114 protein-coding genes (2 of these 114 cut by a window edge) are annotated in these 115343 nt (G+C 38.4%); 30 read left to right on the top strand and 84 right to left on the bottom strand.

Annotated features, from left to right (window positions below):
- The 15 genes from HW120_RS07085 to recR form a co-directional block, all read right to left on the bottom strand.
- A protein-coding gene (locus HW120_RS07085) for a glycosyltransferase (protein ID WP_177732577.1) crosses the window boundary here: on the bottom strand, positions 1-991 show its 5' portion. It extends 77 nt beyond the left edge of the window; the window shows 991 of its 1068 coding nt (coding positions 1-991); it begins with the start codon at positions 989-991; its stop codon lies beyond the left edge, outside the window.
- Between the two features lie 219 nt (positions 992-1210).
- A complete protein-coding gene (gene asnB / locus HW120_RS07080; protein WP_177732574.1) occupies positions 1211-3025 on the bottom strand; it encodes an asparagine synthase (glutamine-hydrolyzing) in 1815 nt (604 codons plus the stop codon).
- A 36-nt stretch (positions 3026-3061) separates the two neighbouring features.
- Positions 3062-4183 (bottom strand): glycosyltransferase, encoded by a 1122-nt coding sequence (locus tag HW120_RS07075; RefSeq protein WP_177732570.1) that lies wholly within the window; start codon positions 4181-4183, stop codon positions 3062-3064.
- 125 nt (positions 4184-4308) lie between these two features.
- Positions 4309-5550, bottom strand: a complete 1242-nt coding sequence (locus HW120_RS07070) for an EpsG family protein (RefSeq protein ID WP_177732567.1) — start codon at positions 5548-5550, stop codon at positions 4309-4311.
- Positions 5551-5671: 121 nt separating this feature from the next.
- Positions 5672-6760 carry a non-hydrolyzing UDP-N-acetylglucosamine 2-epimerase gene (wecB, locus tag HW120_RS07065; RefSeq protein ID WP_177732565.1) on the bottom strand — a complete coding sequence of 363 codons (1089 nt, stop codon included), beginning with the start codon at positions 6758-6760 and terminating at the stop codon, positions 5672-5674.
- 322 nt (positions 6761-7082) lie between these two features.
- Positions 7083-8579 (bottom strand): oligosaccharide flippase family protein, encoded by a 1497-nt coding sequence (locus HW120_RS07060; RefSeq protein ID WP_177732562.1) that lies wholly within the window; start codon positions 8577-8579, stop codon positions 7083-7085.
- 217 nt (positions 8580-8796) lie between these two features.
- A complete protein-coding gene (locus HW120_RS07055; RefSeq protein WP_177732559.1) occupies positions 8797-9387 on the bottom strand; it encodes a serine O-acetyltransferase in 591 nt (196 codons plus the stop codon).
- 30 nt (positions 9388-9417) lie between these two features.
- Positions 9418-10695 carry a nucleotide sugar dehydrogenase gene (locus HW120_RS07050; protein ID WP_273246386.1) on the bottom strand — a complete coding sequence of 426 codons (1278 nt, stop codon included), beginning with the start codon at positions 10693-10695 and terminating at the stop codon, positions 9418-9420.
- A gap of 16 nt (positions 10696-10711) precedes the next feature.
- On the bottom strand, positions 10712-11680 hold the full coding sequence (locus HW120_RS07045) for an SDR family oxidoreductase (protein ID WP_177732556.1): 969 nt from the start codon (positions 11678-11680) through the stop codon (positions 10712-10714).
- Between the two features lie 83 nt (positions 11681-11763).
- Positions 11764-12273: an ArsR family transcriptional regulator gene (locus HW120_RS07040; protein WP_177732553.1), complete on the bottom strand. Its 510-nt coding sequence runs from the start codon at positions 12271-12273 to the stop codon at positions 11764-11766.
- A gap of 169 nt (positions 12274-12442) precedes the next feature.
- A complete protein-coding gene (locus HW120_RS07035) occupies positions 12443-13834 on the bottom strand; it encodes a UDP-glucose 6-dehydrogenase (protein ID WP_177732550.1) in 1392 nt (463 codons plus the stop codon).
- Positions 13835-13979: 145 nt separating this feature from the next.
- On the bottom strand, positions 13980-14852 hold the full coding sequence (locus tag HW120_RS07030) for an ABC transporter permease (protein ID WP_177732547.1): 873 nt from the start codon (positions 14850-14852) through the stop codon (positions 13980-13982).
- Positions 14852-17302, bottom strand: coding sequence for an exopolysaccharide transport family protein (locus HW120_RS07025; RefSeq protein ID WP_177732544.1), 2451 nt, complete (start codon positions 17300-17302; stop codon positions 14852-14854). The genes HW120_RS07030 and HW120_RS07025 overlap by 1 nt, the downstream gene beginning before the upstream one ends.
- 5 nt (positions 17303-17307) lie before the next feature.
- Entirely contained in the window at positions 17308-18105 is a 798-nt protein-coding gene (locus HW120_RS07020) for a polysaccharide biosynthesis/export family protein (RefSeq protein ID WP_177732541.1), read from the bottom strand.
- 95 nt (positions 18106-18200) lie between these two features.
- Positions 18201-18821 carry a recombination mediator RecR gene (recR, locus tag HW120_RS07015; RefSeq protein WP_177732538.1) on the bottom strand — a complete coding sequence of 207 codons (621 nt, stop codon included), beginning with the start codon at positions 18819-18821 and terminating at the stop codon, positions 18201-18203.
- Positions 18822-18931: 110 nt separating this feature from the next.
- Here recR and HW120_RS07010 point away from each other — a divergent pair, with 110 nt between their 5' ends.
- Positions 18932-20437, top strand: coding sequence for a sodium:solute symporter (locus HW120_RS07010; RefSeq protein WP_177732535.1), 1506 nt, complete (start codon positions 18932-18934; stop codon positions 20435-20437).
- Here HW120_RS07010 and HW120_RS07005 read toward each other — a convergent pair.
- Positions 20434-20790, bottom strand: coding sequence for a CoA-binding protein (locus tag HW120_RS07005; protein ID WP_177732532.1), 357 nt, complete (start codon positions 20788-20790; stop codon positions 20434-20436). The two genes, HW120_RS07010 and HW120_RS07005, sit on opposite strands and share 4 nt — an antisense overlap.
- 149 nt (positions 20791-20939) lie before the next feature.
- Here HW120_RS07005 and HW120_RS07000 point away from each other — a divergent pair, with 149 nt between their 5' ends.
- Positions 20940-21569: a MarC family NAAT transporter gene (locus HW120_RS07000; protein ID WP_177732529.1), complete on the top strand. Its 630-nt coding sequence runs from the start codon at positions 20940-20942 to the stop codon at positions 21567-21569.
- An 82-nt stretch (positions 21570-21651) separates the two neighbouring features.
- Here the strand turns inward: HW120_RS07000 and HW120_RS06995 are convergent, their stop codons facing one another.
- From HW120_RS06995 to HW120_RS06985, 3 genes are read right to left on the bottom strand one after another with little or no spacing between them, the layout of a single operon-like run.
- Positions 21652-22911 (bottom strand): T9SS type A sorting domain-containing protein, encoded by a 1260-nt coding sequence (locus HW120_RS06995; protein WP_177732526.1) that lies wholly within the window; start codon positions 22909-22911, stop codon positions 21652-21654.
- 17 nt (positions 22912-22928) lie between these two features.
- Positions 22929-24332 carry an HmuY family protein gene (locus HW120_RS06990; protein ID WP_177732523.1) on the bottom strand — a complete coding sequence of 468 codons (1404 nt, stop codon included), beginning with the start codon at positions 24330-24332 and terminating at the stop codon, positions 22929-22931.
- A 4-nt stretch (positions 24333-24336) separates the two neighbouring features.
- Positions 24337-26466, bottom strand: a complete 2130-nt coding sequence (locus tag HW120_RS06985; RefSeq protein ID WP_177732521.1) for a TonB-dependent receptor plug domain-containing protein — start codon at positions 26464-26466, stop codon at positions 24337-24339.
- Between the two features lie 408 nt (positions 26467-26874).
- On the opposite strand from HW120_RS06985, the gene HW120_RS06980 reads away from it, so the two are divergent.
- Positions 26875-27777, top strand: coding sequence for a DUF6607 family protein (locus HW120_RS06980; RefSeq protein WP_177732518.1), 903 nt, complete (start codon positions 26875-26877; stop codon positions 27775-27777).
- 64 nt (positions 27778-27841) lie between these two features.
- Here HW120_RS06980 and ctlX read toward each other — a convergent pair whose 3' ends face one another.
- Together ctlX and HW120_RS06970 are read right to left on the bottom strand one after the other, a co-directional pair.
- Complete coding sequence (ctlX, locus tag HW120_RS06975; RefSeq protein ID WP_177732516.1) at positions 27842-28780, bottom strand: citrulline utilization hydrolase CtlX; 939 nt, start codon at positions 28778-28780, stop codon at positions 27842-27844.
- A 21-nt stretch (positions 28781-28801) separates the two neighbouring features.
- On the bottom strand, positions 28802-29716 hold the full coding sequence (locus HW120_RS06970) for a dimethylarginine dimethylaminohydrolase family protein (RefSeq protein WP_177732513.1): 915 nt from the start codon (positions 29714-29716) through the stop codon (positions 28802-28804).
- A 191-nt stretch (positions 29717-29907) separates the two neighbouring features.
- Between HW120_RS06970 and HW120_RS06965 the strand changes: the two genes are divergently transcribed.
- Entirely contained in the window at positions 29908-30279 is a 372-nt protein-coding gene (locus HW120_RS06965) for a hypothetical protein (protein ID WP_177732510.1), read from the top strand.
- Positions 30280-30337: 58 nt separating this feature from the next.
- On the opposite strand, the gene HW120_RS06960 is transcribed toward HW120_RS06965, so the two are convergent.
- The 35 genes from HW120_RS06960 to rpsL form a co-directional block, all read right to left on the bottom strand.
- Positions 30338-31621 (bottom strand): citrate synthase, encoded by a 1284-nt coding sequence (locus HW120_RS06960; RefSeq protein ID WP_177732507.1) that lies wholly within the window; start codon positions 31619-31621, stop codon positions 30338-30340.
- Positions 31622-31913: 292 nt separating this feature from the next.
- Positions 31914-33206: a phosphopyruvate hydratase gene (eno, locus tag HW120_RS06955; protein ID WP_177732504.1), complete on the bottom strand. Its 1293-nt coding sequence runs from the start codon at positions 33204-33206 to the stop codon at positions 31914-31916.
- Positions 33207-33256: 50 nt separating this feature from the next.
- Positions 33257-34366 carry a glutamine-hydrolyzing carbamoyl-phosphate synthase small subunit gene (gene carA, locus HW120_RS06950; protein ID WP_177732501.1) on the bottom strand — a complete coding sequence of 370 codons (1110 nt, stop codon included), beginning with the start codon at positions 34364-34366 and terminating at the stop codon, positions 33257-33259.
- Positions 34367-34558: 192 nt separating this feature from the next.
- Positions 34559-35044, bottom strand: coding sequence for a 50S ribosomal protein L17 (gene rplQ / locus HW120_RS06945; protein WP_177732498.1), 486 nt, complete (start codon positions 35042-35044; stop codon positions 34559-34561).
- A gap of 36 nt (positions 35045-35080) precedes the next feature.
- A complete protein-coding gene (locus HW120_RS06940) occupies positions 35081-36073 on the bottom strand; it encodes a DNA-directed RNA polymerase subunit alpha (RefSeq protein WP_177732494.1) in 993 nt (330 codons plus the stop codon).
- A 25-nt stretch (positions 36074-36098) separates the two neighbouring features.
- On the bottom strand, positions 36099-36704 hold the full coding sequence (gene rpsD, locus HW120_RS06935; protein ID WP_177732490.1) for a 30S ribosomal protein S4: 606 nt from the start codon (positions 36702-36704) through the stop codon (positions 36099-36101).
- A gap of 86 nt (positions 36705-36790) precedes the next feature.
- Positions 36791-37174: a 30S ribosomal protein S11 gene (gene rpsK, locus HW120_RS06930; protein WP_023570324.1), complete on the bottom strand. Its 384-nt coding sequence runs from the start codon at positions 37172-37174 to the stop codon at positions 36791-36793.
- A gap of 11 nt (positions 37175-37185) precedes the next feature.
- Positions 37186-37560 (bottom strand): 30S ribosomal protein S13, encoded by a 375-nt coding sequence (gene rpsM, locus HW120_RS06925; protein ID WP_177732487.1) that lies wholly within the window; start codon positions 37558-37560, stop codon positions 37186-37188.
- A 2-nt stretch (positions 37561-37562) separates the two neighbouring features.
- Positions 37563-37679 carry a type B 50S ribosomal protein L36 gene (gene ykgO / locus HW120_RS06920; protein WP_002987490.1) on the bottom strand — a complete coding sequence of 39 codons (117 nt, stop codon included), beginning with the start codon at positions 37677-37679 and terminating at the stop codon, positions 37563-37565.
- A gap of 11 nt (positions 37680-37690) precedes the next feature.
- A complete protein-coding gene (infA, locus tag HW120_RS06915; RefSeq protein WP_007136545.1) occupies positions 37691-37906 on the bottom strand; it encodes a translation initiation factor IF-1 in 216 nt (71 codons plus the stop codon).
- A gap of 5 nt (positions 37907-37911) precedes the next feature.
- On the bottom strand, positions 37912-39258 hold the full coding sequence (gene secY, locus HW120_RS06910) for a preprotein translocase subunit SecY (protein WP_177732484.1): 1347 nt from the start codon (positions 39256-39258) through the stop codon (positions 37912-37914).
- 13 nt (positions 39259-39271) lie between these two features.
- Positions 39272-39724: a 50S ribosomal protein L15 gene (gene rplO / locus HW120_RS06905; protein ID WP_177732481.1), complete on the bottom strand. Its 453-nt coding sequence runs from the start codon at positions 39722-39724 to the stop codon at positions 39272-39274.
- Between the two features lie 14 nt (positions 39725-39738).
- Positions 39739-39921 carry a 50S ribosomal protein L30 gene (rpmD, locus tag HW120_RS06900; RefSeq protein ID WP_177732479.1) on the bottom strand — a complete coding sequence of 61 codons (183 nt, stop codon included), beginning with the start codon at positions 39919-39921 and terminating at the stop codon, positions 39739-39741.
- 12 nt (positions 39922-39933) lie between these two features.
- Complete coding sequence (rpsE, locus tag HW120_RS06895; RefSeq protein ID WP_177732477.1) at positions 39934-40458, bottom strand: 30S ribosomal protein S5; 525 nt, start codon at positions 40456-40458, stop codon at positions 39934-39936.
- Positions 40459-40463: 5 nt separating this feature from the next.
- Positions 40464-40814, bottom strand: a complete 351-nt coding sequence (gene rplR, locus HW120_RS06890; RefSeq protein ID WP_177732474.1) for a 50S ribosomal protein L18 — start codon at positions 40812-40814, stop codon at positions 40464-40466.
- Positions 40815-40825: 11 nt separating this feature from the next.
- Positions 40826-41368, bottom strand: coding sequence for a 50S ribosomal protein L6 (gene rplF / locus HW120_RS06885; RefSeq protein WP_177732471.1), 543 nt, complete (start codon positions 41366-41368; stop codon positions 40826-40828).
- 15 nt (positions 41369-41383) lie between these two features.
- Positions 41384-41782 (bottom strand): 30S ribosomal protein S8, encoded by a 399-nt coding sequence (gene rpsH / locus HW120_RS06880; protein ID WP_177732469.1) that lies wholly within the window; start codon positions 41780-41782, stop codon positions 41384-41386.
- A gap of 76 nt (positions 41783-41858) precedes the next feature.
- Complete coding sequence (rpsN, locus tag HW120_RS06875) at positions 41859-42128, bottom strand: 30S ribosomal protein S14 (protein WP_177732466.1); 270 nt, start codon at positions 42126-42128, stop codon at positions 41859-41861.
- A 3-nt stretch (positions 42129-42131) separates the two neighbouring features.
- Positions 42132-42683 (bottom strand): 50S ribosomal protein L5, encoded by a 552-nt coding sequence (gene rplE, locus HW120_RS06870; protein ID WP_177732462.1) that lies wholly within the window; start codon positions 42681-42683, stop codon positions 42132-42134.
- A 2-nt stretch (positions 42684-42685) separates the two neighbouring features.
- Entirely contained in the window at positions 42686-43000 is a 315-nt protein-coding gene (gene rplX, locus HW120_RS06865; RefSeq protein ID WP_177732459.1) for a 50S ribosomal protein L24, read from the bottom strand.
- Between the two features lie 12 nt (positions 43001-43012).
- Positions 43013-43381 carry a 50S ribosomal protein L14 gene (rplN, locus tag HW120_RS06860; RefSeq protein WP_007803649.1) on the bottom strand — a complete coding sequence of 123 codons (369 nt, stop codon included), beginning with the start codon at positions 43379-43381 and terminating at the stop codon, positions 43013-43015.
- A gap of 2 nt (positions 43382-43383) precedes the next feature.
- The gene (gene rpsQ, locus HW120_RS06855; protein WP_177732457.1) at positions 43384-43641 is read right to left on the bottom strand and encodes a 30S ribosomal protein S17; all 258 of its coding nucleotides are present in this window, start codon (positions 43639-43641) and stop codon (positions 43384-43386) included.
- 17 nt (positions 43642-43658) lie between these two features.
- On the bottom strand, positions 43659-43850 hold the full coding sequence (gene rpmC / locus HW120_RS06850) for a 50S ribosomal protein L29 (protein ID WP_177732454.1): 192 nt from the start codon (positions 43848-43850) through the stop codon (positions 43659-43661).
- A 12-nt stretch (positions 43851-43862) separates the two neighbouring features.
- The gene (rplP, locus tag HW120_RS06845) at positions 43863-44282 is read right to left on the bottom strand and encodes a 50S ribosomal protein L16 (RefSeq protein ID WP_177732451.1); all 420 of its coding nucleotides are present in this window, start codon (positions 44280-44282) and stop codon (positions 43863-43865) included.
- 18 nt (positions 44283-44300) lie between these two features.
- Positions 44301-45035: a 30S ribosomal protein S3 gene (gene rpsC / locus HW120_RS06840; protein ID WP_177732448.1), complete on the bottom strand. Its 735-nt coding sequence runs from the start codon at positions 45033-45035 to the stop codon at positions 44301-44303.
- 5 nt (positions 45036-45040) lie between these two features.
- Positions 45041-45451, bottom strand: a complete 411-nt coding sequence (rplV, locus tag HW120_RS06835) for a 50S ribosomal protein L22 (RefSeq protein ID WP_136403049.1) — start codon at positions 45449-45451, stop codon at positions 45041-45043.
- 9 nt (positions 45452-45460) lie between these two features.
- Entirely contained in the window at positions 45461-45739 is a 279-nt protein-coding gene (gene rpsS, locus HW120_RS06830; protein ID WP_014085019.1) for a 30S ribosomal protein S19, read from the bottom strand.
- A 10-nt stretch (positions 45740-45749) separates the two neighbouring features.
- The gene (gene rplB / locus HW120_RS06825) at positions 45750-46574 is read right to left on the bottom strand and encodes a 50S ribosomal protein L2 (protein WP_177732445.1); all 825 of its coding nucleotides are present in this window, start codon (positions 46572-46574) and stop codon (positions 45750-45752) included.
- A gap of 6 nt (positions 46575-46580) precedes the next feature.
- Positions 46581-46871, bottom strand: coding sequence for a 50S ribosomal protein L23 (rplW, locus tag HW120_RS06820; RefSeq protein WP_177732442.1), 291 nt, complete (start codon positions 46869-46871; stop codon positions 46581-46583).
- 6 nt (positions 46872-46877) lie between these two features.
- Positions 46878-47507: a 50S ribosomal protein L4 gene (rplD, locus tag HW120_RS06815; protein WP_177732439.1), complete on the bottom strand. Its 630-nt coding sequence runs from the start codon at positions 47505-47507 to the stop codon at positions 46878-46880.
- Positions 47507-48124 (bottom strand): 50S ribosomal protein L3, encoded by a 618-nt coding sequence (gene rplC, locus HW120_RS06810; RefSeq protein WP_177732437.1) that lies wholly within the window; start codon positions 48122-48124, stop codon positions 47507-47509. The genes rplD and rplC overlap by 1 nt, the downstream gene beginning before the upstream one ends.
- 115 nt (positions 48125-48239) lie before the next feature.
- Complete coding sequence (rpsJ, locus tag HW120_RS06805) at positions 48240-48545, bottom strand: 30S ribosomal protein S10 (RefSeq protein ID WP_020213633.1); 306 nt, start codon at positions 48543-48545, stop codon at positions 48240-48242.
- 11 nt (positions 48546-48556) lie between these two features.
- Entirely contained in the window at positions 48557-50692 is a 2136-nt protein-coding gene (fusA, locus tag HW120_RS06800) for an elongation factor G (protein WP_177732435.1), read from the bottom strand.
- A gap of 19 nt (positions 50693-50711) precedes the next feature.
- Positions 50712-51188 carry a 30S ribosomal protein S7 gene (gene rpsG, locus HW120_RS06795; protein ID WP_177732432.1) on the bottom strand — a complete coding sequence of 159 codons (477 nt, stop codon included), beginning with the start codon at positions 51186-51188 and terminating at the stop codon, positions 50712-50714.
- Between the two features lie 26 nt (positions 51189-51214).
- Positions 51215-51595, bottom strand: a complete 381-nt coding sequence (gene rpsL, locus HW120_RS06790; RefSeq protein ID WP_114757561.1) for a 30S ribosomal protein S12 — start codon at positions 51593-51595, stop codon at positions 51215-51217.
- 180 nt (positions 51596-51775) lie between these two features.
- Here rpsL and HW120_RS06785 point away from each other — a divergent pair, with 180 nt between their 5' ends.
- The 7 genes from HW120_RS06785 to rlmB all read left to right on the top strand — a co-directional run bounded on the left by HW120_RS06785 (position 51776) and on the right by rlmB (position 64389).
- A complete protein-coding gene (locus HW120_RS06785; RefSeq protein WP_177732429.1) occupies positions 51776-53440 on the top strand; it encodes a BamA/TamA family outer membrane protein in 1665 nt (554 codons plus the stop codon).
- A 290-nt stretch (positions 53441-53730) separates the two neighbouring features.
- Positions 53731-56961, top strand: a complete 3231-nt coding sequence (locus HW120_RS06780; RefSeq protein ID WP_177732426.1) for a SusC/RagA family TonB-linked outer membrane protein — start codon at positions 53731-53733, stop codon at positions 56959-56961.
- 3 nt (positions 56962-56964) lie between these two features.
- Positions 56965-58443 carry a SusD/RagB family nutrient-binding outer membrane lipoprotein gene (locus HW120_RS06775; protein ID WP_177732423.1) on the top strand — a complete coding sequence of 493 codons (1479 nt, stop codon included), beginning with the start codon at positions 56965-56967 and terminating at the stop codon, positions 58441-58443.
- A 387-nt stretch (positions 58444-58830) separates the two neighbouring features.
- Complete coding sequence (locus HW120_RS17820; RefSeq protein ID WP_317168419.1) at positions 58831-60486, top strand: TonB-dependent receptor plug domain-containing protein; 1656 nt, start codon at positions 58831-58833, stop codon at positions 60484-60486.
- Entirely contained in the window at positions 60393-62003 is a 1611-nt protein-coding gene (locus HW120_RS17815; protein ID WP_317168418.1) for a SusC/RagA family TonB-linked outer membrane protein, read from the top strand. Before HW120_RS17820 ends, HW120_RS17815 begins: the two co-directional genes overlap by 94 nt.
- 19 nt (positions 62004-62022) lie before the next feature.
- Entirely contained in the window at positions 62023-63579 is a 1557-nt protein-coding gene (locus tag HW120_RS06765; protein WP_177732420.1) for a SusD/RagB family nutrient-binding outer membrane lipoprotein, read from the top strand.
- A 72-nt stretch (positions 63580-63651) separates the two neighbouring features.
- Positions 63652-64389 (top strand): 23S rRNA (guanosine(2251)-2'-O)-methyltransferase RlmB, encoded by a 738-nt coding sequence (gene rlmB, locus HW120_RS06760; RefSeq protein ID WP_177732417.1) that lies wholly within the window; start codon positions 63652-63654, stop codon positions 64387-64389.
- 45 nt (positions 64390-64434) lie between these two features.
- On the opposite strand, the gene HW120_RS06755 is transcribed toward rlmB, so the two are convergent.
- Positions 64435-65229 carry a rhomboid family intramembrane serine protease gene (locus HW120_RS06755; RefSeq protein WP_177732414.1) on the bottom strand — a complete coding sequence of 265 codons (795 nt, stop codon included), beginning with the start codon at positions 65227-65229 and terminating at the stop codon, positions 64435-64437.
- Between the two features lie 186 nt (positions 65230-65415).
- Between HW120_RS06755 and HW120_RS06750 the strand changes: the two genes are divergently transcribed.
- A complete protein-coding gene (locus HW120_RS06750) occupies positions 65416-66693 on the top strand; it encodes a replication-associated recombination protein A (RefSeq protein WP_177732411.1) in 1278 nt (425 codons plus the stop codon).
- Here HW120_RS06750 and HW120_RS06745 read toward each other — a convergent pair.
- The 6 genes from HW120_RS06745 to radC all read right to left on the bottom strand — a co-directional run bounded on the left by HW120_RS06745 (position 66690) and on the right by radC (position 71479).
- The gene (locus HW120_RS06745) at positions 66690-67451 is read right to left on the bottom strand and encodes a hypothetical protein (RefSeq protein WP_177732408.1); all 762 of its coding nucleotides are present in this window, start codon (positions 67449-67451) and stop codon (positions 66690-66692) included. The two genes, HW120_RS06750 and HW120_RS06745, sit on opposite strands and share 4 nt — an antisense overlap.
- A gap of 32 nt (positions 67452-67483) precedes the next feature.
- Positions 67484-68173, bottom strand: coding sequence for a YjjG family noncanonical pyrimidine nucleotidase (locus HW120_RS06740; protein WP_177732406.1), 690 nt, complete (start codon positions 68171-68173; stop codon positions 67484-67486).
- Between the two features lie 11 nt (positions 68174-68184).
- Positions 68185-68727 carry a hypothetical protein gene (locus tag HW120_RS06735; protein ID WP_246297049.1) on the bottom strand — a complete coding sequence of 181 codons (543 nt, stop codon included), beginning with the start codon at positions 68725-68727 and terminating at the stop codon, positions 68185-68187.
- Complete coding sequence (locus tag HW120_RS06730) at positions 68720-70009, bottom strand: ABC transporter permease (protein WP_177732402.1); 1290 nt, start codon at positions 70007-70009, stop codon at positions 68720-68722. The genes HW120_RS06735 and HW120_RS06730 overlap by 8 nt, the downstream gene beginning before the upstream one ends.
- The gene (locus HW120_RS06725; protein ID WP_177732399.1) at positions 70006-70635 is read right to left on the bottom strand and encodes an ABC transporter ATP-binding protein; all 630 of its coding nucleotides are present in this window, start codon (positions 70633-70635) and stop codon (positions 70006-70008) included. Before HW120_RS06725 ends, HW120_RS06730 begins: the two co-directional genes overlap by 4 nt.
- 148 nt (positions 70636-70783) lie before the next feature.
- Complete coding sequence (radC, locus tag HW120_RS06720; protein ID WP_177732396.1) at positions 70784-71479, bottom strand: RadC family protein; 696 nt, start codon at positions 71477-71479, stop codon at positions 70784-70786.
- An 80-nt stretch (positions 71480-71559) separates the two neighbouring features.
- Here radC and HW120_RS06715 point away from each other — a divergent pair, with 80 nt between their 5' ends.
- Complete coding sequence (locus HW120_RS06715) at positions 71560-72141, top strand: DUF1287 domain-containing protein (protein ID WP_177732393.1); 582 nt, start codon at positions 71560-71562, stop codon at positions 72139-72141.
- Between the two features lie 37 nt (positions 72142-72178).
- Here the strand turns inward: HW120_RS06715 and HW120_RS06710 are convergent, their stop codons facing one another.
- Together HW120_RS06710 and HW120_RS06705 are read right to left on the bottom strand one after the other, a co-directional pair.
- Positions 72179-73534, bottom strand: a complete 1356-nt coding sequence (locus HW120_RS06710) for a UDP-N-acetylmuramate--L-alanine ligase (protein WP_177732390.1) — start codon at positions 73532-73534, stop codon at positions 72179-72181.
- 2 nt (positions 73535-73536) lie between these two features.
- Positions 73537-74232, bottom strand: a complete 696-nt coding sequence (locus HW120_RS06705; RefSeq protein WP_177732386.1) for a tetratricopeptide repeat protein — start codon at positions 74230-74232, stop codon at positions 73537-73539.
- A gap of 97 nt (positions 74233-74329) precedes the next feature.
- Here HW120_RS06705 and HW120_RS06700 point away from each other — a divergent pair, with 97 nt between their 5' ends.
- Complete coding sequence (locus HW120_RS06700; RefSeq protein WP_177732384.1) at positions 74330-75538, top strand: carboxypeptidase-like regulatory domain-containing protein; 1209 nt, start codon at positions 74330-74332, stop codon at positions 75536-75538.
- A 28-nt stretch (positions 75539-75566) separates the two neighbouring features.
- On the opposite strand, the gene HW120_RS06695 is transcribed toward HW120_RS06700, so the two are convergent.
- The 7 genes from HW120_RS06695 to hpt all read right to left on the bottom strand — a co-directional run bounded on the left by HW120_RS06695 (position 75567) and on the right by hpt (position 84831).
- Positions 75567-77807, bottom strand: a complete 2241-nt coding sequence (locus HW120_RS06695; protein ID WP_246297048.1) for a hypothetical protein — start codon at positions 77805-77807, stop codon at positions 75567-75569.
- Entirely contained in the window at positions 77764-78771 is a 1008-nt protein-coding gene (locus HW120_RS06690; RefSeq protein WP_246297047.1) for a hypothetical protein, read from the bottom strand. The genes HW120_RS06695 and HW120_RS06690 overlap by 44 nt, the downstream gene beginning before the upstream one ends.
- Positions 78772-78917: 146 nt before the next feature.
- Entirely contained in the window at positions 78918-81065 is a 2148-nt protein-coding gene (locus HW120_RS06685; protein WP_177732381.1) for a S46 family peptidase, read from the bottom strand.
- A gap of 186 nt (positions 81066-81251) precedes the next feature.
- On the bottom strand, positions 81252-82256 hold the full coding sequence (gene obgE / locus HW120_RS06680; RefSeq protein ID WP_177732378.1) for a GTPase ObgE: 1005 nt from the start codon (positions 82254-82256) through the stop codon (positions 81252-81254).
- Positions 82257-82307: 51 nt separating this feature from the next.
- Positions 82308-83531 carry a hemolysin family protein gene (locus HW120_RS06675; RefSeq protein ID WP_246297046.1) on the bottom strand — a complete coding sequence of 408 codons (1224 nt, stop codon included), beginning with the start codon at positions 83529-83531 and terminating at the stop codon, positions 82308-82310.
- Positions 83532-83675: 144 nt separating this feature from the next.
- Positions 83676-84248 (bottom strand): adenylate kinase, encoded by a 573-nt coding sequence (locus HW120_RS06670; protein WP_177732372.1) that lies wholly within the window; start codon positions 84246-84248, stop codon positions 83676-83678.
- Positions 84249-84300: 52 nt separating this feature from the next.
- The gene (gene hpt / locus HW120_RS06665; protein WP_177732369.1) at positions 84301-84831 is read right to left on the bottom strand and encodes a hypoxanthine phosphoribosyltransferase; all 531 of its coding nucleotides are present in this window, start codon (positions 84829-84831) and stop codon (positions 84301-84303) included.
- 119 nt (positions 84832-84950) lie between these two features.
- Here hpt and HW120_RS06660 point away from each other — a divergent pair, with 119 nt between their 5' ends.
- Positions 84951-85490 (top strand): hypothetical protein, encoded by a 540-nt coding sequence (locus HW120_RS06660; protein ID WP_177732366.1) that lies wholly within the window; start codon positions 84951-84953, stop codon positions 85488-85490.
- A gap of 54 nt (positions 85491-85544) precedes the next feature.
- Here HW120_RS06660 and HW120_RS06655 read toward each other — a convergent pair whose 3' ends face one another.
- Positions 85545-87086: a T9SS-dependent choice-of-anchor J family protein gene (locus tag HW120_RS06655; RefSeq protein WP_177732363.1), complete on the bottom strand. Its 1542-nt coding sequence runs from the start codon at positions 87084-87086 to the stop codon at positions 85545-85547.
- Between the two features lie 225 nt (positions 87087-87311).
- Between HW120_RS06655 and HW120_RS06650 the strand changes: the two genes are divergently transcribed.
- The 8 genes from HW120_RS06650 to HW120_RS06615 all read left to right on the top strand — a co-directional run bounded on the left by HW120_RS06650 (position 87312) and on the right by HW120_RS06615 (position 93717).
- Positions 87312-88469: a 5-(carboxyamino)imidazole ribonucleotide synthase gene (locus tag HW120_RS06650; RefSeq protein WP_177732358.1), complete on the top strand. Its 1158-nt coding sequence runs from the start codon at positions 87312-87314 to the stop codon at positions 88467-88469.
- A gap of 21 nt (positions 88470-88490) precedes the next feature.
- Positions 88491-88976, top strand: coding sequence for a 5-(carboxyamino)imidazole ribonucleotide mutase (purE, locus tag HW120_RS06645; RefSeq protein WP_177732355.1), 486 nt, complete (start codon positions 88491-88493; stop codon positions 88974-88976).
- A gap of 158 nt (positions 88977-89134) precedes the next feature.
- Complete coding sequence (locus HW120_RS06640) at positions 89135-91162, top strand: M3 family metallopeptidase (protein WP_177732352.1); 2028 nt, start codon at positions 89135-89137, stop codon at positions 91160-91162.
- Between the two features lie 92 nt (positions 91163-91254).
- Positions 91255-91758 (top strand): GbsR/MarR family transcriptional regulator, encoded by a 504-nt coding sequence (locus HW120_RS06635; protein ID WP_177732350.1) that lies wholly within the window; start codon positions 91255-91257, stop codon positions 91756-91758.
- Between the two features lie 56 nt (positions 91759-91814).
- Positions 91815-92594 carry a YqjF family protein gene (locus HW120_RS06630; protein WP_177732347.1) on the top strand — a complete coding sequence of 260 codons (780 nt, stop codon included), beginning with the start codon at positions 91815-91817 and terminating at the stop codon, positions 92592-92594.
- Complete coding sequence (locus HW120_RS06625; protein ID WP_177732344.1) at positions 92524-92871, top strand: hypothetical protein; 348 nt, start codon at positions 92524-92526, stop codon at positions 92869-92871. The genes HW120_RS06630 and HW120_RS06625 overlap by 71 nt, the downstream gene beginning before the upstream one ends.
- 18 nt (positions 92872-92889) lie before the next feature.
- Positions 92890-93276, top strand: coding sequence for a hypothetical protein (locus tag HW120_RS06620; protein ID WP_177732340.1), 387 nt, complete (start codon positions 92890-92892; stop codon positions 93274-93276).
- Between the two features lie 3 nt (positions 93277-93279).
- Entirely contained in the window at positions 93280-93717 is a 438-nt protein-coding gene (locus HW120_RS06615) for a hypothetical protein (RefSeq protein WP_177732337.1), read from the top strand.
- A 155-nt stretch (positions 93718-93872) separates the two neighbouring features.
- Here HW120_RS06615 and HW120_RS06610 read toward each other — a convergent pair whose 3' ends face one another.
- Together HW120_RS06610 and HW120_RS06605 are read right to left on the bottom strand one after the other, a co-directional pair.
- Positions 93873-94796, bottom strand: a complete 924-nt coding sequence (locus tag HW120_RS06610; RefSeq protein ID WP_177732334.1) for a jacalin-like lectin — start codon at positions 94794-94796, stop codon at positions 93873-93875.
- A gap of 194 nt (positions 94797-94990) precedes the next feature.
- The gene (locus HW120_RS06605; RefSeq protein WP_177732331.1) at positions 94991-95806 is read right to left on the bottom strand and encodes a UbiA prenyltransferase family protein; all 816 of its coding nucleotides are present in this window, start codon (positions 95804-95806) and stop codon (positions 94991-94993) included.
- 191 nt (positions 95807-95997) lie between these two features.
- Here HW120_RS06605 and gcvP point away from each other — a divergent pair, with 191 nt between their 5' ends.
- The 7 genes from gcvP (at position 95998) to HW120_RS06570 (ending at position 103511) form a co-directional block, all read left to right on the top strand.
- Positions 95998-98847, top strand: a complete 2850-nt coding sequence (gene gcvP / locus HW120_RS06600) for an aminomethyl-transferring glycine dehydrogenase (protein WP_177732328.1) — start codon at positions 95998-96000, stop codon at positions 98845-98847.
- Positions 98848-98994: 147 nt separating this feature from the next.
- Positions 98995-99375, top strand: a complete 381-nt coding sequence (locus HW120_RS06595; RefSeq protein ID WP_177732325.1) for a group III truncated hemoglobin — start codon at positions 98995-98997, stop codon at positions 99373-99375.
- Positions 99376-99494: 119 nt separating this feature from the next.
- Positions 99495-100553 (top strand): 3-oxoacyl-ACP synthase III family protein, encoded by a 1059-nt coding sequence (locus tag HW120_RS06590; protein WP_177732322.1) that lies wholly within the window; start codon positions 99495-99497, stop codon positions 100551-100553.
- 2 nt (positions 100554-100555) lie between these two features.
- Positions 100556-101080 carry a methyltransferase gene (locus HW120_RS06585; protein ID WP_177732319.1) on the top strand — a complete coding sequence of 175 codons (525 nt, stop codon included), beginning with the start codon at positions 100556-100558 and terminating at the stop codon, positions 101078-101080.
- Positions 101080-101928 (top strand): glycosyltransferase, encoded by an 849-nt coding sequence (locus HW120_RS06580; protein ID WP_177732317.1) that lies wholly within the window; start codon positions 101080-101082, stop codon positions 101926-101928. Before HW120_RS06585 ends, HW120_RS06580 begins: the two co-directional genes overlap by 1 nt.
- Positions 101929-102000: 72 nt before the next feature.
- A complete protein-coding gene (locus HW120_RS06575; protein ID WP_177732313.1) occupies positions 102001-102744 on the top strand; it encodes an MlaE family ABC transporter permease in 744 nt (247 codons plus the stop codon).
- A gap of 2 nt (positions 102745-102746) precedes the next feature.
- Positions 102747-103511 carry an ABC transporter ATP-binding protein gene (locus HW120_RS06570; protein WP_177732310.1) on the top strand — a complete coding sequence of 255 codons (765 nt, stop codon included), beginning with the start codon at positions 102747-102749 and terminating at the stop codon, positions 103509-103511.
- Between the two features lie 22 nt (positions 103512-103533).
- Here HW120_RS06570 and HW120_RS06565 read toward each other — a convergent pair whose 3' ends face one another.
- The 9 genes from HW120_RS06565 to porU all read right to left on the bottom strand — a co-directional run.
- A complete protein-coding gene (locus tag HW120_RS06565; RefSeq protein WP_177732307.1) occupies positions 103534-104595 on the bottom strand; it encodes a mannose-1-phosphate guanylyltransferase in 1062 nt (353 codons plus the stop codon).
- Between the two features lie 46 nt (positions 104596-104641).
- Positions 104642-105241, bottom strand: a complete 600-nt coding sequence (locus HW120_RS06560) for a SprT-like domain-containing protein (protein WP_177732304.1) — start codon at positions 105239-105241, stop codon at positions 104642-104644.
- Positions 105242-105276: 35 nt separating this feature from the next.
- Complete coding sequence (locus tag HW120_RS06555; protein WP_177732301.1) at positions 105277-105954, bottom strand: SDR family NAD(P)-dependent oxidoreductase; 678 nt, start codon at positions 105952-105954, stop codon at positions 105277-105279.
- Positions 105955-105999: 45 nt separating this feature from the next.
- Positions 106000-106968, bottom strand: a complete 969-nt coding sequence (locus tag HW120_RS06550) for a M28 family peptidase (protein WP_177732298.1) — start codon at positions 106966-106968, stop codon at positions 106000-106002.
- Between the two features lie 90 nt (positions 106969-107058).
- Positions 107059-108696 carry a pyruvate dehydrogenase complex dihydrolipoamide acetyltransferase gene (locus HW120_RS06545; protein ID WP_177732293.1) on the bottom strand — a complete coding sequence of 546 codons (1638 nt, stop codon included), beginning with the start codon at positions 108694-108696 and terminating at the stop codon, positions 107059-107061.
- 6 nt (positions 108697-108702) lie between these two features.
- Positions 108703-109701 carry a pyruvate dehydrogenase (acetyl-transferring) E1 component subunit alpha gene (gene pdhA / locus HW120_RS06540; protein ID WP_177732290.1) on the bottom strand — a complete coding sequence of 333 codons (999 nt, stop codon included), beginning with the start codon at positions 109699-109701 and terminating at the stop codon, positions 108703-108705.
- Positions 109702-109951: 250 nt separating this feature from the next.
- Complete coding sequence (gene cdd, locus HW120_RS06535) at positions 109952-110434, bottom strand: cytidine deaminase (RefSeq protein WP_177732287.1); 483 nt, start codon at positions 110432-110434, stop codon at positions 109952-109954.
- A 75-nt stretch (positions 110435-110509) separates the two neighbouring features.
- Positions 110510-111682: a type IX secretion system outer membrane channel protein PorV gene (porV, locus tag HW120_RS06530; RefSeq protein WP_177732284.1), complete on the bottom strand. Its 1173-nt coding sequence runs from the start codon at positions 111680-111682 to the stop codon at positions 110510-110512.
- Positions 111683-111722: 40 nt separating this feature from the next.
- On the bottom strand, positions 111723-115343 hold the 3' portion of the coding sequence (gene porU, locus HW120_RS06525) for a type IX secretion system sortase PorU (protein ID WP_177732281.1). The gene runs 246 nt beyond the window's last position; the window shows 3621 of its 3867 coding nt (coding positions 247-3867); the start codon falls outside the window, past its right edge; it ends in the stop codon at positions 111723-111725.

Below are 115343 nucleotides of genomic sequence, written 5' to 3'. Positions count from 1 at the left end.
TTATCCCTTCCGATAAATCATTTACCGAATCTTTAGGAACAATGTATCCATTTACGCCATTATTGATGACCTCCGAAAAATCCACACAATTGGTTGCAACAACCGGGATTCCATAATATAATGCTTCTAAAACAACATTTGGGAAACCTTCTTTACGTGAAGACAATACAAACAAATCGGCATTTTTATAATACGGATAAGGATTCGATTGATGGCCTAATAAAAAAACATGATTTGTTAATTGATTATCTTTTATCATATTCAGCAATTGGGCTTTGTATCCCGTCTCATATCGCTCATCACCTAAAATATATAAACGGGTTGCTATATTGTGCTTTACCACTTCTTTCATAGCATGAATTAAAAGGTCAAATCCTTTTACAGAATATAAGGCTCCCGCAGCTACTACGTTATAATTCCCGCTAATAAATTCACCCGGAAAATACAGATCTCCACTTTCGTCCAATAACGATTGATCAACAATATTTCTGATTACTTTTATTTTTGTCAGCGGTACTTTATAGTGCCTGGCAACATCTGTTTTCGAAAATTCGGTCTGAGCAATAATCAGGTCTGCATGCTTAAGAGTAAACGAATTAATCATACTGAGAACCGACGATTTTAATCCTCCATGTGACAACTCCGATGGTGGTACAGCAATACGAACAATCAACCTGGATTTAAGCCTGGACATCATACGTATGATCTGCAACAAATACGCAACAACAATGGATGTGGTAAAAATATAATGCGGATTAATATGCTTTAAATCTTTAGACAACAAACGATATGCATTTTTGGCATGGCTTTTATTGTATTGAATATATTTAATGTGTGGTTTCAAACTTTGAGGCTTAGGCTCAATGCTGGTATTCACAAAAAAGACATCGTATTTTTCAACAGAAAGAGAATGCATGATATTGATTTGCATTCTTTCGGCACCGCCACCCTGAGTAGAAGCCGCTACAAAAACGACTCTCTTTTTTTCCATAATAAGACCCTTTCTTTATTTTAATTTAATTTTTGATTTCGAGTCTGACGATCCGTAATGACACGAATGATAATTTCCATGCATTTTGATTTTCATATTTCATAAAAATTTCGAACAGGAAACATCAGTAATCAAGGATAATCAATATTCTTTCACTTATAAAAACAGTGTATTCCTTATCCATTGATAAGCAACAACAATAAAAAATACTAATACGACCTAATTAGTTTTTGAACACAGACTAATATTATTATACTCAGACCATTTCGCAAGCATATATAACTTCCAGATGTTGGTTCCATTAATCTCCTTACCTTCCATATGATTATACAATTGTTCTTTGAATTTCTCAACATCCAGATTAGGTACGTTATTCAAAAATGAATCATTCAAACAATTTAAGATATCATCTTTTAGGTCATTTTTAATCCAATCATCTAATGGTATAGAAAATCCTCTTTTGGGCTGATTAAAAACGGAACTAGGTATATACTCTTCCAATATATCTCTCAAAATCTTTTTTCTCAGTGCTTTTTTATATCTAAAACTTACCGGTAACTTTCTAGCGAATTCAATTATTCTATAATCTAAAAAAGGACTTCTAACTTCTACGGCATAAGCCATGCTCGCTCTATCAACCTTAACATTACTATCATTTTCTAACCAAAGTTTAATATTTAGATCAGCAGCTCTTTGCATTTCATTTGAGGATAATTTTTTAAATATTGAGTAATATCTATTTATCCATGAATCATTCTTCACTAAATTCAAACTATTCACTGAAACAAAAACCCTTACTATAAAATCGTCAATATTCCTGATTAAAAGCCACTCTTTAAATTTTGATTTTTTATTTATTATTAAAAGCCCCAGTAAACTTCTAATAAAGTAGGGGATTCTAAAAAAAACTGTAGCTTTTCTGATGCTTTCAAAATAGTTATATCCTAAAAAACTTTCATCTCCACCATCACCAGATAAAGCGACTGTAACTCCTTTTTTTGTAACTGAATTCAATAACAATGAAGGCAGAGCTGAACTATCAGCAAAAGGTTCATCATAAACTTCTTGAAATTTCGGCAGTAATTTTAATGCATCATTTGCATTACAAAATGTAGTTTTATGATTTGTATCTAAAATTTTTGAAAACTCTTCTGCTATTTTACTTTCATCAAACTTCGGATCATTAAATCCAATAGTAAATGTATTTATCTTTTCTGCAGATATTTTAGACGCAATAGCAGTAACCAACGCTGAATCTATCCCCCCTGAAAGAAACGTCCCTAATGGAACATCTGAATCCATCCTTATTCTTACGGCATCAATCAATAATTTGTGTAATTCTTCTTTAGCATCCTCATACGAAATATCTCTAGCCGTAACTGGTTCCAAATCCCAATATTCAGAAATACTCATTGATTGGGCCACTAAATCAACTTCGATAAATTTCCCAGGACTTAACTTGAATACATTTTTCAAAATTGAATAGGGAGAAGGCACATAACCACAATCTAAATAAATTGAAATCGCTTCATCCGATACTACACTCTCTGAATTCATTAGAGGTTTTAATTGGCTACAAATTTCAAAAAAACCATCTTTCCAATAATAATAAAATGGCTTTACACCAAGTCGGTCTCTTGCACAAAAAACTTTTTCATTTTCAATATCATAAATCGCAAATGCAAACATTCCATTAATCTTTGGTAAAAGATCTTTACCCCATGCTGCATATCCCTTTACTAAAACTTCTGTATCACCAGTCGTTTCAAAAGAGTAGCCTAAAGTTTTCAATTCATCCCTGATATCCTGAAAATTATATATTTCCCCATTAAAAACGATAATATATTTATCATAAAAAAATGGCTGATTTGAACGAACATCCAAATCGACAATAGCCAATCTTAGATGACCTAAAGAAATATTCCCTTCTTTTAAGTACCCTAAATTATCAGGTCCTCTAAACTTTATTAAGTTAAGTTTGTCCAACACTTCTTCCTTTTCATAAGGAATGTTAGTTATATATATACCACACATTATTATTATTTTTACACTATAATATAATCCTAAAGACTACTTTAATAAATCACCGGAACTAAGCGAAATAAACTTATTCGCTACGTTTCTGATATCATATTGATCAATATTATGCACTTCTAACTTTCCGCTGTAATCACCTTTCAGAAACCTCTCAATATTATCTTCATCAATTGCAAAAGACGATACTGACATTATGGGTCTTTTTGCTAAAGCATAGTCAATCAACTTGCTGGGAGACTGTACTGCATTTCCATTTTCAAAGTTTACTAAAAAATCAGCTTTAGCCAATTCTACTAATAATTCCTCTCTGGTTACATAATCTTTTATAATAAGTTTTTCTCCTAATTTACTTTTATAGGGTTCCAATATATCTTTTGATTGTGTATAAATGATAAATTTAAAATTAATTAACACCTTAGAAAGGTAATCCAGAAACACTCTAGGGTCTCTAACTCCCTGATAAAAAACACCTGAATAAATAAATGTAGGCACTTCATTATTAGGCTCTTTTGAATCTATACGCACTAAATCAAAATCAAAACCTTGTGGAATGACTTTAATTTTATCTCTAAAATCAGAATAATATGCAGATCTACCTTCTTCTATCGGAATCGTAATATAATCTACATTCCGACAAAACCACTTCTCAATATATTTAAAATAAAAAACCGGTGTTTCAATTGGATTCCCCATATAAGGGTCTCCACAATCTGCCACCCACAGTTTAGGGAACTTAATTCCCATTCGCGCTTTTGCCAATGCACATCCCCAATGAATAGGATGCGGATATGCGATGGATATCAACATATCTGTCCCTTTTTCTTTTTTAAGAATTTTAGTCATCTTAAACATGAACTCAATATTTGGAAACTCTAGCCAACGTCCTAATAAACGTCTTAAAATTTTATTTAGAAAAGTATCTTTACCAGAATTATCGCTATTCAAAGTTGCAAAAGTCATTTTTTCAATGTTTTTAACTTTGACATTATTTTTAGCTTCAAACACTGAATAATCATAATCCCCTAATACTCCATAGATAGTCACATCATGTCCTTGTTTACCAAACTCTTTGGCCAACTCTGTCGCCCTATTAGCTCTTGGAGATTGAAATGGAAAAATAGCACTTGCAATAATTATAATTTTTTTATTTTTCATTTTTATTAAAACATTTTACATCAAATCCTTTCATTTTAAATACACATAAAAGAAGTCTTTATTTATTTCTCAATTATGTAATCTATAATTATTAACAAGCATTTTATAATTTAAAAAACATACTTCTAAAACAAATATTCATAAACAATATAAAATGGACTTGAAATATAGAAATACACACCCGTAACCTTTAAATATAAAATAAGCTGTTCATAAATATTGAAAAAGAATGCCAGAGGAAAAAAGTAGAGTATATATTTATACCTGTTCTTTCCAAAATTGATTAGCCATATATAAGCTATTATTGGGTAAGACAATAAAAAGAATCTTCCTCCTAAAGACGGAATACTCATCGTAAAATTTGCAAAAGTTACTAATACTAATAAAAATTTATAAAGACTTTCCGTTTTAAAGTTTTCTTTAATTAATTTTTCATTCCTTATAAACAAATACACTAGTAAATTCATATAAGTAAATGATACGGTTTTGAAAATTTTAGCTATCCAAAAAAAACCTGTCCCCTGTGCACTTACCTTCTCAATCGTTTCTGCACTGGTATATGAATCTATTAATTTTACAAGAAAAATCGGTAAAAAACTTGTACTGTCTTTTGCCAATTGTAACGATATTGAAGAAAAAATAAAACTGAAGAAAAATAAAACAATAAAAATCCTATAAAATCTACTCAATAATATATAAACAAAAACAACAAAAATAAATATCCAATACGAGCCATGCATAAATGGAAGTAGTACCATCAATAATAAATATTGATATTTTTTATTTCTAAAAACCTGAAATACTATAAAAACGGCAACCCAAGCTGCTGTCCAAAACCGAACTCCATTGATATTAAAAATCTGATTTGTTAAAAATATATAAGCGAGAATATAAGACGATAAGTTATTTTTAAAATTCTCCTCTTCCGTTAAAAACCGAAACGTTTTTAATGCAAAAAAAGAAAAAACTATAGCAAAAACAGCAAACAAATAATGATAGTTATTTGTAAATCTAGAAACAAAAAAAGCTATCGTTTCATAATAATAATCTTTTCTTCCTTCATCAAAACTTAAAAAATCTTTTAAACCATCTATATATTCTAAATAATCTACACTTTGAAAAGACTCAAATTCTTCCCTGTAAAAAAAACTATCAAAATCATTCTCATTTCCACTTTGCCTTTCTACAGTAAAACTAATACCAAAACAGATTGCAGTTAGAAAGAAAATAACATACGAAGATTTGGTTTTTATATTTTTTAAAGAATATAAAAAACCGAAAATAGGACTAACTATAAAAAAAACAATTTTAATAAATTTATCTAAATTATTTTCTTTTACACTCCACGCTTTTTGCTTAGTACTCATTTAAACTCTATTATTAAATCTAAACAATTTACACTCTCGCCAATCGTCATATTCATTTTTTCAAAGTTTTACAAATATTAAAATCTTATCAGAGTTATTAAAAAAACTTAAAACCAGTGACTTACTGCAAATTTAAAAGACATTCAACTATCCTTTCTGCTGCCATTCCATCCCATTTTTCAGGAATTCCTCCTTTTTTCCACTTTCCATTTAGCAATTGTGATAATACCGGAAGTAAGGCTGATGGGTTAGTGCCTACCAATTCATTAGTACCTATAGTAATTGTTTCAGGTCGCTCTGTGTTATCTCTTAAAGTAATACATGGGATACCCATAACGGTTGTTTCTTCAGTGATTCCTCCTGAGTCAGTTATTACTGCTTTGGCATTTGCAACCAAATAATTGAATTCTAAATAACCCAAAGGGTCTATTATAAAAAGATTCTCAGCTTGTATTCCTAAATCACTAAAAATTTTGGCTGTTCTTGGATGTATTGGAAACAAAACTGGTAATCCAGCAACATTATTAACAATAGTTACTATTAGCTCTCTTAATTTTTCACCTTCATCTACATTGGCAGGGCGATGTAAAGTCATAACCAGATAATTATCTTTCTGTAACCCCAAGGTTGTAAAAACTGAGGGAGGTAAAAAGCGAGGTTTATTTACCAACAAAGTATCTATCATTACATTACCTACAAAAAAAATTGCTTCTTCTGAAACTCCCAATTTTCTCAAATTAGTATTAGCAATTTCCGATGTAGTAAAAAAATAATCTGTAATACTATCTGTAACCATACGATTTATTTCTTCCGGCATGGTTAAATCAAAAGAGCGAATTCCTGCTTCAACATGAGCTACTTTTATATTCACTTTTTTAGCAACAATACTACAGGCCATTGTTGATGTCACATCACCAACCACCAAAACCAAATCAACAGGGTTAATTAACAGTTCTTTTTCAAAAGCAATCATAATAGCTGCCGTTTGTTCTGCCTGACTGCCTCCTCCACATTCTAAATTAACATCAGGTTGTGGAATATTAAGCTCTCTAAAAAAAGTAGCACTCATTTTTTCATCAAAATGCTGCCCTGTATGCACTAATCGGAATGAGATATCTTTTCCTTTTTTTTGTGCATTCTGAATAGCATGTATTATAGGAGCAATTTTCATAAAATTTGGCCTTGCCCCAGCAATTAAGGTTATTTTCATTTTTTAAAGATTATTGTTATCAGATATACTTAGTAAATCATATTCATAAAACACATTATAAATATAAGTTTCAAAATCATTGTTTGTAATTTTTATGAGACAGATACAATTCTATAGTACCTTTTTAATCATATATATTTTTTCAATAGTAATTAACCATTAATAATTGAAGTAAAAGAAACCATAACAAGAATATCCCCTATCAATCCTAAAGATTTTTTGACTAAAAAATTTAAGACTCTGAATCCTCCACTACAAGGAAATCTAAATATTCAAAACATTGGACAAACATTCTCCTTTTCTGTTTGTACAATTAAATCTATTAACCATTTTTTTTAATTTTATTTATTAATGGATATAAAAATTCTAAATAATTCAATTTCAAAAAACGCCCTGTCATTAAAACTAATATCGCATACAATAGTCCTGCCACAATAAGATGCATTAAACTATTCTCAATGACAACAATCTTAAGAAAAAAAGTCACTGTAAACATAACAAGACATGTATGCAGTATTATTTTGAGCATCTGAAAAACAGGAAATAGTTCATATACTTTGATCTCTAATCTTTTACTCACATATACTAAAGCAATCATCACTTTTAATATTGATAATGATACCGAAAAAATTGCGAGTGAAATTGGGTTATTAAAAATGATCATGATTAAGTATCCGCCAATCCAAGCTAAAATTGCAATAAAGGCATGTAATCCGGAATAAAATTTAGTCGCTCCTAATGATAACATTAATGGAAAGAAAATTATTATATTAAAAAAATTAAGTATCATATTAATTCTGAAATATTTTCCGGACTCAAAATAAACATCAGAGTACATTATAACCATTACCTGCGTAGAAAAAAACATAAAAAAAACAACTATCGGATAGATAATCATTGCAGATTTGTTTAACACGCTTTTCCATGTAACTACTAATTCTTCAACGCCCTTATTTTCATGTATAACCCTTGAAAAAACAGGCATTAAAACTACTGAAGTACTTGTAGTTATCATAGATACGAGAGGCAATTCGATAAAACCATTCGAAAATTCGGCGAATACATTTGCTCCAAAAAAACGACTGATATAAAATTCATCAGCTGCTTTAATAGCTATACCCCAAAAACTTGCGAAAACGAGAGGCAAACTATATGCGAGAATCTCTTTAAGCTCCAATTTAGCTTCCTTCGATTCCACCCCTTTGAACGGTATTCCTTTAAAAAAATAAGTCATCACAAATATTATCAATGAAGCTATTAACCATCCATAAATTGCGATAATATAATTCGCATTAATCAAGATAACAGGAACAACTATAAAAACCAGCATCAATAATCTTGAAAGAGTATTATAAATTGCTAAAAATAAAGTTTTTTTATAGGTCGAAAAGATACCTTCAATACCTAATGTTGGTAATAATAACATTGGCATTGGCGAAAACACCTTCAATCCATACTCCAATCTTTCATTTTTTAAAAGATCCGCAATGCAACCTGAAAATAAAAATAAAAAAACCGAAAACAACACTCCTGCCAGAAACAACACCTTACTTATCTTCCATACAATTGCCTTGCCTTCATTTAAGTTATATCTAGGTAAAAAATAAGCATATACTCTTGGTAAACCTGCAGAAAAAACAATTAATAAAGTAGTATAAACATATAGTATTTGTTTATAAGTCCCATATTCTGCTTTATCCAGATATCTTGACAGAATTGCTGCACTTACAATAGAAAGCCCCAGGGTACTTAAACTACCTAATGCAACCCAAAAAACCTGTTCAGTATTACTTGTTTTAACATTAATACGATTTGACATTTAATAAATTTTAATTACAATTCTACATCAACAACTCTACTTATAATCCCTATTAAATAAAAGATAAAACATCGCTTTTATTTACAAATTACAATCAAAAAACAGAGTTTGATCTTCGTTATTACTCAATATGCTTTATAAATTTCATTCTTCTTTTTAAATTTAAATTATTATGAAGCTGACTCCATATAACTTCATTAATAAAACTAATGCTGTTTTATAAGGACAATCGATTATTTTTCCACCATACTGGAAACTGAGTATTAACAATTTTAGCCGGGGAACCTGCTATAACAACCCCTTCTTCAGTAAAACTCTTATTTACGGTTGAATTAGCCCCTATGGTTATATTGTTTACTATGGTTATATCCCCATACATTATGACCCCTGGTCCTATATATACATTGTCGCCAATTTCAGGAGCTTTTGAACTTCCCGAACTTGCTCCAATATTGACCCCAACATGTAAACGACAGTTTTTCCCAACCTTTGTCGCCGGATTGACAACTATAGTTCCATAATGTGGAATTGACAAACCTGGTCCAAATACATTTATCGGAATAGAAAACCCTAACTTAAGGGATATTCTCCTATAAGCTATCCTGACAAAAATGAGTTGTATCTTTCCAAACAGTCCTTGATTGGAATTTTTAAGATATTCATATTTGCGCATAAGTTTTATAAACTTCCAAATATAATTGGGAAATAAAAAAGCCTTGATTTGATACAAAAATCCTTTCCCATTGATACTTGAAGCCAATCTATCCTGCTCTAGATAGTAATTGTATTCTCTTTTTGTCGTAATCATATATTTGTTTAACTATTAGGTTTAACAAAATTATAACTTCCCATCCACTTCACCTTCCAGAACTCCTTTCACATCATACAACAGGCTGTTTTCCTTTAGCAAAGTATTCAGATTAGAATTTAAGAATTCCTTATGCGCTACTCCTAAAACGACTGCATCAAATTGCTGCGATGGTAATTCATTGCTGGTAACCAATCCATATTCGTGCTTCACCTCAGCCGGATTCGCCCAAGGATCATATATACTCACTTCAATACCATAATCGGCTAAAGCTGCTATAACATCAACAATCTTAGTATTACGTACATCAGGACAGTTTTCCTTGAACGTAATACCCATCATTAACAGTTTGGCTCCGTTTACCTGTATTCCTTTTTTAATCATCAGTTTTACCACCTGTGAGGCTACATATTCGCCCATACTGTCGTTCAAACGGCGACCGGCAAGGATAATTTCCGGGTGGTATCCTTTTTCCTGTGCTTTTTGCGCTAAATAATAAGGATCTACACCAATACAATGTCCGCCAACCAATCCTGGTCGGAAAGGTAAAAAGTTCCATTTTGTTCCGGCTGCTGTCAAAACTGCCTGGGTATCGATCTCCAGAATATTAAAAATCTTTGCCAGTTCGTTTACAAAAGCAATGTTGATATCACGCTGTGAGTTTTCAATTACTTTCGCTGCTTCTGCAACCTTTATAGTAGGTGCCAGATGCGTTCCGGCAATAATTACATTTTTATATAGTTCATCGACCTTTTGTCCGATTTCCAAAGTAGATCCTGAGGTTATCTTTAAGATTTTCTCTACTGTATGCTCCTTATCTCCCGGGTTAATACGCTCCGGCGAATAGCCTGCAAAAAAATCCACATTGAATTTCAGTCCGGACACTTTTTCCAGTACCGGTACGCATTCTTCTTCCGTTACTCCGGGATATACGGTTGACTCATAGATAACAATATCTCCTTTTTTCAGCACTTTACCCACCGTTTCACTGGCTTTATACAAAGGAGTAAGATCCGGTCTGTTGTGTTTATCAACAGGCGTAGGCACTGTAACAATAAAGTAATTACAATCTTTAATATCTTCTAAATCCGAAGAACAATACAACCCTTTTGAGTTGTGATTTTTGGCTACCAATACTCCTTTAAGTGTTTCACTATCCACTTCAAGCGTACTGTCCTGCCCCGAATTTAATTCAGCGATTCGTGCCTTATTAATATCAAAACCAACAACTGCATACTTTGTTGCAAATAATCTTGCCAATGGCAAGCCTACATAACCTAAACCTATAACTGCAATTTTATTATCCATTATAACTGATATTTTATTATTTTAAATTACTCCAATACCAAGAAACCGCTTCCTTAAGCCCTTCTCTGATTGAAAATTTCGGATTATAATCTAATTTTGTTTTTGCTTTTTCAATACTGGCCAGAGAATGCGGAATATCCCCAGCTCTGTTCGGTCCGTATACCACCTCAACATTGGCTATTTCCGGGTCGTACTCCGATAAAAATTCTTTCAGATACTGAATCAGCTGCTTTAAAGTCGTTCTGTCACCATAAGCCGTATTGTATACCGTATTAATGGCTTCCGGTGATTTTGTGGTCATTGCCAGCTCATTCATCTGAATCACATTATCGATATAGGTAAAGTCACGGGAATATTCTCCGTCACCATTTACAACAGGGCTTTCATGCTGCATAAACTGCATTACAAATTTTGGAATCACAGCTGCATAGGCACCATTTGGATCCTGTCTTCTTCCGAACACATTAAAATAGCGTAATCCTATCGTTTCCAGACCATACGTTTTGCTGAAAATATCTGCATAAAGCTCGTTTACATATTTTGTAATGGCATAAGGAGATAATGGTTTCCCGATCTTATCTTCCACTTTTGGCAAAGCTTCCGAATCCCCGTAAGTAGAAGAGCTCGCTGCATAAACAAATCGCTTTACACCTGCATCTCTTGAAGCAACCAACATATTTAAAAATCCGGATACATTTACTGCATTACTGGTAACAGGATCATTAATAGAACGCGGCACCGAGCCTAATGCTGCCTGATGCAGTACAAAATCCACATTTTCTACAGCTTTATGACAGGTCGCCAAATCCCTGATATCACCTTCAATTAAATTAAAATCAGGATTTTCCAGAAAAGGTGCAATATTATGGCGATGACCTGTTGCAAAATTATCCAGGCAGGTAACATGGTAGTTTTTACCTAAAAAGTACTCTACCAAATTTGAGCCTATAAATCCAGCCCCGCCAGTAATTAGTATTCTATCCATTATTTTTATTCGTTTAATTCCTATTAATTCAGTTCTACTTAACGCAATTTTACCCAAACAATTGCCTGCCCTGAAAACAAAATTTACAATTCGTTTCCAAACAGCAACAACCCTTCTTCCCTATAATCTTTGGAAAGTATAAATTTCACTTTTCGCTTTATTTCTCCTTCTATCTTAAATGCCAATTGCTCAACATATTCCTCATTCAGCACTTCCCCCACAATAACTACTTCTATCGTTCCGGAATCCCTTCCTTCGGCATAATCGCCTACCAGATAAACTTTTTGAACTTCTCCCATCCGTTCCAGAATTGTAGCCACGATGGTATCCAGTCCGATGGTCTTCCGCACCACGCTTTGCAGTAATAAAAACAGCGGGTGTTTGATGTTGGCCCTGTAAGAAATAGTATTCCGGATCGCTTCCTTTTCCAGATAACCGGCCTCAGAAAGGTTATTCAGTTCTTTTCGTATCGCATTGGTCGATTCACTGAATTCTTCGGCCAAACCGCGTAAATGTCCCTGATTTGCTGCGTTAATAAAAAACTTAACAAGCAATCTTAACCGGGTTTTCGAAGTAATTAATGATTCTAACATAACAGCAATTGTGAGCAACAAAAGTACTCGTTATTTTTTAACAAAACCAATTTCTTAAAATTTTTATACTACTTTTCTATATATCAATAAAATACACCAATATCATAACATCAAAAAAGCCTTTCTTTTAGTTAAAAGAAAGGCTTTTTTAATAGGCGCTATAGTATTTTTAGGAACCTATTCCCTGATATATAAATCCTATCCGGGTTAATTTTTCCTTGTCAAGAAGGTTTCTTCCGTCAAAAATAAATGCCGGCTTTAACATATTATCATAAATGCGCTGCCAGTCATACGTGTTAAATTCATCCCATTCCGTTAATATCGCAATAGCATGAGCACCATTGCAAACAGCATAAGGATCATTGTCAACCGTTAATCCGGCTCTGTTCATTGCTTCCGATCTTGTTTCCAGATAATCCAGATCAGAGAAAATCTGATCTTCCGATACCTTCGGATCGTAAACCGCAATTTCTGCGCGCTCGCTTAATAAATCATCAGCCACATATATTGCTGCAGATTCACGGGTATCATTTGTATCTTTTTTAAATGCCCAGCCCAGGAAAGCTATTTTTTTTCCGGAAACGGTGTTGTATAAGGTCTGGATAATGTTTTTACCAAATCGGCGTTTCTGATGGTCATTCATGATGATAACCTGTTCCCAATAATCTGCTACTTCATTTAATCCATACGATTTAGCAATATAAACCAGATTCAGTATGTCTTTCTGGAAGCAGGAACCTCCAAAACCAACAGATGATTTTAAGAACTTAGCCCCTATACGGCTGTCCATTCCAATTGCTCTTGCTACTTCATTTACATCAGCACCGGTTTTTTCACATAATTCCGACAGGGCATTAATAGAGGAAACCCGTTGTGCCAGAAAAGCATTAGCGGTTAGTTTTGACAATTCCGAAGACCATACATTAGTCGTCAAAATACGTTCTTCCGGAACCCAGTTAGCATAGATATCCACCAGCTGCTGAATTGCTTTTTGCCCTTCTGCTGTGGTATCACCACCAATCAGTACTCTGTCCGGAGATAATAAATCCACAACAGCTGTACCTTCTGCTAAAAATTCAGGATTGGATAAAATCTGGAATTGCACGCCATTTCCGGTGTGGTCTAAGATTTCTTTTATAGCACTTGCTGTACGAACCGGCAAGGTAGATTTTTCAACAACAATTTTATCATTCTTCGCAACTCTTGCAATTTGGCGGGCACACAATTCAATATATTTTAAATCGGCTGCCATTCCTTTCCCTACTCCATACGTTTTTGTAGGCGTGTTTACCGAAATAAAAATCATATCGGCTTCATCAATTGCTTTATCAACTTCTGTTGAGAAAAAAAGATTACGTCCTCTTGCCGAAGCTACGATTTCGCCTAAACCCGGTTCATAAATAGGAATATTATCAACATTCTCATCATTCCAGGCTGCAATTCTCTTTTCATTTAAATCCACAACAGTAACCTGGATATGAGGACATTTTTGAGCAATAACTGCCATCGTAGGTCCCCCTACATATCCTGCACCAATACAGCATATTTTTTTTATATTCATCTTAAAAAATTGTCAAGTATGTTTTTATAGTAATCCTCTTATTTTCCTTTCCATCCATTTTATCTGATTCAAAAATCCGGGCTTCAATAAGAGTGTACAAATATAGTTGAATGTGTTTAATTTTTCCGGATATCGGTTTTCCAAATTATATGGTATCAATAAAGCTTTTTTCTGTTCTGTTGAATATGGTTAACCCGATTAGAAAAAGAAGTAATGTACTTCCTGCGGAATAAGCCAATCCCAGAATAGTAAAGGTTCCTTTTCCCAGAAAAGAGTATTTAAAAAACTCAAAAATACTCGTGAGCGGATTAACATATACCAACCAGTCATAACCTGCCGGTAATTCTTTTATAACCTGAGAAGTGGGATAGATAACCGGTGTGATATACATATATAGCGAAACACCGAAGGAAACCACAAAAGTAAGATCCCGGTATTTCGTGGTAAGCGACGAAATGATCATCCCCAGTCCTAATGACATCAGCGCCATTACAATTAACAACAAGGGTGTAAACAGTATGGTCCATTGTGGAGCAATTGCAAAGCCTTTAAAAATATAATAGCCCAGAACGGCAATAAAAAGCAGGAACTGAATTCCGAATTTGAGCAAATTGGATATCGTAGTAGAAAGCGGCATGATTATTCTGGGAAAATATACTTTCCCGAAAATATTCTGATTGGTCTTAAAAGTATCGGAAGTGGTTTTAAAACATTCCGAAAAATAAAACCAAAGTGTATTTCCTGCTAAGGCAAATAAAAAATAAGGTATTCCGTCCGATTCTAATTTTGCGATCTTAAAAAAGACAATAAACTGGATAATTGAAGTAACCAAAGGCTGGATTAAAAACCAAAGCGGCCCTAAAATAGTTTGCTTATAATAGGTAACCACATCCCTTTTCACAAACATCATCAGCAAATCACGATATTGCCAGATCCCGGTAAAATCAAACGATAGTAATTTCGCTTTAGGAGTAATCTCATACAGCCATTTATCTTTCTCAGTATTTTCAGTTATCATTACTTCTTCTTAAAAATTTGTGTTTTGATTTTTTCCCAGAGTGTTTTTTCTTTTTCTGTTTCTACATAACCATTGGCATACGTTCCGTAGCCGTAGCCATAACCGTAGCCGTAACCATATTTTGCCTTGCTTTCATAACCGTTCAGCACGATACTGATATTATTCAATTCGCCTCTTCGGTGTTTTTCATTTACAATGGCCAGCATACCTTTCTTCGTGATATTCTGTCTGACCACATAAATAGTAGCATCACAATACTGTGCCAGTTCCAGAGCATCCGATACCAATCCAACCGGAGAAGTATCCAGAATAATGTAATCGTATATCGTTTTTAACTCCTCGATCATTTCCTTCATCGCCTGGCTGATAATGAGCTCCGCCGGGTTAGGCGGAATCGGCCCGGAAGTAATCACATCCAGATAAGGAACATGTGTGTGCTGAACGATTTCCCCGATTGTTTTTTGCCCGATCAGGTAGTTTACCACTCCTATATTATTTTCAATATTGAAATCTCCAAATATTCTTGGTTTTCTTAAATCAAGCCCGACAATAACCGTTTTCTTTTCACTTAAAGCAAAAACAGTCGCCATATTAATAGAGCAGAATGTTTTTCCTTCGCCTCCAACAGAAGAAGTCACCATTAAAGTCTTGGTACCGTCAACCTTTTGTTTTTTATATAAAAACTGAAGCGAAGAACGAATGGAACGGAAAGATTCCGACAGCGGTGATTTTGGCCTTTCAAAAACAGCCATATTGGTTTCGGTATTCTTCTTCCCGACAACTCCGATTATCGGAATGGAGGTTAATTTTTCAATATCTTCCGTATTGTGAATAGAAGTATCCAGCAGGGTAATTGCAAATGCGATTAAAAGCGGAATCAATATTCCCAACAGCAATGCCAGAATATAATTCACACTGGTTTTAGGACCAAGCAGGCCTCCGCCAACATCCTTAGCCGCATCAATAAATTCGATGTCGGACACATTGGAAGCTTTTACAATATCTGCCTCACTTCTTTTCTGAAGAAAAGTACTGTAAATATTATCATTCAAATCGTACTTTCTGGTAATTTTAAGCAATTCCTGCTGTTCTTCCGGCAGTTGTTTGATGGTGCTTTCTGCTTCTCCTATCCTTCTGTTAATAACTCCCAGGTCAATCTTTATAGCATTCTTTGCCGAGTTTATGTTTTCCAGCAATACTCTCTTGGTAGCATCCATCTGATTATCGAACTCTTCAAATATCTTCTGGCTTTTAACAGAATATGCCATTTCCGAACGCTCCCGCGAAAACTGAATCAGCTTGGCCACATTCATCACTATGTTGGGATCTTCAATACCGGCAACCGTTGGAGCCGGCAATTTCGAATAATCGGTACTGCTCACCAGATAATTACTAAGGGAATTATAGTAATTCATCTTTCTGGCTATAGCATCTTTCTCGATATCAAAGTCCGTCAGTTTTTCCGTCAGTTTTTCACCGCCACCCTGTAGCTGAAAAACATTCTTATCTTTTCTGAAATCCTTCAGTTCCTTTTCGGAGTTCTTTAACTGTCCTTCCATGGCAATTAAAGTACTGTCAATAAAGGCAATCGTATTTTTAGCAAACTGGTTTTTACTATCCAGCTGTTTTTTTCTCAGTACTTCTACGGTAGCATTTAAATAATCTACTAATCTTTTTTTGTTTGTTCCCTGTAAAGAAAGCCGGATTATAGACGCCGCTTTTGTATCGACTTCCACATTTAGTCCTTTATAGCCTCCTACAGTTGCATCAAAACTATTAAAACGGATATAATAATCGTTACCGGTATACATCCCGGGATTATCGGTGATGAATAATTTAAAATTTAAAAATGGCAGCTGAACCGTTTCTCCAACTTTGTATCGTTTCACAAAATTACCGGGAACTACGGCTACATTTTGAGTAGTATTTGCCGCATAATTAAATGTCGTTACCGAAGTTTCCCCAAAAGGGATTATTAACTCATATTCCTTTTCATTCAGAAACTTAATCTGAACCGGAATTCCTGCCAGTTGTCCTTTATTTTTATCAATCGCAATATAAAAAGGGACTTCTCCATAAACATCCTGAAAAGTGTATTCCCCTTGTTTAAGGTAATCAATGTAATACTGGAGTTTATCAACTACATACTCGTTATGGGTTCTTGATTTTAACGTATTGATAACCGTTTGTACCTTATCTGAAGTTCCGCCCCAATTAAAAACCAAACTGGTATTGGACGTAAAGAAAGGATTGTTTTCATCTTTTACCACTATGGAAGCTTCCATGCCATAGATTTTTTCCTTACGGATATTAACCTGATAGGCTATCGTGAAAGCAATGATTAAACTCACGATAAACCATTTCCAATAGCTGGCTATTTTTAAAAGAAAACCTTTAAAGTCAAAATTATTCTGATTTTCAAACAACGTGAAGTCCTTGGGATCCAGCATACGCTTTATAAATTTTTAAATAACAATAAAGTTGTTGTCACCAATGACAGCGCCGTGATGATGGTTGCCACAGATTGGACACCCGTTGTTCCGGTACCCCATGATTTTTGTTTGAGCGGCTTTATATAGATATAGTCATTTGGCTGAATATAATAAAAGGGCGACTGCATCGCTTTGGCATCCGTCAGATTGATCGTATGCATTTCCGTTCCGTGCGGATACTGGCGTATCACAACAACTTCTTTTCGGTTACCGGTCATGGTAATATCTCCGGAGTTTGCAATGGCCTGCATGATGGTCACTTTATCCTGATAAAGTGTTTTGGTTCCCGGCACAGTAATCTCTCCATTAACGGTATAGCGCAAACCGGCCAGTTTGACATCAACAAAAATATTAGCTTCTTTTTTAAAGTATTCTTCTAAAAGCTGTTTTTCAATTTTCTGGCGAATTTCGTCCAGGGTATATCCCAAAACATTTACCTCACCCAGAACCGGCATCCGGATATTCCCGTGATCATTTACCGTAAAACCATTAAAATAGAGACTTTGGTCCGTTTCTGTCGTTTGCGTGGTAGATCCCAAAGCCGAAGGACTGAACATGTCTACTAATTTCTGATCCAGGGCTTTTATTTTTACACTCAGCACATCATTTGTCTGAACGCGGTAAGGTTTGGATATAACCGGATTAACAGCTACTGAAAGTGTATCCTTGCTGTAATTCTGCAAATACAATAAGTCTTTATTAGAAACACACGAAACCGAAAGAATTCCGATTACTAATAACACCCAAAATGTTTTTCCCATTCCAATGATTTTTGAAGAAACAAATATAGTTTTTCAAACGATAATTTTACAGTAATAATATACGTTTACCTTAAAAAGTTAATTTTTTAAAGTTCCTATGCATTTTTAATAGCATTTTCAAAAGGAATACGATGCAAAATACTTCTTCCGAGTGTCACCTCATCGGCATATTCCAATTCATCACCAATTGCTATTCCCCGCGCAATTGCCGAAATAACAATATTATAATCCTTAAGCTGCTTGTAGATGTAGAAATTGGTTGTATCGCCTTCCATCGTTGAGCTTAATGCAAAAATGATTTCCTTTATGTTTCCGGATTTTACTTTTTCAACCAGGGTTGTAATATTCAACTGGCTGGGTCCAACACCGTCTATAGGTGAAATTTTCCCGCCCAGTACATGGTACAATCCTTTAAAAAGACCGGTATTCTCCAGAGCCATTACGTCTCTTATGTCTTCAACAACACAAATAACGGACTGATCCCGCAACGGATTAGCACAAATATGACAGACTTCTTCATCGGATATATTATGACATTGCGCACAAAAATTAATCTGCTCCCGCATTTGCAATAAAGCCGTTGTGAGTAATGCCGTCTGTTCCTTTGGCTGTTTCAGCAAATGCAGTACCAAACGCAAGGCTGTGCGTTTACCGATTCCCGGTAATTGCGACATTTCATTAACCGCTTTTTCCAATAATTTCGAAGAGAATTCCATAGGTACAAAAATACTCTTTTAATTTGATTTTTTTAAGTCGTTGCTAATTTGAAAAAGATGATTCCACAACAACATTTTTTTGTATTTTGGCTCACTCTAAAATTTAAGGAATGACACCATTTACCATACTTTCCATTATTATTGTTTATTTCGGTTTGTTGATTTTAATCTCCAATCTGGTAAGCAAAAAAGACCATAGTAATGATGCTTTCTTTAAAGCGAATAAAAACTCCAAATGGTATCTGGTAGCCTTTGGTATGATTGGAACGGCCCTTTCGGGAGTTACGTTTATATCGGTTCCGGGAGAAGTAGGTTCGCCAAACGGAGAGCAATTCAAATACTTTCAGTTTGTTTTAGGAAATGCCATCGGGTTTATTATCGTTGCAAAAGTACTGCTGCCGCTGTATTACCGAATGAATCTTACTTCGATTTACGGGTATATTGAAAACCGGCTGGGGCATTACAGTTACAAGGCCGCTGCCTCGATTTTCCTGTTGAGCCGGACTATCGGATCGGCATTCCGGCTGTACCTGGTCGTGATAGTATTACAGCGTTTTGTATTCGATTTCTATAATGTGCCGTTTTCGTTTACCGTTTTGATCTCGTTAGCTTTAATTTTTGCGTACACCTATAAAGGCGGACTAAAAACGATTATCATTACCGATACTTTACAAACCTTATTCCTGGTATCCTCGGTATTTTTTACCATCTATTTTATTTGTGACAGTCTGGATTACAACGCTGTTCAGGCTTTTGAAGCCATCAAGGAGAGCAACTATTCCAAAATCTTTTTCTTTGACGACTTTATCGGCAGTAAATACCATTTTATCAAACAGATTTTAGGCGGGATCTTCGTGACCATTGCCATGGTTGGTCTGGATCAGGATTTAATGCAGAAGAACCTGAGCTGTAAAAATATTGGCGAAGCACAAAAAAACATGTTTACCTTCACCGGGATCTTCGTGATCATCAATTTGTTTTTCCTTAGTGTGGGTGCCCTTTTATACATTTATGCTTCTAAAAACGGTATTTCCGTTCCTCTGGATGCATTAACCGGGAAACCGAGAACGGATTTACTATTTCCGGAAATCGCGTTCAATCACTTAACGCTTATCCCGTCGATTGTTTTCCTATTAGGACTTACTGCCGCTACATTTGCCACAACCGATTCGGCATTGACCGCCTTAACAACTTCTTTCTGTGTGGATTTCCTGGGAATGGACAAGGCCGAAAATGCCAATAAGCCGAATATTGTCAGAACCCGTCATTTGGTGCATATCTCTTTTTCCCTGCTGATGTTCCTTGTGATTATCATTTTCAATCAGATCAATGATGCTTCGGTAGTGAGTATGATTTTCAGGATAGCTTCCTATACTTATGGTCCGTTATTAGGACTATACAGCTTCGGGCTGTTTATGAAAAACAAGACCGTACACGACAAATTAGTTCCTTTTGTCTGTATCCTTTCACCGGCCTTAACCTTTTTATTAAGCCAGAATTCCAAATTGTTTTTCGGAGATTATGTTTTCGACAACGAATTGATCATTATAAACGGACTGATCACTTTTATCTTATTGTTGTGTATCAGCAAACCGGCTGCCGGTAAAACCGCTTAAAACTGATTTGTAGCCAGCAGTACCAAAGTACAGGCTACTTCCATTTCGATATTATTCGCTTTCAGCAAACTGTAAAATTCCGGGTTTTCTGTTCCCGGATTGAAGATAACACGCTCCGGATGCAGACTGATGATATACTCATAATATTCTTTCTGCCGTTGCGGATTGAGGTATAAGGTAACGGTATGTACCGCTTCGAACGGAACTTTTTCCGTTTCGATTGCCACACCGGCCACTACTTCTTTTCTTTGCCCGATTGCCACTACTTCATGCTGGTGTTTCAGCAAACTATTTACTGCCATATAAGCATAACGCTCCGGATTTGAGGAAGCCCCTATTACCAATGTTTTCATACTGCTGCGATTTATTACCCTAAAATTACATAATTATCGCTGATTTTCTTACATTACCAATACAATATAACATTGATTTATCATAACTTTGAGATAACACTCACCTAAAGTAGTTTGAGATATTAACCTTTTATTTTGCAACAAAAACTATGGAATTATTTATTTACATTTTTGCAGCTGTATTTTCTGTATTGAATCCTTTGGGTGCCGTTCCTATCTTTGTGGGACTAACCCATAACGACACAAAAGCCGAACGTTCCAGAACGTCTTTATGGACTGCCGTAAATGTTTTTATAATCTTAATTATCTCGTTCTTTATCGGAGAATATGTATTGAAATTTTTCGGCATCAGTATCGATGCCTTACGAATAGCAGGAGGACTGATCATTGTAAACTCCGGATTTGCCCTGTTATCGGGAAAATTCAGCAAAACCAGAGGGGTTAATAAAAAAGTGGCTAACGATGCCCAAAAAAGAAGCGATATCGCTTTAACGCCACTGGCAATACCCATGCTTGCCGGACCGGGCTCTATTTCTTTATTAATTGCCTTTTACCAGGACTTTCAGGAAGTATATGAAAAAGCTATTGTTTGCGCTGCGATCTTAGCTGTTGCACTGTCTATCTTTATTATTCTGAGAAGTGCCCATTATTTATCCCGAATCCTGGGAGCATCCGGAATTGTTGCCATTTCAAGGATAATTGGTTTTATTGTTATCGCTATCGGAATACAATACATTAGCAGTTCCATTGTGAACATCCTGAAAACGGTTGCTTCATAAACGAAAGAAAGAGATTTCAAATAATTGAAATCTCTTTCTAAAAACAAAAACAAACATTTAAACTAACTACTCAATAGGGAAACTATTTAAGTATTACTTTTTTAGTAATAACATTATTTCCCGCCTCAAGATTCAATATATAAATACCGCTTCCCAAAGAAGATAAATTAATCTCTTTATTGTAGAAGCCTTGTGTATTATCGATTGCTGTTTCAAAAACTTTTGCTCCAGTCATCGAGTAAATACTCACTTTATTCTTGGTATCCATATTTTCTTTTAAATCGTAAATCAAGTTGATTTTTTTGTCTAATGACGGATTTGGATAAATTCCGAAAGCTATTTTATCTTCAAATGATTCTGTTCCTAAAGAAGCAGTAACGTCCTGGTAGTTGAATGTAATAACACCTGTACTGGAACCTACAAAGCTTGTAAATACTACTCTGTAAACACTTCCGTTAGCCAGTTTCACATAATAGGCTTTATTCCCGTCAATAGTATAAGTACTTCCTGTGAATGTTTTCCAGTCGTACCCGATAGTATTGATTGCTGTAGCAAAATTCAGGTTAGCAGTATTCATTACTCCTCCCGGCTCATTATTTTTTGCAACTTTAACATCCGGATGGTGTAAAGCACCTGTTACCTGGTACTTTGTAGTACTTCCACCCATTGGATAATCTGTTGTGAATTTTGTAAAGATCAAATCCCAATCTGCACTTGCAGGCTCAGCAATAACCGGTGCATTTGTCTCTAAAGAGAAATAGTTAAAGATGTTATTCGGGTTTGAAGTATTGGATACCACCTGAGTCTGATCTGCACCCCAAGCCGTACCGTTCCATGTAGAATATGTAAAAGTATATCCAGCAAAGAAATCATCCATTTTGAACTTTTTGTATGTTCCGTTAGGATATTTCAAAACAAAAATGATACTTCCTGTTACATGGTGATTCGCCGGGTTGTATTCTCCCCATCCGTAAGTAGCTGTACCTTGCTCTAAAGCTCCTTCTGTCCATACAGTATCACTATTGTAAAGTCTTGTCCAGCTTGACTGAGCCGCTGTACTTACATCAACTGTAGCCCAGTTACTGATATTATTGGAAACCTGGTAGATCTCAATTCCTTTAGCATCATTTATTCTCGTAGCAAAAGAGAAAGAGCTTTTTCTGTAAAAAGCCAGATCCCAGGAACTGTGAGGGTAAACATTGTTTGCTGTAGGATTGGAGAACTTAAAAAATGCCTGATTAGCATAAGCAGGTCCCATTGTCACAGTACCCTGTTGAACAGCCTGAGCACTTGCAAATGAACTGACCAGTATTGCTGCTAAAAATAGTATTCTTTTTTTCATGGTAAAAAAATTTATGATTATTGTACAAGTTTATATTCAAATTTCGGATACCCTCTCACTCCGCTTTCATTTAAGAACTCCAGCATTCTGATTTTATAGTAGTTTCCGTCAATATCTTTTATTACATAGAATCGGTCTGTAAAAGCACTTCCGTTGAATACATCTCTCCATTCCGCTCCGATTACACGCTGATCGTCAGAGAAATTGCTTTCAACGATATTATTTATACCGAAATTGTTATAGTTAACGCTACCCGATACATTCACCCGGTAACCTTTTACACCACCTTTAAGGTTATTCACAACAAAATCAGAATAACCATAAGAACCGGAACCGGCAATCTCATTTGTAAATACGGTAAAGCTCAGATCCCATAATGCTTTTTGCGGCTCTACATTTACAATGTTTTGAGTTTTCAGGCTAAAAAACGTGAAGTTATAATCCTGGTTTTTAGCAATCGTAACCTGTTGGTGTGTTGTACTGTTCAAATCGGCATATTGCAATACATAGCTATCGCCGTCTCTAAGAATTTTAATTTTTTTCCAGCCTCTTGGATTTCCTGCAATAGCAACGCTTCCCGGTGCCGGAGCAGTTGTTCCAACTTCATATCCCATGTTTACCAAATACACATGGTTTTCGGCATTATTAGCCGAGATTGCAGCAATTGCCGTTTGGTTAATATCTCCGTTTGGTGCATCTACATAATTCATATTGGACTGCTCAAAAGTTCCCACAGCAACCAAAGGTTTAAAAGCACTTACACTGGCTTCCGTAACCGCATCAATATTTGTTTCCTCTAATTTTTTCACTGCCATATAGACCGATCCGTTTATGGTCACTCTAAATTGGTTCCCGGAATAAAATCCAAGATCCCAGCTGTCTCTTCTCGCTTTCGACATAAAGTCTTTGCTTAAATCCACAAAAACCTGATCGCCTTCATTTGGTCCGCCTACTTCCGGTAAAAGTGTCGCTCCTAATGATCTCTGGAAAGAAACCAATGATGTTGTATAACCCTGAATGGATGTTTCCCCTACATAGTTGATCGCGATAACTTCTAACAAAATAGATTTATCATCTGTATCAAAAGGGTAAATTAAGTTTTTGAATGTAAAGTTCAGTTCGCTTTGTCCTTTTGTAAAAGGTAGTTCCATCACACCGTTTCCAGCTGCCGGGACAGTACTGAAATCCACTCCGTAACTGGCATTCGTAGGCGATATTTTTACCGTAACTTTTCCATCATTTTTTGCCGGTTCCGAGAAAATCATTTTCATTTCTCTTTCGTCATGAATTAACGAGAAATCGATTGATTGTTTTTCAAAAGACACCACAAAAGGCTGTTGAGCCACCTGCTCGTTTTTCTCACAGGAACCTAGTATGAACAAAGAAAGAAAAAAGGCTATTTGATATATTTTTGATTTCATATTATTAGAAATTTAATTTATATAAAAGTTTTAAAAAGTATGATCTTCCATATCCCATCAGGATATTCGTAGCAGCTCCGGTATGTGCTCCACCTTCGGCTGCGGTCGTATTGATCGTTGTGATGTCTAAAATATTTCTGGCTCCGATTGTCGCTTCCAACGATTTTTTCAAAAACGATTTTTTAACCGTAGCATCCAGCCAGGTGAAAGGGTTTTGTTTTCCTCTTTCGGTCACCGTTTGATTTTGTTCATTGGTTCTTCCTACAAACTGATACTGTGGTCCGTTATATTTAACGTAAGCAGAGAAAACCGTTTCCCATTTTGGCACCAAATAAGAAGCATTGGCATTTAGCTGAACCGCATATAGAAAGTCATCGTTAGAATCTGTTGAGCTGTCTAAAACTTTTGCTGTTCCGGCAAACGTTACCCCAAAGTTTCCGGTAAAGTTTTTATATTTTGCCGTATTGGTCAGGGAAAGTCCCCAGGTTTTATACACATCAATATTGTTATACTGGTAAACTAACGGTGAGTTTTGTATGATGATCATTTCAATTCTGTCCTTTACATCAAGATACCAGGCCGATAATTTATTCTGCATTGTAAACGATTCGTTTAGTTTTGAATCTTTTTTCAGGTGAAGGAAAACAGATTTTCCCTGTTCCGGATTAAGGTTCGGATTCCCCTGAATATTGTGGTTTACGTCAACCATATAGGTATACAACTCTTCGTATGTTGGCAATTTAGGAGCGGTTCCTACGATACCTCTCAATTCATAACCGTTATCAAAAACATATTTAGAACTTAAAGACAATGCTGCCTGCTGGTCAAACTGTGATGATAATAACAAACGGATACCCGGGCGGATAGAAAATCTTTTATTCAGGTTTATTTCAGATGACGTAAAAAAGTCATACGAATTCAATTCTCTTTTAATATTCTCTCCGTTAAAGAAACCTGCCAGGCTGGTAACATAACCGTTAATACTGTTTATTTCATACCCTAACTGAACATTATAAGTATCATTTTTCAGGAAATTTGAGAAGTTTCCTTTAGAATAAAATGCTTTTCGGTATTCGTATTCTAAATTTTCCGTTCCGAAATGCTCCTGTGAACGGATTCTGTAATTGTATTTTTCTAAATCTCTGTTTTGTTGCTGGTACGAGAAAGACACATCATAGTTCAATCCGTTGTCGCTCAGTTTTCCGGAAGCGTTTAAATGGTGGTAATAACGTGTTGATGTATAGATTTCATCTTTTGCAACCGGATTGTTCGTTTGCGTTGCCGGATTCTCATTCATTTGCACATCGGCACTAAAACGATCTGTAGTTTCCCGGAAAAATTCGAACTTATAGAAAAGTCTGTAGTTTTTAGTAGTGTAAGCTAATAATGATTTGGCATTGATTTGCTGTTTCGGTAACCATTCGTACCCTCTTAAACCATCATTAAACAAGTAGTTTTCACCCATTCTGTTGTTCCAGAAACCTTTAAAGTCATTACGGGTAAATAAGGCATTGGCATAAAACTTATCGGAAAAATTATGTCCGATTTTAATGGACTGAATATGTCTTCCTTTGTCTTTAAAGTTGTATTCTTTACCAACGGTTTCTTCCTGGATATATGGGGTTACTTCCCATTTGTGTTCCGACGATTTCCTGGTAATAATGTTGATAATTCCCGATACGGCATTTGCACCATAATCAACTCCCATAGATCCTTCAACAATTTCGATCTGCTGAATATCATCTAAATTGATCTGGGTTAAATCGGTATTGTTACCCAAACCTTCGTCATTGATGACAGGAATATTATCGACAAGAATTTTAAAATATTGTGAATCCAAACCAAACAGCTGTACTCCTGATTTTCCGGTGGAAGCATTTGGGATAATATTGATATTCAATGTCTGATTCAACAAATCGGCTAAATTGTTTCCTGCCTGTCTGTCTATATCAGCACGGGTAATCACTTTAACTTCAAATACTGATTTTTTTACCGACTGAGGATTATACTGTCCCGTTACTACTACTTCCTCCAGATGGTTCACTTTACCCGGAATACTGTCTTTTTCCTGTGCTACACCAACAAAGGCATTAAATAAAAACAGACCGCCGTATATTTTTGATTTAAAATTCATTCTTTATTTTATTTTACTCTCTTTATAATTATTGTTATTCCAGCTGTTCCTGAATCCCTGGGTTTACCAACAGTTGTAATAAGATCATTTCTGTTTTTCCGGTTTTATTTGCCTCCGAAAAAACCGGAAAAGAAATTATTGATCGTCTGCAGCAATCCCGCAAAGACGCTCAACATCCAAAAAAATCAATTTTTGGAACTTCCCAATCCCCCGGCAAACAAGCTTTTCTTTTTGAATTATTTCCCAAAAAACATTTAGTATTCTAAATTCCAGCTTATTGGCAAAAACAGCATTAAAATCAATTTAGAATTAATCTTAATAATATATTTTTTTGCAAATGTATGTTTTATTTTTATTCGTTCTAAATAAATTTAATATTTTTGCACAAGAAATTTTAATCAATACATAATGAGAAATCTAAAACAAAAGGCAACTCTTGCTTTTTTATTTGCAGTAATGTTAGGTAATGCTCAGGGCAATAAAAAGAAACAGGACACGGATGCGATCAAATCAATGTGTGGCTGTTATGAAGTAGAATTCAACTTTGCAGAGACGTTTAAAACAACTAAAGACGAGAACTACAAGCCATCACCAACAAAGTATGACAAAGGATTGGAATGGGTAGAACTGGTTGAAGATAAATCAAACAAAATCGTAATGCAGCATTTATTGATTGTGGGCGATACGATGATTGTAAAGCACTGGAGACAGGATTGGGAATTTGAAAACACAAACCTGTACCTGTTTGACAAAGGAACTTCATGGAAATTTACAACATTACCAAAAGCTGCAGTAAAAGGACAATGGACGCAACGTGTATACCAGGTAGACGACAGCCCGAGATATGAAGGAACTGCTACATGGGTTCACGTAGATGGAACATCTTATTGGAGAAATTTCGCTGATGCTCCACTGCCAAGAAGAGAGCACACTATCAGAAATGATTACAATGTTTTAAAAAGAAGAAATATTCATGAAATCACAAAATACGGCTGGTTACATGAACAAGACAACGAAAAGGTTTTAAGAGAAAACGGAAAAGACGTTGTACTTTCTCAGGAAAAAGGGCTTGACCTTTACAAAAAAGTAGCCGATTCAAAATGTATTGCTGCTCAAAAATACTGGAAAGAGAACAAAGCTATGTGGAAAAACGTTCGCGACAAATGGCAATCTATTTTCGACAGAAACAAAGATCTTAATTTAGAAGATAAAGTAAACCGCAAATCATTATTCGGTTATTTGTTCGACCTGAAAGGGGACACTCCTAAAGCTGAAACTGATAAAATTATTGACAGTTTTGTAAAAAACTAAGCATTGATTAAACAATAAAAAAACCGCTTAATAAGCGGTTTTTTTTATTTTCTTTTTTAACGTACTACTCTGCTTTCGGCAAAAATACTTCCGCCATCATACAACGGGCACTTCCACCGCCGCAAGCTTCAATAGTATCCAGGCTCGAACTTAAGATCTCACAGTGTTTTTCCAGTTTTGCCAGCTGATCTTTCGTTAAACTCTGATGTGCAGCAGCACTCATAATCAAATAACGCTTATCCTCCGCTCCTCTTACCTGAAGCATATTTCCGGCAAAATTGTTAACCTGATCTTCTGTAATCAAAACAATCTCTTTGCCATCCGATTTTAAACAGTCTAAAACCATTTTGCGTTCTTTGGCATCATCAATACTATCTGCACAGATTACCGCAAAAGTTTCTCCCAGACACATCATAACATTGGTATGATAAATCGGTTTTCGCTCTCCGTCCACCGTTTGAAAAGCTTCAAAAATAACCGGGTTCATTTCGAAGTCTTCACAAAATTCAATCATCAGTTCTTCATTCGCTCTTGGTGATAACGCACAGTACGCTTTCCCGTTTTCACGGTCTAACAGCAAACTTCCCGTTCCTTCCAGGAACAATTCATCTTCTTCTGCAGAGGTATAGTCCACAATGTTGTTAATTTCAAAACCGTGATCTTCCAGGATGTCCAGTACATCCTCTCTTCTCTCCATACGTCTGTTTTCGGCAAACATCGGATACAAGGCCACATCACCGTTTTCATGGAAAGAAATCCAGTTATTCGGGAAAATACTGTCCGGAGTGTCCGGACTTACCGTATCTTCAACAACAATAACATTAACGCCTGCATTTTTTAGTTTTTCAACAAAATTATCAAACTCTTCCTGTGCTTTTGCATTTACCGTAGCCGGCAATAAATTGTCCAGTACTTTTTGGTAATAGTTATTTACTGCTGTCTGCTCATTCATCCTGAACGCAACAGGACGAATCATCAATATCGTGTTAGTAGTCTGTTTCATACTTTTTATTTTTTCCTTTTATTAGTCCCTGATTAAAGGCAATGTAGAGCATCTCAAAAGCCCTTCCTGTTTTGCAATTTCGGCATAAGGAACTTCTTCAACGGTAATTCCCTTACTTCTCAGCCAATTATTCAATCTTGTAAAATTTCTTTCCGAAACCACAACATCCGGCGCAATAGAAAACACATTTGAAAACATATAATACATTTCCTCCCGCTCAATGTGGAACAGGTTTTCTTTACCAAAAAGGTTCACTAAAAACATATAGTCCGCTTCTTCTCTGAATCCGCTTTTATAAATGATTCCTTTATCTGTTCCTACCGGCTGGAAACAACAATCCAGGTGCAGTGCATTATCTCTTGGTTCGATCTTCGATTTTACCAGATCAAATTCTTTTACGATTTTATGCGGGAATAGTTTTTTAATATAGTTCACACCGGCCATATTGGTTCTTGCCGTGATATAGTCTTTATAATCGCTTCCTTTATAAGTTCCTATAAAAACATAGTCGTTCCAAACCATTACATCGCCACCTTCAATGTGTACTTCTTCCGGCGGGCGAACAACTTTTTTGGGATCAATCTGATCTATTACATACTGGATAGCATCCAATTCTCTTTCTCTGTCGGGTAAAATGTTTGCTTTTACAAAAACATCGTCAATAACGAACCCAATATCTCTGGAAAAAATCTGGTTGTAGTTTTCAATTATTTCCGGGCGGAAGACTTTTACTTCATATTTCTGAAAAACTTCATCAAGAGCCTGCATTTCTTTCACCATATCTGCTTCAACCGGATAGGTCCCTGCTTTTATATGCTCTAATGATTTCGGATCATACGCTTCCTCTATCGAGGGCGTTGGTCCATTGTTTACGGCTGTTCCTAAAACTACGGCTCTAAGCCGTGACGTTTCGTTTTTTACATTTAAATTCAACATAGCTTTTGGCTTTTGGCAAATATAAACAAAGGGCTTTGATAAACGAAAAACTCCCCTTGAAATCTAAGCATTACAGTGTTAATTTATCCTTAATTCGCTCTGTTTCAACACCAAATAATCGTCAAGTATACTTTTAAAAAGCTGACAAATATTATTTTTTTTAATACATTTACTTTTAAAAATATAAAATTATGGGATTATCGAGTTTTTTTAGTTCACTTTTCGGAAAAGCAAAGCAGAGTACGGAAGATTTAGGAGATAAGGTCAGCAGCACAGCCGATACCGCGGTTGACAAGGTAGAATCCTTCACGGAGGATGTAGTAGAAAAAGTTTCGGAAGTAGCCGACAGCGCTTCTCAAAAACTGGAGGAAATGGGTGTTTCGGAAAAAGTCAATGATTTTATCGATACTGCCAAAGAAAAAATAGCCGATGCCGGCGAGTGGATCGAAGACAAGGCTACGGATGCTAAAGAAGCTTTATCGGACGTGATCGAGAAGACGGAAAACAAAATTGAAGAGGTAACCAGTGATGCCGCTGAAGAGGCAGAAAAACCGGCAGAATAAAGCAATAAAAAAGCCCCGAAGTACTTCAGGGCTTTTTTTATTCAATATTGACAGCTTACTATCTTTCGTTCATTGGTTTAAAAGAACGCAACGGGTGTCCAACATATACCTGACGCGGACGACCGATAGGTTCTTTGTTAACACGCATTTCTCTCCATTGTGCAATCCATCCCGGAAGGCGTCCGATAGCAAAAAGTACCGTAAACATATCCGTAGGGATTCCTAAAGCACGGTAGATAATTCCGGAATAGAAATCTACGTTTGGATACAGGTTTCTTGATTTGAAATACTCATCCTGTAAAGCAGATTCTTCAAGTTTTTTAGCGATGTTTAAGATTGGGTCATTAACACCTAATGTTGCCAATACTTCATCTGCAGCTTTTTTAATGATTTTAGCACGCGGATCGAAGTTTTTGTACACACGGTGACCAAATCCCATTAAACGGAAAGGATCGTTCTTATCTTTCGCTTTTGCAAGGTATTTATCTGCATCACCACCATCTTTCTGGATTTCTTCCAGCATTTCCAATACCGCCTGATTTGCTCCTCCGTGAAGTGGTCCCCATAAAGCGGAAACTCCTGCCGAAATGGAAGCGAATAAACCTGCATGTGAAGATCCAACCATTCTCACAGTTGAAGTAGAACAGTTTTGTTCGTGATCAGCATGTAGGATAAACAATTTATCCAATGCATCCACGATAACCGGGTTAATTGTATAAGGACTTGTTGGCAATTCGAACATTAAACGTAAAAAGTTCTCTACATAACCTTTGGTGTTATCGTAGTAGTTTAATGGGAAACCAGATGTTTTTCTGAAAGTCCATGTAGCTAAAACTAAAAATTTACCCATTGTTTTACAAACAGCAGTGTACATTTCGTCTTCGTTTTCTACATTGACAACTTTCGGATTAAATGCGGTTAAAGCACTTGTCAATGAAGATAAAACACCCATTGGATGAGCCGTTTTAGGAAAACCATCAATGATGTTTTTCATTTCTTCATTTACCAAAGTATATTTTCGAATATCGTTTTCGAATTTTTCTAACTGAGCAGCTGTTGGCAATTCACCGAAAATAACCAAATAAGAAACTTCTAAAAAGTTGGCTTTCTCAGCTAAATCTTCAATAGCATAACCTCTGTAACGAAGGATACCTTCTTCTCCGTCAAGGAAAGTAATTTCACTCTTACAAGATCCTGAATTTTTATACCCCGGATCAAGCGTAATCGCGCCAGTTGCAGCACGTAATTTCTCAATATCGATAGCAACCTCTTTCTCACTTCCTTCGATTACCGGAAATTCATATTTGTTGCCATCAATTTCTAATATTGCAGTTTTTGACATGTTTGTATTAGGAATTAAATGTAAAATATTTTTGTTATCTGCGAATTTAAGAAATTCCAACGGATATCTCAAGAAAATCACATAAGGAAATCGTTAATTATTCCGTAAAAATTGGGGGTAAAAATTACATTTTTCACATTTTTAACCACCGGAAAACCGGCCTCAAAATACAGGTTCTTTCAAACCGTTATTTATCCCTTAAAAAAGTTAGCTTTATCACAGGAATTCCCTTTTACAAACAAAAAAACCTGATAATAACTATCAGGTTTTTTCAAATATCGTTTTAATTGCCTTATTTCACTTTAAAAGCTCTTTCCTGAGGGAAATAAGCCACTTCGGCTAATTCTTCTTCTATTCTAAGCAATTGATTGTATTTTGCCATACGATCTGAACGGGAAGCCGATCCGGTTTTGATCTGACCGCAATTTAACGCCACAGCCAGGTCGGCAATAGTATTGTCTTCCGTTTCTCCGGAGCGGTGTGACATTACAGAAGTATATCCGGCATTATGTGCCATGTTTACCGCTGCAATCGTTTCGGTTAAGGTTCCGATCTGGTTTACTTTAATTAAAATAGAATTGGCAATATTCTCTTCAATTCCTCTTGACAGGCGTTGTACGTTTGTTACAAACAAATCGTCCCCTACCAATTGTACTTTATCACCGATTTTCTCTGTTAACAGTTTCCAGCCGTTCCAGTCGTCTTCATACATCCCGTCTTCGATTGAAATAATCGGGTATTTAGCTGCTAATTCAGCCAAATAAGCCGCCTGCTCTTCTGAGGTTCTGATTTTCCCGGTGGCGCCTTCAAATTTAGTGTAATCGTATTTTCCGTCTACATAAAATTCAGAAGCAGCACAGTCCAAAGCAATTTTAATATCTTCCCCGAAAGTATAACCTGCATTTTCTACTGCTAATTTAATAGAATCCAGAGCATCTTCGGTACCTCCGGCTAAATTTGGTGCAAAACCACCTTCATCGCCAACAGCAGTACTTAATTTTCTGTCGTGTAATACTTTTTTAAGATTATGGAATATTTCCGTACCCATTTGCATGGCATGTGTAAAGTTCTGAGCTTTTACCGGCATGATCATAAATTCCTGAAAAGCGATAGGCGCATCAGAATGTGATCCTCCGTTAATAATGTTCATCATCGGTACCGGCAAGGTATTGGCAGATACACCACCAACATAACGATACAACGGCATTCCCAATTCGTTAGCAGCTGCTTTTGCCACTGCCAGCGATACTCCTAAAATAGCGTTTGCTCCTAAATTGGATTTGTTTGGTGTTCCATCCAATTCAATCATCATTTTATCAATCGCATTTTGCTCAAAAACCGACATCCCAACAATTTCCGAAGCAATAGTCGTATTTACATTTTCAACTGCTTTTAAAACCCCTTTACCCATGTAGGCTTTTCCGCCATCGCGCAATTCTACTGCCTCATGTTCTCCGGTTGATGCTCCGGAAGGCACTGCTGCTCTTCCTAAAACACCATTTTCTGTATATACATCTACTTCTACGGTAGGATTACCTCTTGAATCTAATATTTGTCTTGCGTGAACTTTTATAATCATGCTCATAATCTGATACTTTAATTTGGTTAACTTCTTTCGTTAGGCGTGTAACGAATTTATTTTTTAGCTAATTTAATATTTTCGATGAATTGGTCAAATAAATAACGTGCATCGTGAGGTCCGGGACTTGCTTCCGGGTGGTATTGTACCGAGAAACAGCTTTTGTTTTTCATACGCATACCCGCAACAGTGCCGTCGTTCAGGTGAACATGTGTTATTTCAAAATCCGGGTGTTTTTCCAATTCTTCACGTACCACTGCAAAACCATGGTTCTGTGAGGTAATTTCCCCTTTATTGGTAATAACATTCATTACAGGGTGATTAATCCCTCTGTGACCGTTAAACATTTTATAGGTTGAGATACCATTTGCCAGGGCAATGATCTGGTGTCCCAAACAAATTCCGAAAACAGGTGTATCGGTTGCTAAAATCTGGCGTGCCACTTCCTGTACCTCTTTTAACGGATCCGGATCACCAGGTCCGTTCGACAAAAAGTAACCGTCAGGATTAAATGCTTTCAGCTCTTCAAAAGAAGCATTATAAGGGAATACTTTAATATAAGCATCTCTTTCTGCCAGGCATCGCAGGATATTGGTTTTGATTCCAAGGTCGAGTGCGGCAATTTTGTAGGTTGCCTTTTCGTCACCAAAGTAATATGCCTCTTTAGTAGAAACGGTAGAAGCCAGTTCCAGACCTTTCATATTCGGAACTGCAGCCAGTTGTTTTTTCAAATCTTCAAGCGGTGTACCATCTGTACAGATCACTGCATTCATGGCACCGTTGTCACGGATATAGCTCACTAAAGCTCTGGTATCGACATCGGAAATGGCAACCAGTTTTACTTTATCGAAATAATCGAAAAGACTTTCAGAAGCATCAGGTCTTGAATAATTAAAACTAAAGTTTTTGCATACCAGTCCGGCAATTTTGATCCCGTCTGAATCAACTTCGTCTTCATGAACTCCGTAGTTACCGATATGAGCATTGGTAGCTACCATTAATTGACCAAAATAAGAAGGGTCTGTAAAAATTTCCTGATATCCCGTCATTCCGGTATTAAAACAGACTTCGCCGAAGGTAGTTCCTTCGATTCCTATGGATTTACCATAAAAAACAGTTCCGTCGCTTAATAAAAGGATGGCTTGATTTCGATTTGAATATTTCATTTTTTGTTGTGTTGTAAAATTTTGCAAATTTAATCTAAATTATTTCTTTCTGAAACGATTCGATTAAAACAAGTAAAAAAGATTTTATAATTATGCGTGCTAGTGGCTCAAACGGTTTCAAAAGGGCAAAAAAAAAGGACAAACTTAAAAAGTTCATCCTTATTTTTTATTGAAGAATCAATTGTTTCATGATTATTCAGTAACTTCTGTATTTTCAGTAGTATCAGCAGCGGGAGCTTCAGCAGTTGTTTCAGCTTTTTTTGCTCTACCACGACGGGTAGTTGCTTTCTTAACTTCTTTTTTACCTCCGTTGTACAATTCGTTGAAATCTACAAGTTCGATCATTGCCATATCAGCGTTATCTCCAAGACGGTTACCCAATTTAATAATACGAGTATATCCACCCGGACGATCTCCAACTTTTGCTGCAACTTCTCTGAACAATTCAGTAACCGCATATTTGTTTCTCAAATAAGAGAAAACAACACGACGATTGTGAGTAGTATCTTCTTTAGATTTCGTTACCAATGGTTCTACAAATTGCTTTAAAGCTTTAGCTTTAGCAACAGTAGTATTGATACGCTTGTGCTCGATTAGAGAACAAGCCATATTAGCCAACATAGATTTTCTATGTCCTGACTGTCTGCTTAAATGATTTATTTTTTTTCCGTGTCTCATTGCTATACAATTTAATCGCGCATAAAGCGGACTAGATTATTCTTTATCTAATTTATATTTAGTTAAATCCATCCCGAAAGTAAGACCTTTAACAGCAACTAATTCATCAAGTTCTGTTAATGATTTTTTACCGAAATTACGGAACTTCATCAGATCATTTTTATTAAATGATACTAAATCGCCAAGTGTATCAACTTCAGCCGCTTTTAAACAATTTAATGCTCTTACAGATAAGTCCATATCAACAAGCTTAGTTTTAAGCAATTGTCTCATATGTAATGACTCTTCATCATACGATTCTGTTTGTGCAATTTCATCAGCCTCAAGTGTAATTCTTTCGTCAGAGAACAACATAAAGTGATGAATCAACGTTTTAGCTGCTTCTGTTAATGCATCTTTAGGGTGAATAGAACCATCTGTAATGATTTCAAAAACTAATTTTTCGTAGTCAGTTTTTTGCTCAACACGGAAATTTTCTATTGAATATTTTACGTTCTTTACTGGTGTGTAAATAGAATCTGTAAAAATAGTTCCTATAGGTGCGTTTTGTTTTTTGTTTTCTTCTGCAGGAACGTAACCACGACCTTTCTCAATAGTTAATTCCATGTTTATGGTAATTTTGCTATCAAGGTTGCAGATAACCAAATCCGGGTTTAGTACCTGAAAACCAGAGATAAACTTTTGAAAATCTCCAGCTGTCAATTGATCCTTACCTGAAAAAGAGATAGAAACAGATTCGTTATCGATATCTTCGATCTGACGTTTGAAACGTACTTGTTTAAGATTCAATATAATTTCTGTTACATCTTCAACCACTCCTGATATTGTAGAGAATTCGTGATCCACTCCTTCAATACGAACCGAAGTGATTGCATATCCTTCTAAAGAAGAAAGCAAAACACGTCTTAATGCGTTACCAACAGTCAATCCATATCCCGGTTCTAAAGGTCTAAATTCAAATTTACCTTCAAAATCGGTTGAATCGATCATGATAACTTTATCGGGCTTTTGAAAATTAAATATTGCCATATTTATTTCGACTGATGTCTAATTATTATTTGTTGTACAACTCTACGATTAACTGCTCCTTAATGTTTTCTGGAATCTGAAGTCTAGCAGGTACAGAAACGAAAGTACCTTCTTTAGTTTCATTGTTCCAAGTAATCCATTCGTAAACAGTGCTAGAATTAGATAACGAACGTTCGATAGCTTCAAGAGATTTTGATTTTTCACGAACTGCAACTTTGTCACCAGGTTTTAAGTGATAAGAAGGAATGTTTACTACTTCTCCATTAACCGTGATATGTCTGTGAGAAACGATTTGACGTGCAGCACGACGAGAAGGAGCGATACCCATTCTGTATACTACGTTATCAAGTCTTGACTCACATAATTGGATTAAAACTTCACCTGTAACACCTCTTGATGCAGATGCTTTTTCAAACAAACTTCTGAACTGACGTTCTAAAATTCCGTAAGTGTACTTAGCTTTTTGCTTTTCCATTAACTGAATAGCGTACTCAGATTTTTTACCTCTTTTTTTCGCTAAACCATGTTGCCCTGGAGGGTAATTTCTTTTTTCGAAGGCTTTATCATCTCCGAAGATTGCTTCGCCAAATTTACGAGCAATTTTAGTTTGTGGACCAGTATATCTTGCCATTGCTAAAAATTAAAAAAAGGTAGGGATTATGAATTCAGGTCTTTCCTCCGATAATCTTATTCCTACCTTAGGTTATACTATTATAATTAAACTCTTCTTCTTTTTGGAGGACGACAACCATTGTGTGGCATTGGAGTTACATCAATAATTTCTGTAACTTCTATTCCTCCGTTATGAAGAGATCTGATGGCAGATTCTCTACCATTTCCAGGACCTTTTACGTAAACTTTTACTTTTTTAAGACCTGCTTCTAACGCTACTTTGCTACAATCTTCTGCTGCCATTTGAGCTGCATAAGGAGTGTTCTTTTTAGAACCTCTAAAGCCCATTTTACCAGCTGAAGACCAAGAAATAACTTCACCTTTCTTGTTTGTTAACGAGATGATGATGTTGTTAAAGGTAGCATTAATATGAGCTTCGCCTGTTGATTCAACGATAACTTTACGTTTTTTTGTACTTGCCTTAGCCATACTACTACTTATTATTTAGTTGCTTTTTTCTTGTTAGCAACAGTTTTTCTTTTACCTTTTCTTGTTCTAGAGTTGTTCTTAGTTCTTTGACCTCTTAATGGAAGTCCAGCTCTGTGACGAATTCCTCTATAACATCCGATATCCATTAAACGTTTGATGTTTAATGAAATCTCAGAACGTAATTCACCTTCAATCTTGAAATAAGAAACGGCTTCACGGATCGCTCCGATCTCGTCATCATTCCAGTCTTGAACTTTTTTATCTTCGCTTACGTTAGCTTTTTCTAAAATCTCTTTAGCTCTACTATTCCCAATTCCGAAGATATAGGTTAAAGCGATGATTCCTCTTTTGTTTTTAGGTATATCTACCCCTGCAATTCTTGCCATAACTATCCTTGTCTTTGTTTAAATCTAGGATTCTTTTTATTAATAACGTATAATCTTCCTTTTCTACGCACAATAATGCACTCGGCACTTCTTTTTTTAACTGATGCTCTTACTTTCATTTTAATAGCCTTTAGTATCTATAAGTAATTCTTGCTTTAGACAAATCGTAAGGGCTCATCTCTAACTTCACTTTATCACCAGGTAATAATTTGATATAATGCATACGCATTTTACCAGAGATATGAGCAATTACTATGTGTCCATTTTCTAATTCTACACGGAACATCGCATTTGACAATGCTTCAATGATTGATCCGTCTTGTTCTATTGCTGATTGTTTTGCCATAAAAATTAAGCTACTGCTTTTCTATTTTTACCACTTTTCATCAAACCATCATAATGTTTATTCAATAAATAAGAATTTATTTGTTGAATAGTATCAATTGCAACACCCACCATAATAAGTAACGATGTTCCGCCATAAAACATTGCCCACCCTTGTTGTACTCCTAAAAGGCTTACTGCAATAGCTGGGAACACAGCTATTAAAGCCAAGAATAACGAACCTGGAAAAGTTATAAGTGACATGATTTTATCCAGGTAGTCTCCTGTTTCAACACCCGGACGAATTCCAGGGATGAAACCTCCGCTACGCTTCAGATCATCTGCCATTTTATTTGTAGGTACTGTAATTGCGGTGTAAAAGTAAGTAAAAATTATGATTAATAAGGCAAAAACTAAATTATACTGCCATCCAAAGATATTTTGGAAGCTCGTAGTGATAGTTTGAGCCGCATCTGAAGTTGACAAACCAGCAACTGCAGCAGGAATAAACATAATTGCTTGTGCGAAGATAATCGGCATAACTCCTGAAGCATTAAGCTTTAAAGGAATCCATTGTCTGTTACCTCCCATCATGTCCTGTTCGAAATCTCCGGCTGTTGTACGACGAGCGTATTGTACCGGTATTTTTCTAACAGCCATGGTTAATAAAATACAAGCAATGATGATTAATAACCAAATAATTACTTCTAAAACGATAAGCATAGGCCCTCCGTTATTTTCTGTTACACGGGAAGAGAATTCCTGAATGAAAGCCTGAGGCAATCGGGCAAGAATACCCACCATGATCAACAAAGAAATACCGTTTCCAATACCTTTATCAGTAATTTTTTCACCTAACCACATTGCAAAAATCGTACCTGTAACTAAGATGATTACAGATGAGAATAAGAATGAGAATGAACTAAATCCTAATAAAAAGGCATCAGCAGGCAATTGTTTATACAAGTTATAAATATAACCTGGACCTTGCAATAGGGTAATACCAATAGTTAACCATCTTGTGATTTGGTTGATCTTTTTTCTTCCGCTCTCACCGTCTTTTTGTAGTTTCTGTAAATAAGGAACCGCGATTCCCATTAACTGAACTACAATTGACGCTGAAATATACGGCATGATACCCAATGCAAATACAGATGCCTGCGAGAACGCACCACCTGTAAATACATTGATTAACCAACCAATACCTTGATCTGTTTGACTAGATAAACTTTGCAATTTAGTAGCATCAATACCTGGAAGTGTTACTTGCGCACCTAAACGATAAACTAATAACAATCCTAGAGTAACTAAAATTTTATTTTTTAGTTCTTCTATCTTCCAAACATTTACTAATGATTCTATAAATTTCTTCATCTGTCTATAAAGATTATAAAGTTACTACTTCTCCACCTGCAGCCTCGATAGCCGCTTTTGCAGTAGCAGTAAATTTGTGAGCAGTTACTTTTAGTTTTGCTTTAAGCTCTCCTCTTCCTAAAATCTTTACTAAGCTATTTTTTGTTGCTAAACGATTGTCTACTAAAACTGAAAAATCAACAGTATCAGTAACAACTCCATTATCAACTAATAATTGAAGTGTGTCTAAATTAACACCCTGGTACTCTACTCGGTTGATGTTTTTGAAACCAAACTTAGGTACACGTCTTTGTAAAGGCATTTGACCTCCTTCAAAACCAATCTTTTTAGAATAACCAGAACGAGATTTAGCTCCTTTGTGACCACGTGCAGCAGTACCACCTTTACCAGAACCTTCTCCTCTACCTAATCTTTTATTTTGATTGTGTGTTGACCCTTCAGCTGGTTGTAAATTACTTAAATTCATAACGAATACTGTTATTATTTAGTTTCTTCTACAGAAACTAAGTGTTGAACTTTATTTACCATTCCAAGGATAGCAGAAGTTGCTTCATGCTCAACAACTTGTCCTAATCTACGAAGACCTAAAGCTTCTAATGTTCTCTTTTGTGTAAGAGGACAGTTGATTTGACTTTTTACTTGTTTTACTTTAATTTTTGCCATAATTTCCTTGAATTAACCTTTGAATACTTTCTCTAAAGAAATACCTCTTTGTTTTGCAACAGTGTGAGCACTTCTCAATTGTAATAAAGCATCAAAAGTAGCTTTAACAACATTGTGTGGGTTTGATGAACCTTGTGATTTTGACAATACATCATGAATACCTAAAGATTCTACTACGGCTCTTACAGAACCACCAGCAATAACTCCGGTACCATGTGATGCAGGCATCAAGAATACACGTGCTCCACCAAATTTACCTTTTTGTTCGTGAGGAATAGTATGACTTGCCAAAGGAATTCTAACCAGATTCTTCTTTGCATCTTCTACTGCTTTAGCAATAGCTTCAGACACATCTTTAGATTTACCTAGACCATGACCTACTACACCGTTTTCGTCTCCTACAACTACAATAGCAGAAAAACCGAAAGCTCTACCACCTTTTGTAACTTTAGTAACACGATTAACACTTACCAAACGGTCTTTTAATTCAAGACCACTTGGTTTTACTAGTTCTACATTTTTATAATTATGATACATAATTCTTAGAATTTAAGTCCAGCTTCTCTAGCTCCTTCGGCTAATGATTTAACACGTCCATGGTATAAATAACCACCTCTATCGAAAGTGATGGTATCAATACCTGCTTTCAAAGCTTTCTCTGCAATTAGTTTTCCAACTGCAGCAGCTGTTTCTACGTTCGTTCCTTTAGTTACTCCGTTCTCTCTTGAAGAAGCTGCAACTAAGGTTACACCGTTAACGTCATCTATGATTTGCGCATAGATTTCTTTATTAGATCTAAAAACAGAAAGTCTTGGTTTAGCAGCAGTTCCGCTTACAATCTTTCTGATTCTGAACTGTATTCTTTGTCTTCTTTCAGATTTTGTTAATGACATAGTCTTAATTTTTAAGCTGATTTACCTGCTTTTCTTCTTAATACTTCACCCACAAATTTAACACCTTTTCCTTTGTATGGTTCAGGCTTACGGAAAGAACGAATCTTTGCCGCAACTTGACCTAAAAGTTGTTTGTCGTGTGAAGCTAACTTAATGATTGGGTTTTTACCTTTCTCAGAAACTGTTTCTACAATTACTTCTGGAACTACTTCAAGAACGATGTTGTGAGAGAAACCTAAAGCAACATCAAGTCTTTGACCTTGATTTGATGCTCTATATCCAACTCCAACTAATTCTAATTGTTTTGTAAATCCTTCAGCAACACCAACAATCATATTGCTGATTAAAGCTCTGTATAAACCGTGCTTTGCTCTTTGATCTTTATGATCAGAAGATCTCTCAACGATTACTTGACCATCCTCAATTTTAACAGATACATCTGAAAATTCCTGAGTAAGTTCACCTAATTTTCCTTTTACTGTAACTACACCTTCTTTAACTTCTACAGTTACGCCAGCTGGAATTACAATTGGATTTTTACCTATTCTTGACATGTGTAAGTCTTTTAATTAGTATACGTAACAAATTACTTCACCACCAACATTTAATTGCTTCGCTTGTTTTCCAGTCATCAAACCTTTTGATGTAGAAACGATAGCAATACCTAAACCGTTTAAGATTCTCGGTAGGTTAGCAGCACCAGCGTACTTACGTAAACCTGGTTTACTAATTCTTTGGATATCTTTAATTACAGACTCTTTAGTTTCTTTATCATACTTAAGAGCGATTTTGATGGTACCTTGAACAGTACTGTCATCAAATTTGTAGCTTAAAATATAGCCTTGATCAAATAAAATCTTTGTGATTTCTTTTTTCAAATTAGAAGCAGGAATTTCAACCACTTTGTGGTTAGCACGTACCGCATTTCTAACTCTTGTCAAAAAATCTGCAATAGGATCTGTATACATATGTATTAATTTGCGATTATGGTTTTCGGTAAATACTCATTTACCGAACCTTTAATCAATTTATAATTCTTTTATATTACCAGCTAGCTTTTCTAACCCCTGGAATCAATCCATTATTAGCCATTTCACGGAAAGTTACACGTGAAATACCGAATTGACGCATATACCCTCTTGGTCTTCCGGTTAATTTACAACGATTGTGTAAACGAACAGGAGAAGCATTTTTTGGTAACTTTTGTAAACCTTCATAATCTCCAGCTTCTAACAAAGCTTTTCTTTTTTCAGCATACTTGTCTACCAACGCTTGTCTTTTTACCTCGCGGGCTTTCATTGATTCTTTAGCCATAACTTAATTCTTTTTAAAAGGTAATCCTAATTGTACTAATAATGACTTCGCTTCTTTATCTGTTGATGCTGAAGTTACAAAAGTAATATCGAAACCAGCAATTTTGTTTACTTTGTCAATATCAATTTCAGGGAAAATGATTTGCTCCAAAACTCCTAGGTTATAATTACCTCTACCATCAAATCCAGTTGCTTTGATACCACCGAAATCTCTTACACGTGGTAATGCAGAAGTGATCAAACGATCTAAGAATTCATACATTCTTTCTCCACGTAAAGTTACTTTAGCACCAATTGGCATACCTTTTCTTAATTTGAAAGACGCAACGTCTTTTTTAGAAATGGTAGATACTGCTTTTTGACCTGTAATTTTTGTTAATTCTTCAACTGCATGATCAACTAATTTCTTATCTGATACAGCTGCACCAACACCACGGCTTACAACGATTTTTTCAAGTTTAGGAACCTGCATAACGTTTTTGTAACCGTACTCTTCTGTAAGAGCAGCAATTACTCTGCTCTTATATTCTTCTTTTAGTCTAGGTATATAAGCCATCACTATAATACTTGATTAGATTTTTTTGAAAATCTCACTTTCTTATCTCCTTCTACTTTAACTCCTACTCTTGTTGCTTCCTTAGTTTTAGGATCAACTAGAGCGATATTAGAGATATGAATTGGAGCTTCTTTTTTAACGATACCACCTTGAGGGTTTTTTGCACTTGGTTTAGTATGTTTCGAAACCATGTTAACACCTTCAACTACCGCTTTATTTTTCTCGCGAAGTACACGTAAAACTTTACCTTCAGCACCTTTATGGTCTCCAGCGATTACTTTTACGATATCTCCTGATTTAATTTTTAGCTTTATCATTTTTACAACGAATTAAAGCACTTCTGGTGCTAATGATACAATTTTCATGAATTGTTTTTCACGAAGTTCTCTTGCTACAGGACCAAAAACACGAGTTCCTCTCATTTCACCAGCAGCATTTAACAATACGCAAGCGTTATCGTCAAATCTGATGTATGAACCGTCGGCTCTTCTCACTTCTTTTTTGGTACGTACAACAACTGCAGTGGATACAGCACCTTTCTTAACGTTTCCGTTTGGTGTTGCATCTTTAATTGACACTACAATTTTATCTCCAACAGAGGCATAACGACGTTTCGTTCCTCCTAAAACACGGATAGTTAAAACTTCTTTAGCTCCCGTGTTATCTGCTACTTTTAATCTAGATTCTTGTTGTACCATAATTACTTCGCTCTTTCAATGATTTCAACTAATCTCCAACATTTAGATTTACTTAATGGACGTGTCTCCATAATTCTTACAGTATCTCCAATATTGCAATCGTTTGTTTCGTCGTGCGCAACATATTTTTTAGTCTTTAACACGAACTTACCATATAACGGGTGTTTTACTCTTCTTGTTTCAGAAACAACAATAGATTTTTCCATTTTGTTGCTTGTAACTACACCTATTCTTTCTTTTCTTAAATTTCTTTTTTCCATCTTTCAGCAGAATACAATTATTGTAACTCTCTTTTGCTTAGCTCAGAGGCAACTCTAGCAATCGATCTTCTTACAGTTCTTAACTGTAACGGGTTTTCAATTGGAGAAATAGCGTGAGCTGTTTTTAGGTCGGCATATGTCTTCTTTAACTGACTAAGTTGTCCTTGTAACTCAGCTGCAGATAGATTCTTAATTTCTGATTGTTTCATAATAAAAATTGATTATGCTTCGAAATCTCTAGCAACGATAAACTTAGTTTTAACAGGAAGTTTTTGTGCAGCAAGACGTAAAGCCTCTTTTGCAACAGAAAGAGGAACTCCTCCAACTTCAAACATAATTCTTCCAGGTTTCACAACTGCAGCCCAGTATTCAACTGCACCTTTACCTTTACCCATACGTACTTCAAGAGGTTTCTTGGTGATAGGTTTATCTGGGAAAATTTTAATCCATAATTGTCCCTCTCTTTTCATGTAACGAGTTGCAGCAATACGCGCAGCTTCGATTTGACGAGAAGTAATAAATGACGAATCTAAAGATTTGATACCAAACATTCCATTAGAAAGTTCATGTCCTCTTTGAGAAATGCCTTTCATTTTACCTTTCTGTACCTTACGGTATTTTGTTCTTTTAGGCTGTAACATTTTTCTTTAGTTTAAAAATTACTTTCTTTTGCGTTGGTTAGGTCTACCATTTCCTTTTGGAGAAGAAGAAGATCCTGTAGATTTAGACTGTTTTTTGTCCATACCTACTAACGGGGAAAGATCTCTTTTTCCGTAAACTTCACCTTTCATGATCCACACTTTGATACCCATTCTACCATAAGTAGTATGTGCTTCAGCTAGTGAGTAATCGATGTCAGCTCTGAAAGTTGATAGAGGAATACGTCCTTCTTTGAACATTTCTGAACGTGCCATTTCAGCTCCGTTCAAACGACCAGAAATCATAACTTTGATACCTTCAGCGTTCATACGCATAGCAGCAGCAATAGCCATTTTAATTGCACGTCTGTAAGAAATACGACTTTCAATCTGACGAGCGATACTTGTACCTACTAAGTAAGCATCAAGTTCAGGTCTTTTAATTTCAAAGATGTTAATTTGAACCTCTTTGTCAGTAATTTTCTTAAGTTCTTCTTTTAACTTGTCTACCTCTTGACCACCTTTTCCGATAATGATACCAGGTCTGGCAGTAGTGATAGTAACGGTTACAAGTTTCAAAGTTCTCTCGATGATTACTTTAGATACACTAGCTTTTGATAAACGAGCATGAATGTACTTTCTGATTTTGTGATCTTCGGCAAGTTTATCACCGTAGTCATTTCCACCATACCAGTTAGAATCCCATCCTCTGATGATACCAAGGCGATTTCCGATTGGATTTGTCTTTTGTCCCATCTTTATTAATTGCTTTGTGTGTTATTAATATCTCCAATCACGATTGTAACGTGGTTAGAACGTTTTCTGATTCTGTGTGCGCGACCTTGTGGAGCCGGACGAAGTCTTTTCAACATCATACCACCATCAACACGGATCTCTTTTACAAATAAGCCTGCTTCTTCCATATTAGCGTCTGCGTTTTTAGCTTGCCAGTTAGCAATAGCCGATAACAACAATTTCTCTAATTTGCGAGAAGCTTCTTTTGAACTAAATCTTAATATATTAAGAGCTTTTTCTACCTTCTGACCTCTAACTAAATCTGCCACTAAGCGCATTTTTCTAGGTGAAGTAGGGCAGTTATTCAGCTTAGCAAATGCAATTTGCTTGTTAGCTTCTTTAATCTGCTCGGCTCTTTCTCTTTTACGAACTCCCATAGCTTCTTATTATTTTTTACCTTTATTTTTTGCTCCAGCATGACCTCTAAAAGATCTTGTTGGTGAAAACTCTCCTAATTTATGACCTACCATGTTTTCTGTTACGTAAACAGGTACAAATTGACGACCGTTGTGAACTGCGATAGTTTGTCCAACAAAATCCGGAGTAATCATTGAAGCTCTAGACCAAGTCTTAACAACTCCTTTATTACCTTTTTCGATATTTTCCTGAACTTTCTTATCTAATTTATAGTGTACAAAAGGTCCTTTTTTTAATGAACGTGCCATATCTTACTTATTATTTCTTTCTACGTTCTACGATATACTTATTACTCGGATTAACTTTAGAACGAGTTCTATAACCTTTAGCAGGTAAACCTTTTCTAGAACGTGGGTGACCTCCAGAAGAACGTCCTTCACCACCACCCATCGGGTGATCTACTGGGTTCATTGCAACCGGTCTTGTTCTCGGTCTTCTTCCTAACCATCTAGATCTACCAGCTTTTCCTGATACAACTAATTGATGATCTGAGTTAGATACTGCTCCAATAGTTGCAGAACAAGTTAACAAGATTAATCTTGTTTCACCTGAAGGCATTTTAATTGTAGCATATTTACCGTCTCTCGCCATTAATTGAGCAAAAGTACCAGCAGAACGAGCAATAACAGCTCCCTGACCAGGTCTTAACTCAATACAAGAAATAACAGTTCCTAGAGGAATTTTACTTAAAGGTAAAGTATTACCAATTTCTGGAGCCGCTTCAGGACCAGAAACTACAGTTTGTCCCACTTGTAAACCATTTTGAGCGATGATATACGTTTTAGCACCATCTGCATAGTACAATAACGAAATGAACGCTGAACGATTCGGATCGTATTCGATTGTTTTCACTGTAGCCGGAATTCCAACTTTAGTTCTTTTGAAATCAACAATACGATACTTTTGTTTGTGACCACCACCTGTGTAGCGCATGGTCATCTTTCCTTGACTATTTCTACCTCCAGAGTTTTTTTTCGGTGCGATCAAAGAACGCTCCGGCTTATCAGTTGTAATAGTGTCAAAGCTATTAACAACTCTAAAACGCTGACCCGGGGTAATAGGTTTTAATTTTCTAACTGACATGTTCTATTAGATATTATTATAAAAATCTATTGTTTCTCCTTCTTGTACTTGAACAATTGCTTTTTTGTAAGCATTAGTCTTTCCACTGATTAAACCACTCTTAGTAAATTTAACCGTTCTATCAGCTCTGTAATTCATTGTGTTTACAGCAACTACATTCACTCCGTAAGCAGCCTCAACTGCATTTTTGATCTGAATTTTGTTTGCTTTCTTATCAACAACGAAACCAAAGCGGTTGAATACTTCACCCTCTTTGGTAATTTTTTCAGTAATGATAGGTTTAATTATGATACTCATACCCTATTATTTGCTTAAATTTTCTTCAATTCCTTCTAAAGAACCCTCCAAAAGCACTAAACTATTTGCATTTAAAATAGCATAAGTACTTAATTCTGAAGTAGTTACAACACTAGAAGCCTTTAAATTGCGTGACGACAAATATACATTTTTATTTGATTCACCCAACACAAATAAAGATTTTTTATTTTCTAACCCTAAAGCTTTCAATACATTAATGAAATTTTTAGTGTTTGGAGCTTCAAAAGTAAAGTCTTCAAGAACTACTAAATTGGACTCACTTGCTTTGATAGAGAAAGCAGATTTTCTAGCTAATCTCTTTAAAGTTTTGTTCAATTTGAAAGAATAACTTCTTTGTCTTGGTCCAAAAACTGTACCTCCACCTTTAAACAAAGGAGACTTAACACTTCCTGCACGAGCAGTACCGGTTCCTTTTTGTTTTTTAATCTTACGCGTACTTCCAGTAACCTCAGCTCTTTCTTTAGCTTTGTGAGTACCTTGTCTTTGATTTGCTAAATATTGTTTAACATCAAGATATACTGCGTGATTATTAGGCTCAATTGCGAATACTGAATCAGAAAGTTGAACTTTTCTTCCAGTATCTTTTCCGTTGATATCTAATACTTTTACTTCCATTACTTTTGAATGATTACGTAAGAGTTTTTGTGTCCAGGAATAGCTCCTTTAACCAAAAGTAAGTTCTTTTCAGCAACCACTTTTAAAACTCTAAGGTTTTGAACTGTTACATTTTCTCCTCCTGTTCTTCCAGCCATACGCATTCCTTTGAATACTCTAGATGGATAAGATGATGCTCCAACAGAACCTGGCGCTCTCAAACGGTTGTGCTGACCATGAGTAGCTTGTCCAACACCACCAAAACCGTGACGTTTAACAACCCCTTGGAAACCTTTACCTTTTGACACACCTAGTACGTCTACAAACTCACCTTCTTCAAACAAATCTACAGTGATCACATCACCTAATTTGTGTTCAGTTACAAAATCTTGGAATTCAACGACTTTCTTTTTCGCAACAGTACCCGCTTTTTTAAAGTGACCTAAGTCCGCTTTAGTAGCGTGTTTTTCTGTTTTGTCATCGAAACCAAGTTGTAACGCTTCATACCCGTCAACCTCATTGGTTCTGACTTGGGTAACAACGCATGGCCCAGCTTCGATTACTGTACAAGGAATGTTTTTCCCGTTTTCATCGAAAATACTAGTCATGCCGATTTTTCTACCAATTAACCCAGACATATAAAACTAATTATTAATTACTTATTGAAATATTTATTTTTTGAGTGCGCAAAAGTAAGCATTAAGTTTTAAATAAAAAAACTTAATGCTTAAATACTTTAAAATGCGATTTTTATCACACTTTGATCTCTACCTCTACTCCACTTGGTAACTCTAACTTCATTAGAGCATCAATTGTTTTTGAAGATGAAGAGTAGATATCTAATAATCTTTTGTATGAACTCACTTCGAATTGTTCTCTAGATTTTTTGTTTACGTGCGGAGAACGCAATACAGTGAAAATCTTTTTGTGTGTTGGCAACGGAATTGGACCTGTTACCACAGCACCTGTACTCTTTACAGTTTTTACGATTTTCTCAGCAGATTTGTCTACTAAGCTGTGATCGTAAGACTTTAATTTTATTCTGATTTTTTGACTCATTTTCCTAAAAATTAAGCGTTACCTTTTGCTTTTTTAATTACTTCCTCAGAAATATTGTTTGGCGTTTCAGCATAGTGAGAGAACTCCATTGTAGAAGTTGCTCTACCTGAAGACAATGTTCTCAATGTTGTTACATATCCGAACATTTCAGAAAGCGGCACACTAGCTTTAACAACTTTAGCACCATTTCTATCATCCATGTTGTTGATCTGACCTCTACGACGGTTTAAATCCCCAACAATATCACCCATATTTTCTTCCGGAGTTAATACCTCTAATTTCATGATTGGCTCAAGGATAACAGCTCCTGCAGCTTTAGCAGACTCTTTATATCCCATTTTAGCAGCCAATTCGAAAGATAGTGCATCGGAATCCACCGGGTGGAAAGATCCATCCAATAAAGTAACTTTTAAACTATCAACTTCATATCCAGCTAATGGACCTGATTTCATAGCTTCTCTAAATCCTTTTTCTACAGCCGGGATATATTCCTTAGGAACGTTACCACCTTTAACTTCGTTAACGAACTGTAATCCAACCGGCACTTTTCCGTCAACTTCATCAGCAGGCTCAATTCTAAATACGATATCACCGAATTTACCACGTCCACCAGACTGTTTTTTGTAAGTTTCTCTGTGTTGAGCAGATCTTGTGAAAGCTTCTTTGTACTCAACCTGAGGCTCACCTTGGTTTACTTCTACTTTAAACTCACGTCTCATACGATCCACAATAATGTCTAAGTGAAGCTCACCCATACCAGAAATAATAGTTTGTCCTGAAGCATGGTCAGTTCTCACTGTAAACGTAGGATCCTCTTCAGCTAATTTAGCTAAAGCCATACCCATTTTATCAACGTCTGCCTTAGTTTTAGGCTCAACAGCGATACCAATTACCGGATCAGGGAAATCCATAGATTCTAATACGATAGGGTGTTTCTCATCAGATAAGGTATCACCCGTTTTGATATCTTTAAATCCAACAGCAGCTCCAATATCTCCTGCCTCAATATATTCGATAGGATTTTGTTTGTTAGCGTGCATTTGGTAGATACGGGAAATACGCTCTTTATTTCCAGAACGGTTATTCAACACATAAGAACCTGCGTCCAAACGTCCGGAATAAGCTCTGAAGAATGCTAAACGACCAACATAAGGGTCAGTAGCGATTTTAAATGCTAAAGCAGCGAAAGGCTCTGTAACAGATGGCTTACGAGAAATTGGCTCCTCGGTATCAGGATTTGTTCCTTCAATTGCCTCTTTATCCAATGGAGAAGGCAAGAATTTACAAACTGAATCCAACATGAACTGAACTCCTTTGTTTTTAAATGAAGAACCACACAACATCGGGATGATAGCCATATCGATAGTTGCTCTTCTTAATGCATTGTTGATTTCTTCCTCAGTAATAGAGCTTTCATCTTCCATGAATTTCTCTAAAAGGTTTTCGTCATACGCAGCAACTTCTTCAATTAACTGTGCTCTGTATTGTTTTGCATCAGCAACCATATCCTCAGGGATAGGAACGATATCAAAAGTAGCTCCTTGAGTCTCATCATGCCAAACAATAGCCTGATTTTTGATCAAATCAACAACTCCTCTGAAATCAGCCTCATCACCAATTGGCAATACCAATGGAACAGCGTTTGATTTCAACATATCTTTTACTTGTTGACAAACTGCTAAGAAGTTTGAACCCTGACGGTCCATCTTGTTAACAAACCCCATACGAGGAACTTTATAGTTGTCAGCAAGTCTCCAGTTAGTTTCTGATTGTGGCTCAACACCATCAACAGCACTAAACAAGAAAACTAATCCATCTAATACACGTAACGAACGGTTTACCTCAACTGTAAAGTCAACGTGTCCCGGAGTATCGATAATATTAAAGTGGTAGTCTTTGGTATCAGGAGTAGAAGCTCCTTGATTTGTAGGGAAATTCCAGGTACAAGTTGTTGCAGCAGAAGTAATAGTAATACCTCTTTCTGCTTCTTGCTCCATCCAGTCCATTGTTGCAGCACCTTCGTGCACCTCACCAATTTTGTGTGTTTTTCCCGTATAGAATAAGATACGCTCTGTTGTTGTTGTTTTACCAGCATCAATGTGAGCAGCAATCCCAATATTTCTAGTATATTTTAAATCTCTAGCCATTTCTAATGTTTCTTATGAATTAAAATCTAAAGTGAGAGAATGCTTTGTTCGCTTCTGCCATTTTGTGAGTATCCATTCTCTTTTTAACAGCAGCACCTTCTTCTTTTGCAGCAGCTAAAATTTCAGAAGCAAGTTTCCCTGCCATAGATTTCTCATTTCTTCTTCTGGCATAAAGAATCATCCATTTCATCGCCATAGAAATTTTTCTATCCGGACGAATTTGCATTGGGATTTGGAATGTAGCTCCACCAACTCTGCGGCTTCTTACTTCTACGTGAGGCATAACATTTGTTAATGCATCTTTCCAGATTTCCAATGAAGATTTTTCTGCATCTTGCTTTTTAGTCTCAACGATCTCTAAAGCATCATAGAATACTTTGAAAGCAGTCGATTTTTTACCGTCCCACATTAAATTATTCACAAAACGTGTTACTAACTGATCGTTAAATTTCGGATCTGGTAAAAGAGGTCTTTTTTTGGCCTGTCTTTTTCTCATGTCTTTTCTTTAAAAGTTTTTAAAAATTACTTTTTGTCTTTAGGGCGTTTAGCACCATATTTAGATCTTCTTTGAGTTCTACCGTTAACTCCGGCAGTATCCAAAGCACCACGAACGATGTGGTATCTAACACCTGGTAAATCTTTTACCCTTCCGCCTCTAACTAATACTATCGAGTGCTCTTGTAGATTGTGTCCTTCTCCTGGGATGTAAGCATTCACTTCATTACCATTTGTCAAACGTACACGCGCAACTTTACGCATTGCAGAGTTTGGTTTCTTTGGCGTAGTAGTGTAAACACGCGTACAAACCCCTCTTCTTTGAGGACAAGAATCTAAAGCAGCCGATTTACTCTTCTTAGTTATCTGGGCTCTCCCTGTTCTTACTAATTGTTGAATTGTTGGCATAATTTTTTAATAAAATTTCTAACGTTATTAAATTCCCGCTTTTTACGGGGTTGCAAATGTATAAATTAATTTTCAAAAATCAAATCATAAAACATTAATTTTCAACCACATTAATACACAAATAACTCCGGCATACTTTTTTGTAATTTTTACGTTATTTTTACCAAAACAATTTAGTCTTTGAAAAAGCTACTCCTACTTTCATTTTTCATACTCCTCTGCCACTCCGGTAAAGCCCAAAACCTGTACCTGAAAATTGAAGGAACAGCCATCTCCGAAAACAAAACCATCGACAGCATCGGCTACCAGCACAAGCACGCCAATGCCAAATCCATACTGGACGAGAACAACACCTTCGCCACTTCCCTTTTTAAGAAAGGCTACCTGGAAAGCAGACTACTGGAGCAATCCAAAACAAACGACAGTACTTTTACCTTCACGTATGCTATCGGAAAGAGAACCAGCCTTATACACATATATATAGGTAACATAACCGCCGAAGAAAAAGAGCTGTTACATTTCAAAAACGATACCCTGCAGATTCCTCTATCCGAAACAGAAGCCTTTATGAACCAGGGAATACAGACGCTCGAAAAAAAAGGATACTCCCTTAGCTCACTTCAATTAACAGACTATAAAAAAATAAATCACACGTTAACCGCACAGCTGGAAATCCACACAGAAAAAAAACGCAGCCTGAACGACATTGTCATTGCCGGATACACCAAATTCCCGGAAGGCATCCGCAAAAACATTTTAAAACAAAACCGGAAGAAAACCTTTAACCAGGAAAACCTGAAACTAATCCACAACAGCTTTAATGCACTGCCTTTTGTTAACCAGACAAAATATCCGGAAATCCTTTTCACAAAAGACAGCACCAAAGTTTATGTTTACCTGGAAAAAGCAAAACCCAATCGCTTTGACGGTTTTGTAGGCTTTTCCAATGACGACAACGGTGCTGTAAAATTTAACGGTTACCTTGACCTGCTGCTAAACAACATCCTGAACTCCGGAGAGAAATTCAACCTGTACTGGAAAAACGACGGAAAAGAACAAACCACCTTCAACCTGGGCGCAGAAATCCCGTACCTCTTTAAAAGTCCGCTGGGGATCAAAGGAAATTTAAAAATATTCAAACAGGACAGTACCTTTCAAAACACCTCAACCGACATCAATCTCGGTTATTACTTTAATTACAACTCAAAAGTATTCCTTGGCTACCAGGAAACCGAATCTGTAGACATTCAAAAAGCAAATTCCAGCACACTGAGCAACTACAACAATTCCTTTATTACCAGCTCCTACGAATACTACGCCTATAACCCGGACGATTTCCTTTTCCCGGAAAGAACCAGCCTGCTGTTAAAAGGCGGTATCGGCTCCCGGAAATCAAAAATAGAAAGCAACGATCAGTATTTTTTCCAGATCAATGCCGCCCACAACATTTACCTCAACAGGAGAAACATCTTTAACCTGCGGAATCAGACTTTTTACCTGCAAAGCAATAACTACATCATTAACGAATTATACCGCTTCGGAGGAATCAACTCCATCCGCGGATTTAACGAAAACAGCCTGCAGGCCAATTTATACTCCGGACTACTCATCGAGTACCGCTACGTACTGGCTTCCAACATTTACGTTCATTCCATTACCGACTTCGCCTATTTCCAGGACAAGACCTCCAATTTAAAAGACAACTTACTCGGTCTTGGTTTCGGCTTCGGACTGCTAACCAAAAACGGACTCTTCAATATCGTTTATGCTAACGGAAGTACAAAAAACCAGGAAATAAAACTTTCCAACTCCATTATCCACATCAGTGTCAAAACAAGATTTTAACAACTCTTAAAATTCCCTTCCAAAATTATTACACCAAATTCTTTGCGTTTTTTTTCATCATAACAAAACATCAGTAAAAACACACATTTCATAACAATTAACTACTATTTAACACTTAAATAAAGGGTCGATTATTTTTTATAACCAAATCTAAAAGGAAAGAAAAATCCCTCAAATGTTAAGATTTAAATTATCAGTATTTCATTATTTTAATAAAATATTTACATTTCACTTGTTTTTTTAAGAGATTTTTAAGAAATTTGATCGCATAACCGTAATTAGAACTACAAATGAGAGCAAAATTCAAAGCTTTTTTAACACTTGTATTGGTGTTACTTGTGCAAAATCTCTTTGCCCAAGAAAGAACAGTTTCCGGTAAAGTAACAGATGTAAGTGGCTTACCGCTACCTGGTGTTAGTGTCATTGTAAAAGGCACCACAAATGGAACACAAACTGATTTTGATGGCAACTATAAAATAAAAGTAAGCCCTACAGCAGTTTTGGTTTATTCATTTATTGGGATGAAGACCCAAGAAATCAGGGCAGCATCTACAGTTATGAATGTAAAATTAGATGAAGAAGCAAAAGTATTAGAAGGTGTGGTAGTAACCGCTTTAGGGATTACCCGGGATAAAAAATCTTTAGGATATTCCTCTCAAAAAGTAGAAGGAAGCCAGATAAACTCCTCACCAACCACAAATTTCGTAAACAATCTTGCCGGTAAAGTAGCCGGACTGGATGTAAAAACCAACTCCAACTTTGGAGGATCCACAAACATTGTACTGCGTGGATCGAAATCCATAACCGGTAACAACCAGGCATTAATAGTCGTAGACGGTATTCCGATCAGTAATGCCAACCTGAACACTAAAGATGCCGTAAACGGAAGAGACGGTTATGACTTTGGTAATGCTGCAGCCGATATTGACCCGAACAATATCGAGTCGATAAACGTATTGAAAGGAGCTGCTGCTACAGCGCTATACGGAAGTTTAGCCCAACAGGGAGCCATCATGATTACCACTAAAAAAGGAAGAAAAAATTCCGATATTGGTATCGCTGTCAGCTCAACAGTATCGGTAGGGTATTATGACAAATCCACATTTCCGAAATACCAGAAAGAATACGGACAGGGATATGCCGGAGAAGACAGTATCTATTCGGCTGATGTAGACGGAGACGGGATTCCTGATTTAGTCGCCTCAACCGGTGATGATGCCTCCTATGGTAATGCCTTCAATCCTTCCTTAATGGTGTATAACTGGAATGCATTCGTACCCGGTAATCCACACTACGGACAGGCAACCCCATGGGTAGCGGCACAGAACGATCCGGGCACTTTCTTCCAGAATTCAACCTCCTACGTGAACAACGTTTCCCTGAATGGCGGCGACAGCAACAGTGCTTTTAACCTGAGCTATACCAATAATTCCGAAACCGGGATTATGCCAAACAGTAAATTAATTAAAAACGCTATTAGCGGTAACTACTCCAGAGATCTGAATGACAAAATCAAGATAAACTCTTTTATGACATTCTCCCATCAGAGTGTAACCGGTAGAAACAGCGTTGGATATGGTGACAACCTCTTAACCGGTTTCAGACAATGGTGGCCTGTTAACGTAGACGTACAGGAATTGCGTTCCGAATATTTCAGAACCGGACGTAACGTAACCTGGAACATGATCGACCCGACAAACGGCGACTTAAGACCTAACTTCTGGAACAACCCCTACTTTGAAAGATATGAAAACTATACGACCGATAACAGAAAACGTTTGTTAACCGGAGCCAGTATCAGTTTTGATGTCACCAAAAACTTCAACCTGTTAGGCCGTGTGGGTATTGACTATTCTTATGACAAACAGGAATTAAGAAAAGCAATAGGCAGCCACGCCGAAGAATTTGGAATTTCGCAGGTTACAAACCAGGCAACAGAATCATCAGGATATGTAATGTTCACCCGGGACTTCCTGCAACAAAACTACGACATCATTGGTACCTACGATTTAAGCCTGTCTTCGGACCTGTCTGCAAAAATAATCGGTGGTTTTAACTTTATCCGGGCCGACTCCTACTCTTTTGAAGGAGCAACTGCCGGTGGATTATTAATTCCGGGTATTTACAGCCTTTCCAATTCGAGCGTATTCATTCCGCCGGTGGAATCGACCATTAAATATGAAAAAGCCGGTGTTTACGGACAAGCCAATATCGACTTCAAAAAAATGGTTTACCTGGAAGGTTCATTCCGTCATGACGAATCAACCGCGTTACCAAAATCAAGCCGTGGTTATGACTACTATTCAGCCGGAACCAGTATCATCCTATCAGAAATGATAAAAGCAGACTGGCTTTCGTTTGCAAAACTAAGATTGAACTATGCAAGAGTGGGTAACGACCCGTTATACGGAAGACTTGGTGCCAAACAAAACAACGGTTCCGTTAACAACAACCCGATTTTCGGAAACAGCGACCAGCTGATTGAATTTGAAAAACTAAGACCGGAAATCACCCATTCATGGGAATTAGGTCTGGAAGCTTCCATATTCAAAAACCGATTGAGCCTGGATGCTTCGGTATACAAAACCAATACCAAAGACCAGATTTTCTTTGTTCCGCAATCGCCGGCAACACAATATATCTCCAAACAGATCAACGCCGGGGAACTTGAAAACAAAGGTATCGAGGTTGCTTTAACGGCTACCCCTATCAAAACAAACGACTTCTCATGGCAGATCAATGTGAACTGGTCTAAAAACGTCAACAAACTGTTATCGCTAGATGCCGGAAGAACCAACCTGTTACTGACTACTTTCCAGCGTACTTCCCTGAACGCAACGGTAGGCGAACCATACGGAACCATCAGAGGTACAGACTATGTATATGATGGCAGCGGAAATCCGGTAGTTGGCGACGATGGATTATACCTTCAAAAACAGGACCAGGTATTGGGTAACATCCAACCGGACTGGATTGGCGGTGTGTACAACAAAGTAACCTATAAAGATTTATCATTAAGCTTCCTGATTAATGTTAGAGAAGGCGGTAGCATCTTCTCACTTGACCAGGCATACGGACAGGAAACCGGTTTATATCCGGAAACAGCAGGGCTGAACGATTTAGGAAACCCTGTCAGAAGCCCGTTAAGCCAGGGTGGTGGTATCATCCTTCCGGGTGTAAAAGAAGACGGAACGCCAAATGACATCCGTGTAGACGCAACAGCATCTGCCAATGTTTTCGGAGCAGATTCCACTCCTGAAAAAGCCTATGTTTATGATGCGTCTTTTGTAAAATTAAGAGAAGTTGGTTTAACCTATACCATGCCTGCAAAATTACTGGGTCGTTCTTTTATCAAAGGAGCTTCTTTCAGCCTGCTGGGCAACAACTTATGGATCATTCATAAAAACACTCCATATTCAGACCCGGAAGCCGGATCATCCGGTGGAAACATACAAGGATACCAGTCTGGTGTAATGCCTTCGGTTAAAGTATATTCATTTAATGTAAAATTAAACTTCTAAAAGATGAAAAAGTTATTAATCCCGATACTAGCAATCGCATCATTATTCTTTACAGGATGTGTTAATGATGATATCGACTTTAACGACGACACCAGCAAGACTTATACCGCCAGTGCCGAAGCGTTATTATCGAACTCGCAAAAAGAATTAACCGACCAGATGACAACACCAAGTGTTAACCTGAACGTATTCCGCTATTTTTCGCAATATTGGGCGGCAACCCTATACAGAGCCGAATCCCGATACAATCTTACCAGCAGAAGAATTCCGGACAACCACTGGAGAGTTTTATATACCCGTGTTTTAGGAAACTTAAAAACAGCCAAGGAAGTAGTTGATGCCGAAGCAAAACCGGAAAACATCGATCAGGCCACATGGGATAAAATACAGATCAACAAATCGGCTATTATCGAAATCTTAAATGTGTACACTTACCAGATACTGGTAGACTCCTTTGGAGATGTTCCCTACACGGAAGCCTTACAGCCGGTTAACATTGTTTTACCGAAATATGACGACGACCAGGCAATCTATCTTGATTTGCTTAGCAGGCTGAATGCCGCCACAGCACAATTGGATACCAACTTTGCTTCTTTCAGCAAAGGCGATTTACTATACAACGGTAATATTGCCAAATGGAAACTGTTTGCCAATTCCCTGAAAGTAAAACTGGCGATCAACATTTCGGATGTAAACAACTCCCTGGCTCAGTCCACCATTGAAAGTGCTTATACAGCCGGTGTGATCACAGCAAATAGCGACAACGCTCTGGTACAGTTCAATTCCTTTTCGCCAAACTACAACCAGATTTTCGGAGAATTGGTTGCCAGCAACAGAAATGACTTTGTTCCCACATCTGTGTTTGTTGATGAGCTGAACACCCTAAACGATCCCAGAAGACCTGTATTTTTCACCCCAATGGCAGACGGAAGCTATGTGGGCGGTGCATACGGATATACCAATACACAACCTTATGAAACGTCTTATTCCCACATAGGGGACGAAATCAAAAAGGCAGATGCCAAAGGAGTGCTATTCGATGCGGCAGAAGTTAATTTCTACCTAGCAGAAGCAGCAGCCAGAGGTTATAACGTGGGTGGTACACCAGATACTTACTATAGTGCGGCCATTACCGCATCATTAAATTACTGGAACATCCCAACCGGCGATATCTCGACCTATCTTGGACAAAGTACGGTAGCCTATGCTACGGCAGCCGGAACCTGGAAAGAAAAAATAGGAAAACAGGCATGGATAGCACTGTACAACAGAGGCTTTGAATCCTGGAACTCCTTCAGAAGATTAGATGCACCCGGGCTTACTGCTCCTCCCAGTGCATTCCCTGTTGCAGAAGGCAAAATACCGGTTAGGCTAACGTACCCTGTTAACGAACAAACCGTTAACGGTAACAGCTACCAGGCGGCAAGTGCTGCAATTGGCGGCGACAAGCTTACCACAAAAGTTTTCTGGGACGTAAATTAAAACTTAGTTCTTTTATTTGAGTTATTTAAAAACCATCACAGCATTTTTGTGATGGTTTTTTTATGTTTATCCCTTATGCATTGATTAAAAAAACAAAAACATACCCCGTTTTATTCCGCTTTGCCACAATACTGCCGCAACAAAACACTCATATCACACTCAACAAACTAACAATCAGTATTTTAAAAACAAAACTACCAATATCCATTTCAATTTTTATTGCTATTTCATCATTTAAATCGAAAATTATCACAATTACAGCAGTAAAATCAATTCTTTAATCCATTATATCCAAAAAAACACAGCTGTGTATATTTGAGTAGCTAAACAACTGACAATCAACAATCATTTTAACTATGTTAGCGATAAAACCATAACATATTTACGATGAAAACACAGTTTAAATTTTATGTCACACTAATCTTTGTATTAGTCCTCCAAAATCTTTTTGCACAGGAACGACTGGTTAGCGGTAAGATTACCGATCTGAATAATTTTCCGATTCCAAGAGCCGGTGTTATGGAAAAAGGAACAACTAACGGTACACAAACCGACATTAACGGGAATTTTTCTATCCGGGTAAGTCCGGCCGCAACATTAGTCATTACGTTTATCGGAATGAAAACGCAGGAAGTCAGGGCGGCTTCCACTACCCTGAACATCACACTGGAAGAAAACACTACGGAACTTCAGGACATTATAGTAACGGCATTAGGCATAAAAAGGGAAAAGAAGGCCATTGGCTATTCGGCTCAGGAAGTAAAAGGTGACGTCATCAATCAGGCCGGACAAACCAATGCCCTCAGTGCGCTATCGGGAAATATTGCCGGAGTTCAGGTAACGGCACCTTCTTCTATGGGCGGCTCGGCACGAATCCTTATCAGAGGTATCGGCTCTGTAACCCAGAACAACCGCCCGCTCATTGTTATTGACGGTATTCCGATGGACAATTCAAACTACAACAGCACAGCAACCCAGAGAGGTGCCGGCGGAAGGGATTACGGTGATGCTTCTGCCGATATCAATCCGGACGACATCGAATCCGTTTCCGTCCTGAAAGGAGGTCCTGCCGCTGCTTTATACGGATCGAGAGCGGCTAACGGGGTGATCATGTACACCACAAAATCCGGAAAAAAAGGCCGGTCGGAAGTATCATTAAAAACAGGATTAACAATGGAAAGCATTAATATAATGCCGGTACTGCAAAACGAATACGGCGGCGGCTCTTCGACCACCTTACCTACTGCTAACATTAACGGTCAGCTTTATAACTTAGCGGATTATAGTGCCGATGAAAGCTGGGGACCAAGATATGATCCGAACCTGATGTATCTTCCCTGGAATGCATTCGATCCGGAGTTTTCCAACGATTATATGGTCACAAAACCGTGGGTCGCCCCCAGAAAAGGGGTCAAATCGTTTTTCAATACCGGTTATACCTCCACAACCAATATCGCGATGAGTCATGCCACCGAAAAAAACAACATCCGGACTTCTTTCAGCAACCAGACTACCGAAGGGATTGTTCCCAATTCCAAACTGTCTAAAAATACATTTTCTATAAATGGCGGGGCAGAGTTAAACAAACAGCTGCGCTTTGACGGTATGCTAACCTATACCGGAACAAAAGGCTTTAACCGACCCGAGCAGGGATATGGCGACAACTCTGTAGCCCAGAAATTTTTCCAGTGGACACAACGACAACTGGATTATGATGCTTTAAAAGACTACAAACTCGCTAACGGAATGCAGCGTTCCTGGAACAGGGCATCGTGGGACGATGCGACACCGCTATATAGCGACAATCCTTACTGGTCTGTTTATGAAAACACTTCCGAAGACCGGCGAAACCGTTACATCGGGAACATCAAACTGAAATACAATTTCACACAAACAAACAAACAAACAAACAAACAAACAAACAAACAAACAAACAAACAAACCTTTATGTGGTTGGAAATGTTTACGGCGACCTGTACAACCTTACCACCAGAGAACGGGTTGCCGTTTACTCACAGGCACAGTCAGGCTATTCACAAGTAGTGCGAAATGTCTCCGAAATGAATTATGAAGGACGCCTTCATCTTGACAAACGCTGGGACAAATTAAGCCTTAACACTTTTGCCGGGGTAAACCGGAGACATTCAAGCTATAGCTCTTTATCCGGAACTACTTCCGGAGGATTGATTATCCCGAACCTGTACAGTCTTTCCAATTCCAGAAACCTTTCCCGTTCTTCCAATTATGATTCACAGGAAAGGGTAAACAGCCTGTATGGCATGGTATCCTTAGGATATGCAGACATGCTGTTTCTTGAAGCGACCAACAGGAAAGACTGGTTTTCAACCGTTAAAAAAGCAGCCAACTACCCTTCTGTAACCGGAAGCTTTATTTTCTCCGAACTGCTAAAAGACACCTCCTGGCTATCCTATGGAAAGATCCGAAGCGGCTGGGCACGGGTGAGTAATGGTGCTTCGCCTTATGTAATTGCCAATTATTACAACATCGGCACGCCGTTTCAGGACATCCCATCCTATTCCAATCAGTCAACAGCAAACAATCCCGATTTAGTTCCGGAAATAAAAACCAGCAAAGAAATAGGATTGGAAATGAAATTGCTGAACAACCGGATCGGATTCGACATTTCGCTTTATGAAGATATTACCAAGGACCTGATTACCCCTTTACAGATTACTTCTTCCACCGGGTTTACATCAAAATATATAAATGCCGGTAAACTGCGCAACCGCGGTATTGAAGCATCAGTATACCTAACACCCATAAAAACAAACGACTTTAGCTGGGACATTACCTGGAACTTTTCAAAAAACAACAACAAACTGCTTTCCTTATATGAAGACACCCAATCCTTAACGCTGGTAAATGCACCTTTCAGTGTTTCATTATTAGCGGTGGTTGGTGAAAAATACGGACAGATATACGGCAACGATTATGCCTATGATGAGAATGGCAACAAAATAATCAACGCAAACGGAACCTATAAAGTTGGCGAACGAAAAGCATTAGGTTCCATAATTCCGGATTACAATATGGGAATCCGAAATGCTTTCCAATACAAAGGCATCAACCTCGGATTTTTAATTGATATTCAAAAAGGAGGAAGCTATTTTTCCACCTCACACATGTGGGGTTCCTATTCCGGGCTTTTAGAAGCCACGGCTGCGAACGGGATTCGCGAAAACGGAATTGTACTGGAAGGTGTCAAGGCAGACGGTTCTCCGAACACCACCGTACTTTCCGGGTATAACTGGGCAAGAGCACACTATAATGGTGTAGATGCCCAAAACGTTTTCGATGCCGGTTATATCAAATTAAGAGAAGCCACTCTGGGGTACAGCCTGCCTAAAAAATTCCTTGGAAAGAAAATAAACAGTGTCACTTTTGCAGCTTTTGCAAGAAACCTGTTTGCCTGGAACCTAGCCTGGAGAGGAATGGATCCTGAAAATACCAGTTACGGAAGCGGTAACATTCAGGGTATCGAAGGAGGTTCATTACCCTCAACCAGAACCTACGGTATGAACATAGAAATTAAGATCTAACCTTTTCAAATTAAACATCATGAATAAATTAATACTATTACTCACACTTCTCATCTTTACCGGTTGTACAGACCGATTTGACGAGATTAACACCAACCCGAACAATCCCACGAATGTTACTACTCCCGGTTTGTTTAACAGCGCTACCCGGAATATTGTTGATGTCAACATGAGAGGATCGTTTGGTTCTGCCCGGATGACCTTACCCTGGGTACAATATTCTGCGCAGCGGAATTATACCGAGGAAGACCGTTTTCAATTCAGGGAAACCACCAACACCTCTTTGTTTAACAGCTACTATTTACAGGCGAAAAATTTCAAATCGGTTCTTGAACTCAATACCGATCCCGCTACGGCTTCCGGAATGTCTGTTTATGGCAATACTAACAATCAGATAGCTGCCGCCCGGATCATGCTCGCGTATATCTTTCACAATCTCGTGGATACTTACGGCGACATTCCCTATTATTCTTTTGGGAGTGACGATCCCGATTTCCAGGCTTTGGACATTAATAACCTCACACCGAAATTTGCCTCACAGCAAAAAATCTATACCGATTTGCTAAAAGAACTAAAGGAGGCTGTAGCGATGATTGACCTTACCGACAATGTTTTTTACAACAACCAGGATAACTTTTTTGGCACCGCTGTAAAGCTGAAACGCTTTGGAAATTCCCTGCGCTTACGAATCGCCAACCGGGTAAAAAACGTTATCCCATCGGCAAATGCCCATATTCAGGAAGCCATTGCTTCCGGAGTAATGCTCTCTGCCAATGATAATATAGGTGTCCGGTTCGAAGCCAATTCTGTAAACCCGGCACCCACCTACCGTGCCTTTTTTGTAGACAACAGAACCGATTATACTGTTTCGAAAACCTTTACCGATCTTTTAAAGGGACAGATCGGCCCTTTTAGCACCGACCCGAGATTACAAAAAATACTGGCACCGAGAGGTACTTCAAAAATCAATTCGTTAAACAATAATTATACGGAAACCAGCGACCTGAGCAAATACCAGGGAATGCCATACGGAATCACTTCCGGCCAGACAAACAGCCAGGTCAGCGGTGTCTGTCATTACAGTTACAGCATTTTCAGACCGGATTATACCGAGTACCTAATGGAATATGCCGAAGTTGAATTCCTGCTATCCGAAGTGAACGGCTGGAGCCAGAGCCACTACGAAAAAGGCATTCGGGCCTCGATGGCAAAATGGAATGTTACGCAACCAGCCATCGATGCCTATATTGCAGCACTTCCGGCAGCAACCCAGGAAACGGTACTGACACAAAAATATATCGCCCTGTTTATGCAACCTTATGAAACCTGGGCAGAATGGCGAAGAACCGGTTTCCCGAACATCCTGATCCAGCCGGGCGGAACCGGTACGCTCATCAATCCTATCAACGGATCTTACACCTATATCTTCACACCTCTGAAACAATTAACAGAAATGCCTTCAAGGCTCACCTATCCGGTAAACCAGAAAGATCTCAACCCGGCTAAATACCTTGAAGCTTCCCAAAACATCGGAGGAGACAAATTAGACACGAAGTTAATCTGGGATACAAATTAACCCGCTGTCTTTTATTTGAGTTATTTAAAAACCATCACAGTATTTTTGTGATGGTTTTTTTATCTTTGCCCCATGGAAAAAGAACATCAGATATTCGGAATCAGGGCAATCATTGAAGCCGTACATGCAGGAAAAGAGATTGACAAGGTTTTTATTCAAAAAGATGCGCAAGGTGATTTGATGCAGGAATTGATGAAAACACTTAAGAAAAACAACATTAATTTTTCTTATGTCCCGGTAGAAAAACTAAACCGCTTAACCCACAATAACCACCAGGGAGCGGTGGCGAGTATTGCTCCTATTTCTTTTTACACTTTGGAAAACCTGGTTGAATCGGTAATTGAAAGTGGTAAAAAACCATTATTCCTAATTTTGGACCAGCTATCGGATGCCCGGAATTTCGGAGCGATTATCCGTACGGCAGAATGTACCGGTGTGGATGGTATTATTGTTCAGAAACAAGGTTCGGCTCCGGTAAACGGTGATACGGTTAAAACATCGGCTGGTGCCGTTTTTAACGTGCCTATCTGTAAGGTAGACCACATTAAAGATGCGATCTTCTATTTACAGGGTTCCGGTATTAAAACCATAGCGGCTACCGAAAAAACAGAGCACAACATTTATGACATTAGCCTGAATGAGCCGCTTGCCATTATCATGGGTAGTGAGGACCGTGGTGTGAATCCTTCGGTTTTAAAAATTGTAGACGAGAAAGCCAAACTGCCAATGTTCGGAACCATTTCCTCTTTAAATGTATCCGTTGCCTGCGGTGCCTTTTTATACGAAACCGTACGTCAGAGAAGTTTATAAAAACGTATATAATACAAAAAAAGGATTGGGTACCCAATCCTTTTTTTATTCCTTATTTTCTCCTGTACTTTCCTCATTGCTTCGGTAAATGATCCGGTAATACACCGGCATACTCGGAGTGGCATAATGCCCCGGACTTTCATCGGCAGGTTCTATCGCTGTTTCCTCCTCTTTCGGCAGGTTTACAAAATTGCCGTTTTCATCAAAGTGCTTCATAAACGGATCGGTTGAAGGATCGAAATCTGGGCGTTCCCAATCGTACCGAATAGACTTTTGATATTCCGGTGTTTTCATAAAAAAGGACAGCAGGTAACCTGTAATAAAACCGGCTAAATGCCCTTCCCAGGAAATATTCTGTTCGGCACTTGGGAAAACATACCAGATCATTCCGCCATACAGTACAATGATGGTAAGCGATAACGCCACCAGGCGGTAATACTTTGTTTGTATTCCTTTAAAGAACATAAAACTTACCAGAACATAAATCAGTCCGCTGGCACCAATATGGTAACTCTCCCGCCCGATCAGCCAGGTTCCGAATCCGGAAAGCAGGATACCGTAAACCATCACTTCCAATGCCTGCTTTCTGTAAAAATAACGCAGGGAAGCGATCAGCATTAACAGCGGAATGGAGTTATTGTATAAATGTTTGAGATCGCCATGCAGGAAAGGGCTAAAGAGCACGCCTTTCAAACCGGATAAGGTTCTGGGATAAATACCATATTCCGAAAGGCTTATTTTGAATTTCACCTCAACCCAGAAAACCAGCCATAAACTCAGGACGAAATATAACGGCCAAGCAATTACAGAAGGTGAAAATTTAAAGTCAATATCTTTCATCTATTCTTTTTTTCTACACAAACACCAACAAAAACATAACCAAAAGTTTTTTAATGCTTTTTTGTCAGTTCATTCTTTACAAGCAGTTGTTAAAAAAACTTTCCGCACCGCATTTCGGACAAAACACATCACTATTAAGCCCGGTATTCCCGCCATATAAAAAAATCTTTTTTGTAATTTTACATCATGGAAGCACCTTTAGCAGAACGTATACGTCCACAGCATTTATCCGAATATATCAGTCAGTCGCATTTAGTAGGACCACAAGGTTCCTTAACCCTTCAGATTTCCCGCGGGATCATTCCATCCCTTATTTTATGGGGACCGCCGGGTACCGGAAAAACAACTCTGGCACAAATCATGGCACAGGAAAGCAAACGTCCTTTCTATGTTTTGAGCGCTATTAATTCGGGAGTAAAAGACGTGCGTGAAGTGATCGACAAGGCAAAACAAAGCGGCGGTTTGTTTACGGCTAAAAACCCTATTTTATTTATTGATGAGATCCACCGTTTCAGCAAATCGCAGCAGGATTCCTTACTGGCAGCTGTCGAAAAAGGTTGGGTAACGCTCATTGGGGCAACTACCGAAAATCCGAGTTTTGAAGTTATTCCCGCTTTATTGTCAAGATGTCAGGTTTATATCTTAAATGCATTTTCCAAAGAAGATCTGGAAGCATTATTACACCGCGCGATAGCACAGGACACTATCTTAAAAGCCAAAAACATCTCGCTGAAAGAAACCGAAGCCCTGCTAAGACTTTCCGGTGGTGACGGAAGAAAACTTTTAAATATTTTCGAATTGGTGATCAATGCATCCGAAGGCGATACGATTGAGATTACAAACGACAAGGTAATGCAGCTGGTTCAGAAAAATACCGTTTTGTATGACAAAACCGGCGAACAGCATTATGATATTGTTTCTGCTTTTATAAAATCCATCCGCGGCAGCGACCCTAATGGTGCCGTATATTGGTTAGCCCGTATGATTGAAGGTGGTGAAGACGTGAAGTTCATTGCCCGCCGTTTGCTTATTTTAGCTTCGGAAGATATTGGAAATGCTAATCCTACCGCATTGATCATGGCCAACAATACCTTTCAGGCGGTAACCACTATCGGTTATCCCGAAAGCCGGATACTGTTAAGCCAGTGTGCTATTTACCTGGCTACATCGCCTAAGAGTAATGCCAGCTATATGGCTATTGGAAAAGCGCAGCAATTCGTGAAACAAACCGGCGATTTACCGGTACCGATCCACTTGCGGAATGCGCCGACCAGGTTAATGAAGGAACTTGGTTATGGGGAAGAGTATAAATATGCTCATGATTATGCCAACAATTTTGTAGACCAGGAATTTCTGCCTGAAGACCTTCAAAATACCATATTCTATGAACCGGGAAATAACTCCCGTGAAAATTCGACCCGGGAGTTTTTAAAGAATCGCTGGAAAGACAAATACAACTATTAGAATTTGATATCCATTTTTTCGGATAACAATTTCTCATTTTGGTAGTATTCAAAATACCACGCGTTATTTCTTTTAATCAGAACACCCTGGATGGCATCTTTTTTAGCGATGAACATATCGGTATTTCCGGTTTTTAAAAGTTTCATTACAATCTTCGGAGTACTGTCTACAAGCTGGTAACCTTCGGCAATAGGCTGAGCATAAAGCGCACCTGAAATTACCGTTTTTGCAGCCACAGGTGTTGTTGTTTCAACAGCTTTTACCGTTTCGACAGCTTTAGGCGCGGCCTCTTCTTTTACAACAGCCACTTCTTCCTCTTGGTTTGTTGCAGGTTTAGCCATTGCCAATCCTTCGTCTATTGACTTGCCGACAATACGGAAAGCCTGGATATAGGCTTTATCAAGCTCTTTCAGCCTGCTTGTTCCCTCTTCCGAAAAAAAGACGGTCTGGTTTTTACAATCTTTCAGCTCGATCTTTATTTTCGTAGAAAAAAGCGTGTTATCCTCTAACATGTCCGCACTTAAAGCTTTGCAGCGGTTTTTCGCCAGATCATCAGGCAGTATATCGGTATCATACAACACCACATAACCTTTCTTTTCGAAAACCATTTTGGTCAACGCATTCAGGTTGTATTTATTGGCATCTTTCAGAAAAGAAAATTTAGCCGGTACAATTACATATTTATATTCTGTTAGCTTTTGCGAGAATCCTGTAATCGACAACAGCAGCAACGTCAGTAAAATAAAGGTCTTTTTCATTTGTATTCGTTTAGTATAACTTTTGTTTTTGATTAGAGCATGTTTTTAAGCTCCAGTAAATGCCCTACCTGCGGTACGGTATTCTGAATCTCCATATTACCGTCACTAAAAAAGATAGCATCCAGTCCTACGCTGAGTGCCCCTTCAATATCGGCTTCAAAGCTGTCGCCAATCATAATGCTTTTATGTTTTTCCGTACGGGCAAGATCCAAAGCATATTCAAATATTTTCGGATTCGGTTTTTTAACACCTGCATTTTCCGAGTTGGTAATCGTTACAAAATAATGTTCAATATTGGCATTCCGCAATTTTCCCTGCTGCACCTCATGAAAACCGTTTGTAATAATATGCAGATTATATTTCGCTTTCAGATAGTCTAAAATCTCGATCGCTCCATCAAAAAGGTAATTGAACTGCGGCAGGTACAGGATGTATTCCTGTGCCAGGAAATTGATGTTCTCATCATCAATCTGAAAAGCCAACAAATCGAATACCTCTTTAAACCTGTTGTAACGCAGATCCTTCTGGCTGATCTTTTCTTCACGGTATAATTTCCAGTATTTTGTATTAACCGGAACATAATGTTTCAGAAAGTCATCCAGCGGAATTTTAATTTCATGTTTTTCAAAAATAGCCTGAAAAGCCAATGCTGAATTTTTCTCAAAATCCCAAAGTGTATGGTCAAGATCAAAAAAAATATCCGTTTTATCTGTAAATCTCATTTAATAATCTTCTATTTAGCACCTTTCACGATAACAGCATCTTCAACATGGTAAACCCAATCCTCTACATCTGTATCATTGTATCTGAAATTACCTTCTATAGTAACGTACTGATCTGTTTTTAATTTTGGTGTACTTCCTTTAAATTTTATCCCCATGATGGTTTCCGGTCCTGATTTTCCACAGAAAAAACAAGACGCGAATACGTTTTTGCTCAAGGCATACGATTTATTATCGATCGGGATAATAAAACCGCTCATCACAATTCGTCTTTTGTTTGTCAGTTTCAGTTTGGTATTCACCTGCGGAAACATTACTTCCCCATAGGTTTTATCCTGTTTTTTGACATATTTTATATCGCCTAACAGCTTCCAGCTAAGCGTATCCGGATTCGCAGCCAATAGTGGACTATTATGGTCAAAGTCTAAAAAACCGGCTTTCGCTACCCGGTTTACCGGCGCTTCAGGCTGTTCGTTTTTATCTGTCTGATAAACGTATTCCAATGTCAGCAATACTGCCATCAGAGCCACTGCTAAAATATGTTTTTTACGCATTTGCTAATGTTTTTGAAATATTAAGTCGGTAGGCTTTAACCGCCGGAATAACAGCCGCTAAAATCCCGACAAATATAGTTACTAAAAATAAAAATCCTTCCTTTTCCCAAACAAACTCAAAAGGGTTAAAGGACATTTTAAACTCTTCTTCCGATGATCCCGAGATAAAGGTCAGGGCTATTCTTCCAACAATTGTTCCAAAAAGGAATCCGAGCACACATAAAATCAAACTCTCAATAACCACAAGGTAAAGCAGCTGAAAACGCGTTGCACCATTGACCCGCAATAAGGCAAATTCGTATTTTCTTTCTTTCAGCGTGTTGTACAGCGCTATAAAAATACTGATCCCGGAAATCAGCATGATCCCGTAAGCCAGGTATTGCAATGCCTGCAATCCAATACCAAACAAGGTGAACAAACGGTTTATTTCAATAGCCGGCGAGGCCGCCTGCATTTTTGTGTTTTGCGGAATCATTCTCGGCCAGGTTACAATTCCCATTTTGTTCCGGAACTTTAACAATACTGCGGTAATCTCTTTCCCTTCTTCGCTGATTTGCGGCATTTCGTGGTCATGATCATGATCGTGATCGTGATGATGTGCTTCTCCTTCTTCATGTACATGTCCTTCTTCGTGCCCGTGATCATGCTCTGCTTCTTCAGCATGCTCGTGGCTGTCATGCATTGCCCAGACACTCTGTATATTGGACAGAATAAGGTTATCGATCACTTTCCCTGTTTTTGATGCCACACCTACAATTTTATAGGCGTGTTCCTCATGCACTTCGCCTTCTTCGGCATCACCATGAGAACCGAAAAATGTATCGCCAGCTTTCAGGTTTAGCTTTTTAGCAATTTCACTTCCGATAACGACTTCAAAATTGTTTTCGAATATTTTTCCGGAAACAATCTTTGCGTCATATTTTGCCAGGTAATCCGGTGTGGTTCCTACAATTTTAAATCCGTGGTAATTGTCGCCAAAGGCTAATGGAATAGCGGTTTTTACAAACGGGTTTTCCATCCATTTTTTAGCTTCAGGATAGTCGATGTTTCCGGTTGGCGCATCCACCTGATACACCGAAGACAGTATTAACTGCAACGGGCTTCCCTGTGCTCCCAGTACTAAATCGACCCCGTCTGCATTACTGGAAAACTGGTCTTCAAACTGTTTTTGCAATAAGATCAAAACGGTAATAATCGCCACACTCGCCGTGAGCAAAATAATACTTAAAGTGGTGTTTAGCGGCTTAAACCATGTATTTCGCCAGGCTAATTTCGTAATCATGATAAGGAAATTTGATTGGTGAAACGTTGTTTTAATCGGGAATCGTGGGTTACGATCACTAATGCCGATTGGAATTCTTTTGATAAGTTATCCAAAAGATCGGCTACCTTAAAGGCATTTTCATCATCCAGGCTCGAAGTCGGCTCATCGGCTAATAAAACTTTGGGCTCATTGATAAGTGCTCTTGCAATAGAAACACGCTGCTGCTGCCCGATACTTAACTGTGACGGCAGTTTATGCATTTGTTTTTCAAGATCCAGGTGTTTCAATAATGATTTTGCTTTTTCGATACGCTGTTTTCCGGTTGCCAGCCAGGAAGCCAGGGCTACATTTTCCAGAACCGAAAAAGATTCAATAAAATGGGATTGCTGTAAAACCAGTCCGATATTTTCCCCTCTGAAATGGTCCAGCTTTTTTTCAGAAAGCGCACCAATATCGGTATTGTTCACCTGAATCGCTCCGCTTTGCGGCCGTAACAATCCTCCCAGTAAATGCAGCAATGTTGTTTTTCCTTTTCCGGAGCCGCCTGTAATCAGGATAGCTTCCCCATCCCGGCATTGAATATCGGGAAAAGCAAACGCAGTTTCTTTCCCGTACGAAAAAGTGATATCTTTTGTATTAATCATAAGCAGTTATAAATAAACATTCCGGCGAAACGCCATGCCATAAAAAAAGCTCTTTAAAAGAGCTTTCCACTATCTTTTTCAAAAATAACAAAAAAAAATATCTTCTTATTTTTATTGTGATTTTTATAACTTATTCCTGAGCATACTGCTATAACAGCCCGTCATCTAAAAAACTATAATAATTCCGTTCGGCAATGATCACGTGATCCAGCACTTTAATATCCAGGCTCTTTCCGGCTTCTTTTAGTTTTAAGGTGATTTTTTTATCCGGCTCACTGGCTTTTAAAACGCCGGAAGGATGGTTATGGCATAAAATAATTCCGGTGGCATTGTTTTCCAAAGCTGTTTTAAAAATCAGGCGGGCATCAACAATGGTTCCTTCCATGCCGCCTTTGCTGATCTGGGATTTGCTGATTACTTTATTGGAATTGTTCAGAAAAATAACCCAGAATTCTTCATGCTGCAATTCTCCGATTAACGGCTTCATGATTTCAAAAACAGCTTTACTGGAAGTAATTTTATCACAGCGCACAAATTCCTCTTCTCTCCTGCGGCGGCCGAGTTCCAGAGCGGCGACAATGGTTACCGCTTTGGCTTCGCCGATTCCTTTAAAAGACATCAGCTTTTTCACCGAAAGTTTCCCTAAATTATTCAGATTGTTGTCCAGGCTTGACAAGATTTTTTTGGCAACTTCCAAAGCACTCACTTCCCTGCTTCCGGAACGTATTAAAATGGTCAGCAGTTCGGTATCACTCAAAACCGATTCTCCTTTGTGGATCAGTTTTTCTCTGGGTTTATCATCGGTTGCCCAGCCTTTGATCGGGATGTAGCTTATAACTTTCATTTTGGCGTATATATTTGATTATAAAATGTATAACAAAGTTATCCGATCTCCGTTATACCTATTAGCAAACCTTAAATATAATGAAAGTTTTTCAAATCTTATTACTGCTAAGCTGTTCGTTTTCAACATCCTGGATTCCGGATAATTTTTATTCCAGATTGTCAGAAGCAGCCCTGACCTTAACAAAAGACAAGGTAACTTACGATTCCGGCTATACCAAAATAGCCTATCCAAACGGCGATGTGGCTAAAGACAAAGGTGTCTGTACGGATGTGGTTATAAGAGCCTACCGGAAACTCGGCATAGACTTACAGCAGGAGGTTCATCTTGACATGAAAAAGCATTTTTCGAAATACCCGACCCGGTGGGGACTAAAAAAACCGGATACCAACATCGACCATCGCCGGGTTCCTAATCTGGAGGTTTTCTTTTCCCGCCATGGCGAAGCAATTCCGGTAACGGCAGTGGCTTCCGATTATAAAACCGGAGATATCGTAACGTGGATGCTTCCGGGTGCGCTTCCGCATATCGGGATAGTGGTAAACCGGAAATCAAGAGATGGCAAACGCAACATGATTGTCCACAATGTGGGTGCCGGTCAGGTACTGGAAGATTTTTTGTTTCAGTATGCGATAACCGGTCATTACCGGTATAAAAAATAAAAGGTTAGCCAATGCTAACCTTTATTGTTATTGTAAGCTATTTTACCAGCTCTTTTACATCGTCAAAATTAAGTCCGCCATAATTTCCGGAACTCATTAACAATAAAGCTGTATTTTCCAGATCCAGATGGAAGAGGTATTTTTTAAAGTCTTCCGGATTGGTATAGATAATCAGGTCTTCCCGTTCAAATGCTTTTGCAATCTGTTCGTAGGTAACTTCTTCCAGCTGTTTGATTTTAACAGCATCAGGCGAATAAAAAACAACAGCTTCATCGGCATACTCCAGAGCGCCCTGGTATTCTTTCAGAAACTCCGCATTCAGGCTGCTGTAGGTGTGCAGTTCCAGGCAGGCAATCAGTTTTCGGTTCGGGTATTGTTCTTTTACGGCTTTGGTTGTAGCCGCCACCTTACTTGGAGAGTGTGCAAAATCCTTATAGGCTACTTTGCTCTTGCTCTCGGCTATTTTTTCCAAACGTTTGGAGGCTCCTTTAAAACTGGCAATGGCTTCATAGAAATCGGCTTCATCAACACCCATATTCTGGCAGATCCATTTGGCTCCGGCAAGGTTATTCAGGTTGTGTGCGCCAAAAACCTCAATCGGCATAGGGCCTTCCGGTGTTGCTAATAAAGTAACGCCATTATCAACTGTATATTCCGGAGTGTGGTATGGAATTTTGCGGATCGGATTTGTTGCCGCTTCCGCTACTCTTTTTACCTCAGCATCATTTTCATTATAGACCAGGATACCGCCGTTTGTTATTTTTTCAATAAAAATCTCAAACTGCTCCACATAGTTTTCATAGGTTGGAAACACGTTAATATGATCCCAGGCTATTCCGCTGATCAAAGCTATATTGGGCTGATACAGGTGGAATTTCGGTCTTCTGTCCATTGGTGACGACAGGTATTCATCTCCTTCCAGAACAATAAAATCGTTTTCTTCCGTTAGATGAACCATTGTATCAAAACCTTCCAATTGTGCGCCCACCATATAATCCACTTCAATATTGTGGTAATGCATAACATGCAGTATCATCGAGGTTATGGTTGTTTTTCCATGGGAACCGCCAATAACCACCCGGGTTTTATTTTTGGACTGTTCGTATAAAAATTCAGGATATGAATAGATCTTCAATCCCAATTCCTGTGCTTTTAATAATTCCGGATTGTCCGCTTTGGCGTGCATACCCAAAATAACCGCTTCAATATCGGCCGTTATTTTTTCAGGGAACCAGCCCATTTCTTCCGGTAGTAATCCTTTATTTTCTAACCTGGTTCTGGAAGGTTCAAAAATAGCATCATCACTTCCGGTAACGTGGTATCCTTTATTGTGTAGCGCTAATGCCAGATTGTGCATGGCACTGCCTCCTATTGCGATAAAATGTGTACGCATTTTTATGTTCTTTTCTTTTGATACAAATCTAAGGTTTGTTTTGCTTTTTCCGGCAAATTCATTTTATTTTTATACAAGTCTGCCAATCGCTGGTAGGTTGTTTTGGACTGTCCTATGGCTATTGCTTTCAGATAGTATTTTTCCGCTTCGGTATAACGTTTGAAATATTCGGCAATATGTCCTTTGGAAAGGTTTCCGTCCACCGGTGAAATGGCCATTAATTCGCCGGCATAATATTGTGCCTTCTTTTCACTACCGCCTACTATTCCGGGTAATTCCAGGTACAATATTACCAATGCCCACCGGGATTCTATATGTCTGGCATCCAGTTTTGCCGCCGCCTTAAAAGAATCTTCAATTTCGCCAATCATTCCCAAAGCTTTGAACTTACTGCTTTCTTTTGCTTTCATTCCCAAAGCACCGCCATATTTGTATTGGTAGCCTGCGTTTTTAGGAAACTGTGTTTTTAATTTCTTATAATTGGCAATGGCTTTGTCCCATTTTTTTTGATGTGCCGCAATATCTCCTAAATACTCCATGGTTTGGGGGTTATTCGGGTTTTCATTTAAAAAGCTTTCAAAATAGGGTGCTGCCATAGCATATTGCTCCTGTTTAAAAAGCTGTTCTCCCTTTTCAAAATTCCCCTGTGACCAAACCGCTAACGGCAGTAAAAAGAAAATATAACCCAATTGCTTCATAACTCAAAAATAAAGAAACGGAACAAATTATCACTATCATTTCCAGAATCTTTAAAAGCGGTAAATTTTCAGTATATTGTTAACAAAATTCAACGCCATGAAATCTATTTATCTTGTAATTTACCTTTTTTTCAGCATCACGGGCTTACAGGCTCAAACCAAAATAACCGGAATTGTAAAAGATGTGGTTACTAAATTGCCTGTTAGCGGTGCTTCTGTTTATGTTCCGCAAACTACAAATGGGGTGAGCAGTGACCAAAACGGCTTATTTACAATATGGCTCAAAGACAACGATGCGATTATCGTCAGCTTTATGGGCTATGAAAGTGTTATGGCTCCAGTGGCTTTGCTGACAAAAGACGAAAGCCTGAACGTTATTTATTTAAAAACCGAGGTCAGCGAATTAAATGAGGTCATTGTCCGGAAGCGAAAGAAAATGAACCGTAAAAACTGGCAGCAATATTATGACATGTTCCAGACCGAATTTCTGGGCAACAGCAAAATAGCGAGACAGGCAAAAATTCTGAATCCCGAAGTGCTGTATTTCAGCATCAGTGATGATTCTTTGAAAATTGTTGCCAATGCAGACGCACCATTACAGATCTATAATGAAAAACTGGGCTACCAGATTCGTTATGAACTTGTCCGCTTTGAATGTCCGCGCGGGCATGTACCCGGTGTTTACGGCACAACAAGCACCGCAGTAATTCATTTCGGCTATCCTTATTTTACAGACATAGTAAATGAGAAAAAATTGAATCCGAAAGTTGTTGAACGCAACAGACTTGATGCTTACAGAGGTTCTTTTATGCATTTTGTAAGAGCCTGTTATTACAACACCTTAAACAGTGAAGGTTTTACGGTTCGTAAGATGTTCCTGAAAAGCAATCCTAAATATCCCGGTGCCGACAGTATTCCTTATTATATGAAGCAGTACCGCGAAACCAGGGATCTAAAATACCTGCGGGCAGTCAAAGAGCCTTTTATAACGGTGGTCGAACCGAATTCCAGCAGAAGGGAATCGTTTATCACAGAGGAATCCAACAGGAAGTCTATTGCTTTTGACGATTACCTGAATATAACCTACACCCGGGAAAAAGAAGAGGACAACTACATTGGCGCCCGTAGCCGGAATCCAACTTTTCAAACCTCACAGCTGAAGTTGGCTGAAGGCGCTCTTGAAATTTACCACAACGGACAGATAGCCGATCCGGAAGCCATTATTATTTTCGGATATATGGGCTGGAAAAAAGCGGGCGATATGCTTCCTTTTGATTACGGTTTAGACATGGAGGTCACAAAATAAAAAAGGAGGCGGTTTGCCTCCTTTTGTGTTAATTCATGCCAAGATATTTCTGGAAGTAACCGCATTCGTTTATGACCTCTTTATAATATTGCGTGTTCGAATATTCTGCCTTTAACTTTTTAAAACCGTTCCAGGCCAGGAAGTGCACTTCCGGCTGGCGGTAATCATAGCGATTGGTATGGTAGTTATCGGTATAAAACGCATTGCGTTCACACTTGGCCATCATGTATACGCATTTTGCTTTTTGTTCCGGATTGGCTGCCGCTTCAAAAGCCTTTTTATAATAGGAATTGGCCAAAGCCGGGTTTAACAGGTAGGGTTTATAATCTTCATCAATATAATTTCCTCCCTGATCCATTATATTGCTATAATAAAAGGAACGTGCATTGCCGTAATAGGTCATATTGTAAAAGGCATTTGCCAGCAGCAGGCTGTTGCTGTAGACCTCTTCTCCTTTGGTTACTTTGTCCTGCATTTCTTTTAGTTTTTGCAGAAATGAAAGCTTGGTATATTTTACTTTTTGATATGCCTGATGGTCACAATCATTACAATCCCTGATCTTTCCGTTAAACGGGTTCCCTTCCAAGATGACTTCTTTTCCTTTTTCCGATTTCTCCATAAAGGCAATCGCCTGCTCTATTTTATTGGCGTAGGCACTCATCACAGCCTGGTATTCGTAAATATCCGAGAGTGTAACACTGTAAACGCTTACCGCTAACTGTTCCCAGGCACTTTTTTGGTTGCGCATCAAAAAGGTTTTCATTGCTTCCTGATTGGCTCCCGTTAAATAGTATTTGTTGTCCCGGTCGAATAATTCCGCCATTACACCGTTCTTTTGTGTCTTGTAAAGCGCGGCAATATATTTTTTACTCCAATCCAAGGCTTTAGTGTACCGGAACGGTTCGTTATAGTCACTATTCGGACACTCGTGATACAGCCAGTTTAAATCCGTCAGCAGTTTACTTTCAGCATCGGCATTCATGGCATTCTGCCTGCTGAGCGTATTGATCAGTTTTAAAAGACGTAACTGTTTTGCCGACAGTTCTGTTTTGGGCGCTTTGCTTTCCGCTTTCGCAAATTGTTTTTCGGCCAGCGCATAATCACCGTTAAAGATATTGAGATACCCCGCTGCAATGTTCCACAGATACGGTTTTAGTGTTTGCTCCTCACCGGCTATCTTATTGAGCAATGCCAGGGATTCTTTGTTCAGCTTTTCTTTGACAACTTTCTTGTATTCTTTTACCGATTTGAATTCCTCTCCGTTTAATTCCGTTTCTTCTTTGTTGACCAAACGGGTTAGCAGGTACTCGAGGTGTTCACTCTTCGGGTTTAGCTGGTAAATCGCATCGATTGCTTTTCGTTCATCAGCATAATAGCCCAGCAATGCCCATAAAGCGGCTTTTTCATCATTGCTTTTGGCCAGTTGCAATGCGGCATCAAAGTCGGATTGTTCCTGCGGATGAAAATTATATGCCGTTACAACACGCAGCTGCGGGCATTTGTCAAATACCACACTGTACAGGTAATTGGCTTTTACATAGTCTTTGTCTTTATAGTACACACCGGCGATATAGGAAAGCGCGCGGTAGTACAATACATTTTGCGGAACCTGTGCTTTTGTTTTTTCAAAAAAAACAAAAGCCTGCTGTTTGGAATCGCTGTAGAAATATGCTTTCATCACCTGAAACCAATACCTGTTTTTCAGAAAGGCGTCAGTAGCTTTTGTGAATTTATTTTCCACTTCCCTGATTACTTCCGGAGCCACATAAGATACCTGCCGGTTTTCGTAATCCCAATAATTATAGGCCACCGTTGCATGTTCCTCGATCATTTTGGCATAATACATAAACTCCAAAAAGTTTTTTACTTTTTTGTCCTTGAGCGCTATCTTTCTATCGGCATACTTCAGGCTTTTTTTAGCAAAAGCAGCCTCATACAGGTTATTCAATTCAGCCTTCGCACTGTCTTTCAGAATAAGGTAAGCCAGGTCTTCTTTTTTTATTTTGCCATCCAGATAGCCATCCCATTCCTGTACAATATCATTGTTAAAACGAGAGGTATATTCGGTATCATGCCCGATATTATAAAACATTTCATCCGAAAAGAACAAAGGCGTATACGACTTATCCACATAGGTTTCGGGTGTAAAGCTCGATTGGTACTGATAGCCCCAAAACCCATCCGCACAGGCATAAATCACAGTATAGGTAACCCCTGTTAACAGGCTAAAACCAACCAGCCACTTTTTTAAAGAATTGCTCATCATCATTATATGCTTTTAAATTAAAAGAATCCAGGTCGTAAAAAATTATGTCTTCCGGCTGCCCGGCCAGATGTTCCTTCAGATCCTCAGCCATTGTTTTTAAATCGTCTTTTGTAATGCATTCTATTTTAACGACATCGCCTTTTTCATAGTAATTCCCGCCTCTGATAACACTTTCCACAACGGTAAAGTGCATCCCGTCTGTCTTTTTAAAATGGGTATCTTTTTCCAGTTCCGCATGATCGAGCTTGCCCACTACTTTTATCACCTTGTGATTCCGGATGTGAATTCCCCAGGAATAAATCGGCAGCGCAATATCCAGCTGCAACGGGAACTTGTGAAGGCTCTTGATATAGCTCTGGGCAATATTCCGGTCGTAAATAGAATTCAGGTTATCCGGCGCAATACTACCCATATTGTAAAACATCAGCACGCCTTTATCTACGTTTGGAATACCGGTTTTCTGATAGTATTTTACCTGATGCAAACGAATGGTTGCCGAGAGTTTCTTGGCACTGATCTTTTTGAAATCTTCTATAAACTTCAGGTAACGGTCTTTACTTTTCAGCGTCCAGTCACAATCAATCTGTATTTCATGGCACCGGATACCGTTCTTATCGTTCATCTGTGCAATAAAGGTATAAATATTCCGCGCCATATTTTCCAGATTAACCGCTTCTTCCAGCATGACTTCATTTTTGATGTAGACCACCGGAACAATATCATAGCGTATCTTCTTCTCTTTAAAAACCACCGGCGACAGCGGAATAGCCTCCTTATCTTTCAGGCTCACATCAAAATAACGAACATAAATTTTAGATACTTTATTTGCCTCTAAAATTGTTTTCTCGTTGTTATTCAGCTGGAAAATTGTTTTCCAGTAATAAAAGGAAACCTCCGGTTGTACCTGTTCTTCCGAGCAGGACAGCAGCAGGAAAAAGGAAACGAAACCAATAACTATTCTCTTCACTTTTAGTTCAAATTTATAATAATAAACTTTCAAATTGACCTTGTTTAAAAACAAAACCAAATCTTCTGAAATTTATTGTCCGGTACTGCATAAAAAAAGCCGCTTCTGTTGAAACGGCTTTTGAATATTTTTAAAATGCTATCGGATTATTTTACGATTGTCATTTCATCAACAATGTGTTTCGCATTTGAGAATTTGTCAATTACCCATAATACATAACGAATATCCACATTGATTGTTCTTTGCAGGTTTTTGTCAAAGATAACGTCACCAGCCATAGCTTCGATGTTACCATCAAATGCTAAACCGATTAACTCTCCTTTTCCGTTTAATACCGGAGAACCAGAGTTACCACCAGTGATATCGTTATCTGTTAAGAAGTTCACGTGCATAGAACCGTCTTTATCAGCATAACGACCGTAGTCTTTTCCTTTGTTCATTTCAATTAAACGAACCGGTAAATCGAATTCCTCATCACCTTTTTTGTATTTCTTAACCATACCGTCCATAGTAGTATAGTTGTTTACTTTAGCATCATTTCGTTTATCTGCAGGTAATGCACGAACTTTACCATACGTTAAACGCAATGTAGAGTTAGCATCCGGATATTGGATTGGTGCTAATTTAGATTCACGAAGTCCTTCAACCAATAAACGGAAAGAAGCTCCGAAATCGTTTTGTGCTTTAGAAATCACTTCCGATTTTGCGTTGTAATGGTTTAATAAGTCGTTAGACAATACTACTAACGGATCATTAGTTACAGTAGCTGCATTCGGATTATTTAAAAATGCTTTTACTTTTTCCGGTGAAGCAAAAATACTGCTGTCAAAAGCATTGTTTACATATTTTGTAAAGTTGTTGTTATTCTCTTTACCTAATTTTTCAACCATTGGCGCTAACGTATAACCTGCTTTTGTAGCATAAAGGTTTAACTGTCCGGCCAAGATATCTTTTTCTGCAGGAATGTAAGCTTCTTTGTAGAACTCATCAATCATTTCTACAAAACCTGGATACATTTCTTTTCTTTTCGCTTCGTCAGCTTTCGCGTAGTTTTCCAATTGTCTTCCAAGAGATCTTGAGATTGTTCCGAATGAACTTGATCTTAAAAGCGTCATTAAATAGTTGTCATGACGTGATTTCTCGTTCGTTAACGTATAATATTTGTTGATTGTTTCAACAACATTACCATATTTACCTTTATTTTCTTTCAGGTTAGCCCATTTGTTGAATTTCGCTTCCTGAGCTGCTTTTGTTTTTGCCGTACCGAATTTTGTCAGTGCGTCAATCATTCCCTGACGGTTTTTCCAGTAGTTCGCCAATGACGCATATTTTGAAGCATACATTAAACGTACTCCATCGCTTTCGTCCATATGAGCTTTCATTTTGTCCATACCCATTTTAGAACCTTCAACCCATGCAGGATAAGCAAATTTCACATTTTGCTCAATTCCACCTGCCGGCATCCAACGGTTTGTTCTACCAGGATATCCTAAAATCATAGCGAAATCATTCTCTTTTACACCGCCTAAATTAACCGGTAAATGGTGTTTTGGCTGTAAAGGAACGTTGTTTGGTGAAAAGTCAGCAGGGTTTCCGTTTGCATCAGCATAAATTCTGAACATAGAGAAATCTCCTGTGTGACGAGGCCACTCCCAGTTGTCCGTATCCCCACCGAATTTCCCGATATTTTCAGGAGGTGTTCCTACTAAACGTACGTCTTTATAATCCTGGTAAACGAAATAGTAGTATTCATTACCCTGGAAGAAAGGACGAACGGAAACCGTATATTTTCCACCTTCGTTGTTTTCTTTTTCAATTACAGCGATCTCTTTGTTGATTGCCGCTTCACGCTCTGCTTCTGTCATTTTATCATTTACTTTTGATAAAATTCTTTTAGAAACATCATCCATACGAACGAAGAAACGAACGAATAAACTTTTTGGTTTTAATTCCGCTTTTCTGTTCGCTGCCCAGAAACCATTTTTTAAATAGTTTGCTTCCGGAGTCGATAATTCTGCAATAGCATCATAACCACAGTGGTGATTTGTTAATACCAAACCATCTTTAGAAATCATTTCTGCTGTACAACCTCCGTTGAACTGAACGATTGCATCTTTTAAACTGTGGTGATTAATACTGTAAATCTCCTCAGCAGTTAACTGCAATCCCATTTTTTGCATATCCCTGTGATTCAAACGCTCGATGAACATTAAAAACCACATCCCTTCGTCTGCTCTAACACTTGCAGGAACAAGTAGTATCGTAGCGATTAAGGATAAAATAATTTTTTTCATAATTAATTTGTTATTTTTAGTGGTGCGAATATACCTTTTTTTAAGAATTTTATAAAATATATGGATTACAAAAAATCCCTAACAAAACAACTTTAACTTTTTATTTTATTATTATTCCAACATTGTGTGACAAAAAATAAAAAAAGGCGTTCCACGGAACGCCTTTTTACAAATATGCAAGCTATCTTATTCTTGATTAAGCATTTGCCATAATTTATCTTTCAGTTCTACCAGACCCTGCTGGGCAACCGAAGAAATAAACAAATATGGCATGCCGTTAAATTCCTTATCCAGTTGTGCTTTCATTTCTGCCTTCAATTCGTCATCAAGCATATCCGATTTTGAGATCACTACCAGACGGTCTTTATCCAGCATTTCCGGATTGTATCGTCTCAGCTCATCCAAAAGGATTTCGTATTCTTTTTTGATATCCGGAGCATCTGCCGGAACCAGAAACAATAACGTGGAGTTACGTTCAATATGACGCAGGAAATAATGCCCAAGACCTTTACCTTCGGCAGCACCTTCAATAATTCCCGGAATATCGGCAATTACAAACGATTGAAAATCCCTGTAGGCCACAATGCCCAGATTCGGTTTCAGGGTTGTAAACGGGTAATCGGCAATTTTTGGCTTAGCAGAAGTCAGCACCGATAGTAACGTCGATTTTCCGGCATTCGGAAAGCCTACCAAACCAACATCGGCCAATACTTTTAATTCCAGGATAACATCCAGTTCTTCCGGCGGCATTCCCGGTTGGGAATAACGTGGTGTCTGATTTGTCGAACTTCTGAAATGCCAGTTTCCTAAACCACCTTTTCCTCCTTTAACCAGGATCTTTTTCTCTCCGTGTTCGGTAACTTCAAAAAGAATCTCATTGGTTTCTTTATCCCTTACCACTGTTCCTAACGGTACTTCGATAAATTTATCTTCTCCATCTGCACCGGTACTTCTGGCACTTCCTCCATCGCCGCCGTGTCCGGCTTTGATGTGACGTGCAAATTTCAGGTGAAACAAAGTCCATAGTCCTTTATTCCCCACCAGATACACGTGTCCGCCGCGACCTCCGTCACCTCCGTCAGGACCACCTTTTTCAATAAATTTTTCTCTGTGTAAATGCGTAGAACCTTTACCTCCTTTACCGGAAGAAACATATATTTTTACGTAGTCTACAAAATTCCCTTCTGTCATTTAATATCCATTTGGTTTTCAGTTACCGGCAGGCGGCACTAAAAACTATTTTTATTCTTTTAACGAACGTACTAAAACCTTATCGATTTTAACACCGTCCATATCAATCACTTCCAATTCCATTTTATTCCAGATCAGCTTTTCACCTACTTTCGGAATATAGGACAACTCCGTCATGATCAATCCGCTTACTGTAGTAACGTCATAGTCATTAATCAGGTCATCCATATCAAAATATGTTAAAAAGTCATGCAGTGAATAGTGGCCGTCAACCAGCCATGTTCCGTCTTCTCTTGCAATTAACTGGAATTCTTCTTCATAAAACTCGGAGGCATCCCCTACCAGAGCTTCCAGAATATCGTTAAGTGTTATAATCCCCTGAACCACGCCGTATTCATCCGTGATTAAAGCATAATGCACTTTTGTTTTTTTGAAAATCTCCAGCGCTTTATACGCAGAAGTATGTTCAATAAGGTAAACCGGCTCCTTGATGATTGCCTTTAAGTCAAAATTTCCGGTTTCAAAGCTCAGAAACAGGTCTTTCAACAATACAATACCAATTACCTCATCTAAATTATCATCACAAACCGGATAAACGGAATGTATTTCTTCCAGTACTTTTTCCTTTTGTTCGTTAACATCGTCTTCAACGGAAAGATACACGACCGATTTACGGTGCGTCATCAGCGAGTTTACTTTTCGGTCACCGATATGGAAAACACGTTCCACGATGTCCTGTTCAATTTCCTGAACCTCGCCGCCTTCTGTACCTTCTTTAATAATGGCTTTGATCTCCTCTTCCGTAACTTTTCCGTCGGCGGTAGGTTTGATCTTTAAAACATCCAGTATAAAATCGGTAGAAGTTGTTAACAACCATATAAACGGAGCTGTTACAATAGAGATCACTTTCATCGGAACGGCTACCGTTTTAGCAATGGCTTCCGGGTAATTCAGTCCGATTCGTTTGGGCAGTAATTCCCCTAAAACCAATGAGAAAAAGGTTAAAATAACAACCACAATACCAACGGATAATGTTGGCGAATATGGTCTTAATGTTTCAAACCCGTCTAAAAAGAGTTTAACATCTCCGGTTACTTTGTCACCGCTGTAAATACCGGTAAGAATTCCGATCAGGGTAATCCCTATCTGAACTGTTGACAAAAATTTATTTGGCGAATTAGCTAAATCCAAAGCTGTTTTCGCGCTTGTATTTCCTTTTTTAGCTGCAGTTTCAAGGCGATTTTTCCGAGCGGATATTAATGCAATTTCCGACATGGAAAAGACACCATTCAAAAGGATTAAAAAGAAAATTATTATTATTTCCAATGTGTGATTACTAGTTAGTTATCGTATCAGTTTTCCTGACTTACTTTTAAATTTTAATATAAATTATTGTATGAATATCGTAAAGGGCAATGCTTATAATTGCTCGATTACACTGCTTAATCTTTCGGTAATTTCCGCGATACTCCCGATTCCGTTAACCGCATGAAATTTATTTTGTCCCTGGTAATACGCAATCAGCGGCGCTGTTTTTTCGTTGTATTCCTGGTAACGGTTTCTGATTTTTTCTTCATCCTGATCGTCTGGTCTTCCGGAAGTTTTTCCTCTTTCCAGCAGTCGTTGTACCAGAATTTCATCGTCGGCCTCTAATGCTATCGTTCCGGTGATTTCCCAGTTTTTTGTTTTCAAAAAAGCATCCAGTGCTTCTGCCTGCGCTAAAGTCCTTGGAAAACCGTCAAATAAAAATCCACGGGATTCCATGTTTTTTTCAACTTCATCCTGTAGCATTTTTATGGTCAGACTGTCCGGAACCAAATCTCCTTTATCAATATAAGTCTGTGCTTCTTTTCCTAATAGTGTTTCGTTTTTAATGTTGTAACGAAATACATCACCTGTAGAAATGTGTTTTAAGTTGTATTTATCTTTTAAAAATTCAGCTTGCGTTCCTTTTCCGGCACCTGGCTTTCCAAATAATACGATATTAATCATTGTTGTTTTTTAAATTGTTGTTTAATGGTATATAGTTATGGTTAACTTCTTTTTATTTTAACTGATAAACTTCCGGAATGTTTCTGCCCAATCCGTCATAATCCAGTCCGAAACCAACAATAAACTTGTTTGGAATTTCCAGACCTATATAATCAATCGTGATATCCTTATCATAAGCCTCCGGCTTTAAGAATAAGGTTGCAAATTTGAGCTGTTTCACATTTCTGTCCTGAAACATTTTTTGCAATTCCACAACCGTATTGCCCGTATCCACGATGTCTTCAATAATCACCACCGTTCTTCCGGTTATATCCTGATTTAATCCGATTAGCTGCTTTACTTCGTGTGTTGTTTCCATACCTTCATAAGAAGCCATTTTCACAAAACTCACTTCACACGGTTTAGGATAATGTTTCATAAAATCTGAAACAACCATAAACGCACCATTAAGCACTCCTACAAAAACAGGAGTCTCCTCACCCATATCCGCAGCAACTTTATTTGCCATTTTTGCAATTGCATCATCAATTTCCTTTGCAGAAAGAAATGGCACAAACTGTTTGTCATGAAGTTGTATTTCCATTGTAACCTTTAGAATAATTGGCAAAGATAATAATTGCAGATGGACTATTGATAATTAACAATTAAGAATTATAAAATTTTAAATTAATTTGTATTTTCGATGAAGATTCTTAGAAAAAAATGAACGAAATTTTCTATACTAAAATTGCGAACAGCACCGCACATCGTGCCAGCAGGGAACAAAACACCGCTTACCTGTTTGAAAATCCCGGTTTATTCAGCGATTTATTTTCGTTAGCCATCAATCTGAAAGACAAAAACCACCACAGAGCCTGCTGGGTCATGGAACTGGTTTTAGAACAAAAACTGGATTTTATCTTTCCGTACACCAACATTTTCTGCGAAACCATCAATAAGTTCACGAACGACAGCGCCATTCGCCCGGTATCCAAAATTGTACTGTTTTTAGTTACCTACAACCATAAAAAGCAGCCTGTTTTATCACAGGACAATCTTCAGAAAATCACCGAAACCTGCTTTGACTGGCTGATCAACGATATGAAAGTAGCCTCAAAAGCCTATGCCATCCAAACCTTATACCTCATTGGCAAAACGGAGGCATGGGTCTATCCGGAATTAAAACAGATCTTATCCCAGGATTTCCCGAACCACACACCTGCCTATAAAAGTGTAGCCAAAAGGATTTTAAAGAAAATCTAAAAAAACAAAGGCAGCTCTAAGAGCTGCCTTTATATTCCCGATCAATTGTCCGGATTATTCTTTAATGATCTTAATTGTTTTCACTAAATCACCGGCATAAACTTTCACCAAATAATTACCTGCTGAAAGATTGCTCATATCGATTTGTGTTTCAGAAAGATTTACTTTTTGAGCCAAAACTTTTTGCCCTAAAAGGTTATAAATCTCAACGGAAGAAATCGTCTCATTATACGCTAAATTCAACGCATTTTTAACCGGGTTCGGATAAGCTCTGAAAGCTGCTTCTGTAAAGCTGGCATTCGCTAAAGAACTGCTAACCGTTACATCATCAAGGTTCAGACCTCTTGCCCAATTTGAAGTTCCTTCAAAAGCAATGAAATATGTTGCCGATGGATTTGGTAATGGTAATGTTACCTGAGTCCAGGCTGTATGTTCAGTAATATAATCAGTCCCTAACTGTACCCATGATCCGCCTGCACTTGTTTTGTAATACACTCTTAATTCGTCGATATCACCAAACCAGTTAACATTTGCATAATAGAAATCCAACTGAGGGCTCGCCACTCCTGTTAAATCCAATGGAGGCGAAACCAGTTTTGTTTTATTACCGGTAGTCGCTGTTCTGAATTCAGCCATTCGCGCTCCGGTTCTTGGTGTAATAGAACTATTTCCGTTTGCAGTAACATAGGTCCAGTTTGCAGTACCCGAAATCGTTTCATTACTCCAGCAGGAAGGAATCGTTGCGTTATCAAAACCTTCCGTAAATGGAAATGCCGTTACCGAAGCACAACTTGTTGTAAATGCTTTAGGACCAACCCAGGCACTGTATGTTCCACTTCCGCAATCTCTTCTCACATAATACTCATAGGCAGTATTAGCTGTTAAGCCGCTTAAAGTAGTAGTAGTTGCCCCAACCACAGGAGGAGCTGCCGTTCCTGATCCTGCCGTAAATCCCGGTGCACCGTATTGTACCTGGAAATTTCCAGTAGCGGCTGTCCACGACAAATCAGCTGTTTGAGAAGTAACTCCTGCAACCAAAGGATTGGTTGGCGCCAAACAAGCCGGTAAAGCCGTTACCTCAACATCATCAATATCAAAATAGAACATGTCTGTTGTTGAAGAATAGAAACCAACATAAATGGTTTGTCCTATATAAGGTGTTAAGTCATATTGGTATTTATAGAAAGAAGCGCCGCTGGATGGTGCTACGTTAGGATCCAATACTATTGTAAAATTAGCCGGAGCTGTTCCTGTTGTAGATATTTTCACACTAATTACCTCCGGAAAAAGCGGATCTCTGCTTCTTCCCCAAAAAGTCAGGAAGTCCGATACACCTGCTGTAACCGTAATAGCCGGTGTAATCAAATAATCATCGTGGGCTGTGGATCCGTATCTGATTCCGGCCGCATTCGTGCCGCTGTGTGCTGTAAGCGTTGTTGAAGAAGCGAAATCGATAATTTGCCAGGTTCCGGTATCACCACCGTTAGCAACTGTCCAACCGGCAGGAATCGTTGTTCCTGCGTCAAAATTTTGTAAGAACTGCCCATAGCTAAACAATGGAGCAAGTACTAGTCCATAAAGTAGTTTTTTAATCATAATATGTGCTTTTTTGATTAAACGTTAGCACAATTTACAATATTTATAATTACCCTACAATTAAATTGTTAAAAAACAACCCATTAATTGGATTTTGTCACAAATCAAACATTATACATGTTTTTAAAACATTTCTTTCAAAAAATAGTATCCGGATCAAAAACAAAAATTATCAATTGTGTTTTATCTTTTGATAAGTATCTTTGCACAACAAACAACAACACAATGAATTATTTTTCTTCCGATTTTAAATTAGGAATTTTAGGCGGCGGACAATTAGGCAAAATGCTTTTGTCTGAAACCCGGAAATTCGATATTCAAACCTATGTATTGGACCCGAGTCCGGAAGCACCATGCCAATTTGGAGCTACCCGGTTTTTCCAGGGTGACCTGATGGACTTCGATACGGTTTACAAATTTGGCCAGTTGGTTGACCTGCTCACCATCGAAATTGAGAATGTCAATCTGGACGCTTTAGATCAATTGGAAACAGAGGGACTAAAAGTTTATCCTTCTCCAAAAACACTGCGCCTGATCCAAAATAAAGGAAGACAGAAAGATTTTTACTTCGCCAATGGTATTCCGACCTCACCACACCAGCGTTTTGTAGACAAGAATGCACTGGCAAAGGCATTGGAAAACGACGAACTGGAATTGCCTTTCGTATGGAAAAGTGCCCAATTTGGCTATGATGGCAACGGAGTAAAGATCATCCGTTCTACTATGGATGTTCTCGATTTACCCGATACGGAATGTATTGCCGAACAAATGGTCCCTTTTAAAAATGAACTGGCAGTGATTGTCACCCGCAATCCTTCGGGAGCAATTAAAACCTATCCTGTTGTGGAAATGGAATTTCACCCGGAAGCCAACCAGGTGGAATATGTGATCTGCCCGGCGCGCATTGACGAAGAAGTTGCCCGTAAAGCCCGGGAAATCGCTTTACAGGTTTCGGAAAAATTCAACCATGTAGGCTTACTTGCCGTAGAAATGTTCCAGACCAAAAACGACGACATATTGGTCAATGAAGTAGCACCAAGACCGCACAATTCCGGTCACTACTCCATTGAAGCCAGCTATACTTCCCAATTTGAACAGCACATCCGCGCTATTTTGGACCTGCCATTAGGCAATACCAACAGCAAAGCAGCCGGAATTATGGTTAATTTAGTAGGCGAAGAAGGTTTTTCCGGCCCGGTAGTTTACCAGAATATTGACAAAATATTAGCCATTGACGGTGTAACTCCGCATATTTACGGAAAACGAGAAACCCGTCCGTTCCGGAAAATGGGCCACGTAACGATCGTTAATGAAGACATTGCCAAAGCCCGGAAAATTGCCGAGGAAGTAAAAAACACCATAAAAGTAATTAGTCAGCAATAGACAAAAAAACAACACACACCAATGAGTAAAGTAGCCATTATAATGGGAAGCATTTCGGATATGCCGGTAATGCAGGATGCCATCGATATTTTAAAAGAATTCGGAATTGAAACGGAAGTCGATATCGTGTCGGCACACCGCACACCGGAAAAACTTTTTGATTTCAGTACCCATGCCCATAAAAGAGGTATCGCCGTAATTATAGCCGGTGCCGGAGGTGCTGCACACTTACCGGGAATGGTTGCTTCCATGTCGCCGCTACCCGTAATTGGCGTACCGGTTAAATCCAGCAATTCTATTGATGGCTGGGACAGCGTTTTATCCATTCTGCAAATGCCGGGCGGTGTTCCGGTGGCAACCGTAGCTTTAAACGGTGCCAAAAATGCCGGGATTTTAGCCGCGCAAATTATCGGCAGTCATGATAAAAACATACAGGACAAAATTTCCGGTTATAAAGAAGGTTTAAAACAAGCCGTTTTAAAGGCATCTGAGAATCTAAACAAATAAAAAAAAGCTCTTGTGGTCAGAGCTTCTTTGGGGCAAAACCGATACAAAAGTACCAGTCAATTTTTTTGTTCAGTTTTGATTTGGATTAAAAAAGGGTTATTTGCAATTGGAATATGTTTTACAAAAATAACACGTTTAAAAACAACAACAAACTATATATGAGCATTTTAACAGAAAAATTCAATACAAAACACAATACTGCGCCTTTCTCAAAAATAAAAACAGCCGATTATGCCGCTGCTTTTACCGAAAGTATTGCACTTGCCCGTGAAGAGATAAACAGCATTACCAATAACCCGGAACCGGAAACGTTTGAAAATACTATTGCAGCTCTGGATTATGCCGGTGAAACACTGGACCGCTTATCATCTGTTTTCTTTAACCTGAACTCGGCAGAAACAAGTGACGAAATGCAGAAAATTGCACAGGAAGTATCGCCGCTTTTAACAGCTTTCAGCAATGACATTACGTTAAATGTCGCTTTATTCGATAGAGTAAAAGCCGTTTATGCACAAATTGACAGCCTGAATCTTACCACAGAACAACATACGCTTTTAACTAAAAAATATAAAGGATTTTCCAGAAACGGTGCTTTATTGGCAGAAGACAAAAAAACACGTTTACGGGAAATCGATGCCGAATTAGCCAAACTATCGCTTACATTCGGTGAAAACGTACTGGCAGAAACCAACAACTACGAACTGCACATTACCAGCGAAAGTGATTTAAAAGGTTTACCGGAAGGAACGATAGAAGCGGCACATGCCCTTGCAAAAAGTCACGACAAAGAAGGCTGGATCTTTACATTAGACCATCCGAGTTACCTGCCGTTTGTAACCTATGCAGACAACCGGGAACTGCGCAGACAAATTGCAATCGCTTTTGGAAGCAAAGGTTTCCAGAACAATCCGTATGACAATCAGGAAATCGTGATCCGTATTGCCAATCTAAGACACGAAAGAGCCAATTTACTGGGTTATGAAACACATGCCCATTTTGTTCTGGAAGAAAGAATGGCTCAAAATCCGGCAAAAGTAAAAACGTTCCTGACCGACTTACTGACAAAAGCAAAACCGGCTGCCGAAAAAGAATTTGCGCAGTTAACCAATTTTGCCAAACAACTGGATGCCATTGACCACCTGGAAAAATGGGACGGCGCTTATTATGCTGAAAAATTAAAACAGGAGCTTTTCAATCTGGATGACGAAAAATTAAAACCGTATTTCCAATTGGAAAACGTCCTGAACGGTGCTTTTGAAGTGGCCGGAAAATTATTTGGCATCACTTTTAAAGAAGTATCCGATATTGACAAATACCATGAAGAAGTACAGACATTCGAGGTAACCGATTTTGAAGGAAATTTAGTAGCGGTATTTTATGCCGATTTCTTCCCGAGAAAAGGAAAACGCAACGGAGCATGGATGACTTCCTTTAAACCGCAATACATACAAAACGGAAAAAATGAACGGCCGCATGTGTCCATCGTTTGTAATTTTACAAAACCAACCGGAACCAAGCCATCATTGCTGACGTTTAACGAAGTGACAACTTTATTCCATGAATTCGGGCATGCCCTACACGGAATGTTAGCCAACACTACCTACCCGAGTCTTTCCGGAACCAGTGTTTTCTGGGATTTCGTGGAATTACCAAGTCAGGTAATGGAAAACTGGTGCTACGAACCGGAAGCTTTGGCTTTATTTGCCAGACATTACCAGACCGGCGCTATTATCCCGATGGAATATGTTGAAAAAATAAAGGAAAGCGCCAGCTTTCTGGAAGGAATGGCAACCCTGCGTCAGCTAAGCTTCGGTTTATTAGACATGGGATGGCACGGTCAGGACCCATCGGCTGTTACGAACATCAAAGCTTTTGAAAACGAACAGTTTGCTTCCACAAAATTATATCCGGACGTAGCCGAAAATGTCATGAGTACTGCCTTTTCGCACATCTTCCAGGGCGGATATTCTTCCGGGTATTACAGCTACAAATGGGCTGAAGTACTGGATGCCGATGCATTTGCTTATTTCCAGGAACAGGGAATTTTCAACCGTGAAGTTGCCCAAAAATTCAAAGACAATATCCTGTCGCAAGGCGGAACGGACCATCCGATGACATTGTATAAAAATTTCAGAGGACAGGAACCAAAACCGGAAGCCCTGTTAAAAAGAGCCGGATTACTATAATTTACAATAACCCGATATGATTTCGGGTTATTTTTTTAAACAAACTTTCAATTATTTTTGAAAGTTTAGAAATTTAGTTATACATTTGTCTCATGGAATTCAACGAAGCAAAAAATAAATTTGTACAAACATGGGGCGCCTTAGGCTCTCAGTGGGGCATTAACAAAACAATGGCCCAGATTCATGCTTTGCTGATGGTTGCTTCCGAACCGCTTTCTATGGAAGACATTATGGAAGAATTAATGATTTCCAGAGGTAATGCCAGTATGAACCTCAGAGGACTGATTGATTGGGGAATTGTATACAAAGAATACAAAGCCGGCGAGCGTAAAGAGTTTTTCACTGCCGAAAAAGATCTGGACGAACTGGCGGTAAAAATTTCCCAGGAAAGAAGCAAAAGGGAACTGAAGCCTGCTTTAAAAATTTTAAAAGAGGTTTCCTCTATAGAAGATATCCAATCTTCCGAAGCCAGACACTTTGTAGAACAGACAACCAAGCTGCATGACTTTGTTTTAAAAGCCGATAATGTACTGGACAAAATCACCGAATACAAAGACAACTGGTTAACCAAACTGGTTCTCAAAATCATGAAGTAAAAAAATTTAAACAAAAGTTTCATTTTTTTCTGAAAGTTTAATAAATACAATAAATTATGAACTTCTTAACTGCACAATGGAAAAACCTGATTATGGCTAATTACACCATCAATCCGGATGTATTACAACAGTATCTGCCCGCCGGAACCGAACTGGATTCCTGGAACAACAAACACTATATCAGCCTAATCGGCTTTCAGTTCAGAAATACCAGGGTTTTAGGGATCCGGGTTCCGTATCATGTCCATTTTGACGAGATCAACCTGCGTTTCTATGTAAAGCGTTTTGAAAACGGGCAATGGAAACGGGGTGTGGTTTTTATCAAGGAAATTGTTCCTAAAAAAGCCATAACACTAATCGCCAATTCGCTTTATAAAGAACATTACAGTACTGCTCCGATTAAACACACCAACAAACTTGACGCCGAAATCCGCACGGTTTCCTACGAATGGCAAAACAAATCCAAATGGAATACTATAGCGGTAAACGCTTATGATTTTCGCAGTGAAATTGATCCGGATACTGAAATCGATTTTATTACCGAACATTATTTTGGCTATACCCGATACACCGAAGAAGTAACATTCGAATATGAGGTGACGCATCCCAGATGGCATTATTATCCGGTAAAAAACTACCGCATTAATGTTGATTTCGAGAGCAATTACGGTACTGCTTTCAAAGCACTAACAAACCAGCAACCGGAATCCGTATTCTTTGTTGAAGGTTCTGATATAACTGTAAAAAACAAAAAAAAGCTGAACCATGAACTACAACATTCCCGCCTACCTGTTCTTTCTGGCGATCATGATCTTCATCATCGTCAGGATTGGTAAAATCTGCTATCAGAACGGAAACATTTTTGTGGCAACCCTTTTACCCAACCACAAGGAATTATGCCAGCAGATCAATAAAGTACTGTTAACCGGTTATTACCTCATCAACATTGGTTACTGCGCGATGACACTGCTCAACTGGGAGAAAATAACCTCTCTGGAAATGCTCTTTGAAAGTGTTGCCCTGAAAACATCCGCTATCATTTTCACCTTAGCGGCTTTACACTATATCAACATTTTTGCAATCAAAAATTACGTTCAAGCAATAATTCAATAACATCAAACATTTACAATTATGGAAACTACCAAAACAATTATCGGTTATGCCATTTATTTACCCATAGCACTATTTCTGACCTATTATGTTTCTAAAACATTATTTAAAAACGGAAAGATTTACATGCTGGACATTTTTAAAGGACGGGAAGAAATTGCCGAAGCCACAAACAAATTATTCGAAACCGGATTCTATCTTTTAAACATTGGCTTTGCCCTTATGATCCTGGAAATGGATGTTTATGACAATACCTATCAAACCCTGATCGAGTTGTTGAGCTATAAAATAGGTGGTTTTGCCATTTATCTCGGCATCATGTTATTCATCAATTTATATTTCTTTTTCAGAGGTAAAAGAAAAGCAAGAGAGGCACAACAGCAGGAAAAAATAATCTTTAAAGCATAAATCATGAACTTTCAGATACCAGACGGCTTATGGATAGCTGCCGGAACAGGCCAGATTTTTACCGCTATGATATATCCGTATATCCGTCATCAGGTTTTTGACTGGTACAACGATGTTAAGCAACTCAAACCGCTCAACCAGGAAATTGCCAAAACATACGGCAGGTATATACAGGGACTGAATTTTTCCTTTGGCATCATTACCATCTTTCTCCGGGAAGACCTGCAGCAAAACACCCGGTTGGCTTTTGCTGTTACAGCCTTAATAGCGGCTTACTGGGTGGGTAAAGTAGCGACACAAATTGCCTATTATCCTATGTATGAAATCCCTCAGAAAATCCATTTTAAAATCGGAAGTTATTTTATGAACGCCCTTTTTCTACTGTTCGCTTCCGTATTTACCGGTTTACTTGTTTTAAAATTAAACACCTTATTATCATAACCGTTTGTTGCGGTGTTTCACAGCAACAAACGGATGCCGGAAAGAAACCATCCGGGAATCAAATCCTTATCCTTAATTAAAAACAAAAACCACGAATAAACATCGTGGTTTTAAGATATGTAGCTGTATGACAGCTGTTGTTAACTGGAAATCAATTAACGCAAGGGTGCTTTTTGGTAAAAAACGTAATCATTCTTTTCGGTCTTATATTTCAACAGTTCCGGCATCTGCGTAGACAGCTCTCCTGTTAAATCATAATGATCCAATACATTCTGATAATCTGTAACAGCGATAACGGCATAACTCAGCACGCTGTTTGGAAACATCCAGTACACGCCGTCTGAACCCTGCATAACGCTTCCGTTCAGTAAAAGAACGCCTACCATTCCCTGAGCAATTGTAATTTCTTTCGACTGCTGGTTAACAAGCTGTGTGGAAAGTTCTCTTTTAACAGTGGTTAACTGCGTTGTTTCATACTTGATTTCGGTAGCAAAGGACACTTTAGCGTAGTACTCGGCTTCAACACTGGCATTATACTGCTGGCTAAGCATGGTACTGGTAATGTTCTCATAACTGTCGGAAGTATTTGATGTCGATTCCGTATATTCTTTAAGAACGGTTCCCTGTGGTGTAAAACCGATAATAAAACGGCCTCTCTTTTCAATCAGTGTTGAAGGCTTATAATCTTCAACATACGTTATTCTCAATTTATCAACTCTGGAACCGGATTTACCGCCAATGGCGACTACACGTATTCCTTTAAGAACGGTTTCTCCGCCTCCGCCGCCGCCGCCGCCGATGGTTCTTCCTTTGTTTGTTGTCAGCATTAATTTATCGATACGCGCTCCGGAACGGATGGTTATTTCTGAGATATATTCATCAGAACTTAAAATTAATGTTCCGGCATCTCCGCCACCGCCACCGCCGTGTTTTTTTCCGTTTATTGTAATTGAATCTACCTCTTTCCCGGCATATATTCCAATTGACTGAATATAATCTGCCGCAAATTCCGAACCGCCATCGCCGCCAAAGGCTTTGATAACCATTCCTTCCGATACTGATACTAATTCTACTTCCATAATGTTTCGATTTGGTTTTTTTACTTACTCATAGGCTTTTCAGTTTCCGCCCCGTTTTGTTGAAGTGCATACCGGCTCACTTTATTCGTTTTTATTGTCTTCCAAACTTATCAAGATAAAAATGGCTGCAACAGCGCATTAATACGCTAAAAACAAAACAAGTAAAACCTACAAAAAGTAAGAATATTCCCTAATTAAGCAAAAGCCAAAACGAGAATCCACCAGAAAACAGGGATGCTCTCTACCCAAAAAGAAGTATAATAGTCCGAGCGCTTCGGACTTGAAAAAACGGTAAAAAGGGCAATTACCGCTATCAGTATCAGGTTAATCCAAAGCTGGATAATCTGAAAATCGCTTTTAAAAAACTCGAGACAGTAAAACGGAATGAGTAAAAACAGATTCAGCATTTTTGTTTTATAAACACCCAGGCGCTGCGGAACCGTTTTTAAAGAAAGGTCGTCATTTTTTAAGTCGATTATCTCAAAAATCATAATCAGGATAATGACCAGTAAAAACCGCTGGAAGAATTTTAGAAACACATCTTGGGAAAGCGGCAGATCGGCATTAAAAATGGGCAGAAACAGTGTAATTCCGGCCCAGCAAAAGGCAACAATATAGATCTTAACCCCGGCCCAGTTTCTTGCATTTCCGAGTTTCGGAAAGAAAGGCAGTGTGTACAGCAATGTTAGCAGCAGGAACCCGAAAGCCAGTAGCTGCGTTTGCCTTTTCAGCAAAAAGAAATAATAAATTGTGCCGGCAAAAGCCAGAACGCTAAGCAGTACTATTGCCTTGAGCTGCCTGCTCATTGTCAGCTTTTTAGAACGCGCCAACGCATCGTATTTCACAAAATTATAGCCCACAATGGTTCCCAGAAAAGCGAACATTGCCATTGGATTATCATACGGAATATGAAAAAAATGAAAGGTCATTTGTACCAGTGCAAAAACAGCAAAGGCAACATGAATACTTCCGTTTATATAAAAATCAAGTAATTTCTTGAGTAGTTGCATACTTACAAAAATAATCAATATGTTAACAACTATTGTATTTGGTTGAAAATTCGGTAAAAAATGGCGTTAAAAAAGAACTTTATTAAGAGATTAATAGCTATTTTTGTTCGCTTAAATACACAACTTAATTACCGTTTGACATATTTGTATTTCAGATACTTCAAACGCCTATAAACAGTACATAAGAACTGATGAGAACAGATGCATTTGCTTTAAGACATTTAGGTCCAAGAGAGAGCGACCTTCAACACATGTTCAAGACCATTGGTGTTAAGGACATGGACCAACTACTTTATGAAACTTTCCCCGACGGAATCCGTTTAAAAAATGATTTACAATTAGACCCGGCATTAACCGAATACGAATACCTGACACACATCCAGCAATTGGGTGCTAAAAACAAAGTATTCAAATCGTATATCGGTTTAGGCTATCATCCGGCTATCGTTCCTCCGGTTATCCAGAGAAACATTTTCGAAAACCCGGGATGGTACACTGCTTATACGCCGTATCAGGCAGAAATTGCCCAGGGTCGTTTAGAAGCTTTATTGAATTTCCAGACTACTGTAATTGAATTGACAGGAATGGAAATTGCAAATGCCTCTCTTCTTGATGAAGGAACAGCGGCAGCAGAAGCAATGGCTTTGTTGTTTGATGTAAGAACAAGAGATCAAAAGAAAAATAATGCCAACAAATTCTTCGTTTCAGAAGAAATTTTACCGCAAACCTTATCGGTTTTAGAAACACGTTCAACGCCAATCGGTATTGAATTAGTTGTTGGTAATCACGAAACATTTGATTTCGCTGAAGATTTCTTCGGAGCGATATTACAATATCCGGGTAAATACGGACAGGTTTATGATTATGCCGGTTTTATTAACACGGCTAAATCCAAAGAAATTAAAGTAGCGGTTGCTGCTGATATTTTAAGTTTGGTAAAACTGACTTCTCCGGGAGAATTAGGTGCTGATGTGGTAGTGGGTACTTCACAACGTTTTGGTATCCCGATGGGTTACGGAGGACCTCACGCAGCTTTCTTCGCAACTAAAGAAGAATACAAGCGTAGTATGCCGGGACGTATTATCGGTGTTTCGCAGGACGTTAACGGAAACCGTGCGCTTCGTATGGCTTTACAGACACGTGAGCAACACATTAAACGTGAAAAAGCGACTTCAAATATTTGTACCGCTCAGGTATTATTAGCTGTAATGGCCGGAATGTACGCCGTATATCACGGACCAAAAGGATTACAATATATTGCCGAAAAAGTTCATGCAGCAGCAGCTACAACTGCCAATGCATTAACAAAATTAGGCATCAGCCAGGTAAACTCTGCTTTCTTTGACACTATCGCTGTTAAAGCCGATGCTGCCAAAGTGAAAGCAATCGCTGAGAAAAACGATGTTAACTTCTTCTATGCCGATGCTGATACTATTTCGATCTCTTTTAACGAAACCACTTCTTTAAACGACATCAATCTGGTAATCGCTATTTTTGCTGAAGCAGCCGGAAAAGAAACCATCACGGTAACAACATTAGACAACGCTGTGCATTTCCCTGAGAAATTAATCAGAACGTCTTCTTTCTTACAACATGACGTATTTAACAGCCATCATTCTGAAACGGCTTTAATGCGTTATATCAAAAAATTAGAGCGTAAAGACTTAGCGTTAAATCATTCCATGATTTCTTTAGGTTCCTGTACGATGAAATTAAATGCTGCTGCAGAAATGTTACCCTTAAGTATGGCTAACTGGAACAGCATCCACCCTTTTGCTCCGGCATATCAGGCGGAAGGCTATTTAACCATGCTTAAAAAACTGGAACAACAATTAAACGTGGTAACCGGTTTTGCCGGAACATCATTACAACCTAACTCTGGTGCGCAGGGAGAATATGCCGGTTTAATGGCAATCCGTGCTTACCATATTTCAAGAGGTGAAGGACACCGTAATGTTTGTTTAATCCCGGCTTCTGCACACGGTACCAATCCGGCTTCTGCTGCTATGGCAGGAATGGACATTATTGTAACCAAAACCACTCCGGAAGGAAATATCGATGTAGAAGATTTAAGAGCAAAAGCCATTCAGCATAAAGACAATTTATCCTGTTTAATGGTAACGTATCCATCTACACACGGTGTTTACGAAAGTTCTATCATTGAAATTACAAAACTGATCCACGAAAACGGAGGTCAGGTATATATGGATGGTGCAAATATGAATGCACAGGTTGGATTAACCAATCCGGCTACTATTGGTGCAGACGTTTGCCACCTTAACTTACACAAAACATTCGCGATTCCTCACGGAGGCGGTGGACCAGGTGTTGGCCCAATTTGTGTTGCCGAACATTTAGTTCCGTTCTTACCTACAAACCCAGTAGTTGCTACAGGCGGCAACCAGGCTATCACTGCTATTTCAGCAGCTCCTTTCGGTTCTGCTTTGGTTTGTCTGATCTCTTACGGTTATATCACGATGTTAGGTGCAGAAGGGCTGAAACAGGCTACTCAGTTTGCTATCCTGAACGCTAACTATATGAAAGCACGTCTGGAAGAGCATTACCCTATTTTATACACCGGAGAATGTGGTCGTGCCGCTCACGAAATGATCGTGGACTGCCGTTCTTTCAAACAAAACGGAATTGAAGTTACCGATATTGCAAAACGTTTAATGGATTATGGTTTCCATGCGCCAACGGTTTCTTTCCCGGTAGCCGGTACTTTGATGATCGAACCGACAGAAAGTGAAGATTTAGGAGAATTGGATCGTTTCTGTGAAGCGATGATTTCCATCAGAAAAGAAATCGAAGCAGCCACTGCAGACGATGCAAACAATGTATTGAAAAATGCACCGCACACGCTGGCAATGCTAACAACTGATCGTTGGGAATTCCCATATTCAAGAGAGAAAGCAGCTTATCCGTTAGAATATATTGCTGAAAATAAATTCTGGCCATCTGTTCGTCGTGTAGACGATGCTTACGGAGACAGAAATCTAGTTTGTTCCTGCGCGCCAATTGAGGCTTACATGGAACACTAAGAATAAATACAAATGAAAAGAGCCGCTGATAAAGCGGCTTTTTTTATACTGCCAAATCATTTTCAGAAACCGTAAGCTATACTCATTATAGCGCAAAAAGACCGTCAATTAATTTTAATTCCTGTGGCGATTCAATAACTTTACAAGATGAATGATATTAATAACAGAGAAGATCTACTGCTGTTAATGCGGAAGTTTTACAACAAACTCTTAACAGACGACAGCATCAGCTATATATTCACGGAAGTTGCCAAAATAGACCTGGAAGCACACCTGCCTCATTTGGCCGATTTTTGGGAACAAACCCTTTTACATACCGGAAGCTATAAAAAAAATGTATTACAGCTCCATCTGGATCTCGATGCGAAAGAATCGCTCACCACTGAACATTTTAACACCTGGCTGCAGTATTTCGATCAAACCGTCACCGAAAACTTTACAGGAGAAAACGCAGAACTTATAAAAACCCGCGCCCTTTCCATTGCCACGATAATGCAGATAAAGATTTCTCAAAAAAATAACAATTAATTTCACTTTCGATAATTTTACACTCTTTTCTACCGTTATTCCGTAATAATTATTTTAAACAAAATTTTTAATTATCAGGGAGTATTTAAAATCAATAACTTAGTATAAAGTTTCCTCATATGAATAGTAAAATAATAGGTTCCGGAAGTTATATCCCAGATATCACGGTAACCAATCTGGATTTCGCAAAGCATCAGTTTCTAAACGATGACGGCTCCCCTTTTCCATATCCAAATGACGTAGTTGCTCAAAAATTCCTGGAAATAACCGGTATAGAAGAACGCCGGTATGTTGAAAGCAATCTCTTAACTTCGGACATTGCCTATTTTGCTGCACAAAAAGCAATTGAAGATGCCGGTATCGATCCCGAAACCTTAGACTACATCATCTTTGCCCACAATTTTGGAAATGTAAAACAAGGCGCTATTCAAACGGATATACTACCCAGCTTATCCTCCAGAGTAAAGCACAGCTTAAAGATTAAAAATCCCAAATGTGTTGCCTATGATATCCTTTTCGGATGTCCGGGCTGGATTGAGGGAGTTATTCAGGCAAATGCCTATATAAAAGCCGGTATGGCAAAAAGATGCCTGGTTATCGGAGCCGAAACATTATCCCGTGTGGTGGACATACACGACAGGGACAGTATGATTTATTCCGATGGCGCCGGTGCTACTGTTATCGAGGCTACAGAAGAAGAAGTTGGTGTTTTAGGACACGAAACCGCTTCCTTTACCTATGATGAAGCTTATTTCCTGTATTTCGGAAATTCTTTTAACAAAACACACGATCCGGATGTACGCTATATTAAAATGTACGGCCGTAAAATATATGAGTTTGCCTTAAGCCAGGTACCGAAAGCAATGAAAGAATGTCTGGACAAAAGTGGCATTCCGATATCGGAGGTCAAAAAAGTACTGATTCACCAGGCAAACGAAAAAATGGATGAGGCGATCATACAGCGGTTTTTCCGCCTGTACAAGGAACCGACACCCAAAGACATTATGCCGATGAGCATCCACAAATTAGGAAACTCCAGCGTTGCGACGGTTCCAACCCTGTACGACTTACTCGTAAAAGGAAAAATTGAAAATCAGGAACTTCATAAAGGAGATGTTATTATCTTTGCATCCGTAGGCGCAGGAATGAACATAAACGCCTTCGTTTATCGATTATAACTATGTACGAAAAAACATTTCCGAACAAAAGATTTAAACACACTTTAGAATTCCTTCAAAAACATATTTCTACTTCCGAGTCGATATTAGACCTGGGAGTAGAAAATCCGTTTTCAAAGATCATGAAAGAAAATGGTTATAGCGTATCCAATACCACAGGGGAAGACCTGGACATCGATCAGTCTTCTTTACATCAAAATGAATACACCGTTACCACGGCTTTTGAAATTTTCGAGCACTTACTGAATCCGTATACAATACTGGAAAACATCCAATCCGATAAACTGGTACTTTCCATTCCGTTACGCCTTTGGTTTTCACCTGCTTATCGCAGCAAAACAGATATGTGGGACAGACATTACCATGAATTTGAAGACTGGCAGCTGGACTGGCTTTTAGAAAAAACAGGCTGGAAAGTACTGGACCGTCAAAAATTCACCAATCCGGTAAAACAAATCGGAATCCGCCCTATACTACGCCGTTTCACGCCGAGATATTACATTGTTTACGCTGAAAAAGTAAAATAATGAGGTATTATATCATTATACCGGCACATAATGAAGCAGCCTATATCGCTTTAACCTTACAATCGTTAGCCGGGCAGACAGTACTACCCGAAAAAGTGGTGGTGGTGAATGACAATTCAACCGATGATACCGAAGCAATTGTAAACGATTTTTCCCGGAAATATCCCTGGATTTCTGTGATTGAAAAAAAATCGGATGCGATTCATTTACCCGGAAGCAAAGTCATCCAGGCATTTCAAAAAGGACTGGAAGTTATTGACGACAATTATGACATTCTTGTAAAACTGGACGCCGATTTAATTTTGCCCGATAATTATTTTGAAACCATAATCGCTGCTTTCCAAAAAGACGAACGCGTTGGCATGGCCGGCGGATTTGCCTATATTGAAAAAAACGGCGACTGGATATTGGAAAACCTGACCGATAAAGACCACATCCGCGGGGCTTTTAAAGCCTACCGAAAAGCGTGTTTCAATCAAATAGGCGGTTTAAAACCTGCTATGGGATGGGACACCGTTGACGAATTGCTGTGCAAATTCTACAACTGGAAAGTTGTTACTAACAGCACTTTAAAGGTTAAGCATTTAAAACCTACAGGAGCCAACTATAACAAAACAGCCCGCTACAAACAGGGAGAAGCTTTTTACAGTCTTCGTTATGGTTTTTTCATTACTGCCATTGCTTCCTTAAAGCTGGCTTTATTAAAAAAGAAGCCGCTTTTATTTGTGGATTATATCGTTGGTTTTTTCAAGGCATGGCGTCATAAAAAGGCTTATCTGGTTACTCCGGAACAAGGCCGTTTTATCCGGAAATACCGCTTGCAGAAAATGAAATCGAAGTTGCTGTAAGCCAAAAAACTCCCTATTCATACCCCATAACTCGTAACTTATTGGTATTTTAGCCAAGATTTATTAAACATTATGATTCGATATCTATCTCAAATAGGAAAATACTTTCTGATGTTGAAGGAAGTCTTCAACAAACCGACAAAATGGTCGGCGATGAAGCAGCTGATTTTTAAAGAAATAGATGATTTGATTATCGGTTCTCTTGGAATTGTTGCTTTTATCTCATTCTTTGTTGGAGGTGTTGTCGCCATACAAACGGCTTTAAATTTAACCAATCCGCTAATCCCGAAATACCTTATTGGTTTTGCTACAAGACAATCGGTGATTCTTGAATTTGCCCCTACTTTTATCTCCATCATTATGGCCGGTAAAATGGGTTCTTTTATCACTTCCAGCATTGGAACAATGCGGGTTACCGAACAGATTGATGCGTTGGAAGTAATGGGTGTAAACTCCCTGAACTACCTTGTTTTTCCAAAAGTAATTGCTTTACTCTTGTATCCGTTCGTTATCGGACTGAGTATGTTTTTAGGAATATTAGGCGGCTGGATTGCCGGTGTTTACGGTGGTTTTGCTTCCAGTGACGAGTTTATGACCGGGTTACAGGTAGAATTTAACCCGTTTCACGTTACCTACGCCTTTATCAAGACGGTTGTTTTCGCTCTTTTACTGGCAACAATCCCTTCCTTCCATGGCTATTACATGAAAGGCGGTGCTCTTGAAGTAGGTAAAGCCAGTACAACTTCATTCGTCTGGACGAGTGTGGCAATTATTCTGGCCAATTATATTTTAACACAATTACTTTTAACCAATTAGAAATGATAGAAGTAAAAGATATAGAAAAATCATTTGGTGAATCCAAAGTACTAAAAGGCATTTCTGCCATTTTTGAAACCGGAAAAACCAATCTTATCATTGGACAGAGTGGTTCCGGAAAAACGGTACTTTTAAAAAGTTTACTGGGAATTCACACGCCCGACAAAGGAACCATTTCCTTTGACGGCAGAATTTATTCCGATCTTACCAATGATGAAAAGCGTGATTTGCGTACCGAAATCGGAATGGTATTCCAGGGTAGTGCGCTTTTTGATTCGATGACGGTAGAAGAGAATGTTGGTTTCCCTTTAAAAATGTTTACCAACAAAAGTCCGAGAGAAATCCAGGAACGCGTTGATTTTGTTATTGAGCGTGTCAAACTGATTGATGCACATAAGAAAAAACCATCCGAAATTTCCGGAGGTATGCAGAAACGTGTGGCTATTGCCCGTGCAATAGTAAACAATCCGAAATACCTGTTTTGCGATGAGCCCAACTCCGGATTGGATCCTAAAACCTCTATTGTAATTGACAACCTAATTAAGGAAATTACGGAAGAATACAATATTACAACGGTGATCAACACCCACGATATGAACTCCGTTATGGAAATTGGCGAAAAGATCATTTTCCTGAAAGAAGGTGTCTTAGCCTGGGAAGGAACCAAAAAAGAAATTTTTAAAACCGACAATGAAGCCATTGTTGATTTCGTATACTCTTCGAACCTGTTTAAAAAGGTACGAAAAGCACAAAACAGAGAATCATAAAAAAAGAGCCATACGGCTCTTTTTATTTTTTATCCAATAAGGTACTGATTTTCTTGATCTCCTGCTCTTTCTCTTTAGGGAAGATCAACAGCGTATCGTCTTTATCCACAATAATAAAGTCACTCAGCCCGTTAATTACCACCAGTTTCTTTCCTTCGGTACGAATAATATTATTGGATGCATTCTCCAAGATCATGGTCGCATTTACAACCGCATTAAACTGCTCGTCTTTCGGTAGTTTTTCATGTAATGAACCCCAGGTACCCAAATCGTTCCAATCGAACGTTGCCGGCAATACATATACATTTTTTGCTTTTTCCAATACCGCATAATCGATCGAGATATTTTCGGCATCAGCATAATGCTCATTGATAAACTCCTGTTCACGGGAAGTATTATAATAGGCTTTTCCTTTTTCAAACAAACTTACCATTTCCGGTAAAAAGGTATCAAAAGCTTCTATAATGGACTGTACGCTCCAGATAAAGATTCCGGCATTCCATAAAAAGTTTCGGCTTTGAATAAAGCTTTTTGCAGTGGTATAGTTTGGTTTTTCTCTAAACTGAACGACTTTTTTTATCGGATTATTATCCAGTTTATTAAACTCGATATAACCGTAACCGGTATTCGGGAAAGTCGGTAAAATCCCCAAAGTCATCAACACATTGTCTTTTTTACAACATTCAAACGACCGCTCCAGGTTTGCTATAAATTGTTCTTCATCCTCTATCCAGTGATCGCTTGGCGCAACTACCATTAAGGCGTCCGGATTTTGCTTTTGAATTTTTAAAGAAGCAAACAATATACAAGGTGCTGTATTTCGCATTACAGGCTCTAAAATCACCTGATCCTGCTTTACCTGAGGCAATTGTTCCAGCACCAGCTGATTGTAACGCTCATTGGTTAAAATCAGAATATTTTCTGCGGGAATTATCTTGGAAAGTCTGCTAAAGGTCTTTTGAATTAATGTTTCCCCGGTTCCTAACATATCGTGAAACTGCTTTGGGAAATCGACAGTACTGACTGGCCAGAATCGGGATCCGACTCCACCGGCCATTAATATTGCATAATAATTTTTATTCATTGTAAAGTACCACTTTGCACGTGGCTTTTATTTATTTTCTGTTCGTTTAGTTCGGCAATAATTCTACTTCAGCATTGGGGTTAAAAAGATATACTCTTCCCGAACTCACTTCCATACATTCAAAACGTTTGATTCGCTGTGCTCCTTTTTTAAAGATTCTGCCATTATGAATACGAAAAACACTTCCATACGGAATCTCAAAGATATAATTTTTATCGTTTGCGGGGTCAAATTGTTTTAAGGCTAATGCTAAAGTTGCATCGGTATCGCTGCTCGCTTTCGGATTCCGGAAATGTCTTGCCAGTAACGGCAGCAATTGTCCCGGAAAAATCTCCGGACGCAAATAGGGAACCATTAAACGCTGAAAAGTAAGCTTCCATTCATCGCCATGCGGTTTTATATTTCTGCCAAATTTTTCAAAAGCAACCAAATGGGCAATCTCATGAATCAATGTCATCAAAAACCGGTATTTATTCAAACTGGCATTTACGGTAATCTGATGGTAACCGTCGGGATGTTTTCGGTAATCGCCATGACGGGTTACCCTTTCATTCACAATTTTCAGATGGACACGATTTGCCTTAATAAGCTCAAAGATATTGTCCAAAGCATGTTCCGGTATGTAGGGAGCTAATTTCTCTTTCATCTTCTTTCCTGGCTTTTACCTTTCTTCTCGTTGTATTATGGTGTTGTAGAAGAAACCTGCAACACTTTTCCGTTGTAATATTTATTCCCGGTAAGGGCAAAATTATAGATATAATCCGCCATTTCCGTTGCCGAAACCGGGGCTTCATAACCCGGGAATGCTTCCTGCAGCATTTCGGTTTGTACCGCACCCAATGCCAGAACATTAAACGAAATACCGTTTTCCTTATATTCTTCTGCCAGTAATTCCGATAACGTAATCACCGCTCCTTTACTGGAACTGTAAGCCGCCAATCCGGCAAATTTCATACTTCCCTGAATTCCTCCCATGCTGCTTATGGTGACCACATGGCTTCCTTTTTGCAAATAGGGCAAACAAATTCTGGTCAGGTTAGCAACACCAAAAACATTTACTTTATAGATATTTTCAAATTCCTGAGCTTCAATTTCAGCAAACGGTTTTAATAATAAAGAACCGGCATTATGAATGATGATGTCTACTGTTTTCCAGGAGGTCACGATAAATTGTTTCACCTTTTCCAGTTCTGCCTCTACTGATAAATCAACGCTTAAACACGTAATCTTTTCATTTTCCAATAGCACCTGCGGTTGTTTTCTTGAAATAGCTAAAACATTGTGTCCGGCTTTGGCAAACTGCAAGGCTAATTCATATCCTATCCCTCTGCTGGTTCCTGTTATTATAATATTTTTCATTTTTTATGGTAATCAAAAGGATGCTGCAACACCTCCTTTTTTGCATTAATTTAATTTGATTTCTTTTTCTTTAGAGTTGGTCATACCTTCTACAGCCGGAATAATTTCCTGTGCATAGGCAGCCATGTGTGCCGTATCCATCAGCTTGAACTCATCAAAAACATGGTGGTAATATTCAAAATTTTCAAAATCGAATGTCGATACTGTTTGTGCCGGCACATGGAATTCCACAAAGAACGGGTAATTATCCGATGCCATAAACAGGCGGTACTGCAATTCAACCGGTAAAAAACCTACTGTATTCTTTCCGGTATATTCATTTATTTTTTTAGCCATATTCGATTTTCCGAATCCGGTTATATACGAAGCAAAATCTCTTTTCATCGGTACGCCAAGCATTTCAAAATTCAGCATGGAATACAGGTTAAAGTTTTGTGCTTTCAGTTTCTTCGCTAAATGATACGATCCCAGCAATCCTTTCTCTTCTGCCGAGAAAAAAACAATCAGCAGGCTTCTTTTGTTGGTTTTATTTTTGGCAAAGTATTTAGCGACTTCGGAAGCTACCGTTGTTCCGGAGGCATTATCATTTGCCCCGTTTGCAATATTATCGCCATTGATTGCTTTTTGTGCCAATCCGATATGATCGTAATGCGCCCCGATAATCACATATTCCTTTTTTAGTTTCGGATCATTCCCTTCAATCACCCCTACAATGTTATAAGCCGGTTTGTCGAAGTTTCCAAGAGTATCTCTATAGGTTTTAAAATAGGGCTTAATATTGTTATCCTTAAGCATCTTTTCTAAAAACTGCGCCGCTTTTTCGATTCCTTCACTTCCGCTATCACGTCCCTGTAGTTCATCTGAAGCCAGGTATTCCAAAGTACCGGAAACCGATTTCTGTTGTACCTGATAAGCCGTTTTAACAGCCGTAACCGATTTATCATCCGCTTTTTTAGTATTGGATGTTGAACATCCTAAAAACAAAAAGGGCAAAAAGTAGAGTATTTTTCTCATTGAAAATATTTTTTACACTTTTGCTAAAATAAGAAAAATCCCGTCTTGAAATTCAGGACGGGATTTTATTTATTGTGATAATTTCCGGAATTAGGCAAGCATTGTCACCGGATTTTCCAAATATTGTCTTAGTGTTTGTAAAAACTGTGCTCCGGTAGCTCCGTCAACAGTTCTGTGATCGCAGGCTAACGTTACTTTCATTGTATTCCCGACAACGATCTGTCCGTTACGAACTACTGGTTTTTCAACAATAGCTCCTACCGAAAGAATAGCGGAGTTCGGCTGGTTGATGATTGATGTAAATTCAGTAATACCGAACATTCCCAGGTTAGAAACAGTAAACGTACTTCCTTCCATTTCTGCAGGCTGTAATTTTTTGTTTCTTGCTCTTCCGGCAACATCTTTTACATTAGCCCCGATTTGAGACAACGTCAGCTGGTCTGCAAAACGCAATACCGGTACTACCAATCCGTCTTCAACAGCAACTGCTACTCCGATGTTCACATGGTGGTTGATAACGGTTACATCATCTTTCCATTGTGAATTTACCTGCGGATGTTTTTTCAATGCCATGGCACAGGCTTTGATAACCATATCGTTGAACGAAACTTTCGTTTCCGGCAATCCGTTGATCATTTCACGGGAAGCGATGGCATTATCCATAGCCACTTCAATGGTCAAATAATAGTGCGGTGCAGTAAACTTCGATTCGGCCAGTCTGCGGGCAATTGTTTTACGCATTTGTGAGTTTTTCACTTCTTCTGCATAAACTTCTCCTGCCGGAACAAATGGTTTCACCTGTGGTGCAGCCGCTGCAGTTGTTTGTTCTGCTGCTTTTTGTGGCTGTGCTGCCGCTGCGGTTTGCTGCGGTGTATAATTTTCAACGTCTTTCTTAACGATACGTCCGTTTTCACCGGAACCTTTTACCTGAGAAAGATTAACGCCTTTTTCCTGAGCTACTTTTTTCGCTAACGGAGAAGCAAAGATTCTGCTGTTATCCGCTGCCTGTGATTCCGCTGCTACTGCTGTTGTTTCTGTTTTTACCTCAGCTGCTTTTTCTTCAGCCGGAGCTTCAACATTTCCTCCAGAAGTATAATTGGCTGCAATTCCGGCAACATCTGTTCCCGCAGGTCCGATGATTGCCAGTATACTGTCTACCGGAGCTGTTTGTCCTTCTGCAACACCAATATATAATAGTGTTCCGGAATTGAACGATTCAAACTCCATAGTCGCTTTATCCGTTTCAATTTCAGCAAGGATATCACCTTCCGCAACAGTATCCCCGATTTTCTTCAACCAGGTTGCCACTGTTCCGTCTGTCATGGTATCACTTAAACGCGGCATGGTTACCACTTTTACTCCTGCAGGAATAGCTGCAGCTGCCTGTGGTGTATCGGAAGTTTTGGTTTCTTCCGCTTTTGCCGGAGCTTCTTCTTTAGGCGCTGTGGCTTCTTTTCCGCCACCATTCAATAGTGCCGAAATGTCTTCTCCCGGTGTTCCGATGATTGCAAGCAATGCATCTACCGGCGCCGATTCTCCTTCATGAATTCCTATATGTAACAAGGTACCGGAATTGAATGATTCAAATTCCATGGTCGCTTTGTCTGTTTCTATCTCAGCAAGAATATCGCCTTCTTTAACAACATCTCCTACTTTCTTTAACCAGGTCGCTACAACACCTTCTGTCATGGTGTCGCTTAAACGTGGCATGGTAATAACTACTGCCATAATCGATTATAATTTATGTGGTAAAAATGGGTAATTCTCCTGATCATATACTACGTCATACATTACGTTTAAGTCCGGGTATGGCGATTCTTCTGCAAATTTCTCACACTCATCAACCAGGTCTTTTACGCGCTGATCAATCGCTTCGATTTCTGCTTCGGTAGCATAGTTATTTTCTTTAATCACATCCAATACCTGAGTAATCGGATCTATTTTTTTGTATTCTTCTACTTCTTCTTTTGTTCTGTAATGTTGGGCATCCGACATAGAGTGACCTCTGTAACGGTATGTTTTCATTTCGATAAATGTAGGTCCGTCCCCTCTTCTGGCTCTGTCAATAGCTTCCGCCATTGCTTCGGCAACTTTCACCGGGTTCATTCCGTCTACAGGTCCGCAAGGCATTTCATATCCTAATCCTAATTTCCAGATATCGGTATGGTTTGCTGTTCTTTCTACAGACGTTCCCATTGCATAACCGTTGTTTTCAACGATAAACACAACCGGAAGTTTCCACAACATCGCCATATTGAAGGCTTCGTGAAGTGATCCCTGACGGGCTGCTCCATCACCAAAATAGGTTAAGGTTACTCCGCCTGTTTCGAAATATTTATCCGCAAATGCGATACCCGCTCCAACAGGAATCTGCGCTCCAACAATTCCGTGACCTCCATAAAAACCGTGCTCTTTAGAGAAAATGTGCATCGATCCGCCTAATCCTTTAGACGTTCCGGTTGCTTTTCCCAAAAGTTCTGCCATTACTCTTCTCGGATCGACACCCATACCAATTGGCTGAACGTGGTTACGATAAGCAGTAATCATTTTGTCTTTTGTAAGATCCATTGCGTGAAGTGCACCTGCTAAAACGGCTTCTTGCCCATTATACAAATGTAAAAAACCTCTAACTTTTTGTTGGATATATAATGCAGCAAGTCTGTCTTCGAACTTTCTCCAAAGCTGCATATCTTCATACCATTTAAGGTAAACTTCTTTTGTAATTTCTTTCATATTGCTTTTACTTTTGCTGTTGTCCCTTATCTGTTGAAGCAGAACATGGCACATTACACAATTTTGCGAAGTGCAAAAATAAGACATCGCCCGAACACGTGAAAATTTACACGGATGTATTTTCGTTAATTTTTTATCAACTTTTAAAAAACGGCTTCACAAAGACACTCTTCATTAACGATAAAGAAGTTTCTCCCTTTATCACATCACAATCCGGTATAAAATAGTTACACGGCTAACACTTTAATTCCTATAAAAACTTTTTATCAAAGTGGAAAGGCAATATATTTTTCAGGGAATCCGAGTGGTACACTTCCCCTACTTCTCCCATAAAATACAATTCAATCGGGTTTTCCTGTTTGAATTCATATTCCGCTATCGACTGGCGGCAGGCGCCACATGGCGGAATCGGCGATTCGACCGGTTTTTCTTCGGAAGTGGCCGAAATGGCTATTTTTAAAATCTGTGCGTCCGGATAAATTGCTCCGGCCTGGAATATTGCTACTCTTTCGGCACATAATCCTGACGGATAGGCTGCATTTTCCTGATTGGAACCAACCACTACTTTCCCGTTATCCAATAGGATGGCAGCTCCTACTTTAAATTTTGAGTATGGCGCATACGCTTTTTTCCGAATCGCTACTGCCTGCTCCATTAAAGGTTTAACATCTTCCGGCAATTCATTTTCTGAATCATAAACCAAAAATGAAGTAGTAAAATCTATCTTTTTCATTCTAAACTTCTTTTAGACAAAAAATCCAAATTCCGTACGGAATTTGGACACTTTGTTTGTTATTTTATCTATCTGCTAATATTCATCATAAGAATCTCCAAAATTGAATGTTAAGGAGAAACGCAAGGTGTTTTCAAGTGGGTTTCTAACTTTAGACGTAGAGAACAAATAAGAAACGTCTACTTTTACAACACTGTATTTAAATCCGGCTCCCATAGTAAAATATTTACGGGCTCCTTTTAATTCACTTTCATTAAAGTAACCGGCACGTAGTGCAAAGGCATCCTGATACAGATACTCTGCTCCCAAAGCCCAGGTAAATTCTTTTAACTCTTCGCTAACACCGCCCGGTGCATCACCAAAAGATTTAAACATTCCGGAAACCCATCCTGTTTTTCTGTAATCGGAAATAGCAATATTTCTGTCGTTATTATCAATTACTCCGTCACCGTTAACATCTGTTACTTCCGGTGGCGTTGGCACCAATAACTTATTCACTTCTCCCATTACGGAAACTTTATTGTATTCATCCAGAATAAAATCGAATCCCGCTCCTAACTTTAAGTTAGCCGGTAAAAAGTTACTGCTTAAATCATCGTTATCATAACTGATTTTCGGTCCCATGTTCTGGAAGTTAAAACCAGCTCTCCAACGTCCGTCGAAATCAGAATAAGCGATTTCTTCCGACTGGTAGAATCCAGCGATATCAACCGCAAAAGTGTTTGCTGCAGAAGCGTCATTCGTTCCGTCATTAATTTTCAGATTGGAACGGATATAACGTCCGGCAACCGCCATGGCAAACTGATCACTCAGTTTTAACGAGTAGGACCCGTCCAAAGCAAATTCATTCGGACTTACGGTGTTTAACTGATTCCCTAAGGCATCTGTTAATTGTATGTCTCCTAAACCAAAATAACGTAAGCTTCCTGCAAAAGCACTACGCTCATTAATTCTATTAAAGTAGGTTATCTGCCCTAACGAAATATCATTAGCAATGGAAGTAAGATAGGGGGTGTAGCTCACTGAAAACCCTTGTTTTGTTAATGCGAAAGCATATTTAGCCGGGTTATATTGTTGTGAATATGCATCGGTAGAACTGGAAACACCTATATCCCCCATACCAGCTGCTCTTGCATCTGCAGCGATCATCAAAAAGGGAACACCGGTTGTGATAACTCTATCCTGCGCATTCATCCATTGCGTTGCGCCTGCAAATAAACACAACGATAATATTGCAATTTTTCTCATCCGTTTTTATTTGGTTTAATTCAACAAATATAATATTTTATTAAAGGATTACAAGTTTCTCGTACTTTTCTGCCCTTTTATTTGAAACGGCAGATTTAACGGTTAACTTATATACATAAACTCCTTTTCCGATCCGATCTCCAAAATCGTCCCTGCCATCCCACTTGATGTCGCGCGACAGAAACCCCTCTGTTAGTACGGTTTGGTTAATTGTTTTAACAATTTTTCCGGTAATCGTCATGATCTGCACCTGTACATCCAAAGGTTCATAAGGGCTGTTATGGGAGAACCAAAATTCGGTATAACTTACAAAAGGATTCGGATAATTTAACACTTTATCCAGCTCCAATCCTTCATCGCCCACTACTATAAACTGAATTTCGGCCGTCACTAAATTATTATAAACATCCCATGCCTTAAACGTGAGCGTATGCAATCCCTTCGCTAAATTCCGGAACGGGAATCGCAGCTTTCCTTTAGTATAATCATCCGGAAAGGTTTCATAATAATCATTCATCACATACGGCCTGGTCTCGTCGCCATCCAGAATCCCGACAATATCATGCCCGATTCCGCTTGCTGTATTAATCCCGTTTTCGTCTTCCAAAAACGCTAAAAGGAACGGGGAAGCATTCGTGATTCCGCCCGACACAAAAGATTCGTCATTCATATACAAACGCACTTTCGGCGGCATGTTATCCACCGCTGCATTGGCATTAATCCCTCCAATCTTTATCAGCGTGTCATAACCGGTCTGGTTTTCCAGCACCTGTTTCTTTTTCGAATAAAAACTGATCCTTCCGTTTCCTACCGGGATACGGATATCTTTCGGCATTACAAATCCAAATTCGAATGCCCCGTTAGTAACCGATGCATTCCCTCTGAAAACCGTTTCTCCCAGTGTTGTAAAGTTCATAATGATCAGTCCGTTATTATCTGAGGTTCCATTATTCCCTAAGGTGCTTCTGGAAATTTTCTTATCAAAGATCTGTACCGCTAAATCACCATTATAGTTTGTCAGTAAATTATCGTTTTCATCTGTCACTTCCCCGGTTAATTTTACATGCGCCAGTGCCTGTAAAACATCGGTAGATTGTGCCACCGGAACATCATTTACTTTTGTAAGCCTGATTTTTGGTTTTGGAATAGCCAGTTTTACAGCCGGATCTCCAATAAAAAACACGACATTTCTGTTTTCCGTCAGGTTTTCATTTTTTGTTCTTCGCAATGCTTCCGCCATCGTATCATAATTATCCGATCCGAAAGAATACAAAAACTTACTCAATGATTTATTCATATTCAATCCGGTAGTAATCCCTATTTCACGGGTTGTTGCCACTAAAGAGATAGCACCTCCGGCAGTATTCCAGTACATATACTCTCCTCCGGTTGGACGGTACGGATTATCAAAACGTGTAAATTCGCAAGTAATTGTAACAAACAAAGGATAACGGTACCGATTGGTCAGATTTTGCGCATCGGCTTTATCAAAAATTCTTTCCTGCGCCAAACCGTCTTCCCCGCCGTGTCCGAAATAGTTAAAAACCAGAGAACCCTGGGCAAAAGCATCCAGAATATCCTGTCTGGCTTTAGGATAACGTTCTCCACCTGCCGCCACTTCCTGAATATAGGAATCGGTATGAATTTTTTTAACGTTCACAAACGGTTTTTTCTGATACAGTTCATCACCCAATGCATTCAGATCAAATTGTAATGTAGCATCGGTAGTATTATCGGCATCATCCGAAATCAGCACATAACCGTTACGCCATCTTCCATAGGATTTCTCATCGTGATATTCCAGCACTTTATTAATCATTTCCGCAGCCTGCTGATTAGAGTTTACCAGCATTCTGCCCACAGCAATATCCAGTCCGGAAGTCGTTAGCATTGTTCCTTCATTCGGATCCATCAACACATAAAAATCATCCGACATAAAAGAGGCATACGCCGAAAAGTTCTGCGAGTTATTCACTTTCGAATCATTCGGATTCAGTCCGTGAAACACCGGAACGACATTTGTATTATTCGGAATACGGTTTTTGTAATCGAACGACGCATCTCCGAACATATTTACATAGCGCACTCTCTTATTGGTTGCCGAAGCATTCCAATATACATATTTTATAAAGTTTCGTATCGCTGCTATATCCTGTTTACCGGAAGAGAATTCCGGATAAATATTTTCAAGATTCACCACTTTCACATTCAGTCCCGAATAGTTCCGGTGAAAATTAGCCAGACGCTCTGCCTGTCCGTTTAAAGAACCCGGTGTTATAATAAGGTAATCGATATCCTGAAATTCGCCTTGCTGGTTTTTAAAAATCGTTCCTTTTAAATCCTGATTGGCAATACGGTTTGTACCATCACTCAGCGGCGTGTACAAATCGTTATAATCAACCGCTATATATTTACGGACTTCACCCAGATTAGCTCTAAAGGAAAAAGTACCCAGACCGGTATTTTCAAATTTTGTAACATTATAGATATCCGTAACATCCCAAACCTGCCCGATTCCGGAAGCATTTGACACAACATACTCCCCTACACCTATATTATTAGCCGCATCATTTATGTAGAACAAAAATTGTTTCCCATATCCCGACAGCTGCCGTTTGGATTCTAAAGCAATAAAATCCAGGTAACCGTTTGAGGACGGTACACCGCCATTATCGTAAGTCATTTTCACGGCTATTTCTCCGGAGGTTGCATTAAAACTGCCCTGCAGCTGGGTTTCATAAGCTGCCACATGCACATCCGGATCCAAAGAACTGAATCCGATTGTCCCGATGGTCTGCTCATTGGCTTTTACCAGAAAAGAAGAAACACCATAGGAAGCAGACGCCGCATTTACCGTGATTTTTACCGGAACCGATGTAACAATATTCGGGATCTGGAATTTAAACGTTTGCTCATTTTCTAAATTAAACGATTCTCCAAACCATTTTCTTCCCAAACGCCCGATGTTAATTTTATCCACCTCATGAAACCGGTAGTCATCAAACTGGTTAATTGTTGTTGTTACTGCCGCCGTTGGCTGCACATTGGTATTGATCCGTTTTCCGTCACCGCCTTTCGTGGTTATATAATAAAAGGAGCGGTCACTATATAAATTAACATTTGTCAAACTTTCTTTGTTCCAGCCTTCCGGTCCTTCGGCATAAAACACAATATAATCGTATTCACCGAATTCACCATCATTCTCCCCTATAACCTGAATCGCATTTTCCGTCAGATCATCCGGATATGGCGTACTGTTTAACAAGGGCAGCATTCTTCCGCCATTGCCATAAATTTTAAGTTTCCGGGGATCGATATTGACATTCATCCCTAATTGCTCTAAAAATCTTCTGGAAATTTTATAAACCCCGGAACGTTCCACATAAAACCTGTAGAAATCTCCGGAAGCCAAAACAGAATTGGAAACGGCACTTACGTTAAAGTTCTGCGCCGGTAATTTGGCAGCACTGCCGGAAGAAAAATCAATATCTAAAGAAACGACTCTTTTAAAACCGTCGCCTACCTTAATAATAGGTGAAAAAATAAGGATCGCTTTTTGCTCGTCATTTGCAATAAAATACTCCAGCTTTTCATTGATTCTATCACTGAGTGAGGTAACGGACAGGTCTTTTAAATCTGCTCTCGAAACGGTTTCATAAAC

Origin of the sequence: Flavobacterium inviolabile (genome assembly GCF_013389455.1) — a bacterium.
Classification (GTDB): Bacteria; Bacteroidota; Bacteroidia; order Flavobacteriales; family Flavobacteriaceae; genus Flavobacterium; species Flavobacterium inviolabile.
The sequence above is the reverse complement of the archived record's forward strand: the minus strand, read 5'-3'. Positions and strand labels throughout refer to the sequence as shown.

Bases quoted from the DNA above. Each gene is read 5' to 3' on its own strand.
- HW120_RS07030 (WP_177732547.1), bottom strand. From the start codon at position 14,852: ATGATAACTGAAAATACTGAGAAAGATAAATGGCTGTATGAGATTACT.
- rplO (WP_177732481.1), bottom strand. From the start codon at position 39,724: ATGAATTTAAGTAATTTACAACCAGCTGAAGGGTCAACACACAATCAA.
- rplF (WP_177732471.1), bottom strand. From the start codon at position 41,368: ATGTCAAGAATAGGTAAAAATCCAATTGTAATTCCAGCTGGCGTAACT.
- eno (WP_177732504.1), bottom strand. From the start codon at position 33,206: ATGAGCATGATTATAAAAGTTCACGCAAGACAAATATTAGATTCAAGA.
- HW120_RS06685 (WP_177732381.1), bottom strand. From the start codon at position 81,065: ATGAAAAAAATTATTTTATCCTTAATCGCTACGATACTACTTGTTCCT.
- hpt (WP_177732369.1), bottom strand. From the start codon at position 84,831: ATGGAAATACAACTTCATGACAAACAGTTTGTGCCATTTCTTTCTGCA.
- HW120_RS06560 (WP_177732304.1), bottom strand. From the start codon at position 105,241: ATGAAAGAGAAATTAGCTCCCTACATACCGGAACATGCTTTGGACAAT.
- HW120_RS07055 (WP_177732559.1), bottom strand. From the start codon at position 9,387: ATGATTACGACAAAAAGAGAATACAATTACTATCTAGAGCAGGATAGA.
- HW120_RS07025 (WP_177732544.1), bottom strand. From the start codon at position 17,302: ATGCTGGATCCCAAGGACTTCACGTTGTTTGAAAATCAGAATAATTTT.
- wecB (WP_177732565.1), bottom strand. From the start codon at position 6,760: ATGAAAATAACCTTAATTGCTGGGGCAAGGCCAAATTTTATGAAAATT.
- HW120_RS06640 (WP_177732352.1), top strand. From the start codon at position 89,135: ATGAGCATTTTAACAGAAAAATTCAATACAAAACACAATACTGCGCCT.
- HW120_RS07000 (WP_177732529.1), top strand. From the start codon at position 20,940: ATGGAATTATTTATTTACATTTTTGCAGCTGTATTTTCTGTATTGAAT.
- HW120_RS17820 (WP_317168419.1), top strand. From the start codon at position 58,831: ATGAAAACACAGTTTAAATTTTATGTCACACTAATCTTTGTATTAGTC.
- secY (WP_177732484.1), bottom strand. From the start codon at position 39,258: ATGAAGAAATTTATAGAATCATTAGTAAATGTTTGGAAGATAGAAGAA.
- HW120_RS07050 (WP_273246386.1), bottom strand. From the start codon at position 10,695: ATGGATAATAAAATTGCAGTTATAGGTTTAGGTTATGTAGGCTTGCCA.
- rpsJ (WP_020213633.1), bottom strand. From the start codon at position 48,545: ATGAGTCAAAAAATCAGAATAAAATTAAAGTCTTACGATCACAGCTTA.
- HW120_RS06705 (WP_177732386.1), bottom strand. From the start codon at position 74,232: ATGAAGCAATTGGGTTATATTTTCTTTTTACTGCCGTTAGCGGTTTGG.
- HW120_RS06725 (WP_177732399.1), bottom strand. From the start codon at position 70,635: ATGATTAATACAAAAGATATCACTTTTTCGTACGGGAAAGAAACTGCG.
- rplE (WP_177732462.1), bottom strand. From the start codon at position 42,683: ATGGCTTATATACCTAGACTAAAAGAAGAATATAAGAGCAGAGTAATT.
- rpmC (WP_177732454.1), bottom strand. From the start codon at position 43,850: ATGAAACAATCAGAAATTAAGAATCTATCTGCAGCTGAGTTACAAGGA.
- HW120_RS06745 (WP_177732408.1), bottom strand. From the start codon at position 67,451: ATGAAAAAGACCTTTATTTTACTGACGTTGCTGCTGTTGTCGATTACA.
- rpsM (WP_177732487.1), bottom strand. From the start codon at position 37,560: ATGGCAAGAATTGCAGGGGTAGATATACCTAAAAACAAAAGAGGAATC.
- rlmB (WP_177732417.1), top strand. From the start codon at position 63,652: ATGGAAAAAGAACATCAGATATTCGGAATCAGGGCAATCATTGAAGCC.
- HW120_RS06780 (WP_177732426.1), top strand. From the start codon at position 53,731: ATGAGAGCAAAATTCAAAGCTTTTTTAACACTTGTATTGGTGTTACTT.
- rpsS (WP_014085019.1), bottom strand. From the start codon at position 45,739: ATGGCACGTTCATTAAAAAAAGGACCTTTTGTACACTATAAATTAGAT.
- HW120_RS06670 (WP_177732372.1), bottom strand. From the start codon at position 84,248: ATGATTAATATCGTATTATTTGGAAAGCCAGGTGCCGGAAAAGGAACG.
- HW120_RS06675 (WP_246297046.1), bottom strand. From the start codon at position 83,531: ATGTCGGAAATTGCATTAATATCCGCTCGGAAAAATCGCCTTGAAACT.
- HW120_RS06985 (WP_177732521.1), bottom strand. From the start codon at position 26,466: ATGAATTTTAAATCAAAAATATACGGCGGTCTGTTTTTATTTAATGCC.
- HW120_RS06755 (WP_177732414.1), bottom strand. From the start codon at position 65,229: ATGAAAGATATTGACTTTAAATTTTCACCTTCTGTAATTGCTTGGCCG.
- pdhA (WP_177732290.1), bottom strand. From the start codon at position 109,701: ATGAAAGAAATTACAAAAGAAGTTTACCTTAAATGGTATGAAGATATG.
- HW120_RS06940 (WP_177732494.1), bottom strand. From the start codon at position 36,073: ATGGCAATATTTAATTTTCAAAAGCCCGATAAAGTTATCATGATCGAT.
- HW120_RS06695 (WP_246297048.1), bottom strand. From the start codon at position 77,807: ATGATGATGAGCAATTCTTTAAAAAAGTGGCTGGTTGGTTTTAGCCTG.
- obgE (WP_177732378.1), bottom strand. From the start codon at position 82,256: ATGACAGAAGGGAATTTTGTAGACTACGTAAAAATATATGTTTCTTCC.
- ctlX (WP_177732516.1), bottom strand. From the start codon at position 28,780: ATGAAACAGACTACTAACACGATATTGATGATTCGTCCTGTTGCGTTC.
- HW120_RS07005 (WP_177732532.1), bottom strand. From the start codon at position 20,790: ATGAAAACATTGGTAATAGGGGCTTCCTCAAATCCGGAGCGTTATGCT.
- HW120_RS06735 (WP_246297049.1), bottom strand. From the start codon at position 68,727: ATGCGTAAAAAACATATTTTAGCAGTGGCTCTGATGGCAGTATTGCTG.
- HW120_RS06730 (WP_177732402.1), bottom strand. From the start codon at position 70,009: ATGATTACGAAATTAGCCTGGCGAAATACATGGTTTAAGCCGCTAAAC.
- HW120_RS06990 (WP_177732523.1), bottom strand. From the start codon at position 24,332: ATGAAATCAAAAATATATCAAATAGCCTTTTTTCTTTCTTTGTTCATA.
- rplX (WP_177732459.1), bottom strand. From the start codon at position 43,000: ATGATAAAGCTAAAAATTAAATCAGGAGATATCGTAAAAGTAATCGCT.
- HW120_RS06965 (WP_177732510.1), top strand. From the start codon at position 29,908: ATGGGATTATCGAGTTTTTTTAGTTCACTTTTCGGAAAAGCAAAGCAG.
- rpsQ (WP_177732457.1), bottom strand. From the start codon at position 43,641: ATGGAAAAAAGAAATTTAAGAAAAGAAAGAATAGGTGTAGTTACAAGC.
- HW120_RS06570 (WP_177732310.1), top strand. From the start codon at position 102,747: ATGATAGAAGTAAAAGATATAGAAAAATCATTTGGTGAATCCAAAGTA.
- HW120_RS06740 (WP_177732406.1), bottom strand. From the start codon at position 68,173: ATGAGATTTACAGATAAAACGGATATTTTTTTTGATCTTGACCATACA.
- HW120_RS06590 (WP_177732322.1), top strand. From the start codon at position 99,495: ATGAATAGTAAAATAATAGGTTCCGGAAGTTATATCCCAGATATCACG.
- cdd (WP_177732287.1), bottom strand. From the start codon at position 110,434: ATGAAAAAGATAGATTTTACTACTTCATTTTTGGTTTATGATTCAGAA.
- HW120_RS07045 (WP_177732556.1), bottom strand. From the start codon at position 11,680: ATGGATAGAATACTAATTACTGGCGGGGCTGGATTTATAGGCTCAAAT.
- rpsC (WP_177732448.1), bottom strand. From the start codon at position 45,035: ATGGGACAAAAGACAAATCCAATCGGAAATCGCCTTGGTATCATCAGA.
- HW120_RS06630 (WP_177732347.1), top strand. From the start codon at position 91,815: ATGAACTTCTTAACTGCACAATGGAAAAACCTGATTATGGCTAATTAC.
- HW120_RS07020 (WP_177732541.1), bottom strand. From the start codon at position 18,105: ATGGGAAAAACATTTTGGGTGTTATTAGTAATCGGAATTCTTTCGGTT.
- HW120_RS06775 (WP_177732423.1), top strand. From the start codon at position 56,965: ATGAAAAAGTTATTAATCCCGATACTAGCAATCGCATCATTATTCTTT.
- rpsN (WP_177732466.1), bottom strand. From the start codon at position 42,128: ATGGCTAAAGAATCAATGAAAGCCCGCGAGGTAAAAAGACAAGCGTTG.
- HW120_RS06615 (WP_177732337.1), top strand. From the start codon at position 93,280: ATGAACTTTCAGATACCAGACGGCTTATGGATAGCTGCCGGAACAGGC.
- HW120_RS06545 (WP_177732293.1), bottom strand. From the start codon at position 108,696: ATGGCAGTAGTTATTACCATGCCACGTTTAAGCGACACCATGACAGAA.
- radC (WP_177732396.1), bottom strand. From the start codon at position 71,479: ATGAAAGTTATAAGCTACATCCCGATCAAAGGCTGGGCAACCGATGAT.
- porV (WP_177732284.1), bottom strand. From the start codon at position 111,682: ATGAGAAAAATTGCAATATTATCGTTGTGTTTATTTGCAGGCGCAACG.
- HW120_RS07035 (WP_177732550.1), bottom strand. From the start codon at position 13,834: ATGAATATAAAAAAAATATGCTGTATTGGTGCAGGATATGTAGGGGGA.
- HW120_RS06750 (WP_177732411.1), top strand. From the start codon at position 65,416: ATGGAAGCACCTTTAGCAGAACGTATACGTCCACAGCATTTATCCGAA.
- HW120_RS06995 (WP_177732526.1), bottom strand. From the start codon at position 22,911: ATGAAAAAAAGAATACTATTTTTAGCAGCAATACTGGTCAGTTCATTT.
- HW120_RS06550 (WP_177732298.1), bottom strand. From the start codon at position 106,968: ATGAGAAAAATACTCTACTTTTTGCCCTTTTTGTTTTTAGGATGTTCA.
- recR (WP_177732538.1), bottom strand. From the start codon at position 18,821: ATGGAATTCTCTTCGAAATTATTGGAAAAAGCGGTTAATGAAATGTCG.
- HW120_RS06580 (WP_177732317.1), top strand. From the start codon at position 101,080: ATGAGGTATTATATCATTATACCGGCACATAATGAAGCAGCCTATATC.
- HW120_RS06660 (WP_177732366.1), top strand. From the start codon at position 84,951: ATGAACGAAATTTTCTATACTAAAATTGCGAACAGCACCGCACATCGT.
- HW120_RS06655 (WP_177732363.1), bottom strand. From the start codon at position 87,086: ATGATTAAAAAACTACTTTATGGACTAGTACTTGCTCCATTGTTTAGC.
- HW120_RS07010 (WP_177732535.1), top strand. From the start codon at position 18,932: ATGACACCATTTACCATACTTTCCATTATTATTGTTTATTTCGGTTTG.
- gcvP (WP_177732328.1), top strand. From the start codon at position 95,998: ATGAGAACAGATGCATTTGCTTTAAGACATTTAGGTCCAAGAGAGAGC.
- rpsH (WP_177732469.1), bottom strand. From the start codon at position 41,782: ATGTATACAGATCCTATTGCAGATTTTTTGACAAGAGTTAGAAATGCG.
- HW120_RS07070 (WP_177732567.1), bottom strand. From the start codon at position 5,550: ATGAGTACTAAGCAAAAAGCGTGGAGTGTAAAAGAAAATAATTTAGAT.
- HW120_RS06610 (WP_177732334.1), bottom strand. From the start codon at position 94,796: ATGGAAGTAGAATTAGTATCAGTATCGGAAGGAATGGTTATCAAAGCC.
- asnB (WP_177732574.1), bottom strand. From the start codon at position 3,025: ATGTGTGGTATATATATAACTAACATTCCTTATGAAAAGGAAGAAGTG.
- HW120_RS06650 (WP_177732358.1), top strand. From the start codon at position 87,312: ATGAATTATTTTTCTTCCGATTTTAAATTAGGAATTTTAGGCGGCGGA.
- HW120_RS06715 (WP_177732393.1), top strand. From the start codon at position 71,560: ATGAAAGTTTTTCAAATCTTATTACTGCTAAGCTGTTCGTTTTCAACA.
- rpmD (WP_177732479.1), bottom strand. From the start codon at position 39,921: ATGGCAAAAATTAAAGTAAAACAAGTAAAAAGTCAAATCAACTGTCCT.
- purE (WP_177732355.1), top strand. From the start codon at position 88,491: ATGAGTAAAGTAGCCATTATAATGGGAAGCATTTCGGATATGCCGGTA.
- HW120_RS06980 (WP_177732518.1), top strand. From the start codon at position 26,875: ATGAGAAATCTAAAACAAAAGGCAACTCTTGCTTTTTTATTTGCAGTA.
- rplB (WP_177732445.1), bottom strand. From the start codon at position 46,574: ATGTCAGTTAGAAAATTAAAACCTATTACCCCGGGTCAGCGTTTTAGA.
- HW120_RS07060 (WP_177732562.1), bottom strand. From the start codon at position 8,579: ATGTCAAATCGTATTAATGTTAAAACAAGTAATACTGAACAGGTTTTT.
- HW120_RS06585 (WP_177732319.1), top strand. From the start codon at position 100,556: ATGTACGAAAAAACATTTCCGAACAAAAGATTTAAACACACTTTAGAA.
- rplD (WP_177732439.1), bottom strand. From the start codon at position 47,507: ATGGAAGTAAAAGTATTAGATATCAACGGAAAAGATACTGGAAGAAAA.
- HW120_RS06700 (WP_177732384.1), top strand. From the start codon at position 74,330: ATGAAATCTATTTATCTTGTAATTTACCTTTTTTTCAGCATCACGGGC.
- rplV (WP_136403049.1), bottom strand. From the start codon at position 45,451: ATGGGAGTTCGTAAAAGAGAAAGAGCCGAGCAGATTAAAGAAGCTAAC.
- HW120_RS06635 (WP_177732350.1), top strand. From the start codon at position 91,255: ATGGAATTCAACGAAGCAAAAAATAAATTTGTACAAACATGGGGCGCC.
- HW120_RS06960 (WP_177732507.1), bottom strand. From the start codon at position 31,621: ATGTCAAAAACTGCAATATTAGAAATTGATGGCAACAAATATGAATTT.
- HW120_RS06970 (WP_177732513.1), bottom strand. From the start codon at position 29,716: ATGTTGAATTTAAATGTAAAAAACGAAACGTCACGGCTTAGAGCCGTA.
- rplQ (WP_177732498.1), bottom strand. From the start codon at position 35,044: ATGAGACACGGAAAAAAAATAAATCATTTAAGCAGACAGTCAGGACAT.
- HW120_RS06555 (WP_177732301.1), bottom strand. From the start codon at position 105,954: ATGAAAAATATTATAATAACAGGAACCAGCAGAGGGATAGGATATGAA.
- HW120_RS07075 (WP_177732570.1), bottom strand. From the start codon at position 4,183: ATGAAAAATAAAAAAATTATAATTATTGCAAGTGCTATTTTTCCATTT.
- rplW (WP_177732442.1), bottom strand. From the start codon at position 46,871: ATGAGTATCATAATTAAACCTATCATTACTGAAAAAATTACCAAAGAG.
- rpsG (WP_177732432.1), bottom strand. From the start codon at position 51,188: ATGAGAAAAAGACAGGCCAAAAAAAGACCTCTTTTACCAGATCCGAAA.
- HW120_RS06765 (WP_177732420.1), top strand. From the start codon at position 62,023: ATGAATAAATTAATACTATTACTCACACTTCTCATCTTTACCGGTTGT.
- rpsL (WP_114757561.1), bottom strand. From the start codon at position 51,595: ATGCCAACAATTCAACAATTAGTAAGAACAGGGAGAGCCCAGATAACT.
- rpsK (WP_023570324.1), bottom strand. From the start codon at position 37,174: ATGGCTAAGGCAAGTACAAAAAAACGTAAAGTTATCGTTGAATCAACA.
- HW120_RS06565 (WP_177732307.1), bottom strand. From the start codon at position 104,595: ATGAATAAAAATTATTATGCAATATTAATGGCCGGTGGAGTCGGATCC.
- rplC (WP_177732437.1), bottom strand. From the start codon at position 48,124: ATGTCTGGGTTAATTGGTAGAAAAATCGGCATGACTAGTATTTTCGAT.
- rplP (WP_177732451.1), bottom strand. From the start codon at position 44,282: ATGTTACAGCCTAAAAGAACAAAATACCGTAAGGTACAGAAAGGTAAA.
- fusA (WP_177732435.1), bottom strand. From the start codon at position 50,692: ATGGCTAGAGATTTAAAATATACTAGAAATATTGGGATTGCTGCTCAC.
- HW120_RS06605 (WP_177732331.1), bottom strand. From the start codon at position 95,806: ATGCAACTACTCAAGAAATTACTTGATTTTTATATAAACGGAAGTATT.
- ykgO (WP_002987490.1), bottom strand. From the start codon at position 37,679: ATGAAAGTAAGAGCATCAGTTAAAAAAAGAAGTGCCGAGTGCATTATT.
- HW120_RS06575 (WP_177732313.1), top strand. From the start codon at position 102,001: ATGATTCGATATCTATCTCAAATAGGAAAATACTTTCTGATGTTGAAG.
- HW120_RS07040 (WP_177732553.1), bottom strand. From the start codon at position 12,273: ATGTTAGAATCATTAATTACTTCGAAAACCCGGTTAAGATTGCTTGTT.
- rplR (WP_177732474.1), bottom strand. From the start codon at position 40,814: ATGTCATTAACAAAATCTGAAAGAAGACAAAGAATACAGTTCAGAATC.
- rpsD (WP_177732490.1), bottom strand. From the start codon at position 36,704: ATGGCAAGATATACTGGTCCACAAACTAAAATTGCTCGTAAATTTGGC.
- rplN (WP_007803649.1), bottom strand. From the start codon at position 43,381: ATGGTACAACAAGAATCTAGATTAAAAGTAGCAGATAACACGGGAGCT.
- HW120_RS06625 (WP_177732344.1), top strand. From the start codon at position 92,524: ATGAACTACAACATTCCCGCCTACCTGTTCTTTCTGGCGATCATGATC.
- rpsE (WP_177732477.1), bottom strand. From the start codon at position 40,458: ATGTATCATAATTATAAAAATGTAGAACTAGTAAAACCAAGTGGTCTT.
- carA (WP_177732501.1), bottom strand. From the start codon at position 34,366: ATGAAATATTCAAATCGAAATCAAGCCATCCTTTTATTAAGCGACGGA.
- HW120_RS06710 (WP_177732390.1), bottom strand. From the start codon at position 73,534: ATGCGTACACATTTTATCGCAATAGGAGGCAGTGCCATGCACAATCTG.
- infA (WP_007136545.1), bottom strand. From the start codon at position 37,906: ATGGCAAAACAATCAGCAATAGAACAAGACGGATCAATCATTGAAGCA.
- HW120_RS06595 (WP_177732325.1), top strand. From the start codon at position 98,995: ATGAATGATATTAATAACAGAGAAGATCTACTGCTGTTAATGCGGAAG.
- HW120_RS06620 (WP_177732340.1), top strand. From the start codon at position 92,890: ATGGAAACTACCAAAACAATTATCGGTTATGCCATTTATTTACCCATA.